The organism is Paenibacillus sp. FSL W8-0194 (genome assembly GCF_037969745.1).
Taxonomy (GTDB): domain Bacteria; phylum Bacillota; class Bacilli; order Paenibacillales; family Paenibacillaceae; genus Paenibacillus_AQ; species Paenibacillus_AQ cookii.
On the sequence record NZ_CP150205.1, the window covers coordinates 748,760 to 864,102 of the forward strand.

Annotated in this window: 98 protein-coding genes, 5 pseudogenes and 1 riboswitch (2 of these 104 running past the window's edge); of the genes and pseudogenes, 72 read left to right on the top strand and 31 right to left on the bottom strand. The window is 48.9% G+C overall.

The features are described 5' to 3' along the window. From MKY58_RS03225 to MKY58_RS03315, 19 genes are all read left to right on the top strand, one after another. Positions 1 to 9: the end of a DUF1294 domain-containing protein gene (locus MKY58_RS03225; protein ID WP_036714253.1), read on the top strand. The gene continues 255 nt to the left of window position 1, outside the view; only the last 9 of its 264 coding nucleotides appear in the window; its start codon lies off the left edge, out of view; the stop codon is at positions 7 to 9. Between the two features lie 203 nt (positions 10 to 212). Next, on the top strand, positions 213 to 647 hold the full coding sequence (locus MKY58_RS03230; protein WP_036714255.1) for a universal stress protein: 435 nt from the start codon (positions 213 to 215) through the stop codon (positions 645 to 647). A gap of 200 nt (positions 648 to 847) precedes the next feature. Then, positions 848 to 949, top strand: a riboswitch (purine riboswitch). A 211-nt stretch (positions 950 to 1,160) separates the two neighbouring features. Then, positions 1,161 to 1,646 carry a 5-(carboxyamino)imidazole ribonucleotide mutase gene (purE, locus tag MKY58_RS03235; protein ID WP_212952428.1) on the top strand — a complete coding sequence of 162 codons (486 nt, stop codon included), beginning with the start codon at positions 1,161 to 1,163 and terminating at the stop codon, positions 1,644 to 1,646. Beyond that, complete coding sequence (purK, locus tag MKY58_RS03240; RefSeq protein ID WP_339323439.1) at positions 1,643 to 2,824, top strand: 5-(carboxyamino)imidazole ribonucleotide synthase; 1,182 nt, start codon at positions 1,643 to 1,645, stop codon at positions 2,822 to 2,824. Before purE ends, purK begins: the two co-directional genes overlap by 4 nt. 3 nt (positions 2,825 to 2,827) lie before the next feature. Continuing rightward, positions 2,828 to 4,123, top strand: a complete 1,296-nt coding sequence (gene purB, locus MKY58_RS03245) for an adenylosuccinate lyase (RefSeq protein WP_212952432.1) — start codon at positions 2,828 to 2,830, stop codon at positions 4,121 to 4,123. A gap of 380 nt (positions 4,124 to 4,503) precedes the next feature. After that, the gene (locus tag MKY58_RS03250; RefSeq protein ID WP_339323440.1) at positions 4,504 to 5,391 is read left to right on the top strand and encodes a phosphoribosylaminoimidazolesuccinocarboxamide synthase; all 888 of its coding nucleotides are present in this window, start codon (positions 4,504 to 4,506) and stop codon (positions 5,389 to 5,391) included. A gap of 141 nt (positions 5,392 to 5,532) precedes the next feature. Next, positions 5,533 to 5,778, top strand: a complete 246-nt coding sequence (gene purS / locus MKY58_RS03255; RefSeq protein WP_339323441.1) for a phosphoribosylformylglycinamidine synthase subunit PurS — start codon at positions 5,533 to 5,535, stop codon at positions 5,776 to 5,778. 5 nt (positions 5,779 to 5,783) lie between these two features. Continuing rightward, positions 5,784 to 6,473, top strand: coding sequence for a phosphoribosylformylglycinamidine synthase subunit PurQ (gene purQ / locus MKY58_RS03260; RefSeq protein WP_036714264.1), 690 nt, complete (start codon positions 5,784 to 5,786; stop codon positions 6,471 to 6,473). Beyond that, on the top strand, positions 6,451 to 8,694 hold the full coding sequence (gene purL, locus MKY58_RS03265) for a phosphoribosylformylglycinamidine synthase subunit PurL (protein WP_339323442.1): 2,244 nt from the start codon (positions 6,451 to 6,453) through the stop codon (positions 8,692 to 8,694). The genes purQ and purL overlap by 23 nt, the downstream gene beginning before the upstream one ends. Further along, positions 8,679 to 10,160 carry an amidophosphoribosyltransferase gene (gene purF / locus MKY58_RS03270; protein WP_339323443.1) on the top strand — a complete coding sequence of 494 codons (1,482 nt, stop codon included), beginning with the start codon at positions 8,679 to 8,681 and terminating at the stop codon, positions 10,158 to 10,160. The genes purL and purF overlap by 16 nt, the downstream gene beginning before the upstream one ends. 116 nt (positions 10,161 to 10,276) lie before the next feature. Beyond that, entirely contained in the window at positions 10,277 to 11,317 is a 1,041-nt protein-coding gene (purM, locus tag MKY58_RS03275; RefSeq protein WP_339323444.1) for a phosphoribosylformylglycinamidine cyclo-ligase, read from the top strand. Then, a complete protein-coding gene (gene purN / locus MKY58_RS03280) occupies positions 11,317 to 11,931 on the top strand; it encodes a phosphoribosylglycinamide formyltransferase (RefSeq protein ID WP_339323445.1) in 615 nt (204 codons plus the stop codon). The genes purM and purN overlap by 1 nt, the downstream gene beginning before the upstream one ends. A 239-nt stretch (positions 11,932 to 12,170) precedes the next feature. Next, complete coding sequence (purH, locus tag MKY58_RS03285; protein ID WP_339323446.1) at positions 12,171 to 13,718, top strand: bifunctional phosphoribosylaminoimidazolecarboxamide formyltransferase/IMP cyclohydrolase; 1,548 nt, start codon at positions 12,171 to 12,173, stop codon at positions 13,716 to 13,718. Positions 13,719 to 13,884: 166 nt separating this feature from the next. Next, entirely contained in the window at positions 13,885 to 15,159 is a 1,275-nt protein-coding gene (gene purD / locus MKY58_RS03290) for a phosphoribosylamine--glycine ligase (protein ID WP_339323447.1), read from the top strand. A gap of 271 nt (positions 15,160 to 15,430) precedes the next feature. Beyond that, on the top strand, positions 15,431 to 16,144 hold the full coding sequence (locus tag MKY58_RS03295) for a response regulator transcription factor (protein WP_339325035.1): 714 nt from the start codon (positions 15,431 to 15,433) through the stop codon (positions 16,142 to 16,144). 4 nt (positions 16,145 to 16,148) lie between these two features. Further along, positions 16,149 to 17,204: a HAMP domain-containing sensor histidine kinase gene (locus tag MKY58_RS03300; RefSeq protein ID WP_339323448.1), complete on the top strand. Its 1,056-nt coding sequence runs from the start codon at positions 16,149 to 16,151 to the stop codon at positions 17,202 to 17,204. A gap of 101 nt (positions 17,205 to 17,305) precedes the next feature. After that, positions 17,306 to 18,226, top strand: coding sequence for an ABC transporter ATP-binding protein (locus MKY58_RS03305; protein WP_212952447.1), 921 nt, complete (start codon positions 17,306 to 17,308; stop codon positions 18,224 to 18,226). Continuing rightward, positions 18,223 to 18,930 carry an ABC transporter permease gene (locus MKY58_RS03310; RefSeq protein ID WP_339323449.1) on the top strand — a complete coding sequence of 236 codons (708 nt, stop codon included), beginning with the start codon at positions 18,223 to 18,225 and terminating at the stop codon, positions 18,928 to 18,930. The genes MKY58_RS03305 and MKY58_RS03310 overlap by 4 nt, the downstream gene beginning before the upstream one ends. A gap of 14 nt (positions 18,931 to 18,944) precedes the next feature. After that, positions 18,945 to 19,679, top strand: a complete 735-nt coding sequence (locus MKY58_RS03315; protein WP_339323450.1) for an ABC transporter permease — start codon at positions 18,945 to 18,947, stop codon at positions 19,677 to 19,679. A 188-nt stretch (positions 19,680 to 19,867) separates the two neighbouring features. On the opposite strand, the gene MKY58_RS03320 is transcribed toward MKY58_RS03315, so the two are convergent. Further along, positions 19,868 to 20,533, bottom strand: coding sequence for a GntR family transcriptional regulator (locus tag MKY58_RS03320; RefSeq protein ID WP_339323451.1), 666 nt, complete (start codon positions 20,531 to 20,533; stop codon positions 19,868 to 19,870). A 253-nt stretch (positions 20,534 to 20,786) separates the two neighbouring features. On the opposite strand from MKY58_RS03320, the gene MKY58_RS03325 reads away from it, so the two are divergent. From MKY58_RS03325 to ilvA, 5 genes are all read left to right on the top strand, one after another. Further along, positions 20,787 to 21,233, top strand: a complete 447-nt coding sequence (locus MKY58_RS03325) for a YbhB/YbcL family Raf kinase inhibitor-like protein (RefSeq protein ID WP_339323452.1) — start codon at positions 20,787 to 20,789, stop codon at positions 21,231 to 21,233. Positions 21,234 to 21,445: 212 nt separating this feature from the next. After that, complete coding sequence (locus MKY58_RS03330; RefSeq protein ID WP_339323453.1) at positions 21,446 to 22,279, top strand: SDR family NAD(P)-dependent oxidoreductase; 834 nt, start codon at positions 21,446 to 21,448, stop codon at positions 22,277 to 22,279. 255 nt (positions 22,280 to 22,534) lie between these two features. Beyond that, positions 22,535 to 23,488, top strand: coding sequence for a ring-cleaving dioxygenase (locus MKY58_RS03335; protein WP_339323454.1), 954 nt, complete (start codon positions 22,535 to 22,537; stop codon positions 23,486 to 23,488). Between the two features lie 11 nt (positions 23,489 to 23,499). Continuing rightward, positions 23,500 to 24,105 (top strand): alpha/beta hydrolase, encoded by a 606-nt coding sequence (locus MKY58_RS03340; protein WP_081992707.1) that lies wholly within the window; start codon positions 23,500 to 23,502, stop codon positions 24,103 to 24,105. Between the two features lie 200 nt (positions 24,106 to 24,305). Beyond that, a complete protein-coding gene (gene ilvA, locus MKY58_RS03345) occupies positions 24,306 to 25,619 on the top strand; it encodes a threonine ammonia-lyase IlvA (protein ID WP_339323455.1) in 1,314 nt (437 codons plus the stop codon). A gap of 232 nt (positions 25,620 to 25,851) precedes the next feature. Here the strand turns inward: ilvA and MKY58_RS03350 are convergent, their stop codons facing one another. The 5 genes from MKY58_RS03350 to MKY58_RS03370 form a co-directional block, all read right to left on the bottom strand. Continuing rightward, the gene (locus MKY58_RS03350; RefSeq protein WP_339323456.1) at positions 25,852 to 26,712 is read right to left on the bottom strand and encodes a MurR/RpiR family transcriptional regulator; all 861 of its coding nucleotides are present in this window, start codon (positions 26,710 to 26,712) and stop codon (positions 25,852 to 25,854) included. A 97-nt stretch (positions 26,713 to 26,809) separates the two neighbouring features. Beyond that, positions 26,810 to 27,490, bottom strand: coding sequence for a hypothetical protein (locus MKY58_RS03355; RefSeq protein ID WP_339323457.1), 681 nt, complete (start codon positions 27,488 to 27,490; stop codon positions 26,810 to 26,812). A 105-nt stretch (positions 27,491 to 27,595) separates the two neighbouring features. Further along, entirely contained in the window at positions 27,596 to 29,740 is a 2,145-nt protein-coding gene (locus MKY58_RS03360; RefSeq protein WP_339323458.1) for a hydantoinase/oxoprolinase family protein, read from the bottom strand. 100 nt (positions 29,741 to 29,840) lie between these two features. Then, a complete protein-coding gene (locus MKY58_RS03365; protein ID WP_339323459.1) occupies positions 29,841 to 31,133 on the bottom strand; it encodes a citrate transporter in 1,293 nt (430 codons plus the stop codon). 429 nt (positions 31,134 to 31,562) lie between these two features. After that, positions 31,563 to 32,912 carry an FAD-dependent oxidoreductase gene (locus MKY58_RS03370; protein ID WP_339323460.1) on the bottom strand — a complete coding sequence of 450 codons (1,350 nt, stop codon included), beginning with the start codon at positions 32,910 to 32,912 and terminating at the stop codon, positions 31,563 to 31,565. A gap of 989 nt (positions 32,913 to 33,901) precedes the next feature. On the opposite strand from MKY58_RS03370, the gene MKY58_RS03375 reads away from it, so the two are divergent. The 3 genes from MKY58_RS03375 (at position 33,902) to MKY58_RS03385 (ending at position 37,684) form a co-directional block, all read left to right on the top strand. Then, the gene (locus MKY58_RS03375; RefSeq protein ID WP_339323461.1) at positions 33,902 to 35,275 is read left to right on the top strand and encodes an SIR2 family protein; all 1,374 of its coding nucleotides are present in this window, start codon (positions 33,902 to 33,904) and stop codon (positions 35,273 to 35,275) included. After that, positions 35,259 to 37,334, top strand: a complete 2,076-nt coding sequence (locus tag MKY58_RS03380; protein ID WP_339325036.1) for an ATP-binding protein — start codon at positions 35,259 to 35,261, stop codon at positions 37,332 to 37,334. The genes MKY58_RS03375 and MKY58_RS03380 overlap by 17 nt, the downstream gene beginning before the upstream one ends. 80 nt (positions 37,335 to 37,414) lie before the next feature. After that, on the top strand, positions 37,415 to 37,684 hold the full coding sequence (locus MKY58_RS03385; RefSeq protein WP_339323462.1) for a hypothetical protein: 270 nt from the start codon (positions 37,415 to 37,417) through the stop codon (positions 37,682 to 37,684). A 702-nt stretch (positions 37,685 to 38,386) separates the two neighbouring features. Here the strand turns inward: MKY58_RS03385 and MKY58_RS03390 are convergent. From MKY58_RS03390 to MKY58_RS03400, 3 genes are all read right to left on the bottom strand, one after another. Continuing rightward, complete coding sequence (locus MKY58_RS03390) at positions 38,387 to 39,349, bottom strand: hypothetical protein (RefSeq protein WP_339323463.1); 963 nt, start codon at positions 39,347 to 39,349, stop codon at positions 38,387 to 38,389. Between the two features lie 164 nt (positions 39,350 to 39,513). Then, a complete protein-coding gene (locus MKY58_RS03395) occupies positions 39,514 to 40,179 on the bottom strand; it encodes a DUF1129 family protein (RefSeq protein WP_339323464.1) in 666 nt (221 codons plus the stop codon). A 72-nt stretch (positions 40,180 to 40,251) separates the two neighbouring features. Continuing rightward, the gene (locus MKY58_RS03400; RefSeq protein ID WP_339323465.1) at positions 40,252 to 40,374 is read right to left on the bottom strand and encodes a hypothetical protein; all 123 of its coding nucleotides are present in this window, start codon (positions 40,372 to 40,374) and stop codon (positions 40,252 to 40,254) included. Between the two features lie 238 nt (positions 40,375 to 40,612). Here MKY58_RS03400 and MKY58_RS03405 point away from each other — a divergent pair, with 238 nt between their 5' ends. Next, complete coding sequence (locus tag MKY58_RS03405) at positions 40,613 to 41,446, top strand: alpha/beta hydrolase (RefSeq protein ID WP_212952320.1); 834 nt, start codon at positions 40,613 to 40,615, stop codon at positions 41,444 to 41,446. 156 nt (positions 41,447 to 41,602) lie between these two features. Then, a complete protein-coding gene (locus MKY58_RS03410; protein WP_339323466.1) occupies positions 41,603 to 42,382 on the top strand; it encodes a class III extradiol ring-cleavage dioxygenase in 780 nt (259 codons plus the stop codon). A gap of 93 nt (positions 42,383 to 42,475) precedes the next feature. Here the strand turns inward: MKY58_RS03410 and MKY58_RS03415 are convergent, their stop codons facing one another. Beyond that, positions 42,476 to 43,012, bottom strand: a complete 537-nt coding sequence (locus MKY58_RS03415; protein ID WP_339323467.1) for a DoxX family protein — start codon at positions 43,010 to 43,012, stop codon at positions 42,476 to 42,478. A gap of 299 nt (positions 43,013 to 43,311) precedes the next feature. Then, on the bottom strand, positions 43,312 to 43,827 hold the full coding sequence (locus MKY58_RS03420) for a DoxX family membrane protein (RefSeq protein WP_036714979.1): 516 nt from the start codon (positions 43,825 to 43,827) through the stop codon (positions 43,312 to 43,314). A gap of 283 nt (positions 43,828 to 44,110) precedes the next feature. Between MKY58_RS03420 and MKY58_RS03425 the strand changes: the two genes are divergently transcribed. From MKY58_RS03425 to corA, 5 genes are all read left to right on the top strand, one after another. Further along, a complete protein-coding gene (locus MKY58_RS03425; protein ID WP_339323468.1) occupies positions 44,111 to 45,229 on the top strand; it encodes a DUF3048 domain-containing protein in 1,119 nt (372 codons plus the stop codon). 268 nt (positions 45,230 to 45,497) lie between these two features. Continuing rightward, positions 45,498 to 46,844: an ISLre2-like element ISTco1 family transposase gene (locus MKY58_RS03430; protein WP_339320778.1), complete on the top strand. Its 1,347-nt coding sequence runs from the start codon at positions 45,498 to 45,500 to the stop codon at positions 46,842 to 46,844. A 328-nt stretch (positions 46,845 to 47,172) separates the two neighbouring features. Beyond that, positions 47,173 to 47,787 (top strand): DUF47 family protein, encoded by a 615-nt coding sequence (locus MKY58_RS03435; protein ID WP_036714980.1) that lies wholly within the window; start codon positions 47,173 to 47,175, stop codon positions 47,785 to 47,787. A gap of 15 nt (positions 47,788 to 47,802) precedes the next feature. Beyond that, positions 47,803 to 48,792: an inorganic phosphate transporter gene (locus MKY58_RS03440; protein ID WP_339323469.1), complete on the top strand. Its 990-nt coding sequence runs from the start codon at positions 47,803 to 47,805 to the stop codon at positions 48,790 to 48,792. A gap of 268 nt (positions 48,793 to 49,060) precedes the next feature. Beyond that, positions 49,061 to 50,020, top strand: coding sequence for a magnesium/cobalt transporter CorA (gene corA, locus MKY58_RS03445; RefSeq protein WP_339323470.1), 960 nt, complete (start codon positions 49,061 to 49,063; stop codon positions 50,018 to 50,020). A 217-nt stretch (positions 50,021 to 50,237) separates the two neighbouring features. Here the strand turns inward: corA and MKY58_RS03450 are convergent, their stop codons facing one another. Beyond that, positions 50,238 to 50,786, bottom strand: coding sequence for a hypothetical protein (locus MKY58_RS03450; RefSeq protein ID WP_339323471.1), 549 nt, complete (start codon positions 50,784 to 50,786; stop codon positions 50,238 to 50,240). A gap of 261 nt (positions 50,787 to 51,047) precedes the next feature. On the opposite strand from MKY58_RS03450, the gene MKY58_RS03455 reads away from it, so the two are divergent. From MKY58_RS03455 to MKY58_RS03500, 10 genes and pseudogenes are all read left to right on the top strand, one after another. Then, entirely contained in the window at positions 51,048 to 51,284 is a 237-nt protein-coding gene (locus MKY58_RS03455; protein WP_339323472.1) for a hypothetical protein, read from the top strand. A 644-nt stretch (positions 51,285 to 51,928) separates the two neighbouring features. After that, the gene (locus MKY58_RS03460) at positions 51,929 to 52,219 is read left to right on the top strand and encodes a YerC/YecD family TrpR-related protein (protein WP_036714986.1); all 291 of its coding nucleotides are present in this window, start codon (positions 51,929 to 51,931) and stop codon (positions 52,217 to 52,219) included. A gap of 1 nt (position 52,220) precedes the next feature. Then, a complete protein-coding gene (locus tag MKY58_RS03465) occupies positions 52,221 to 52,985 on the top strand; it encodes a CbiX/SirB N-terminal domain-containing protein (RefSeq protein WP_339325037.1) in 765 nt (254 codons plus the stop codon). A 122-nt stretch (positions 52,986 to 53,107) separates the two neighbouring features. Continuing rightward, positions 53,108 to 53,989 (top strand): diacylglycerol kinase, encoded by an 882-nt coding sequence (locus tag MKY58_RS03470; RefSeq protein ID WP_339323473.1) that lies wholly within the window; start codon positions 53,108 to 53,110, stop codon positions 53,987 to 53,989. Positions 53,990 to 54,299: 310 nt separating this feature from the next. Next, the gene (rlmD, locus tag MKY58_RS03475) at positions 54,300 to 55,802 is read left to right on the top strand and encodes a 23S rRNA (uracil(1939)-C(5))-methyltransferase RlmD (protein WP_339323474.1); all 1,503 of its coding nucleotides are present in this window, start codon (positions 54,300 to 54,302) and stop codon (positions 55,800 to 55,802) included. A 153-nt stretch (positions 55,803 to 55,955) separates the two neighbouring features. Beyond that, on the top strand, positions 55,956 to 56,672 hold the full coding sequence (locus tag MKY58_RS03480; RefSeq protein ID WP_339323475.1) for a 3-ketoacyl-ACP reductase: 717 nt from the start codon (positions 55,956 to 55,958) through the stop codon (positions 56,670 to 56,672). 483 nt (positions 56,673 to 57,155) lie between these two features. After that, positions 57,156 to 58,139, top strand: coding sequence for a tRNA-dihydrouridine synthase (locus MKY58_RS03485; protein WP_212952334.1), 984 nt, complete (start codon positions 57,156 to 57,158; stop codon positions 58,137 to 58,139). A 309-nt stretch (positions 58,140 to 58,448) separates the two neighbouring features. Next, a complete protein-coding gene (locus tag MKY58_RS03490) occupies positions 58,449 to 58,826 on the top strand; it encodes a DUF4288 domain-containing protein (RefSeq protein WP_339323476.1) in 378 nt (125 codons plus the stop codon). Positions 58,827 to 58,953: 127 nt separating this feature from the next. Then, positions 58,954 to 59,528: pseudogene (locus tag MKY58_RS03495) on the top strand (dihydrofolate reductase family protein). A 713-nt stretch (positions 59,529 to 60,241) separates the two neighbouring features. Beyond that, entirely contained in the window at positions 60,242 to 60,703 is a 462-nt protein-coding gene (locus tag MKY58_RS03500) for a copper amine oxidase N-terminal domain-containing protein (RefSeq protein WP_339323477.1), read from the top strand. 90 nt (positions 60,704 to 60,793) lie between these two features. On the opposite strand, the pseudogene MKY58_RS03505 reads toward MKY58_RS03500, so the two are convergent. The 5 genes and pseudogenes from MKY58_RS03505 to MKY58_RS03525 form a co-directional block, all read right to left on the bottom strand. After that, a pseudogene (locus tag MKY58_RS03505) lies at positions 60,794 to 61,285 on the bottom strand (IS3 family transposase); the annotation flags it as partial. Between the two features lie 187 nt (positions 61,286 to 61,472). Beyond that, positions 61,473 to 62,798 carry a hypothetical protein gene (locus tag MKY58_RS03510; RefSeq protein ID WP_339323478.1) on the bottom strand — a complete coding sequence of 442 codons (1,326 nt, stop codon included), beginning with the start codon at positions 62,796 to 62,798 and terminating at the stop codon, positions 61,473 to 61,475. A gap of 209 nt (positions 62,799 to 63,007) precedes the next feature. Next, on the bottom strand, positions 63,008 to 63,934 hold the full coding sequence (locus tag MKY58_RS03515) for a hypothetical protein (RefSeq protein ID WP_339323479.1): 927 nt from the start codon (positions 63,932 to 63,934) through the stop codon (positions 63,008 to 63,010). Positions 63,935 to 64,248: 314 nt separating this feature from the next. Next, entirely contained in the window at positions 64,249 to 64,944 is a 696-nt protein-coding gene (locus MKY58_RS03520; protein WP_339323480.1) for a copper amine oxidase N-terminal domain-containing protein, read from the bottom strand. 974 nt (positions 64,945 to 65,918) lie between these two features. Then, the gene (locus MKY58_RS03525; RefSeq protein WP_339323481.1) at positions 65,919 to 66,992 is read right to left on the bottom strand and encodes a LacI family DNA-binding transcriptional regulator; all 1,074 of its coding nucleotides are present in this window, start codon (positions 66,990 to 66,992) and stop codon (positions 65,919 to 65,921) included. Between the two features lie 356 nt (positions 66,993 to 67,348). On the opposite strand from MKY58_RS03525, the gene MKY58_RS03530 reads away from it, so the two are divergent. The 18 genes and pseudogenes from MKY58_RS03530 (at position 67,349) to MKY58_RS03615 (ending at position 90,549) form a co-directional block, all read left to right on the top strand. Then, positions 67,349 to 68,680 carry an extracellular solute-binding protein gene (locus MKY58_RS03530; RefSeq protein WP_339325038.1) on the top strand — a complete coding sequence of 444 codons (1,332 nt, stop codon included), beginning with the start codon at positions 67,349 to 67,351 and terminating at the stop codon, positions 68,678 to 68,680. Positions 68,681 to 68,696: 16 nt separating this feature from the next. Continuing rightward, positions 68,697 to 69,572 (top strand): sugar ABC transporter permease, encoded by an 876-nt coding sequence (locus MKY58_RS03535; RefSeq protein ID WP_339325039.1) that lies wholly within the window; start codon positions 68,697 to 68,699, stop codon positions 69,570 to 69,572. Next, the gene (locus MKY58_RS03540; protein WP_339323482.1) at positions 69,559 to 70,398 is read left to right on the top strand and encodes a carbohydrate ABC transporter permease; all 840 of its coding nucleotides are present in this window, start codon (positions 69,559 to 69,561) and stop codon (positions 70,396 to 70,398) included. Before MKY58_RS03535 ends, MKY58_RS03540 begins: the two co-directional genes overlap by 14 nt. Before the next feature lie 45 nt (positions 70,399 to 70,443). After that, complete coding sequence (locus MKY58_RS03545) at positions 70,444 to 71,382, top strand: DUF1861 family protein (protein WP_339323483.1); 939 nt, start codon at positions 70,444 to 70,446, stop codon at positions 71,380 to 71,382. Positions 71,383 to 71,444: 62 nt separating this feature from the next. Next, positions 71,445 to 72,512: a glycoside hydrolase family 130 protein gene (locus MKY58_RS03550; RefSeq protein ID WP_339323484.1), complete on the top strand. Its 1,068-nt coding sequence runs from the start codon at positions 71,445 to 71,447 to the stop codon at positions 72,510 to 72,512. A gap of 301 nt (positions 72,513 to 72,813) precedes the next feature. Next, the gene (locus tag MKY58_RS03555; RefSeq protein WP_339323485.1) at positions 72,814 to 73,383 is read left to right on the top strand and encodes a hypothetical protein; all 570 of its coding nucleotides are present in this window, start codon (positions 72,814 to 72,816) and stop codon (positions 73,381 to 73,383) included. A gap of 234 nt (positions 73,384 to 73,617) precedes the next feature. After that, positions 73,618 to 74,808, top strand: coding sequence for a DUF4317 domain-containing protein (locus MKY58_RS03560; RefSeq protein WP_339323486.1), 1,191 nt, complete (start codon positions 73,618 to 73,620; stop codon positions 74,806 to 74,808). A gap of 869 nt (positions 74,809 to 75,677) precedes the next feature. Continuing rightward, positions 75,678 to 76,237, top strand: a pseudogene (locus MKY58_RS03565) (DUF4317 family protein); the annotation flags it as partial. A gap of 359 nt (positions 76,238 to 76,596) precedes the next feature. Further along, positions 76,597 to 77,334, top strand: coding sequence for a uracil-DNA glycosylase family protein (locus MKY58_RS03570; protein ID WP_339323487.1), 738 nt, complete (start codon positions 76,597 to 76,599; stop codon positions 77,332 to 77,334). 4 nt (positions 77,335 to 77,338) lie between these two features. Next, on the top strand, positions 77,339 to 77,947 hold the full coding sequence (locus MKY58_RS03575; protein ID WP_339323488.1) for a hypothetical protein: 609 nt from the start codon (positions 77,339 to 77,341) through the stop codon (positions 77,945 to 77,947). Between the two features lie 193 nt (positions 77,948 to 78,140). Next, a pseudogene (locus tag MKY58_RS03580) lies at positions 78,141 to 78,948 on the top strand (DUF4317 family protein); the annotation flags it as partial. 1,050 nt (positions 78,949 to 79,998) lie between these two features. After that, positions 79,999 to 80,967: a hypothetical protein gene (locus MKY58_RS03585; protein WP_339323489.1), complete on the top strand. Its 969-nt coding sequence runs from the start codon at positions 79,999 to 80,001 to the stop codon at positions 80,965 to 80,967. Beyond that, positions 80,964 to 82,493, top strand: coding sequence for a hypothetical protein (locus tag MKY58_RS03590; protein WP_339323490.1), 1,530 nt, complete (start codon positions 80,964 to 80,966; stop codon positions 82,491 to 82,493). Before MKY58_RS03585 ends, MKY58_RS03590 begins: the two co-directional genes overlap by 4 nt. Before the next feature lies 1 nt (position 82,494). Then, positions 82,495 to 86,010, top strand: a complete 3,516-nt coding sequence (locus MKY58_RS03595; protein ID WP_339323491.1) for a helicase-related protein — start codon at positions 82,495 to 82,497, stop codon at positions 86,008 to 86,010. Continuing rightward, a complete protein-coding gene (locus tag MKY58_RS03600) occupies positions 86,007 to 87,899 on the top strand; it encodes a DUF1998 domain-containing protein (protein ID WP_339323492.1) in 1,893 nt (630 codons plus the stop codon). Before MKY58_RS03595 ends, MKY58_RS03600 begins: the two co-directional genes overlap by 4 nt. Positions 87,900 to 88,042: 143 nt before the next feature. Continuing rightward, entirely contained in the window at positions 88,043 to 88,306 is a 264-nt protein-coding gene (locus MKY58_RS03605) for a hypothetical protein (protein ID WP_339323493.1), read from the top strand. A 442-nt stretch (positions 88,307 to 88,748) separates the two neighbouring features. Further along, entirely contained in the window at positions 88,749 to 89,372 is a 624-nt protein-coding gene (locus tag MKY58_RS03610) for a hypothetical protein (protein WP_339323494.1), read from the top strand. Further along, positions 89,362 to 90,549, top strand: coding sequence for a DUF262 domain-containing protein (locus MKY58_RS03615; RefSeq protein WP_339323495.1), 1,188 nt, complete (start codon positions 89,362 to 89,364; stop codon positions 90,547 to 90,549). Before MKY58_RS03610 ends, MKY58_RS03615 begins: the two co-directional genes overlap by 11 nt. Before the next feature lie 165 nt (positions 90,550 to 90,714). Here MKY58_RS03615 and MKY58_RS03620 read toward each other — a convergent pair whose 3' ends face one another. The 4 genes and pseudogenes from MKY58_RS03620 to MKY58_RS03635 all read right to left on the bottom strand — a co-directional run bounded on the left by MKY58_RS03620 (position 90,715) and on the right by MKY58_RS03635 (position 94,080). Continuing rightward, positions 90,715 to 91,866, bottom strand: coding sequence for a DNA cytosine methyltransferase (locus tag MKY58_RS03620; protein WP_339323496.1), 1,152 nt, complete (start codon positions 91,864 to 91,866; stop codon positions 90,715 to 90,717). A 563-nt stretch (positions 91,867 to 92,429) separates the two neighbouring features. Beyond that, a pseudogene (locus tag MKY58_RS03625) lies at positions 92,430 to 92,778 on the bottom strand (helix-turn-helix transcriptional regulator). 303 nt (positions 92,779 to 93,081) lie between these two features. Then, complete coding sequence (locus tag MKY58_RS03630; protein WP_339323497.1) at positions 93,082 to 93,564, bottom strand: GNAT family N-acetyltransferase; 483 nt, start codon at positions 93,562 to 93,564, stop codon at positions 93,082 to 93,084. Between the two features lie 216 nt (positions 93,565 to 93,780). Beyond that, on the bottom strand, positions 93,781 to 94,080 hold the full coding sequence (locus MKY58_RS03635; RefSeq protein ID WP_339323498.1) for a hypothetical protein: 300 nt from the start codon (positions 94,078 to 94,080) through the stop codon (positions 93,781 to 93,783). Between the two features lie 587 nt (positions 94,081 to 94,667). On the opposite strand from MKY58_RS03635, the gene MKY58_RS03640 reads away from it, so the two are divergent. Further along, the gene (locus MKY58_RS03640; RefSeq protein WP_339323499.1) at positions 94,668 to 95,258 is read left to right on the top strand and encodes a chemotaxis protein; all 591 of its coding nucleotides are present in this window, start codon (positions 94,668 to 94,670) and stop codon (positions 95,256 to 95,258) included. Between the two features lie 120 nt (positions 95,259 to 95,378). Here MKY58_RS03640 and MKY58_RS03645 read toward each other — a convergent pair whose 3' ends face one another. Beyond that, positions 95,379 to 96,821 (bottom strand): DHA2 family efflux MFS transporter permease subunit, encoded by a 1,443-nt coding sequence (locus tag MKY58_RS03645; protein ID WP_339323500.1) that lies wholly within the window; start codon positions 96,819 to 96,821, stop codon positions 95,379 to 95,381. 245 nt (positions 96,822 to 97,066) lie between these two features. Here MKY58_RS03645 and MKY58_RS03650 point away from each other — a divergent pair, with 245 nt between their 5' ends. Continuing rightward, positions 97,067 to 97,963: a TetR/AcrR family transcriptional regulator gene (locus MKY58_RS03650; protein ID WP_339323501.1), complete on the top strand. Its 897-nt coding sequence runs from the start codon at positions 97,067 to 97,069 to the stop codon at positions 97,961 to 97,963. An 81-nt stretch (positions 97,964 to 98,044) separates the two neighbouring features. On the opposite strand, the gene MKY58_RS03655 is transcribed toward MKY58_RS03650, so the two are convergent. Next, positions 98,045 to 98,656 (bottom strand): hypothetical protein, encoded by a 612-nt coding sequence (locus MKY58_RS03655; protein ID WP_339323502.1) that lies wholly within the window; start codon positions 98,654 to 98,656, stop codon positions 98,045 to 98,047. Between the two features lie 310 nt (positions 98,657 to 98,966). Here MKY58_RS03655 and MKY58_RS03660 point away from each other — a divergent pair, with 310 nt between their 5' ends. After that, complete coding sequence (locus MKY58_RS03660; protein ID WP_339323503.1) at positions 98,967 to 99,692, top strand: SMI1/KNR4 family protein; 726 nt, start codon at positions 98,967 to 98,969, stop codon at positions 99,690 to 99,692. Positions 99,693 to 99,991: 299 nt separating this feature from the next. Here MKY58_RS03660 and MKY58_RS03665 read toward each other — a convergent pair whose 3' ends face one another. The 4 genes from MKY58_RS03665 to guaD form a co-directional block, all read right to left on the bottom strand. After that, positions 99,992 to 100,498, bottom strand: coding sequence for a hypothetical protein (locus tag MKY58_RS03665; protein WP_339323504.1), 507 nt, complete (start codon positions 100,496 to 100,498; stop codon positions 99,992 to 99,994). 276 nt (positions 100,499 to 100,774) lie between these two features. After that, the gene (locus MKY58_RS03670; protein ID WP_339323505.1) at positions 100,775 to 100,891 is read right to left on the bottom strand and encodes a TetR family transcriptional regulator; all 117 of its coding nucleotides are present in this window, start codon (positions 100,889 to 100,891) and stop codon (positions 100,775 to 100,777) included. A gap of 225 nt (positions 100,892 to 101,116) precedes the next feature. Continuing rightward, the gene (locus tag MKY58_RS03675) at positions 101,117 to 102,463 is read right to left on the bottom strand and encodes a solute carrier family 23 protein (RefSeq protein WP_339323506.1); all 1,347 of its coding nucleotides are present in this window, start codon (positions 102,461 to 102,463) and stop codon (positions 101,117 to 101,119) included. Positions 102,464 to 102,564: 101 nt separating this feature from the next. Further along, complete coding sequence (gene guaD, locus MKY58_RS03680) at positions 102,565 to 103,929, bottom strand: guanine deaminase (protein WP_339323507.1); 1,365 nt, start codon at positions 103,927 to 103,929, stop codon at positions 102,565 to 102,567. Between the two features lie 786 nt (positions 103,930 to 104,715). Between guaD and MKY58_RS03685 the strand changes: the two genes are divergently transcribed. The 3 genes from MKY58_RS03685 (at position 104,716) to MKY58_RS03695 (ending at position 106,605) form a co-directional block, all read left to right on the top strand. After that, on the top strand, positions 104,716 to 105,327 hold the full coding sequence (locus tag MKY58_RS03685; protein WP_339323508.1) for a histidine phosphatase family protein: 612 nt from the start codon (positions 104,716 to 104,718) through the stop codon (positions 105,325 to 105,327). 42 nt (positions 105,328 to 105,369) lie between these two features. Next, positions 105,370 to 105,774: a zinc-binding dehydrogenase gene (locus MKY58_RS03690; protein ID WP_339323509.1), complete on the top strand. Its 405-nt coding sequence runs from the start codon at positions 105,370 to 105,372 to the stop codon at positions 105,772 to 105,774. Between the two features lie 402 nt (positions 105,775 to 106,176). Then, a complete protein-coding gene (locus MKY58_RS03695) occupies positions 106,177 to 106,605 on the top strand; it encodes a hypothetical protein (protein ID WP_036711345.1) in 429 nt (142 codons plus the stop codon). Positions 106,606 to 106,842: 237 nt separating this feature from the next. Here MKY58_RS03695 and MKY58_RS03700 read toward each other — a convergent pair whose 3' ends face one another. Continuing rightward, the gene (locus MKY58_RS03700; RefSeq protein ID WP_339323510.1) at positions 106,843 to 107,052 is read right to left on the bottom strand and encodes a nucleotidyltransferase domain-containing protein; all 210 of its coding nucleotides are present in this window, start codon (positions 107,050 to 107,052) and stop codon (positions 106,843 to 106,845) included. Between the two features lie 252 nt (positions 107,053 to 107,304). Between MKY58_RS03700 and nirB the strand changes: the two genes are divergently transcribed. The 4 genes from nirB to MKY58_RS03720 all read left to right on the top strand — a co-directional run bounded on the left by nirB (position 107,305) and on the right by MKY58_RS03720 (position 111,410). Further along, positions 107,305 to 109,710: a nitrite reductase large subunit NirB gene (gene nirB / locus MKY58_RS03705; RefSeq protein WP_339323511.1), complete on the top strand. Its 2,406-nt coding sequence runs from the start codon at positions 107,305 to 107,307 to the stop codon at positions 109,708 to 109,710. 15 nt (positions 109,711 to 109,725) lie between these two features. Further along, positions 109,726 to 110,076, top strand: coding sequence for a nitrite reductase small subunit NirD (nirD, locus tag MKY58_RS03710; protein ID WP_339323512.1), 351 nt, complete (start codon positions 109,726 to 109,728; stop codon positions 110,074 to 110,076). Beyond that, complete coding sequence (locus MKY58_RS03715) at positions 110,051 to 110,812, top strand: formate/nitrite transporter family protein (protein ID WP_339323513.1); 762 nt, start codon at positions 110,051 to 110,053, stop codon at positions 110,810 to 110,812. The genes nirD and MKY58_RS03715 overlap by 26 nt, the downstream gene beginning before the upstream one ends. A gap of 238 nt (positions 110,813 to 111,050) precedes the next feature. After that, positions 111,051 to 111,410 carry a hypothetical protein gene (locus MKY58_RS03720; protein WP_339323514.1) on the top strand — a complete coding sequence of 120 codons (360 nt, stop codon included), beginning with the start codon at positions 111,051 to 111,053 and terminating at the stop codon, positions 111,408 to 111,410. Positions 111,411 to 112,907: 1,497 nt separating this feature from the next. Here the strand turns inward: MKY58_RS03720 and MKY58_RS03725 are convergent. From MKY58_RS03725 to MKY58_RS03735, 3 genes are all read right to left on the bottom strand, one after another. Beyond that, positions 112,908 to 114,134 (bottom strand): copper amine oxidase N-terminal domain-containing protein, encoded by a 1,227-nt coding sequence (locus MKY58_RS03725; RefSeq protein WP_339323515.1) that lies wholly within the window; start codon positions 114,132 to 114,134, stop codon positions 112,908 to 112,910. A 267-nt stretch (positions 114,135 to 114,401) separates the two neighbouring features. Continuing rightward, complete coding sequence (locus MKY58_RS03730) at positions 114,402 to 114,965, bottom strand: HXXEE domain-containing protein (RefSeq protein ID WP_339323516.1); 564 nt, start codon at positions 114,963 to 114,965, stop codon at positions 114,402 to 114,404. Positions 114,966 to 115,084: 119 nt separating this feature from the next. Beyond that, on the bottom strand, positions 115,085 to 115,343 hold the 3' end of the coding sequence (locus MKY58_RS03735; RefSeq protein WP_339323517.1) for a TetR/AcrR family transcriptional regulator. It continues 347 nt past the right edge of the window; only the last 259 of its 606 coding nucleotides appear in the window; the start codon falls outside the window, past its right edge; the stop codon is at positions 115,085 to 115,087.

The following is a 115,343-nucleotide window of genomic DNA, read 5'->3' on the forward strand; positions in this document are numbered from 1 at the left end:
TTGAGGTAAGGCTTTCCGCATCGACCTGAGGCAAGACCCTATTGACGGGCATCATCGAATTTCTTTCTTTTACGACGGTTTGTTTCCTGTGGCTCCGAGGCTTTGACTAGAAGTTTCTTCCTTTATCTTTGCGTGTAATAAAAAGAGAAGGTTACCGGCTTCAGCAAAGTTGCGGCGGTCCAACAAAACAGAGAAAGAAGAGGTGGGTTCACATGTTATTTTCCAACATCCTTCTGGCTTACGACGGTTCCAAAGCTTCCAACCGGGCGCTCGACAAGGCGGTCCAGCTTGCGCAAGCGGCCCCCGGCTCGGTGATTAAAGTCGTGCATGCGTTCGATTTCCCTCGCGTGTTTATCGGTGAAGGATTGGCGCCGATTCCCGCCTCCGTAAACAAGGATTATTACGATCTTGCGGAACAGACGGTCGAAGAAGCGAAAAGACGCTTGGACGATGCGGGCGTGAACTACAGCGCGGAATTGATTCAAGGGGCGCCTGCGGAAACCATTTTGAAATTGGCCCAGGAGCATGGCTCGGACGTGATCGTGATCGGCAGCCGGGGACTTGGCGGAATCCGCGAATTCGTGCTTGGCAGCGTCAGCCATAACGTGGTGCAGCATGCGCGCATACCTGTTCTTGTGATTAAATAAAGCGAAAATATAAAAAACGTAAGCCAGTGTGCCGGAATCGAAAGGCATACTGGCTTGCTTTTTAGTTGGACAGACCGAAAAAACGAACATTGTAATCATATTCATTTTGATTGTTCGGGTTTGAGTTGACATGTGATGTAGGGGATTGTTAAACTGATAAGTGTAAGTCGCCTTACCGGAGACTTTCGCCAATCATCTACAACTTTCAATTAAAAACGACTCGTATAATGCCGGGAATAAGGCCCGGAAGTTTCTACCCGGAAACCGTAAATTTCCGGACTACGAGGGAATACCGCAGGGGAGGCCAGTACCTCCTTCCCCCTTGGCGCCGGCCTTTATCCGTAGGCAGCGTCCCGGGTTCGCCTGCGTATTCCTGACATGGTCCGGTAGCCTGAAAATCTCCATTTTCTTGGGACCGGGCCTTTTGGTCTTATTTTCGGCTTTCACTAGAAAAGGCATCATCCATAGCAGAACGCTTTTTTGCGAAAAACCACAGGAAAGTAGGTAGAAAGCATGTCAGCATTGGTCGCAGTGATTATGGGCAGCAAGTCGGATTGGGAAACGATGCAGCACGCGTGCAAGGTGCTCGATGAATTAAACATTCCTTATGAGAAAAAGGTCGTTTCGGCGCATCGGACGCCGGATTTGATGTTTTCTTTTGCGGAAGAAGCCGCGCAGCGGGGAATTAAAGTCATTATCGCCGGAGCGGGCGGAGCCGCGCATTTGCCGGGGATGGTCGCCTCCAAAACGGTGCTGCCGGTGATCGGCGTGCCGGTGCAGACGAAAGCGCTGAACGGACTGGATTCGCTGCTGTCCATCGTGCAGATGCCTGGGGGCATTCCGGTGGCGACGGTGGCCATCGGCCAGGCCGGCGCGACAAACGCGGGACTGTTGGCAGCTCAAATTTTGGGAGCCTCGGACCCTGTCATCCAGAACCGGGTGCAAGCGCGGCGGGATCACATCCGCAACGAAGTGATGGAAAGCAGTGATTCGCTATGAGTAACGTACAGCCAAACCAGCTCCAAGCAAAAACGCTCCTCCCGGGAGCGACGATCGGCGTTTTGGGCGGAGGCCAGCTCGGGCGGATGATGGCGCTTGCCGGGACGGCCATGGGATACCGGTTCGTCACGCTCGATCCGACGCCCGGGTCGCCGTGCGGACAAGTGACGCCGCAGATCGAAGCGGCCTACGGCGATGAAGAAGCGGCGCGGAAACTGGCAGAACGGTCGGACGTCATCACGTACGAATTCGAAAATGTCGACGCCGGCGTTGCCGCCTTGCTGGAGCGGGAATCCTACGTGCCGCAGGGCAGCGCCCTGCTGTACACGACCCAGCACCGATTGCGCGAAAAGCGGGCGATCGAAGCGGCGGGCGTTCCCGTTGCCCCGTACCGCGAAGTGACGGATTTGCAAAGCCTGGTCGTCGCGGCCGGCGAGCTTGGTCTTCCCTGCGTGCTGAAAACGGCAACCGGAGGATATGACGGCAAAGGGCAGGCGGTCATTCGCGAAGCGGACGAACTGGAAACGGCATACCGGGAGCTGGCGGCATCCGGCAGCGAACTGGTTCTGGAGAAATTCATTCCGTTCCGCGCCGAAGTTTCCGTCATCGCCGCCCGCAGCCCGAAAGGGGAAATCAAAAGCTTTCCGGTGTCGGAAAACATTCACGTGAACGGCATTTTGCATCTTTCGATCGTCCCTGCCCGGGTCGAGGAAAGCATCCAGCGGGAGGCGCGGAAGCTGGCGGAACGGCTGGCGGAAAGCCTGAACGTGGCCGGACTTCTGGCCGTCGAGATGTTCGTGACGGAGGACGGCGGACTGTACGTCAACGAGGTTGCGCCGCGTCCCCACAACTCCGGGCATTACACGATGGAGGCTTGCGCCACCTCGCAGTTCGAGCAGCATATCCGCGCGATTTGCAATCTTCCGCTGGGAGATACGACGCTGCTCAGCCCGGTCGTCATGGTGAACGTATTAGGGCAGCATTTGGATGAAGCCGTGAAGCGGGCAGGGGTGCCGGATCCTTCGCTGAATGACTTCGGCATCGTGCCTAAGCTTCATTTATATGGAAAAACTGAAAGCAAGACCGGCCGCAAAATGGGCCATATCAATTTGTTGTGCAAAGACGTCCAGCATGCGCTGGATTGGGTCGAACAAACTCATATTTGGAGGCAAGGATAATTCATGATCGAACGTTACAGCAGACCGGAAATGCGGGCCATTTGGACCGAAGAAAACAAGTTTAAGGCTTGGCTCGAAGTCGAGATTTGCGCTTGCGAGGCATGGGCGGAGCTCGGGGTCATTCCGAAGGAAGACGCCAAGCTGCTGCGGGAGAAGGCGTCCTTTGACATCGACCGCATTTACGAAATCGAGCAGGAGACGCGCCATGACGTCATCGCTTTTACGCGTACCGTGTCCGAAAGCCTCGGGCAGGAACGCAAATGGGTGCATTACGGCCTGACGTCGACCGACGTAGTGGATACGGCACTCGGTTACCTGCTGCGCCAGGCGAACGAAATCATCGAGCAGGATTTGATCCGCTTCATCGACATTTTGAAAGACAAAGCGATTGCTTACAAAGACACGCCGATGATGGGACGCACGCACGGCGTTCATGCCGAACCGACGACGTTCGGACTCAAAATGGCGTTGTGGCATGAAGAAATGAAACGGAACCTCGAGCGTTTCCGCCATGCGGCCAAAGGCGTGGAATTCGGCAAAATTTCCGGCGCCGTCGGCACGTACGCGAACATCGATCCGTTCGTCGAAGAATTCGTGTGCCGCAAGCTCGGCATCAGCCCGGCTCCGATTTCGACGCAAACGCTGCAGCGCGACCGCCATGCCGAATATATGGCGACGCTGGCGCTGATCGCGACATCGATGGACAAATTTGCGACGGAAATCCGCGCCCTGCAAAAGAGCGAGGTCCGCGAGGTGGAGGAAGCTTTTGCGAAGGGCCAAAAGGGTTCGTCGGCCATGCCGCATAAACGCAACCCGATCGGCTGCGAGAACATTTCCGGCCTGTCCCGCGTCATCCGCGGCCATATGGTCACGGCGTACGAAGACGTGGCGCTTTGGCATGAACGCGACATTTCGCATTCCTCGGTGGAGCGCGTCATTTTGCCGGATGCGACGATGCTGATCAACTATATGCTGAACCGTTTCGGCAATATCGTGAAAAACTTGACGGTATTCCCGGAAAACATGAAGCGCAACATGAGCCGCACCTTCGGCGTGCCGTTCTCCGGACGCGTCATGACCAAGCTGATCGACAAAGGCTTCAGCCGCGAGCAGGCGTACGATACCGTGCAGCCGCGGGCAATGCAGGCATGGGAGGAGCAGCGCCAGTTCCGCGAGATCATCGAGGCCACGCCGGAAATTACAAGCGTGCTGAGCCCGGAGGACATCGAAGACGCGTTTAACCCATCCTGGCATTTGAAGCATGTGGATACGATTTTCAAAAGACTTGGTTTGATATAAAGAAAAAAAGTGGATCAACATTGGACTTTTGATTTTAATGAAGCGAAAGTAGCGGAGGGGACGGAATCGATTCTTTCTATAAAAGCTTTCCGAAAGAAAGCTATATAAGTTGAACTAAAGAAATGGATAAGGAATAGGCAAGAGGGAGAAATGATTCTAGAGAAGCGAAGCGTTCGCCTTTGTGAGCGGATTTCTACCTTAATGAATGTTAAATCATAGAAATCCGGGAACAACAGCGATCGAAAGAACATTTCACCCGGCTGCCTTTATCCGTTCAAATTATTGGTTCAACTTATACCGCATCGAAAAGCATTACCGAAGCGGTCTACTTCGTCAAAAATCTAATTTCAATGTTGATCCACAACATGGGGAGGAGTCACATGACATCACCGGCCGTATCCACCGCTGTGGAACTTATTGATGCGCCGCTGCTTTACAAAGGCAAGGTTCGCGAGCTGTACGATCTGGGGGAACATACGCTGATCGTCGTCACGGACCGGATATCCGCTTTTGATTACGTGCTGGAGCCCGCCGTGCCGGAAAAAGGAAACATCCTGAACCGGCTCAGCGCCTTCTGGTTCGACCAAACGCGGGAGCTGATGGACAATCACGTGGTGCATACCGACGTGGAGCGCCTCGGACCTATCGCGAAGGACAAAACGCTTTTGAAGGACCGGATCATGGTCGTCCGCAAAGCGAAACGCATCGACATCGAATGCGTGGTCCGGGGTTACATTACCGGAGGCGGTTGGAAGCAGTATCAAGCTTCGGGCGAAGTCAACGGGATCAAGCTTCCCGAGGGCATGCGGAAAAACGAGGCGTTTCCGGAGCCGATCTTCACGCCGGCCGCGAAAAACGACGTCGGGCACGACGAAGACATTTCGATGGATGAAATGAAGGCGATGATCGGCCAGGAGCTTGCCCTTGAGCTACAGGAGAAAAGCTTGAAGCTGTATGGTTTTGCCAGGGACTACTGCGCGGAGCGCGGCATCATTCTGGCGGACTGCAAGTTCGAATTCGGCATCCTGGACGGCCGGGTCATCCTCATCGACGAAATTTTCACTCCGGATTGCTCCCGGTTCTGGGCGAAAGAAAAGTATGCGCTGGACATCGAAATCGACAGCATGGACAAACAGCCTGTCCGCACGTATTTGGCGTCGACGACATGGGACCAAAACAGCCAGCCGGATCCGCTTCCGGCTGAAGTGGTGGAAGAAACCACCCGCCGCTATCAGGATATTTATCATCGGTTGACGGAGCGGGCGTAAGGCCTGTTCAACATAAATAGAAGTTTTAAAAGGAACTTTACGTCATAAATAGTACAGGAACTAATGTAAGTATTGAGTCTTAAAATAGCATTTATCATCAGCTCATTCTATCGATCTAACCTGAGGAGGAACTAGAGGAATATGTTGAAAGCTACGGTCTATGTCACGATTAAGCAGGGCGTACTCGATCCGCAAGGCGTTGCGGTGCAGGGAGCGCTGCATTCGATGGGGTTTCAGGAAGTAGAGAGTGTGCGCATCGGCAAATATATGGAACTTAGCCTGGGCACGGATGACCGTGCCGAGGCCGAGCGCCGCGTCAAAGAGATGTGCGAAAAGCTTTTGGCAAACACGGTGGTTGAGGATTACCGTTACGAATTGGAGGGCTAACATCCATGAAATTTGCAGTTCTCGTTTTTCCTGGCTCCAACTGCGACATCGACTGCTACAAAGCGGTGCAGGAAACGGTTGGAGAGCCTGTCGATTACGTGTGGCATACGGCTACCGATCTTTCCGCATATGACTGCATTCTGGTTCCGGGCGGTTTTTCGTACGGCGACTACCTGCGCTGCGGGGCGATTTCCCGGTTTGCGCCGGTCATGAGCGAAGTGGCGAAAGCGGCGGAAGAAGGCAAATACATTCTTGGCATCTGCAACGGGTTTCAGATTTTGACGGAAGCGGGCTTGCTGCCCGGCGTGCTGCTCCGCAACACGTCCCTGAAATTCCGCTGCCATGACACGGTGCTTCAGGTCGTGAACAATAAAACGCCGTTTACGAACGATTTTGCGCCGAACGAAGAAATCGTCATCCCGATCGCCCATGGCGAAGGCAATTATTATTGCGACGAAGAGACGTTAAAAGAGCTTCAGCAAAATAATCAGATCGTGTTTACGTACAAAGACAATCCGAACGGCTCCCTGGCCGACATTGCCGGCATTTCCAACAAACGGGGCAACGTCGTCGGTATGATGCCGCATCCGGAGCGGGCGGTCAGCGAATTGCTCGGCTCTGCGGACGGAAAGCGCATGTTTACATCAATCCTGAAGGCTTGGAGGGATACCCATGGCACAGCAAGTGTCCGCTAAGGAACCGACCGCACAGCAGATTGCGGAACAGAAAATTTATCAGCAGTTTGGCGTATCGGACAGCGAATATGAACTGATTTGCTCGTTTATGGGCCGCCTCCCGAACTATACGGAAATCGGCGTTTTCAGCGTCATGTGGTCCGAGCATTGCGCGTACAAAAACTCGAAGCCGCTTTTGCGCCGCTTCCCGACCAGCGGGCCTCGCGTCCTGATGGGTCCTGGCGAAGGCGCGGGCATCGTCGACATCGGCGACAACCAGGCCGTCGTATTCAAAATCGAAAGCCATAACCATCCATCGGCCGTCGAGCCTTACCAAGGCGCGGCGACCGGGGTGGGCGGCATCATCCGCGACATTTTCTCCATGGGCGCAAGACCGGTGGCCCTCTTGAATTCCCTCCGTTTCGGCAAGCTGGAGAGCGAACGCGTCAAATACTTGTTTGAACATGTCGTTTCGGGCATCGCGGGATACGGCAACTGTATCGGCATTCCGACCGTGGCGGGCGAAGTGATGTTCGACAACAGCTACGACGGCAATCCGCTCGTCAACGCGATGTGCGTCGGACTCATCGATCATGACAAAATCCAGCGCGGCGTCGCCAAAGGCGTCGGCAACCCGGTATTTTACGTCGGACCTCCGACGGGCCGCGACGGCATCCATGGCGCGACGTTCGCCTCCGTGGAGCTGAGCGAAGAGTCGGAAGCCAAGAAAACGGCCGTTCAGGTCGGCGATCCGTTCATGGAAAAACTCGTGATGGAAGCCTGTCTTGAGCTGATCGACACCGGCATCGTGCTCGGCATTCAGGATATGGGCGCAGCGGGCCTCACCTGCTCCAGCGCGGAAATGGCGAGCAAGGCGGGCAACGGCCTCGAGCTGTACCTGGACCAGGTGCCGCAGCGCGAGGAAGGCATGACGCCGTATGAAATGATGCTTTCCGAATCGCAGGAACGGATGCTGTTCGTCGTTGAACCGAAGGACGAAGCCCAAGCCATGGAAATTTTCGAGCGTTGGGGCGTCATCTGCGCCAAAGTCGGCAAAGTGACGGACGACGGACGTTTGAAGCTGTTCCATCATGGCGAGCTGGTCGGCGACATGCCGGTACAGGCGCTGGTCGACGAGTGCCCGGTATACGAGAAGCCATCGAGCGTGCCTGCTTATTATGTAGAAAACGAAAATGTAGATACGCTGCGTTATGAAGAAGTCAAAGATCTGGGCGGCGCCCTGAAAAAGGTACTGGCTTCACCGACCGTCGCCAGCAAGGCGTGGGTGTACAACCAATACGACTATATGGTCCGCACCAGTACGGCGGTGCGCCCGGGTTCGGATGCGGCGGTGATCACGATCGACGGCACGCGCAAAGGGCTCGCCATGACGACGGACTGCAACGGCCGTTACGTGTACCTCGATCCGGAAGTCGGCGGCAAAATCGCCGTCAGCGAGGCGGCCCGCAACATAGTCTGCTCCGGCGCGGAGCCGCTGGCGATTACGGACAACCTGAACTTCGGCAGCCCGGAAAAGCCGGACATCTTCTGGCAAATGGAACGCGCGGTCGACGGCATGGCCGAAGCCTGCCGCGTGCTCGACACGCCGGTCATCGGCGGCAACGTCAGCTTGTACAACGAAAACGCGAGCGGCGCGATTTACCCGACGCCGGTGGTCGGCATGGTCGGCCTGCTGCATGATACGGACCATATTACAACCCAAGGCTTCAAACAGGAAGGTGACGTCATCTTCCTGCTCGGCGACACGAAAGCCGAACTTGGAGGCAGCGAATTCCAATATGCCGTTCACGGTGTTACGGAAGGACGTCCGCCGGCGCTTGATTTGGATACGGAGAAAACATTGCTTGCCGGCGTGCTCGGCGCGATCCAGAGCGGGCTTGTCCAATCCGCGCATGACCTGTCCGAAGGCGGGCTCGCGGTCGCTTTGGCGGAATCCTGCATCAGCGGTTCCATTGGCGCCCAAGTTTCGCTCAGCACGCCGCTGCGCAGCGACGTGGCGCTCTTCAGCGAATCGCAGTCGCGGATTCTGCTGTCCGCAAGCCGGGAGCAAGCCGACAAGCTGGAAGCCTATCTGTCCGAACGCGGAGTGCCCGTGACGCGGATCGGTTCCGTCGGCGGCGAAAGCCTGGCCGTGACGATCAACGACGCGCAGGCCGTGAACGAACCGGTGGAAGGTTTGCGCCAGGTCTGGGAGGATGCGATTCCATGTCTCATGAAATAGCATCCCAGCCGCTGTGGACCGGAGACTATTATAACGAAGGGGCCGGCAAGGAAGGCCTGTTCGACAAATTAAAGGAAGAATGCGGCGTATTCGGGGTGTACGGACACTCCGATGCCGCATCCCTTTCCTATTACGGGCTGCATGCCCTGCAGCACCGGGGGGAAGAAAGCGCCGGGATATGCGTCAGCGACGGTCAGGAGTTTCATTTCCACCGCGGCATGGGGCTGGTGAAGGAGGTCTTCGACAAAGACCTGCTGTCGTCTCTTGCCGGCTCCATCTCCATCGGCCATGTCCGGTATTCGACCAGCGGCGACAGCAAGCTGGCGAACGCGCAGCCGCTTGTGTTCAAATACCGCGCGGGGGATCTCGCCGTGGCAACCAACGGCAATATCGTCAATGCGCCGCAAATCCGCCGCGAGCTGGAGGAAAGCGGCTCGATTTTCCAAACGACAAGCGACACCGAGGTGATCGCGCATTTGATCGCCCGTTCCCCGAAGGATTTGGTGGAAGCGGCGAAAGATGCGTTTAACCGGATCGTCGGCGGTTATGCGTTCCTGATCATGACGAACGACAAGCTGTTGGTGGCTTCCGACCCTCACGGCCTGCGCCCGCTCAGCATGGGCAAACTCGGCGATGCCTATATCTTTGCTTCCGAGACGTGCGCGTTTGAGACGATCGGCGCGGAATTCGTGCGCGACATCGAGCCGGGCGAACTGCTGGTACTGGACCGCGAAGGGCTGCATGAAGGCCGTTTTGACGAGAAAAAACACCGCAAAGCGCTGTGCGCGATGGAATACATCTACTTTGCACGTCCCGACAGCGACATGAACGGCTCGAACCAGCATGCGGCGCGCAAACGGATGGGCAGCCAAATGGCGATCGAGTCGTTTGTCGATGCGGACATCGTGACCGGCGTGCCGGATTCCAGCATTTCGGCGGCCATCGGTTATGCCGAACAGACCGGGATCCCGTATGAGCTGGGTCTCATCAAAAACAAATACACCGGCCGGACGTTCATCCAGCCGAGCCAGGAGCTGCGCGAGCAGGGCGTCAAGATGAAGCTGAGCGCCGTGCGCCGCGTGGTGGAAGGGCAGCGCGTCGTCATGATCGACGATTCGATCGTCCGCGGCACGACTTCGAGACGGATCGTCAATCTGCTCCGCGATGCGGGCGCCGTCGAGGTGCATGTGCGGATTACGTCGCCGCCGTTCAAAAACCCTTGCTTTTACGGCATCGACACGCCGGACCGGCGCGAGTTGATCGCTTCGTCACGGACCGTGGAAGAAATTTGTCGGGAGATCAATGCGGATTCGCTGGCATTTTTAAGCCCCGAAGGGTTGATCGCGGCAATCGCGGGAAATAACGAGGCGGATTATAAAGGCGGTCTTTGCCTGGCCTGCTTCGACAACGATTACCCGACGCGCCTCGATTTCGACGGCGAAGAGAAGTTCGGCTGCGGCTGTTAAGCGTTTGACCGTGATGACAGCCGTGAAAGTTCATCAGATAAAAATTTTATCACGTATACGTTAACGCTCGTTTTCATCAATCATTGATATAAAATGGAAGGGAAGTGTCGTGGGAAGTGTCTGAGGCCTACAAAAACGCCGGCGTCGATATCGCGGCAGGGAATGAAGCGGTAGAACGCATGAAAAAGCACGTGAAACGGACGTTCCGTCCCGAAGTGATGACCGATCTCGGCGGCTTCGGTGCATTGTTCGGATTAAACAAGGAGAAATATGAGGAACCGGTGCTCGTGTCGGGCACGGACGGAGTCGGCACGAAGCTGAAAATCGCCTTTGCGATGGACCGCCACGATACGATCGGGATCGATGCCGTCGCCATGTGCGTCAACGATATCGTCGTGCAGGGCGCCGAACCGCTGTTTTTCCTGGATTATCTCGCGTGCGACAAAGTCGTGCCCGAAAAAATCGAAGCCATCGTGGCCGGCATCGCCGAAGGCTGCCATCAAGCCGGCTGCGCGCTGATCGGCGGCGAAACGGCTGAGATGCCCGGCATGTACGCCGAAGGCGAATACGACATTGCCGGCTTCACCGTCGGCGTCGTCGACAAAAGCAAAATCATTAACGGCGCGGACATTGCCCCCGGCGACGCGGTGATCGGACTTTCGTCCAGCGGCGTGCACAGCAACGGCTTTTCTCTGGTTCGCAAGCTACTCCTTGAGCAGGAGGGTTACAGCCTGCAGGATTCAATTCCGGAGCTGGGAGGCACCTTGGGAGACACGCTTCTTGCGCCTACGAAAATCTACGTCAAACCGCTGCTGGCCCTGCTGGAGCAGCTGCCGGTCAAAGGCATGGCGCACATCACCGGCGGCGGGTTCATCGAAAATATTCCGCGGATGCTGCCGGATCACGTCAACGTCGACATCGAATACGGCTCCTGGCCGATTCTGCCGATCTTTGAGCTGATGCAGCGCAAAGGCTCCATTTCAAACCGCGATATGTTTACGACGTTTAATATGGGCATCGGGCTGGTTCTTGTCGTCAAGGCTGAAGACGCGGAAAAAGCGGTCGGCTTTTTGAAGGAACAAGGGGAAGAGGCCTACATCATCGGCAAAGTGACGGCGGGCGAATCGATCGTGACGTTTACGGGGGCTGACGTTTAATGGGCGTTTACCGTATCGCCGTATTTGCTTCGGGCGAGGGCAGCAATTTTCAAGCGTTGGCCGAAGCGGCAGATGCAGGCAGGCTGGGCAAAGCCGAAATCGCGCTGCTCGTTTGCGACAAACCGTCGGCGCCTGTCGTGGGACGTGCCGAGCGGCTGGGCATCCCCGCTTTCCTGTTCAAACCGAAGGATTACGAGTCCCGGGAAGCTTACGAACGCCTAATCGTCGAACAGCTTGAGGCGCATGGCGTGGATCTTGTCGTGCTTGCGGGATACATGCGGCTGCTGACGCCCGTGATCGTCGAAAAATTCAGCGGACGCCTCATCAACATCCACCCGTCGTTGCTGCCGGCATTTCCCGGGAAAGACGCGATTGGACAGGCTTTGGCATACGGCGTAAAAGTAAGCGGCGTGACGGTTCATTTTGTCGACGAAGGGATGGACACGGGGCCGATTATCGCTCAGGCGGCGATTCCGATCGCATCTGGCGAAACGCCGGAGTCTTTTGCGCAAGCGGTCCATGCCGTGGAGAGAGAACTGTATCCCGAGGTCGTATCCTGGTTTGCCCAAGGACGGGTCAAGCTGGAAGGCAGACAGGTTACAATCGTGGAATGATTTAGATGCATTTTTCGTTGAAGGAGACGACAAGTTCGGCTAAGGAATGTGAATAATCCGATGTTTTGTCATGACCGGCATGTTGAGGAGAGAAACACGGAGACCATTCGATATTTCTCGGGAAATAAAAAACGATCACCCGAATGTTAGCGTATTAACGCGAGGATGATGGAAAAGCGGCCCGCAAAGCCGTGATCGAGGAATTTCCACCATCCTCTACGACAAAGGAGGAGCATATTGTGGGTATGAAAAGAGCGCTGGTAAGCGTTTCGGATAAAACAGGCATCGTAGATTTTTGCCGCGAGCTGTCTGCACTGGGCGTGGAAATCATTTCAACGGGCGGAACCAAAAGCCTTTTGGCAAAAGAAGGCGTGCCGGTGATCGGCATTTCCGACGTGACGGGGTTTCCCGAAATTTTGGACGGACGCGTCAAAACGCTTCATCCCGCGGTTCACAGCGGCCTGCTGGCTATTCGCGACAGCGCGGATCATCAGCAGCAGATGAAGGATTTGGGGCTGGGTTATATCGATCTCGTTGTCGTTAACCTGTATCCGTTCCAGGAAACGATCGCAAAACCGGATGTGACGTATGAAGACGCCATCGAAAACATCGACATCGGCGGACCGACCATGCTCCGTTCGGCTGCCAAAAACCATGCGTTCGTAACGGTCGTCGTGGATTCGTGCGATTACAGCACCGTGATCGAGCAAATCCGCGAGCAAGGGGACACCACCCTGGAGACGCGCAAACAGCTTGCAGCCAAAGTCTTCCGCCATACAGGCGCATACGACGCCCTGATCGCCGATTATTTGTCGAACGTGACCGGCGATCCGCTGCCGGAACGTTTTACCGTGACCTACGAGAAAATCCAGGACCTCCGCTATGGGGAAAATCCGCATCAAAAAGCGGCTTTTTACCGCAAACCTCTGGCTCCATCCGGCACGCTGACGACGGCGGAGCAGCTTCATGGGAAGGAATTATCGTATAACAACATCAATGATGCCAATGCAGCGCTGCAAATCGTGAAAGAATTCGACGAACCGGCGGTCGTCGCCGTGAAGCACATGAACCCTTGCGGCGTCGGCGTGGGCGAAAGCATCTTGGAAGCTTACGAAAAAGCGTACAGCGCGGATCCGACCTCGATTTTCGGCGGCATCGTCGCGGCGAACCGGATCATCGACAGCGATACCGCGAAGCTGCTGAGCGAAATTTTCCTCGAAATCATCCTGGCTCCGGGCTTCACCGAGGAAGCGCTCGACATTTTGACGAAAAAGAAAAACATCCGTCTCCTCAAAATGGGCGAATTCGGATCCTCCAAAGAACGCAAAAGCAGCTTTGTCGTTACGTCCATCGACGGCGGCATGGTCGTACAGGAAAGCGACGTGCACGCGCTGGATGAGGCCGACCTCAAAGTTGTGACCGAACGTCAACCGACGCCGGAAGAACTCAAGCAGCTGCTGTTCGGGTGGAAAGTCGTGAAGCACGTCAAATCCAATGCGATCGTGCTCGCTGCGGACAACATGACCGTCGGCGTCGGCGCCGGGCAAATGAACCGCGTCGGTGCGGCGAAAATCGCCATTGAGCAAGCCGGAGAAAAAGCAAAAGGCGCCGTCTTGGCTTCCGATGCCTTTTTCCCGATGGGCGACACGCTGGAGCTTGCAGCCAAAGCAGGCATCACGGCCGTGATTCAGCCGGGCGGCTCCGTCCGCGACGAAGAGTCGATCAAAGTCGCAAACGAGCATGGCATCGCCATGGTGTTTACGGGCGTTAGACATTTTAAACATTAAACTTCATTCGGCGAACGGCCAATGTTATATGCACTTTGCGACTAAAAGCCGGACTTGGCATATCAGAAACGACATATGAAACTTGAGATCGGGCTCCGCCTGCTGCCGTTTTAAAGCGAATGCGGGCGGGGCCTGAATAATACATGGGAACTACAGGAGGTGAAACATGGATATTTTGGTCATTGGCGGCGGGGGCCGGGAGCATGCGATCGTCTGGGCGCTGCGGAAAAGCCCCAAAGCGGGAACGATTTACTGCGCGCCGGGAAATGCCGGCATCGGGCAAATCGCGGAGTGCGTGCCGATTGCCGTACATGAATTCGACAAGCTGACGGCTTTTGCAGCCGACAAAAACGTAGGCCTGGTCGTTGTCGGACCGGATGATCCGCTGGCGGACGGCATCGTCGATGCGTTTGAAGCGAAAAACATTCCGGTGTTCGGACCGCGCAAAAACGCGGCGGAAATCGAAGGCAGCAAAACGTTCATGAAGGATCTGCTTCATAAATACGGCATCCCGACGGCCTCTTACGAAAAATTCGACAACCATGAAGCCGCGTTGGCTTATTTGAATACGCAGCAGGCGCCGATCGTCATCAAAGCGGACGGGCTTGCAGCCGGCAAAGGCGTGACGGTCGCCCGCACGATGGAGGAAGCGCGGCAGGCCCTTCACGACATCATGGTCGCCAAAGTGTTCGGCGAATCCGGCGCGCAGGTCGTCATCGAGCAGTTCCTCGAAGGCCAGGAAATGTCGATCCTGTCCTTTGTCGACGGGGAGACGGTACGACCGATGCCGGCGGCCCAGGACCATAAGCCGATCTTCGACGGCGACCGAGGGCCGAATACCGGCGGCATGGGCACCTATTCGCCGCTGCCGCATATCGATCCGGCCATCGTGGAGAAAGCGATCGAAACCATCGTCAAACCGACCGCGAAAGCGTTGGTGGCCGAAGGCCGTCCGTTCCGCGGCGTCCTGTTCGCGGGGCTGATGATCCAGCCGGACGGCACGCCGACGACGGTGGAGTTCAACGCCCGTTTCGGCGATCCCGAAACGCAGGTGGTGCTGCCGCGGCTGAAAAGCGATCTGCTCGACATTTTCCTCGCGGCCGTCAACGGCACGCTGGCGGATGTCGATATCGAATGGAGCGACCGCGCCGCCGTTTGCGTCATTCTTGCTTCCGAAGGGTACCCGGGTTCTTACCCGAAAGGGCGGCCGATCAACGGTCTCGAACCGTCGACGGACGAAGAAGACGCGGTCGTGTTCCATGCCGGCACGGCTTTGAATGAGCAGGGGCAATACGTCACAAGCGGCGGACGTGTGCTCGGCGTCGTCGGACTGGGTGCCGATATCGCCGAAGCCCGCCAAAAAGCTTACGAAAAAGCGGAGCGGATTACGTTCGAGGGCAAGCAGAACCGCACGGACATTGCCGCCAAAGCGTTGGTGTAAAGGATTAACCCCGTTAAATTAAGAGGAATATGGGAAATCTGTAAAAGGAGTCTTCGTCAACGAAGGCTCCTTTTTGCGCGTAGAAAGGAGGAGGGTTTGAATCATTTTCATCGTTTGATTGCTGCCGAAACAAACACTAACGACAAATTTCCTCTTTATTCCTTTTCCGTTATATAATACTTGTATTGGCCGATCCGCAAACGGATGATCCGGGCATCGGCTAAATACGATGTCGAACCAAAAGGAACTCAGAGTGATGGAGAAAAACTTTATCGATCAAATTTCCATATTGTTGGTGGACGATGAGCAGGGGTTGTGCGACATGCTGACAGCCGTATTGAAAAAGGAAGGTTTTCGGCAGATTCGCAGCGTGGGGACCGGAAGCGAAGCGCTCCAAATGTTGGCCGTGCTCACGGTCGATGTCATCGTGCTGGATGTGATGCTTCCGGATGAAGACGGCTTCGAGGTGTGCCGGAAAATGCGCAAAATGACCGAAGCGCCGATTCTTTTTTTGACCGCCAGGGACACCGATTTGGACAAGCTGATGGGGTTTGGGATCGGCGGGGACGATTATATCACCAAACCGTTTAACCCTTTGGAGGTTGTCGCCCGCATTAAAGCCCGTTTGAAATACAAGATGCGGGAAGAAAAAGCGGCGGCCCAGCCAGCGATATTGGATTACAACTATTTCCGGGTTGAGCCTGAGGCCGGGGAGCTCATCGTAGACGGGAAGCGGATGGAATGCCCGGCCCGCGAATGGGAACTGCTCGTATTTTTATGCCGTCATCCGAACCGTATTTTCAGCACGCGCCACTTATACGAAGCGGTCTGGAACGAGCCTTATCTCGGAGATGAGAAGACCGTTGTGATCCATATCTCCCGGCTGCGGAAAAAGATTGAACCCGACCCGGGCCATCCCCGCTTTCTTGTGAACGTCAGGGGGCTTGGCTACAAAATGGTTGCCCCGAGGAAGGGGCAGGAATGAAGCCATGATCAAAATGGCGATTCGTTTTATTCAGTTTACCCTCGTGTTGGTGGCGGCTTCCGTTGCTAGTTTTATTATACTTGCGATTGTCCTTATTTATCTTCGGGAAGTCATAACTCCGCTGCAGTTCATATCCACTAGAACATTACTGTTTTCAATTGGGCTCATTCAAATCGTCTTATTTATTTTGGCTTGCGGCTGGAGCGTTGGCAAACCCCTGATCTATTTCATTCGTTGGATCCACCGTTTATACGATGGGAACTACCAACAGCCCGAGGACCATGTTCGGAAGCAATCCAAGGGTGCCGTACACGAAAAAAGCTATCGTTATCCTTATGCGTTATACAAGGAATTGTTGGAGGAGATGAGCCAGTTATCGGAGCAGCTGCGTCAGAGCGAAGCGGATCGGCTGAATATGGAAGCCAAAAAGCAGGAGTGGATTTCGTCCATCAGTCACGACCTGAAAACGCCGCTGTCCTATATTGAGGGCTACGCCCACATGTTAACCGCAGCCGAGTATCATTGGACAGATGAAGAAAAGTCGAATTTCAGCAGGCAGATCAGCGATAAGACGGCCGACATCAAAAGGCTGATCCAGGATTTGAATCATACGAACCGCTGGCCGGTAGAGCCATTTCCCATGGACCGCAAAAGGGAAGATGTGGTGAATTTTCTGCGCGATGTGGTCATCGATATCGCAAACCATCCTTTGGCGGAGCATACCCTGTTTACTTTTACGGCTTCGGAAAGCATGTATAGGATGGATTTTGACAGCAAGCTGCTCGGGAGAGCCATTCAAAACGTACTGATGAACGCCGTGATACATAATCCTCCCGGAACTCAGGTTACATGCGAATTTGCAGTTCGAGATAACAGCGGGTTCATTGTGATCGAGGACAATGGAGTCGGGATCGGCGAGGGCGTGCTGAAGGAGGGGATGGTTCATTCCGGCAAAGGGATCGCGATCGCCAGAGCCTTTGTCGAAGCGCATTCCGGACGGATGAACATCATGAGGGCCGACGGCGGGGGCACCCGGGTTGAGATCACATTGCCGAGTTAGGCCGATGAATTAGGCTGCCGTTTATTCCTTGTTTACCTGTTATTTACCCTGCATTGCTACACTTGAGATGTTGGTTAAGATGCAAGCAGGAGGAATAAACAATGACGGATTATGCAATCGACACCCATCAGCTAACGCGAAGGTTTGGACAACGGGAGACGGTGAAGCGGATTGACCTGAAGGTTCCGAAGCGGGAGATCTATGGATTTTTGGGGCCGAACGGAGCCGGGAAAACAACCACGATCCGGATGCTCCTTGGTTTGATACGCGCTTCGTCCGGAGATATCCGCATTTTGGGCAAAGATCTGAACAAAAACCGAATGGAGATATTAAAAGATGTGGGATCGCTCGTCGAATCTCCGTCTTACTATGCCCATCTTTCAGGCTATAAAAATCTGAAAATCGTAACACTGATGCACGGGATTCCGGAATCCAGAATCAACGAGGTGTTGCAATGGGTCCGGCTGGAGCAAGCCGCCCATCGTCCGGTGAAGGGGTATTCCCTTGGCATGAAACAGCGGCTGGGCATTGCGATGGCGCTGATTACAAAGCCCAAGCTGCTGATTCTGGACGAGCCGACGAACGGCTTGGACCCATCCGGCATACAAGAAATCCGCGAGCTGATTACGCGGCTGCCCCGTGACTTTGACATCACGGTTTTGCTCTCCAGCCACCTCTTGAGTGAAATTGAGCAGGTGGCCACCTATGTAGGGATTATTAACCATGGAGAATTGATCTTCCAAGGGCCGCTTCAGGAATTGACCGAACGAAGCAGGCCTTATGTATGGATGGAAATCGACCGGCCTATGGAAGCCGCGGCTGCCTTAAACGACAACGGATGGGATGCGGAGCCGGATGCAGCGACAGGTCAGCTTAGAACCTCCGTAACCGGTCGGAAGGAATCGGCCGAAATGATCCGATATCTTGTTGGACGGCGGCATGATGTCTACAGGGTAACGGAGAAGAAAAAGACCCTTGAAGAAATTTTCCTTGAATTGACCGGGCAGGAGCAAAGCTTATGAATATGGAGCTGATCCGTGCCGAAGGCCTCAAACTGAAGAGGTTATGCCGCTTGATCCCTTTTTTTCAAGGCATCATTTTAATCAGCATGACGGCGCTCGAATGGTATCTCTATTTTCGGCAAGGACCCGGGGGAGTCTATGCGGGTTTTGCCGTCATGTATATGTTTATCTCGTTTGTTTTTTTATTGGGCATTACGATTCTTGCCAGCATAATGGCAGGTACGGAGCACGAAACGAAGGCTTGGAAGCAGCTGCTGGCCATGCCGATCCCCAAAGGATCGGTTTATCTGGCGAAATTGCTGTGGATTTTCATTTTGCAGCTGTGCACCGTGGCGATTACGGTCGTGGGCATGTGCATCATTTGGTTTTTATATACGAGCGAACCGCTGCCGTGGAAAATCCTGATCTTACAGCCGCTTTTCGTCTGCTTGTCTTCCCTGCCGATGATGGCGATCCAGCTGTGGTTTTCCACCGTGTTTTCCAATCAAGCGCTGCCGCTGGCTATAGGAATATTCGGCTCCATTTCCAGCCTGTTTTTGGCCCGAAGCAGTTCTTTCATCATTCATCTTCTTCCTTGGTCATATCCCGCTTTATCCAGTCCGCTTATTCCCGGTCATGTCCAGTGGATTTGGATATCGCTAGGCATGGGATTATGGTTGTCGATCCTGGGAGCTTTCATGTTCGCCAGAAGAGAGTTTGAATAGGAGGAACGGAAGACATGAAAATGCTTTTGCGTGCCGAAGCGATGAAAACCCAATGGAACATTGTTTTTTTGCTGGCTTTGCTGGATACGCTGATCAATGCAGCCATGGGCGTGGAGCAGCTCCAAAGCCTGAAGGAATTTTTCGCGCCGAGCTGGACGACCCTTTATATCCACAGCGTGAATCTTCATTCTATGTTTTTCTATCCCCTCTATTGCGGGATTCTGGCTTCCTTATTGTGTATGTACGAGCACCGGGACGGGGGCTGGAAGATCGTGCTTGGATCTCCCGGTCCGCGGCATAACGTATTCTATGCCAAATACTTGGTGTTAATCGGGATTCTGGCATTGGTGCAACTTGTATTCATGTTGGGCTACCTTGCCGCAGGCAAGCTGGCGGGTGCTCCGGGAAGCATTCCTTGGGGAACGTTGCTGTATACCGGACTTGGGGGATGGATCGGCATTCTGCCGCTCGCGGCCCTGCAGCTGATCGTTTCCATTAAAGTGCGCAGTTTCGGCGCTTCCCTGGCGTTGTCCGTAGGTTATGTCGTGCCGAACATCGTGCTGACCGGGTTTCATTCCGCGATCGGAGCCTGGCTTCCGTTTACGATTCCCTATTATGTGATGATGCCGCAGGCGGCCATCTATGCCCCAAGGGTCGAACCATACAGCTTATGGGCCATTACGTTGGTGACGGGAGCGGCTTATTTGCTTGTCGGGCAGCGCTTTTTTGAAAAAAGAGACTGGTTATAACATGATCGATTGTGGCATGATCAGCGGGCGTAACCTTTCGGGGTATGCTCATGGTGATGCCTTTTCGCATTTATCGTTATTTCCACCAGGCAGCTGACTCTTGTTACCTCGAAAAAAACACCTTCAAAGATGCCTCCATACCTTAAAGAGATGGTTGCATGTTTTTGAAGGTGTTTTATTTTGCCTCGTTATAGATTGTCAAGCAGGTTGTCCGCAGTGAGTTGGATGTGCGTTCTAAAGATGTCGACGGCACGCTCGCTGTCGCGGCTAAGAACGGCATCGGTTAATGCCTTGTGTTCGGCGCGGCCATCGCGAGTTGGCTGCTGTTGGAACGACCAATGTCGATAAAATTCGCTCAAATCCCAAAGGCGTCTGCAGATATCAAGGAGAAGTAAATTCGGACATGCGGCGATAAGCTGGTAATGAAATTGACGGTGGATGTCGGACCACTCTTCGAGAATGGCAAGCTTTTGATCCACTTCCTCGTATTCGGCCGTTTGCGATAATTTGTGGTGAAGGGCGATGACATTGGATTCCCAGGTGAGATCGCCATGGGCGATGGACAGGCGTAATGCTGCGGATTCATTGATCAACCGCGCTTCTATGATGCTTTTCAATTCTTCTTCCGACGCCGTTTTCACGGAAAAGCCGTGATTCGGGTTTTGCAAAACGAGGCCTTGGGCCGCTAACCGTGTTAGAGCTTCCCGAACGACGGCAACCGAGACATCGAAACTTTTGGTTAGTTCCGAAACGGTTAATGGAGAGCCCGGTTCATATTTCCCGGCCAAAATATCATGCCGGAGTTTCTTTGTAACATTTTCACTTAAAGTGGACGAACCGTTTCTTTTCGCCATGAAGCCGACACCATCCTTTATAACATCGGGAATATCCACGTTTAAATAATTTACACTGAAACCTATAAAAAAACAAGCAGAAATTCGAAAATCAAAACATAAAAATATTTATATTTACAGAATCGATTCTTGTATATATAATCGAGTCATACAAAAAAAGGAGGAATCTACAGTGAACAACAACCCATTTGCCAAATTGCCGGAAGTCGCAGCCTTTCAGGTAACGAGTAACGATATTGTGGAGGGCTTTCCCTTGCCTCCCCAGCAATACGCGTCTGGAGTGGAGGGGGGCAAAGATCTTTCGCCTCATTTGAAATGGTCGGGTGCGCCCGAAGGCACGAAGAGCTTCGCCGTTACCGCGTATGACCCCGATGCCCCGACCGGATCGGGCCTGTGGCACTGGGCGGTCATCAACATCCCTGCCGGCGTTACCGAGCTGCCGACCGGCGCAGGCGACGAGCATGGCAGCGGCTTGCCGCAAGGCGCCTTGCAACTGCCGAACGATTTGCGGCTTGAACGGTTTATCGGTGCGGCGCCTCCAGCCGGACACGGTCCTCATCGGTATTATTTTGTCGTCCATGCGCTGGATGTCGAGAAGATCGGCGTTGACCCAAGCGCCACGCCGGCTCTCCTGGGATTCACCATGCTGGGTCATACGCTGGGGAGAGCAGTCCTCATGGCAACAGGGGAAATGAAGTAACCCCATGATCCGCATGCTGCAAAGGGGGAGAAACGCCAGATGCTTCAACCGGAGCATCGTCATATAAGGAAGGAGAGGTGAAGCAAAACGGTTCGTCATCGAATTGTATGTCCCGTATGCCGCCAACCGATTAAAAATTTGAAGCATACGATCATTTGCGGCTGTGGGAGCAAAATCAAAAACAAAATTGCCATTAAGAAGGCGGGAGCATCATGAAGCCGATCCATGAACAAACGATTCTTGTGACGGGAGCGACGGACGGCATCGGCAAACAGACCGCGATCGATTTGGCGTCGCGGGGAGCGACCGTTATTGTGCACGGGAGAAATGGCGAGCGGGGAAGGGCTGCTGTGGATCAGATCGTCCGGTTCACGGGAAACGAAAACATTCGTTTTCATAAGGCGGACTTTTCGTCGCTTGCCGAAGTGCGGCGGTTCGCAGCGGAGGTACAGGCCGAGTATGCCGGTCTCGATGCGCTGATCAACAACGCGGGTACCGGTGGATCAGGAGCGCGCGCCTTAAGCCGGGACGGATATGAGCTTATGCTTGCCGTCAATTATTTGGCCCCGTTTCTGCTGACCGGTTTGCTGCTGCCCATGTTGGAGGCTAATTCGGCGCGGGTCGTGAATGTTGCGTCCGCAAGTCAGAAACGGATCGATCTATCCGACTTGATGCTGGAACGAGGTTATTCGCCGTTAGCGGCCTATCAGCAAAGCAAGCTGGCACTCGTAGCGTTCACGTTCGAGTTGGCCGAAACTTTCCGGAGTTCCGGGATCACCAGCAACTGCTTGCATCCCGGAACGTACCTCGATACGAAAATGGTGCGCGAAAGCGGAGTTACTCCGCTGGGCAGCGTTCATACCGGAGCAGATGCGGTCGTCCATTTGGCTGTTTCGGCCGAACTCGAAGGAGTGACGGGGAAATACTTCGATCGCAAAAGGGAAGCAGCTGCCGACAAGCAAGCCTATGACGGCCCATTTCGCCGCAGGCTGTGGGATCTCAGCGCGCGCTTGACCGGTTTGGATCAAACAAGGCAGCCGCAATGATAGCCCAGTGGAACAAGTGGCGCTGCGGACTTTGAACGATATACGAATGTTTTGGAGAATCAAAGACCGGGATTCCTTGATGAACAAGGAGTTCCGGTCTTTTACTTTATGATTCGTGAGCAACGATTCACTTCGCGTAGGGTTTTCACTTATTGTTGGCAGGCCCGCTAAATCAAACCCCTTGCTATTTATCTTCAAATCACATATTATATAATTAATAATCTTGAATTAAAGATTTTACAAAAAGGAGGTATTATGACCATGCTAAAAACGGCAGGTATTCACCATATTACGGCATTCGTCAATAACGCGCAGCAAAACGTCGATTTTCACGCCGGCGTACTCGGATTGAGACTGGTCAAAAAGACGATTAACTTTGACGCGCCGGAAGTATATCATTTATATTTTGGCAACGAAAACGGCAGCCCCGGCACGATCATCACGTTTTTTCCGCAGGACAACGCGAGAACGGGCGTCATCGGCGGCGGTCAAGTAAGTATTACGGTATACGCTATTCCGGCCGGCAGCAAGGACTTTTGGACGAAACGCCTCGATTCCTTTGGCATCCGTCATGAAACGACGACCCGGTTCGGAGAGAGCTACCTGCGTTTCTTCGATCCATCGGGATTGCAAATCGAGCTCGTGGAACGCGAGGAAGGAGCGCCAAGCCGCTGGTCCTTTAACGGCATTCCGGCGGAACATGCGATCAAAGGCTTTGGAGGCGCGATGCTCAGCAGCATCTCCTCGAAAAATACGATGCTCGTGCTGGAAAAAGTGCTCGGTCTCGAGCACGTGGCCGAAGAAAACGGCCTTGTTCGCTTTAAAGGATTCGGGGACATCGGCAACATCATCGACGTCAACGCCGAAAATGCCCCGTGGGGCGATCCCGGCGCAGGCACGGTGCACCATATCGCCTGGCGGGCCAAAGACTATGAAGAACATGAACAATGGCGCGCGCTGCTGGCGGAAATCGGCTTCCAGCCGACGCCGGTCATTGACCGCCAGTATTTTAATGCGATATACTTCCGTGAACCGGGAGGTATTTTGTTCGAAATCGCGACCGATCCTCCGGGCTTTGCCCGCGACGAAACTTTCGAGGAACTGGGCACGCATTTGATGCTGCCGGAATGGTACGAGCCGCAGCGCGAATTGATCGAACAAATATTGACCAAGATTGAAGTACGTGAAGTGAAGGGGGAATTTCAATGAGCAATCTAAGCATGAAACATGTTTTTAAACAAGGTTCCGATCCGGCTGCGCCGGTGCTGGTCCTTTTGCATGGCACCGGGGGCAACGAGCATGACCTGCTGCCGCTGGCCGAGATGCTGTCGCCGGAATCGTCCGTGCTGGGCGTGCGCGGCAACGTGCTCGAAAACGGCATGCCGCGCTTTTTCCGCCGGTTGGCGGAAGGCGTGTTCGACGAAGAGGATTTGGTGTTCCGCACGAAAGAGCTGAACGATTTTCTCGACGAAGCGGCGAAGGAATACGGCTTGCAGCGCGAGCGCATGATCGCCGTCGGCTTCTCGAACGGCGCCAACATCGCCGCCAGCCTGCTGTTCCATTACGAACATGCGCTGTGGGGAGCGGTGCTGCTCCATCCGATGGTGCCGCTGCGCGGCAAGCAGCTGCCGGATCTGACCGGGGTTCCGGTCTTTATCGGCGCAGGCAAAAACGACCCGCTCTGCTCCGTGTCCGAAACGGAAGAACTGCAGTCGCTTCTGGCCGGAGCGGGAGCCGAGGTTCAGGTGCATTGGGACAACCAAGGCCATCAGTTGAGTAAAAGGGAGCTGTACGCCGCCTCCGACTGGCTGGATAACCGTTTCTAATCTATAAGGGAGAACCTCCTGTCCGACATGGGGCGGGAGGTTTTTTGCGTTCGGGCGATCCCATCTCCGTATATCGGTTTTTCCTAAATTACTCTTGAAAAATGGCAGCAAAAAAGGTACGGTACTGAGTAATAAACTTTTAAGGCGAGAATCAAAGCCCGGAAGCGATAAAAGCGGGCTGATGGAGTGAGGGGAACAAAATGAAGGAACATGTGCAAGAAACGGCTGCGGGCGTTGCCAATACGGCGCCGGCGTCGGAAGTCAGCGACCAATCGGTTTCGATGGAGGATATCGTGCGTGCCCATCACGTACTGCGCGAGGTGATCGTGCGCACGCCGCTTCAGCACGATGCCGTGCTGTCGGCGAAATACAAATGCAACGTCTATTTGAAAAGGGAAGATTTGCAGGTGGTGCGGTCCTTTAAAATCCGCGGCGCTTACAACATGATCCGCAACTTAACGGATGAGGAGCGGGCAAGGGGCATCGTCTGCGCAAGCGCGGGCAACCATGCCCAAGGCGTGGCTTTCTCCTGCAATGCCCTTGGCATCCAAGGCAAAATATATATGCCGAGCACGACGCCGAACCAGAAGGTCAAGCAGGTGAAGCGTTTCGGCGGCAGCAACGTCGAAGTCATCCTGATCGGGGATACGTTCGATGACGCTTTCGAGCAGGCGATGAAGGCTTGCAAAGAGCAGGGCATGACGTTTATCCACCCGTTCGACGCCCCGAAAATTATCGCGGGCAACGGCACGGTCGGAATGGAAATCATGGAGAGCCTGGACGTGCCGGCGGATTTCGTATTCGTAACGATCGGCGGCGGCGGCCTGGCGGCGGGAGTGGGCTTGTACATCAAAGCCGTCAGCCCTTCGACGAAGGTGATCGGCGTGGAGCCGTCGGGAGCGGCTTCGATGAGCGAAGCTTTGCTGCGCCGTGAAGTGGTGACGCTGGAGGAGATCGACAAATTCGTCGACGGGGCCGCGGTCAAACGGGTAGGGGACATGCCGTACGCGATTTGCGCGAGCAAGCTCGACGACATCGTGAAGGTGCCGGAAGGCAAAGCGTGCACGACCATCCTTGACCTGTACAACGAAAACGCGATCGTCGTGGAGCCGGCGGGCGCCCTGCCGGTCGCCGCGCTGGACCTGTACAGCGAGCAGATTCAGGGCAAAAACGTCGTCTGCATCATCAGCGGCGGCAACAACGATATCGACCGGATGCAGGAAATCAAGGAGCGTTCCCTGATGTACGAAGGCATCAAACATTACTTCATGATCAATTTCCCGCAGCGTTCCGGCGCGCTTCGCGAATTTCTCGAAGACGTGCTCGGCCCCGGCGACGACATCACCAACTTCGAATATACGAAAAAGCATAACAAGGAAAACGGCCCGGCCCTCGTCGGCATCGAGCTGAACAGCAAAGAGGACTACCTGCCGCTGATCGAGCGCATGAACCGCAAAGGGCTGCAGTATACCGAGCTGAACAAGGACTCGAATCTGTATAACATCTTGATCTGATCGCAAACAGCACAATAAAAAAGGCGTCCTTCCGCATACCGGAAGAACGCTTTTTTTACATGAGGATTTTGCAAAAATCCAAGGAGCGACTTTCAATCAGCAATATATAGAGCGAAACGGTTTAGTTTGTCTATATATTCTACCCTGGAGCGGCAGGAATCGAATCTCGCAAAATCCTGACATATAATGATATACTCCTTGAAAAAATGCATCTACCGCAAGGGAAACAGGGCTATAAATAATAATTCGTCATCGACTGATCGCTGGCCAGCACGGCTTCGCTGTCGAGTTTCTTTTTCAAATAAGACTTGTCCGAGGAGATAAAAATGCTCATGATCAAATCGACGACAAACAGGAACGTGATGTGATTGGACAGAAGCGCGCTGTTATTCACGGATATTTTATCCGGCACGATGATGTTCTCGTCCGCATGTTCCGTAATCGGCGACGAATCATAACAGGTGATGGCAATCGTCTTGACCTGATGGACCTGTGCGATCGCCACCGTCTCCACGATTTCCTTCGTCGAACCGGAGCGGGAGAAGGCCACAACGGCGTCTTCTTGGCCGCACTGGGCGGCGGCGATCTTCATGGCACGGCTGTCATTGACCGCCTCGGCCATAATGCCGATGATGGACAAGCGGTTCTTCAGGGCGATGGCGGCGAGGTACGAATCGAACATCCCGATAATATAAATGCGCCGTGCTCCCTTCAACATATCCACCACGCGGCGAAGCTGCTCTTCGGTAACGAGCGCGGACGTATTGACGATCAGTTCGTTATAATCGAGCGCCAGCGCATCGATCGGGTTGATTTCCCGTCTTTCTTTTTTCTTGGCCTGCATATCCCGATAAAAAGCGTCCTGGGCAAAAGCGATCTTGAAATCGTTAAAGCCCTTGTAGCCGATTTTTTTGCAAAAGCGGTTGATGCTCGTTTCCGATACGCCGATTTCATTGGCAATGGCCGTAATCGTGTTGCGCGTAATAAAATCCGGATTGTGTATAACGAAATTGGCGATCTGGTTTTCGCCGAAGGTGAGTTTTTGGGTTTGGGATACGATTTTGGCGATGACGGCCGGAATCTGTGAAGACATGATACCTCCTCCTGATCTAACGCGGGAAAAACTAATCCGGCGGGGCTGACGATAACTTTTCCCATTATATCATACTGCGTGAGGTATGGAGAGAGCGTCATATCCAATATTTACAAGCTTCGATCTGCCGCATGAACTCATCCGCCGAAAGCTTCCGCTCCCGGATCAAATAGGCATAGTCCAGCAAATTGGGCAGGCAGGGGAGCGCAAGCAAATCTTTGCAAAAAGCATGAGCGGCGATCTCGCAGCACTGCACCACGCTTGATTTTTTCGTAAACGGTCCCAGCTTAAAAACCTCGATCCTGTCGAGCTTTTCATTCGTAAACACCTGATCCCGGTACTCCAGCCAGTGGTAAAACTCATGAGCCAAATGAACATCGACCAGAAGATCCAGCTCGTTTTTGCCGGTATCGCACCGTTCGCCAAGAAGTTCCTGGCATACCGCTTGCATGCCTTTCAGGGAAGAGGCGTACAACATAATCTCCGGCGGCGTTTTGGCAAAATCGATCTGCGCGCGAAAAGAGACGTTATGAAATGTCCCGGAAGCTTCCGTGATTTCATAGCGAAGGCCGGCGTCCCTGCACATCGCCCGAATGCCGAGGCCTTTATATTTTGCCGCCGCCAGACGTCCGGCCTGAAGCGACTCATGGACATAGTAGGGAATTTTCGCAGGAGGTATTTTGTGAAAAAGAGGATCCTGCCTCAGCGCCATGCAGCCTAAAACTTCATCGGACAGACCGGACAAGCCGTCGGGCAAAAGGGTGGTTTGAACCGGCATTCGCGGCGACCTCCTTGCTAAGTTAGAAGATTTTCCCCACGTTAGATGTACTTCGAGATCCCTGAATCGATCATGTACCCGAATCCACACGCAAAGCTGTCTGTTTTACTGATAAGCCACAACCAGCATTTCGTCTTGCGGCGCAAGCATTTCGGTTTCGATTTCCAGGATGGACAACAGCTGCTCTTTGGTCTGCATGCCGGTTAGATCCAGCATTTTTTCCTTGTAAAAGACAAACACCTTCGGAATCGTGGCATTGGCGTCGGAATAAATGGTGTTATCGTCCAAAAACGAGCTTAGCGCTTCCTGCGCGGCTTTATTCAGCTTCGTAAAATGCACATTGTTTTTCTTGAAGCGGACAACGCCTTCGCGGTCCAAAACGCTGACGGCATTGGATTTTTTCTTCAGCAGCCCGAACAATGACTTCTTTACGCTTTCGCTGGCAAACAGATGCCAACGACCGGTTTGTGCGGCAAGTACGGTCGTTTCCACCGGACTGTCGATGGAACCGGCGGCAATGGTCCGCATGTCTTCCTCGGACATCGCTTCCCGGGCCAAATCCTTGGAACGCAGCTCGGTGGAGCCGGTGGCGACGGCCCGCAGAATATTTTTCTGGCTGTCGATTTCGATCGTCACCTCCACGGTGTCCTCGGAGGCTCCGGACTTGACGATCCGCTCGACGATATCGGCCCGGATGCGTTTGATATCCTCATCGGTCGGATTGACGACGGTCCGCTCCAACTGTTCCTTAACCATGGCGAGCGCCACGCCGATCGTGGAGACGTAAGGGGCGTTGTTCGCGATCCGGCATTTGAAGCCTTCGCGTTCGGCCATCGCCGGGACAAGCACCGCGCCGCTGCCGCCGCCGCCTACCAGCGTAACGAAGCTGCGGTCCAGCTCGTAGTCTTCGATCATCGCGTTGACGGTTTTCATCGTTTTATCGATGGCGATGTCCATCGCCTGTCTGGCCGCCTCCTCCACGCTAACACCGACGGATTCCGCAAGCGCCTCCCAGGCTTTCAGCGCCGCTTCTTTATTGCCTTTCGCATAGTCGCCTTCCGGAACGTATCCGAGAATGTTGGCGGCCCCGGCAAGGGTGTAGGCATATTCCTTTCCGTTCGCGCATCCGCAGACCGCGTATTCGGCCGGGTCGCCCGCCCGCGGGCTGATGAAGCGGACCTCGGGGCTGGCGATATCGTCGGCGGATGCAAAAGCTTCGTATTCCTTGCCGGCAATATGCGCGCTGCGCGGACCGACGTCGGCGATGCGCCCGCCCGAGACCTTGATCATGCTGCCGCCGGCGATGCCAAGCGTGCGGACGTCCAGGGACTGCAGGTACGTGCGGTGTCCGCCGACCTCGGCGTTTTTGATCATGACCTTGCCGTTTTTAATGACGGAAATGTCGACGCTGGTGCCGCCGACTTCAAAGAAAATGCCGTCCGAAATTTTCTCGTACATCAGCGCCCCGGCAACCCCGGCAGCCAATCCGGACAACATCGTCAGAATCGGCCGCTTCCGCACCTCGTCGATGCTCATGACGCCGCCGTCGCAGCGCATGATCATGAGCTGGGACGAAATGTTCGCGTCTTTGACGGACTTTTCGGTCATATTGGCGGTCTCCATCATTTTGGGGATAAGCGAGGCGTTGATCACGGCGGTGCGCGTCCGGGTTTTTAGGCCGTAGAGCTGGCTGATTTCGTGGCCGCCCGTTGCATACACGCCTTTGCGGGCCGCAAGCTCGATGACGCGGAGCTCGTTGGCAGGATCGTCGACGCTGTAGGCTTCGGAAGCGACGATGACTTCGGCGCCCTGCCGGATGAGCTCGTCGATGGCGGCTTCGATCTGATCGTCCGTCAAGTTTTTCGAATCGAGATAGGTGTGGTAGGTTTGCAGATATTTCCCCGGCGCAAGCTCGATATCCCCGGGATTGGATTCGGAGCGGGCGCTGAGGCCGTCCAGGCCGGAGCCCATGCCGATGATACCGACGCGGGCCACGTCGCCCTCCAGCAAAGCGTTTGTCGCCTGCGTGGTGCCGTGGGCGATAAAGACGACGTCTTCGGGATCGATGCTTTTGCTGCTCAGAATGCGATTCAGAATTTGCACGATCCCTTTCGCCACGCCGTCCGGGTCATGATGGGTCGTCGGTATTTTCATCTTTTCGATGACTTCGTACGTTTCGTTGTCGATCAAGGCCGCGTCGGTGAACGTGCCGCCGACGTCGATGCCTACTCGGACCTTTCGTCTATGCATAATGTCCTCCTGAGATGACGGGCAAAGAACCTTTTGCGGAGCCCTTCGCCCGGTTTTGTCGATGTCGGGAAGCACCGGTACAGGTGCCAGTTAACCCCGGTTAAAACACCATAAACGATCCGATGATCACCGAGATCAGCACGGACGCCATCGTCCAAGGCAGCGTCTTTTTCAAAATTTCGTTGATGTCGCTTTTCGTAAAATCGGCGACCCACACGTTATGGGAGTTGGTCGGGTCGGAAACGGACTGCACGTTGCTGACCGCGCGCAGGGCAAGCATGGCCGCGACCGGCGACATGCCCGCCGTCACGAAGAGGGCGGCGATGCCGCTGCCGAGTCCCCACACGTTCAGCGGCCCGCGGTAAATCGCCAGCGGCGACAAAATCGTAAAGAACAGGATGTACGTCAGCGGGCTGCCCGGCAGCACGGTTTCGATCAGCGGCGAAATGACGGCCGATACCTGCGGAGACATGACGGAGCTGAGCAGGATGCCGATCCCGATCATCAGCGCCATCGCGCCGGCGACGTCCTGGATGCCTTCGACCAATGCGCTGGAGAGGATGTGGATCGGACGTTTGGGCCACGTGAGCAGCAGGGTGACGATCGCGCCGACGATGACGGCCGGGACGATGTCGATCTTGAAGATGAAGACGAGAATGACCGGCACGAGCGGGCTGATCAGCGCAAACGCGGGCACCTTATTGTTGTCTCCGGGGGTGGCGGCAGGCATCGACCAGGCTTTGCGGCCTTTGCCGTCCTTTTGCACGTAGAAGACGATCATGATGAGCGAAATGACGATCAGCGGGAGGGCGACCACCAACGTATAATTGGCGATTTTATCGACCGAAAGCCCAAGCACATCCACGTAGACGGCCCAGTTGGAAACGTTGAAGAGGGAGCCCACCCCGACGGCCAGCAGGACGACGATGGAGGCGACGAATTGCGAGATGCCTGCCGTGAGCATGATCGGAATGACGATGGTACCGACGAGGATGACCATGCCGAGCCCGCCGGCGGCGGAAAAAATGATGGATGCGGTAATAAAAAACAGAATAGCTATAAGTACGGGTTTGTCTCCGGCCAGCTCGGCCGCCTTGCGGATAATCGCTTTGGTAATGCCGACCTTGTTCAGGATTTGGCCGAACCAGGCGCCGAACACGAGGCCGGCGATGGCGCCGGACAGCTTCATGGAGCCGCCGGCCAGAACGGTTTTGGCGATGGTGACGGTGTCCGGATTGCCCGAAACCCAAGGCACGCCGACGATGACGGCGAACAGGATCGCCATGCAGGGCAGCGCCAGAATGGTCGGCAGCTTGCGCGCCATCATGAGTCCGACGAACACCAAAAAGACGAGCAGAATACCGATTGCTTGAAACCACATTGCCGTTGTCATCCAAATTTCCCCTCTCAAAATGGGTGATTTATACAAGTTGAACCAATGCTTATGAACGGAAGGAGGCAGCCGGGTGAAATGTTCTTAAAGGTCGCTGTTGCTCCCGGATTTCTATGATTTGAACCTAATCTATGGTAGAAATCCGCTCGCAAGCATATGCTTCCGATGCTAGCTTTCCGTAGGAAAGCTTTTAGGCGACCACTCCGTTTCTGCAGAATCATTTCCTCCTCGTTGCCCAGCCCTTTCATTTTCTTTACTTCAACTTGTATAGCTTCCTTCGGAAAGCTTTTAGGCGAACGCGGCATATGCTTCCGAAGTAGCTTTTTTGCAAAAAGCTTTTAGCTTCGTAAGAATCGATTTCGTCCCCTCACGCTACCTTTGCTTTTTAAGAACTAAATATGACTGTGAGCCCTCTCTTTAGTACAACTTTTAAACTTCCAGGTAAGCCCCTTGCTCTTTTAAAATGGTTTGCACCTTCTTGATGTCGATGTCCTGTACATTTTTACCCTCCAGCGCCGCAAGCGCTGCGGCAACGCCGCCGCCGTGGCCGATGGCGCCCGTCGTCGGCGTCGTTCTCATGGCGGCCTGCGCCTCGAAGGTGGCCGAGATGCAGCGGCCGATGACGATCAGATTTTTCACCGAACTCGTGATCATGCAGGAGTAAGGGATGCTGTACATGCCGCCCCATTCCAGCTTCTGATGTTTCGTACCCTCGCCGTCAGGGCTGTGGATATCGATCGGGTACCCCGAATGGGCGATTGTGTCGTCGAACTTGCGCTGCTGCAAAATATCGTCGGCCGTCAGCATGTACACGCCCTTGATTTGGCGCGAGCCGCGGACGCCGATGTTTGGACCCGTCGATTCGACGACGGCATGCTCGAAGCCCGGGATATATTTGCGCACGAACAGCTCCAGCTCCCGGCACTGCTTGCGGCCTTCCATCTCGGCGCGGCTCAGGCTGAGCGCATCGGTGGCGTCATGGCCGATGATGCGGGTCGTGTTGAGAATGACTTCGCCGGGGTTGTTCGTCTCGAAGAAGAGGATGTTTTCGCGCGGGATGGAGATTTCGCCGCGTTCCTTCGCTTTTTTGAAGAGGCTGTCGAAACCGCCGACCGACAGGCGCGGCGCTTTTTCGATGATGGAGGTGTCCCCGTTGTACAGCGGAAAGTCCTCCGGATGGCTGTGAATGTATTCCTTCACCTTGGGAATGTCGACATTGTACATTTTCATTTTTAAGGTCATCGGCTGCGTTGCGCCGTCGGATTCGCGGCCTTTCGTGTATTCCGCGCCGGCCCCGGCGGAGAGGTCGCCGTCTCCCGTCGCGTCGATGAAAACGGAAGCGTGTATGTCGCTGAGCCCGGATTTATTGCAAACCTTGATGCCGGTAATGCGCCCGTTTTCCGTCTCGACGCCGGCCAGCATCGTGTGATACAAGATTTCGCCGCCAGCTTCCGTCACCATCAGCTCTAGTTCATGTTTCATCGCTTCGGCGTCAAACGGGGTAACGGAGTAGGTGAAACCCACCGTATCGAAAATATGCCCCGGGGATTTGCCCAACCGCTTCAGCCGCTCGATCAGCTCGTTCGTAAAACCCTGGATGGCCAGCTTGTCGCCGGCATGGAACGTCATCATCGGGCCGACGCCGTTCGCCGTCAGCGTACCGCCCAAAAACCCGTGCGATTCGACAATCAGCGTCTTGGCTCCCGTTTTGGACGCGGCGATGGCCGCCATGGATCCCGAGATGCCGCCGCCCATCACGACTACGTCATATTGCTGCATGTCTAACCCCTCTTTCATCAAGATGGTATTCTTTGGATTGCCTTTAGGCTAACAAAATTAATCCGTTTTGTAAACGCTTTTAGAAAATTATTTTCTAAATATGCGGAAATGTTGTAAATAGTTTGCGGGAGTTTTAGATGTTTACATTTCCCTCAAAATCGAGGGAGCGTACGCATGTAAAAGAGGAGAAATTCCCGAGGGGGCTACTTTTTTGTACTTAAAAAAGCAATATGCGGATATCGCATAGAATTCTATTTGGCGGTGGAGTCTAGGGTAAACTGAGCGGGGTGAGTGGAGTTATACAGTTTCCAATTCCCTATTTTTATAAATACCCGTGAGGGAGCAAATGAAGAATGTAGTAGAAGAATTATATTACGGTAACCTGAATCTTGAAGAGCAGATTGTTCCCGCAGATCCTGAATATCGTTCTATGAATAGAAAAATTACGTAATTGATAGAGAAGCCAAAGAGAGACTTTCGGAGAGTGATTTCGCAGCCATTGAGGAAATTCTGGATTTAAATGGGGAGTCTAACGGCATACTAGCAAGGGCTTCTTTTGTTCAAGGGTTTAGGGTGGGGGCTTTGGTGATGGTAGAGGTGTTTGATGGTGGGAAGGGTTTTAGAGGGTAAGTAATAAAAAGAATTGATTTAGGAGGATGTTACTACTCGCCGCGATGTGAGTCAAATATCCGTGAAAACTCACTCCTGCTGTTAATATCAGCAGGAGTTTATTTATTTTAGGAGGGGAGATATACATTGTTCGTCAAATTATTCCGTATTATGGGAATGTATACCTAGGTAAAATTTGACTATTTTGATAAAATAGTGTCGTGTAATCAATTACTTTTAATAAAATTACGATATCCGCAATATTAAATATCGGAAAGATTCGCCATAGAGACATGCCTAGAATTTACTGAAATTGTATATGTCAACAGTGAGCTGGTAGAAAAGTAGAACTGATTTCAGCTGATGGAGGAATTAGGATTATGGAGAATTTAAAAAATACAATAAATTGGGATCACGAACACATAATGAAGATTAATAGATCTATTTCTACATATGATGTTAAGGATGAGATTGTGGAGGAGGAGGTAAGGAAACAAATAGAACCATGGTTGTCAGCGATTTTTCAAAGTGAACATCTGTCTGTTTTGCTGGGCGCAGGGTTAACGACCGCAGTTACTTCTATAGCATCCCTACCCTCCCAAGGGATGTGGAGGATTGATTTTGATGGAGCATATAAAGAACGTATAAAGACTTACGCAGATATTAAGGCTACTAAAAGCGATAGAGGCAAAGCTAACTTGGAAGATGATTTGAGAACTGCCTTTGAATTATTAGCTGGTTTGCAAATCGCCGGCCATGAAGTGGATGCCCTGCAACTAAAGACAAGTATAGAGACAGCATTATCTGAATTTATTTCAGCAATCTTAAAAACTGAGGAACAATTTAAAAAAGCACTGGAAGCCGACTTTCAAAAATTTGATATAGAGATGATGTTTGATGTGGAGTACGGGAGTAAGGCAGAACAAAAAAAACTAGATTATCAAAAGAAGGCGGAAGAAGCGTTAAGCTATCTAAAGTCATTCCTTACAAGTTTCGCCAGTCGGACTGCCAGCAGAGATCGCCTTAACATCTTCACTACGAATTACGATCGATTTATTGAGTACGCATGTGATATGGCAGGTATATTATTGTTGGATCGCTTTATAGGGAAAATTTCTCCGATTATGCGTTCGACTAAACTTGAATTAGATTATCACTACAATCCACCAGGTATTAGAGGAGAACCTCGCTATGTTGAAGGCGTAGCACGATTAACAAAAATGCACGGTTCAATCGACTGGAAGTTTCAGGGAAAAAAGATTGTAAGAGAACCATTACAATTTGGAGCTTCAAGCTTTATGAATGAATCAACAGAAGCTGTAGTTATTTACCCTAACTCTTCTAAGGATATTGAAACTGATTTTTTTCCATATGCGGACATGTTTCGAGATTTTTCTGCAGCGCTTTGTCGCCCTAACTCTGCACTTGTTGTTTATGGCTACAGTTTTGGTGATTCCCATATAAATCGGATCATTGAGGACATGTTAACACTCCCTTCAACTCACTTAGTTATCATTGCATATGAAGATAGCGCGAAGCGGATAAAACGTTTCTATGAAAAGCATAACCCTGCGCAGATTACTTTATTAATTGGAAGCCATTTTAGTGATTTAAAGAACCTGGTTGATTGTTATCTGCCAAAAGCTGCAATAGACAAGATTTCTGTAAAAGCGCATGAATTGAAGGAACGTCGAGGAGATAAAGAACCTCAAAACAAAAGTGGAGAAGGTAGATTTGATGAATGGGATTCCTGATTTTGATTATCTTCGAGATCTCACAATTGGTACTGTCGAATTTGTCAGTCCATCAACAATTAGAGTGAAATTAGAATTCAATACACCAGTAAACACAGCTTTTAATGCTGGTTTTCCAGTATCTTTTCCTAAAATAAACGGATTTGTACTTGTTCCTAATGAAGTCGGGGCTATAGTCGGAATGATATCTTGGATTGGCGTTGAAAATTCGCTTTATCCCAAAAGAACAGGATTAAAAGATTTTGATTTAATCGACCTTCCATTTCCCCAAAGGAAAATGCAAGTTAATTTACTTGGAACTTTAAAAACAAAACGAGATGGAACTTTTGAATTCGAACGAGGTGTCTATCAATTTCCTTCTGTTGGGGATGCTGTTTCTATTCCTACAAATGAGGAAATGGAGGCTATTGTTGAAAATAGAGAAAGGAACGCGAATGTTATTATTGGCACAGCCCCAATAGCAGGCAATGTTCCCGTTAAGATAAACCCAGATACACTATTTGGTAGACATGTTGCTGTTTTAGGGAACACAGGGAGCGGAAAATCCTGCTCAGTGGCTGGATTGGTTCGTTGGTCAATTGAGACTGCTAAAATCAACAATAAAAAATCAGGGGCACTAAATGCGCGTTTTATTGTTTTTGATCCAAATGGAGAATACTCTAAAACTTTTGATACTTTAGGGGAACCAAAGAAATTTAGGGTAAATATAGGTGAGGATTTGATTCATGAAAGTACTCAACTTCAAGTACCAGCCTGGATGTGGAATAGCTATGAATGGAGTTCGATTGCACAAGCCAGTGGAAAAATGCAACGACCAATACTAAGGCGTGCATTGAGAGAATTACGAAATGGCGGTACTATTTCAAATGATATCTTCAAAGCAAGAATAGATTTGACGAGCTACCATTTAGCGCTTAAAACTCATGTTGCCAGAGGCTATGATATTTTGTCCGATAAGAATGAGCGTACAGCATTCGGGAAAAGGCTTGTTATGTTTAAGGGTGATTTTGAGCATATGATAACTCTATATGATCACCTTTCTGAGGTTGTTGCTGGACTAGGGAAAATTCTTCGAATGATTGAGGACATAATTAATAAGTATTCTAAGTCATTTGTTAGAGATGAGGAAACGATACAATATTTTGAGAGTATCTCGAGGGCTGACTTTGACAATTTAGTTGCAAATATGCAGGAAGTCCTAGATTCATGGGGAGGTGAGGTGGAATATGAAGGACCTAATGAGGATACGCCAGTTGAGTTTGATCTCAATCAATTAACCGCCCAAATTGCTCAAATATCTAAAGAACAAAACGCCATACAGTATGTAGACTATTTAATTATGCGTATTCAAACGATGATAGCTGACATTAAAATGTCTTCTATTATTAATAACAAGAGCGAAATGACTTTATCTGAATGGTTAGAGACATATATTGGGGATGGTCAAGGAAGCGGAGCCGTGGTCATTGACTTATCACTTGTCCCATCAGAAATAATACATCTAATCGTTGCTGTAATGTCACGGATTATTTTTGAGTCTTTACAAAGATATCGAAGGAAAAATGGAAAACCGTTGCCAACAGTCATGGTATTAGAAGAAGCTCATCATTTTCTCAGTCGGTATGTACAAAATTCGGAAGAATTATCGCCAGCATCTATGTGCACGCAGACTTTCGAGAGAATTGCCCGCGAAGGGAGAAAGTTTGGCCTTGGACTAATGATATCTTCTCAGAGACCATCTGAGTTATCTCCAACAGTATTGTCACAATGCAATACCTTCCTGCTGCACCGTATAGTAAACGATCGGGATCAAGAATTAGTCAAACGTTTGGTTCCTGATAATTTGGGAGAAATGCTAAGTGAACTGCCTGTACTTCCAACAGGAAAGGCTTTATTGATCGGGGCAGCATCTTCAATTCCGATTCTAGTTGAAATGAAACAATTAAAAGAGGAAGAACGGCCGCATTCCTCTGATCCTGATTTTTGGGATGTGTGGACAAGGAAAGTGGAACGAGAAGTCGACTGGAAAGCCATAGCCAGAGAATGGCAGGTTGAATAATAAAAAGTAAATTGCAAAATCTGTAAAGCGACGTTAGAACTTTGCTTTTAACTCAAAATTGACTTGAGGAGGGCAGAAGGATGGAGAGTAAAAGAAAACTTACTGATGAAGAATTAGGGGAAATTGAAGGACTTGTCAATAAGGCAATTATGGCGATTAATAAAGAAGCTGCTGCTCCATTTATTAGACGCTTAGAATTTATGAAAGAAACATTAAGCATAGAAGCTCCACAGAAAAATATTTTTGCTGAACTTATTGCGTATACAAAAGCAGCTTCGGGACAAGTGAAGGAAAAGGAGCACTGGATTAGCGTAGTCAACCAAAGTCTTTATAAGTTAAATTGCAAGTGATTTTTTAGGCGGAGCCAAGCTCAACGTAGGATGGAATTTCTTGTTCTGCAAGAAGGAGGTCTTATGCTAGAAAAATAACAATAAGTAATTTTTGGCCATTCAGAACAATTGAAATGAACTTCAAAAAGTTATGACAATGATTGCTGGTAAGTGAATCTTTGAAGACAGCAATTACAAGGTTCTATCGCAGGAGTTGTTTGTGGAAGCGATATAATAATGGAATAAATATATGACTCATAGATATAATCGAATTAAAAGGGACGTGAGTGAATTCATGTCCTATTTTAATATAGTTTAGAAGCCAGATGGATTTCTATCTGATGCGGATCAATGATCATCTCAAGTTGAATGATATCGGCTCCTACAGGATGGATGCCTTCTCAGCTCAATTGCAATTTGTTCTTGCCCTGTATGGTAAACAATGCTATTGTCTTCGCATTTTAGTAGCTCTTTTGTCCCCTCAGGCGGGCCCCCTCCCGTTCTTAAGGGACATTCCTCTCTAAAAATTAACCATGCTATGTGAAATGCGAGAGGCAGAAAAGGTAGTCAAACTTAGAACCCACCGCAAGGTTAGCACTGAAGGTCGTTCTTTAGTCCCATCCAAGTTTGTTCAGCCGGGTGTTTCGACACCCGGCTTCTTTGTATAATTTGAAAAATAAGTGAAGTGGAAAATTTGCACTATCGGCTGATCTTTTTCAGGATTTACCAATTCCCCGTCGCCGCTTTCCGATATTCCTCAACCTCCGGCGTCAACATATCGTGATTTTTCTCGAGTACTTCCAGGAATCCTTTGATCTTTTTCAGGTAAGCGCTCTTGGACGGGTCCCCTTTTTGAACGGCTGCCTGCAAGGCCGCTTTTCCCTCGGGATCGACCTTTTTGGTGTCATAGTCGAACATCGGCGTGTTGTTGAGGCCGTACATGGAAACGCCCAGGTACAGGTTATACAGCGATTTGACTTGCGTCGCCCGGTTGGATGTCGGGTAGGACTTCAGAAACGCCTCATCCGATAAAGCACGTTTCGTTGCTTCCGTCCAGCCGACCGACAAAGCGGCATCGCGCGCGAACGGGGCTTTCGTTTCGGCCGTCATGATGTCGATATAGCTTTTGATGTCGTTGGTGACGTAGGGGCGTACTTTTTGCAGGCGCGGGTAATCGAGCACGAGATAGAACATGCCCTCGGCCGTATCGATGCGGTAGCCGCTGTCGCGCGCCCCTGCGAACAAGGTCTTCAAGCTTTTATCGTTTGTTTTGCTGATCAGGGAAGTCAGGTCGTCGCCCTGCTTCATCAGCTTGATGAGCTTTTGCTGCACGTTGTCCCTGTAAAATTTGTCATTCCAAGCGTCGAGGTTCGCCTTTTCGGCATTTTCGAGCTTCAGCACCATGATGGTGGCCTGCCAAGGCGTCACTTGATAGATGTTTTTTTCCATGTAAGCGACGGCCTCGGCTTGTTTGGAAGGAGATTTGAGCAATCTCATCATTTGGTTGAACACCGCATTGGCATGCGCCGTTTTGGCGGAAGCGGCAGCAGGTGCCGTTGTCGGCCCGCCTGCAGGGGCGGTTTTTGACGCGGCTTCGGCTGCATGAACGGCGGGGGCGCCGGTTTGCAAACTGATGGCGGCGATTAAAGCCGCGGCCGCGGCTGCGGATTTGGTCCATTTTTTCATGTAAAAGCACCTCCAAGGTTTCGTTACTCCCATATTACCCGCGTCTTGTTTCATGATCGCGTCCGCTTGTTTCGGACTTGTAAACTTTTTAGCATAAACATAAAAAACATCTTTGACCGAACTTGCGACGCTGGTTCAATCCAAAGATGTTTTTGGGGAGTTGTTTATTTTGTTTTGCGCAAAAAGATAAACCGGAGCCCGAGAAAGCCGATAACGCACAGGATCAGGCTGACCCAAGGCGGTACCGTCCATACCGGCAGCACGCCGCGCAGCGAAAATCCGGCGACCATCACGACGACCATGATGACCAAATAAATGCCGATCGCCTTCAGGTTGATTCCCGGCTTTTGCGGACCGGCATCCGCCGTTTTGCCCAGCGAACTCATGATGATTTCCGTCAGCGCGATTGAACCTGCGGCGACCAGGATGACGGCCAGCAGGCTGATGCGGTTAAGCTGATCCCCGCCATGCCCGGCAAGCTGCGCGCCGAAACCGATGACGGCCTCCGCCAGAAACAAAATCGTTAAGCCGGTCCACGCGATCATGAGATAGTAGGCGGGACCTTCGAGCTTTCGGACCTGCGGCAGCGTTTCGACCACAGATTGTGCAAAGGCCTCCGCATCGCCGCCAAACAGCGTGGATGCCGGAATTCCTTTTTGCTGGGCTTCCAGCACCTCCTGGGCCAGATCCAGCAGCCGCTGCTCGCCCCGTTGACGGTCCGCCCGGCTGTCTCTTACATAAACGACGATATCTTCGTAAAAATCCCTGTTCGCCGGCGTCATTTGCTCCCGCAGACGGTTGTTTTCTTGTACCATTTCTCTAGTTGTCATGTCCGTTCCTCCGTATACATCAAGTATAGGAACTGGAATTGCCGGATTCAAGTCCGATCGGAGCAGGGGTCTTCATTCGAGATGAAAAAGCTGCTCGCGATGGACAAACACGTATATGACGGCCGCGATGACGCATACGACCAGCACCCAGGACAGCGGATGCTCGCGAATATGAGCTAGACATTGCTGCCACATAACGACACGTCCCTTTCTGCATTCGGTTTTGAACCTAGTTTCTGTCAAGCTGCCCGGTTCCATACCACGACGCCCGCTTCCATAAAAACGATCTATTTGACACAGCCGAACAAGCGGTGCTAATATGGACGTATCTAAAACATATTAAACTTATCGGAATTATAAGTTAAAGAATAGAAAGACCTCATATCTTCGTTTTTCAGTCATAGGTCGATCGGAATTAAAGGGGAGTGAAGCGATGGAAAGACAAATCGGCATTCGTTACGGGCAGGAAGAGCTGACCGCAAGCTTGCATTATCCGGCGGCGCAGCCGGAAGGGAAAAACGGACCTAAAGGGGAGCGGGTTCCGCTCGTCGTCATATGCCACGGATTCGTCGGCAGCCGGATCGGGGTGGACCGTTTGTTCGTGAAAACCGCGCGCGAGTTGGCAGGTGCCGGGTATATGGTGCTGCGCTTCGATTTTGCGGGATGCGGGGAAAGCACCGGTTCGTACGGCAAAGAGGGGCTCGAATCGATGATCGCCCAAACGCGGACGGTGCTCGATTACGCGCTGGAATGCGGGAACGTCGATCCGTCGCAGGTCACTTTGATCGGGCACAGCCTCGGCGGGGCGGTGGCGATCCTGACGGCGGTGCGCGACCGCAGGGTCAAAAATTTGGTGCTGTGGTCGGCGGTCGGTTACCCGCTGAGCGACATCGTGAAAATCACCGGCCGGGACGTATACGACCAAGCGGTAAAGGAAGGCAGCGCGGATTATCTCGGCTTCGGGCTGACGCCGGCCTTTTTCGACTCGCTGGGCATGTTCCAGCCTTTCCAGGAAGCGGTCAAATTCAGCGGCAACGTGCTGGTCGTGCACGGAACGTCGGATGATACGATCCCGGTGGATTATGCGTTTTTGTACCAAAAAGTGTTTTGGATGCGGTCCGAGGGGCGCTGCGACAAGGAAATCATTTTTCAGGGCAACCATACGTATTCATCAGGTCCGCACTGCAACCAGCTGATTCACCGGACCAAAGAATGGCTGAACGAGCAAATCTCCCAGCAGCAGGACTGGCAGCATTGGTCGATCTAAGCTTCGGAAAAAAGCGATTGGGCGTACCCACGGGATGTTCGGATCGGCGCGGCGGCAGAAGGTGGAAAAGACACGGTGTACAGAAGTTGGAATTATCCTGATCTACGCGGTAAAATATAAGTAGCAACTTATACTGGCGTGTGGAGGTTGACATCGATGACAATACCATCTCTATTTGTAGCGCACGGTTCACCCATGCTCGCCCTGGAGGATAACGGCTACACGCGTTTTTTGGAAAATCTGGGACGGGAGCTGCCCGTGCCGGAAGCCATCGCCGTCTTTTCCGCGCATTGGGATGAAGCCGACCAGTCGGTAAGCGTGGACGAGACCAACGGGACGATGCATGACTTTTACGGTTTCCCGGACGCGATGTACGAGCTGCGTTATCCGGCTCCGGGTTCCCCGGCGCTTGCCGGACGGATCCGGGAGCTGTTCGAGGCAGGCAACCTGCCGCATCAGTCCGTTTCCGGCCGGGGGCTCGACCATGGCGCATGGGTCATTTTGCAGAAAATGTATCCGGATGCCGGCATTCCCGTTGTCGAGCTGTCAGTCGACTCCAAACGTTCTCCATCGGAACAATACGCGATCGGCGCCATGCTGAAGGAGCTTCGCCAGGAAAACGTACTGATCATCGGCAGCGGCGGCCTCGTGCACAATTTGCGGATGCTGGGGCAGACGGAGACGCCGGACGAGTGGGCGGTGGAGTTCGATGATTGGGTTGCGGAAAAGCTTGAAGGCTGGAAGCTTGGCGAGCTTTTCGAATACGACAAAAAAGCCCCCCATGTCCGCCAGGCGGTGCCGTCTTACGGCGTGGAGCACTTTATACCGCTGTTTTACGCGATGGGCGCGGCGGACGACGACCGCCAGGCCAAGCGGCTGTTCCAGGACTACCAGTACGGCAATTTAAGCCTGAACTGCTGGATGTTCGGTTCCTAATGACACGTGACCAATAAAATCAAGAGCCGGGCTGAAGATTCAGTCCGGCTCTTTTGGGTTCTCCCGCGGGGGAGGGATCGCTTGTTTACCGTTTTAGGCTGCGCCTTTCGTTTTCGTCATCCCGCCTTGGGGGAATGGCGTGTTGCCTTCGCCGTTCCGGCGGAAGAGGTTCCGCAGGTAAGGGATCACCCAGCGGTCCAGCCCGATGCGTCCGGCATTGGCGGCGGCCACGACGACGAACATTTCAAGCAGCAGCATTTGGGCGTTGGTGCTTACGGTGCCCGAGAAGAGGAAGGCGAAGTTCATCACCATGCCCATCAGGGCGGCGAAGGTGGTGAAGGTGCCCAGGATCAGGCCCAGTCCGACCAGCGTTTCCCCGACGGGGATCAGGAAGTTGAACAGCTTCACGCCGGGCAGTGCGCCATGTTCCAGGAAGGCGGCCCACCAGCCCTGCACGGCGGGATGATCGCCGCCCGCTTTGGCGATGGCGCCTTTGAGGAATCCTTCGGCATCGAATCCGCCGGTTAATTTTCCGATCCCGCCCATAAACCACGTATATCCCAGGTAAATCCGGACGACCGTCAGCAGCCACATCGCTGCTTTGTTGTTTCTCAGCCAGTTGTTGAACATATTGAACCACTCCTTATTGGGGTTTCGTATTTTTTGGAAGAAGCGTTTGGTCTGCTTGAGCCTTGGTGTTTCGCTTCTTTGTTTTGTTGGAGGATGATCATCTCTTTCATGTCTTTATTATATGTGATGATTTTCACAATATATGTGATAAAAATCACAATATAAATAAAATTTAAATTTATTTTTTCGGGAATCCCTCTCTCCGGCAGGCAGTCATGCGAAAACGGAGCCGAACGGAAATCCGGCCCGGCTCCGTACGAGAATCCATGCAGGTTTGATAGGCTTGGCTGTTGCAAACATTACATGCTTTTGTGCGGCGTTGAGGCGGAGGGCGTTGGCTTCTTGGAGAATAAAGTGCGCAGATAAGGCATGATCCAATAATCCAGCCCGATGCGTCCGGCATTGGCGGCAGCGGCCACGAGGAGCATCTCGAGCAGAATCATTTGAGGGTTGACGCTAATGCTGCCCGAGAAGAGGAAGGCAAAGTTCATGACCATGCCCATCAAGGCGGCCAGGGTCGCGAAGGTGCCCAGCAGAAGTCCCAAACCGACGAGCGTTTCGCCGAGCGGGATCAGGACGTTGAACAGCTTGACGCCAGGGAGCGCCCCGTGTTTCAGAAAAGCCGCCCACCAGTGCTGCACCGCAGGATGTTCGCCCGACGCTTTGGCGATGGCGCCTTTCAGGAACCCCCCGGCATCGAAACCTCCGGTCAACTTTTTGATCCCGCCCTTCAACCAGGTGTAGCCCAAATAAATCCGGACGACCGTCAGCAAACACATGGCGATTTGATTTTTTCTCAGCCAATTGTTGAACAATTTTCCCACTCCTTCATTTTTATATGGCAGGGTGCTTTCTTTGTCATTCCTTTACCGCTTTAATTTTTAGTATTTAATGGAATAACATCCTTAAATTATAAGTTACAGTCATTCAGCGGCAAGTAGCGTAATCAACGATTTATAATACAATCGCCATATTTCCCCCAAGCAGCCGAAAAGCGAAGGCCAAAAATTTCGGTTTTTCAAAGACAAAGCCTGCCGTTTGTGTTTAAATGGTGAAAAAAGGAAGCACGGAGAGAGGAAAAGGAGGATCCATTCATCGATGAAGAAGCAGGGCCATGGGGAAACGCGCAGGTGGTACAAGCTGGGGAGCGGACTGCTCTGCCTGATGATGCTGGGGACGGCGCTTGGCGCATGCGGGCAGCCGAAGGCGGAAGCGCCCCAGGCGCCGGTTGTGGAAGAAGCGACGCCGCCGGAGGAGCCGGCACCAGCCGAGAACGAACCAGTCGTTCCGGAGGAACCGGAGAAGATCGCCTACACCGCGCCGCTGACGGGGCTGCCCGTGGACAAGCCCGCTTCGGCGCGCCCGCTTGCGGTCATGATCAACAACGCGCCGGCCGCGCGTCCGCAGTCGGGGCTGTCCCAGGCCGATATCGTATACGAGGTGCTGGCCGAAGGCGGCATCACGCGGCTCATCGGCATTTTCCAAAGCCGGGGCACGAACGAAAAAATCGGCCCGGTCCGCAGCATCCGCCCGTATTTGATCGACATCGGGGAAAGCTACGGCGGCGTCCTGGTGCATGCCGGGGGCAGCAACGACGCGTATGCCATTTTGCAGAAGCAGCATAAGGAAGACCTCGATGAAATCGGCAACGCAGGGGCATACTTTTGGAGAGACAAGTCGCGCAAAGCTCCGCATAATCTGTATTCGGACGCAGACACGCTCCGGAAGGGCGCAGACAAGCGCGGTTACAAAAAGGAAGCGGATATCCCGGCGTATGCGTTCCGGACCGAGGAGGACCTTCCAGAGGGCGAGGACGCATCAGGGGCGGAGGTAACCTTCCTGCTGAAAAGCTACAAGGTCGAATACCGGTACGACGAATCGAGCAAGCTGTACAAGCGATCCATCAACGGCAAACCGCATATCGACCTGAACACGGGAGAGCAGCTGGCCGCGGCCAACGTCATCATTCTCGGCGCCAGCCACAAGACCCTCGACGACGTGGGCCGTTTGGCCGTGGATACCGTCTCCGGCGGGGAAGCCGTGCTGCTGCAGCGGGGCAAAGTCCTCCAAGGGCGCTGGGCCCGCGCCAAGGGGGATGCGATCCGGTTCGTCAAGGACGGCAAGGAAGTGCCGCTGTACCCGGGAACGACGTATTTCAACATCGTGCCGAACGCGCCAACCTTCGGGAGCCATGTCGAAATTTTTCGTTCAAAGTGAGCTCCGGTTTAAAGCATAAAGGGACGAATTTCGACGTCATTATGTAAATACTGGCAGGGGTAATATCCAGCGCTTGGATAATTTTACGGGAGATTGGGTATTTTGAAGGTAAGACAACCGGCAAACCCTTGCGATTACGCGAAAATTGAAAGCGATAGTGTAAAATCTCTGTGGGTGTAGGAATTGGAAAAAGCGGATATAGAAAAAGAGCTTCTCCCTTGGTAAAGTGATGTTTGACGCACAACACACCAAGAAGGAGGAAGCTCCTGTGAGCCACTTTACCACAATAATGCCGACGATGAAAGAGATTGAGCAATGGATTTTCCGGAAAATGCAGGAGGAATTCGCTCGTGCGATGAAGCAGGTGCTGGAGGCGCTGGATCAGCAGATCCTGGAGCAACGGGACCGAGAGCGTTATCGAGTAAAGGACGAGCGTGAAACAAGCGTCAACACAGTGTTCGGGAATGTGCGCTTTAAGCGGAGATTGTACTGTGACCGTAGAAGCGGCAAACACGTGTATCTGCTGGATCAGCTGTTGCAATTCGAAGGGCGCGGGAAAGTCAGTCCGCATTTGGAAGAGACAGCAATCGCATTCGCAAGCCAAGGACCGTCGTACCGGGACAGCGCAAAGCGGCTGGAGCAGCTTTTGGGCTACAATGTGCTGAGCCACCAAGCGATCAGGGAAAAACTGATGGAGCGTGCGCAACAGCCGATGCCAGCGGTGAAACGGCGCGCTGCCCGCGTGCTGTTCGTGGAAGTGGATGGGCTGTACACGAAGCTGCAGCGGAGCAAAAAGCGCGGGATGGAGAACGCAATTGCAGTCGTACACGAAGGCTGGGAGAAGAACGGCAAGCGGGTACAGCTGAAGAACAAACAGCATTACCTGCATACGAGCGGCGGCGACTTCTGGGAAGGGTTCGGGGACTTTCTGGTGGAGCGTTACGAAATCGACGAGAACACGTGGCTTGTGGTGAACGGAGACGGCGCGGCGTGGATCGGGGAATGTACATCCTACTTTCACCAATGTCTGTACATGCTGGACCGCTTTCATGTGGCGCGTGATTTGAAACGCTTTGTTGGTCATTTGCCGCAGGTGTGGGAGACCGTGAGACGGTCTTTGGCCAAACAGGATGCAGCCGCGCTTATGGCGGTCCTGGAAGGCGTGTCGGAGCAAGAGATAGCGGAAGAGAACCGGAAGGATTGGAAGCCGTATAAAAGATTTCTAAAGCGGCATGAGAAGCATTTGGACGACTACCGAAAAACACTCCAGGCGAAGGGGATCGACACAAGCGGCATGCGCCCGATGGGAAGCGCGGAATCGCAGATGCGTATATTCGCCAAGCGGACGAAGCGTGGCGGGTACAGTTGGAGTGAGCGAGGCGTCAGGGCGATGCTGAGGACGATGATGAGGATTCAAGAAGCGGGCACGGTGGTAAGAACGGTTGAAGGACAAGCGAGTAAGCAGGCAACGCCGCAGCAGTCGATAAACATGCGGCAATTGCTCAAGAACGTGACGCAACCGGTCAAGGGTTGTATCGCTGGAATGATTCGCATGCTGCAAGGACCGAAGCAAAGCAGCACAACGGGTATGGCACTCAAAGCACTTCGCGGATAACGGCAAAAAATTCTGACAAATCACTTGTGTTTGATGAAAGAACGAAGCAAAGCGCTTACAAGGAAGAGGTTCCTTCGGGGTTCGCGTTCCAGGCATCTTAAATGACTGCCCACGCTAGCTTGACACTGACATTGAAAGCCGTTATCTTTACAAAATACGCCGTGGATTGATAAGATAACTAGGGTTGTCTTTTTTCCGTTTTCGCGCGTTCTTTATAAATTGGACGAAAGCCAAGGAGCATCGTTTCATTAAATCGGCAGGACCGGGATATGGAAGATTAAACTTTTGTTCAATTTATACAAGCAATTTTAAGTAAAGGGGTTATCGTATGAAATTGAAGAAAAAGGACATATTCTTCCAGACGTTGGAAAATATGGCCGATACGATTGTGCAGGCTGCCGATTATTTCGCACAGCATGTGGCCAATCTTCAAGATGTGGTTCTTTTTGCCAACGAAATGAAAAAGTTTGAGTCGCAGTGTGACGAATTTACACACACCATTATTACCGAGCTCAACAAAACGTTTATAACGCCAATCGAACGCGACGACATCATGGATCTGACAACCAGCATGGATGATGTAATGGACGGACTGGAGGCCTGCGCTTCCCGCTTCGATATGTATCATCTGCCAGACCCTGACGAGTATATCATTCAGTTTGCGGAAATTTTGCGGCAGTCGGCCTATGAGATTCAAAAGGCGGTTCATTTGCTGTCCCAGAAAAAGCTCCTTGCCATCCGCGAATATACGATTCGTCTGAACGATCTGGAAAACCAAGCGGACGAGCTGCTTCGCATTTCCATCAAAGCCCTGTTCGCCAAAGTATCCGATCCGATCGAGCTGATCAAACGCAAGGAAATTTACGAACGTCTCGAAACGACCACGGATACGTGCGAAGATGTGGCCAATATGTTGGAATCGATTATTATGAGCAACTCGTAAGGGGTTTACAAACACATGGAGACACCAATCATTGTATTAGGCATTGTCATCTTCCTGGCGCTGGCGTTTGATTTCATCAACGGTTTCCATGATACGGCGAATGCCATCGCAACCTCGGTATCGACCCGGGCGCTCAAACCGCGTACGGCGATCATCCTGGCAGCCATCATGAATTTCGTTGGGGCCATCATGTTTACGGGCGTCGCGAAAAAAATCGGCGGAAGCGTCGCGGATCCATCCACGCTCGATAACGGGATCGAGGTCGTCATTGCCACGCTGCTGGCCGCGATCATCTGGAACCTCGCTACCTGGTGGCTGGGGATTCCGTCTTCTTCCTCCCACGCGCTGATCGGCGCATTGGCCGGAGCGGTATTCGTCGGAGCCGGCGCGAACCATGTCAAATGGAGCGGATTCGTCGAAATCGTGGAAGGATTGCTGCTTTCCCCGTTAATCGCGTTTGTGGTCGGGTATATCATCATGACGATCCTCAAATGGATTTTTGCGAAAAAAAGCCCGCATACCGTGAACAAAGGCTTCCGGATGATGCAGATCGTCACGGCAGCCGCCCAATCGTTTACGCACGGCACGAACGACGCGCAAAAGGCGATGGGGATCATTACGTTCGCGCTCGTGGCGTCCGGCCGTCTGGATCATCTCGAAGTTCCGCTGTGGGTCAAAATCGCTGCGGCCACATCGATGGCGCTCGGCACCTCCATTGGCGGCTGGAAGATCATCAAGACGATGGGGACGAAAATCTTCAAAATCGAGCCGATCAACGGCTTTGCCGCAGACTTTACTTCGGCTTCGGTTATCTTCGGCGCAACGCTGCTGCATTTGCCGGTCAGTACGACCCATGCGGTAACCTCCGCGATTCTCGGGGTAGGCAGCGCCAAACGTTTTTCCGAAGTGAAATGGTCGCTGGCCGGACGGATCGTGATCACGTGGTTTATTACCATTCCGATCTCCGCGATTCTGGCAGGCATTATTTATAAGATTTTATTCTAGACAAATCACATATGGATATGAAGTGGGGGCCAATCGATGAGGTTGGCTTTTTTGTATGCCCGGATCGGCCGGCGCCCGGCGTTTGGGTGAGGAGTTTTACGGCGCGTCGTTCCAAAGGCTGACGTTGGAGCTTGTCCCCGTGCCCCGGGAAACGGTCCTCCCTCCCGAATTTCGCGAACGGCTGTCTTTGCTGTACAATAAAAGAATAACGCAAGGGACGGATTTGGGCTTGTGCATCCCGCTCTCGAAAGGAGTCTGTCGATAACCGATGATACGCACGCTGGCTGTGACGCATACGCATGAGGTGGTGACGAATTTTAAGCTGGAGGATACCCGTCCGGGGGATTACGCCTGGATGTGGGTGGACTTTAACGCGCCGACCGAAGAGGAATCGGCCCTGCTGACGACTTATTTCCATTTCCACCCGCTTGCGGTGGAGGACTGCCTCCATGTGCTGCAGCGCCCGAAGCTGGACAATTACGACGAGCTGCAATTTTACGTGCTTCATGCCATCGATCCCGATACGCTCCATGTGGAAGAGGTGGATCTGTTTCTTGGGCAGGATTTGCTTGTATCGTTCCACGAAAAAGAGCTGGAGGAAGTGGACGAAGCGTGGAAGGAAATCATCCAGCATGCCCATGATCGGAAAATCTGGTCCCGCGGGCCGGTGTCCTGCGCCTACAACGTGATGGACAAGCTGGTGGACAAATATTTTCCGTGCGTGTTCACGATTGAAGACGAGCTGGCGGAGCTTGAAACGCGGGGCAGCAGGGAATCGGTCGAGGAGCTGATGAAGCAGGTGTTCGAGCTGCGGGGGCGGCTGCTGAAGCTGCGGCGCACGATCGTGCCGATGCGCGATTTGCTGTACCGGGTCGTCAACTCCCAGCATGTCCAAAGCAGCAGCGAGCATAAGGTGTATTTCGGCGACATTTACGACCATCTGCTGAAGCTGACCGACATGATCGAAGCGGACCGGGAAATGACGGCCGATCTGCGGGACAGCTACATCTCGCTCAACTCCAACCGGATGAACTCGATCATGAAGACGCTGACGGTCATCACGACCGTGTTCATGCCTTTGACGCTGATTGCCGGGATTTATGGGATGAACTTTACGAACATGCCGGAGCTCGGCTGGAAATACGGTTACCCTGCGGTGATGGTGCTTATGTTCGCTCTTGCGGCGGGCATGGTGCTGTGGTTTCAGCGGCGGGGCTGGTTTAAGTAAAAATGCTGTGGGAAGCCGCGTGATGGCGGCTTTTTTGCAATGGGAAACACGGGGGAGGAGGGGACCTTCCGGTCCCCTGGATGTAAATTTAAGCATCTTTCGTCCTACGGGGCTGGCGGGTACGATGGCGGCATGAAACGGCCCGGGATCGGATGGTTTCGGGGGACCGATGTCCGGGCTGGGAAGGATGGGAGATTCTATGCTCCTATGTGTCTGGTCAGCGCCGCTTTTTGCGGGAGGATTTTGAGGATTTGCCGGGGCGATAGGCGTTGTTCGAACGTTTGCGGGAAGAGGATTTTTTGCGCGTGTTTCTTCTGCGGCGGGGCCGGTATTCGGCCGACTCCTCGGCGGCGTTCGTTTTGCCTTTTCCGAACAGCAGTTTGAACATCGGCGCCACTTGCTGCACGCCGGTCATCACCTTTTGCACCTTCCCAATGGAATTGACGATGCCGTCAATCCCGCCCATCCGGTCGATCAATCCTTTCAGCTCCCCGATATTGGCCAGGGAAAATCCCGATTTGGCGGCAGCAGCCGCAGGCGCGGCTGCAGCGGCCACGGAGGTCGCTTCGGCGGCTCCCGTCAGCACTTCGGCGCTTGGCAGCACTTCGCCCCCCGGCATCGGAACAAGGCCCGTGCCCGGACCGGCGCCAAAATCGTTATAAGGGATACCCGGATAGGGTGAATAGGATGGGTAAGGAGAGAAAGGACCGCCGTTCAGTGAGCGATGATCGTTGCGGGGCTTGCGGTGATAGTAATGCTCAGGCATGGATATCACTTTCCTTTTTGGAATGTTTTATTATACTGTATGTCATGGGCAAACATAAGGTATGGACGAATGCCCGGTAGACAGGGATAGGTGCGGAATCGGGCGAATACCCAGAAGCGGCGTCCGGCAAGCGGGCTTGGGGTATCCTTCCAGGGTGTGGGGCGGCGGCATCGTGGATTTGCAGGTTATCTACCTTGACCCTGACACTAATGTCAGGGTTTATAATGGGTTCATCCCGAACAGAAAAGGAAGATGCCGCTTATGAATATTTCGCCGCAAGAGGAAAACATGATTCAGGCGCTGCGCGAGGTGGCATTGCCTCCTCTATTTGTGCTCATCCGGATTCGAAACGATATTCTTCATGACACGGTCCATATCGAAGAAGGCCGGAGAAATGAAATGGTGAATACGTTGGAAAAATACATCGCCCCGCTTTGGGAGGATTATCATCATGAGAAAAATTCACAGGCCAAGGAAGGACTTTCGAGTCCGGAGTGAACGGTCACGATACCAACAGCGACGGGCCATGCCGCCATATAGGGCGGTTTTTCTTTTGCGCAAAATCCGTATTCAAGGATCGCTCGCAGAGCCCTTATCCTAAAAGATTCAGCGGCGTCCCGGTTGGTGCAGGTACGGAAGATCCCGAAGTAGGGAATCGCCTGTCATGGGTCACGAAGGATTGTCCAAGAGAGCGATTATCAATCGACCGAAACCTATCCGCCAAAAATGAATGGCGAAATCCGTCAATACCGATGCTCATGCCTGCCTGCAAAATCAGAGGGCTAAAGGGCCGAATAACCGGAATTGGAAATGATCCGCCAAAACATCATGTACAAGCCCGCATGGATGATGTATAATTTAAGCGCTTTCAAATGGAAGGTGGTGTTTGATGCATTTTAACCATGGAAAGGCATCGATGGACCGGGCGGCTGATCCATGTCGCTTTATTTAGCCTGCTGCCATGCAACTCTTCAGTGCGTGAATTCGTTAACGCTTGAAAATTTTATACCGGCTCGGTACAATGAGAGTACATAGAGGACTATCATTTGAATATGGATTGACCGATATTATAATGTGGAAAGACCCTGTGACGGGAGCACAATCCTGAATAGGCAATAGTAATAGTAGGGGATGATGATTCAGTGCAACTGAAGAAACTTAATGATAAAAGTATTGACCAATTATTTGAAGCTATTTTAACGCTGGAAAATATTGAAGAATGTTACGTGTTCTTCGATGACCTGTGCACTGTGAACGAAATCCAGTCCCTGTCCCAGCGTCTGGAAGTGGCGCGCATGCTCGGCAAAGGCTGCACGTACAACCAGATCGAGGCTGAAACGGGAGCGAGCACCGCGACCATTTCTCGCGTAAAACGGTGTTTGAATTACGGCAACGAAGGGTATAAAATGACGTTAGACCGTCTTGGACGATAAGATGCGCAAACGGGGCGTACTAATCATCAGCCACGGCTCAAGGGAACAGGCTTGGGTCGATCTGGTCGATGAAGCCATTCATCAGCTGCCGCTGCGGGGAGACCTCCCTGTGGCGGCTTCGTTCTTGGAACTCGTGGAAGGACGGCTCATTCAGGATGGCATCGACCGGCTTGAAGGCCAGGGAGTCACGGACATTCTGGTCATTCCGCTGTTCGTTTCTTCCGGGAGCACGCATGTGAACGAAATTGCATACGCGCTCGGCGTGCTGGATGCTCCTTCTTTTGACAGCGACCTGGAGCGGTTTCGGGTCAGTGCGACCATTCACTACGGCTCGCCGATCGAGCATGGGCCTTACGTGGCGGAAATGCTGTGGGATAAAATACGGCCGGTATCCCGGGAACCGGAGCGGGAAGTCCTTGTCCTGATCGGACATGGAAGCAGTTATGAAAGTTTTCGCAAACGCTGGGAGGAAGGGCTCCGGCGGCTGGCGGACCAGGTGCGGGAGATCGGCGGCTTCGCATGCAGCGATGTTGCGCTGCTGCGGCCGGACAACGTTCGCGAGAAAGTGGCATATTGGCAAAAGGACCGGGGAATGCAGGTCATTGCGGCTCCGCTTTTTTTGAGTGAGGGTTATTTTATCCGCGAAGTGATTCCGAAACGTCTGGAAGGCTTGAGCTACCTGTATCCGGGAAAGGCGCTGCTGCCGCATCCGCTGCTGACCGCGTGGATTGACCAGCAGGTTCAAGACTGGTTAAAAGTGGAATAATGGGCTATATTCTTCTAAGGGGCGTATGGCCTTAAGGTTGCGTGCTTTTGGCGACATGCGACATGCGAATCCCTTAGAGCAATCATAACGGTGTGAATTCCTAAAATGGGTGGCGTTTGGTAATGAAAAGAGCAAGATTGATTTATAATCCCACTTCCGGCCGGGAGGAAATGCGACGGCGTTTGCCGGACGTGCTGCAGCGGCTTGATCTGGGCGGCATCGAAACCTCCTGCCATGCGACGACCGGCGAAGGCGACGCGACGGCCGCGGCTGCGGATGCCGTGGAACGCGGATATGACATGATCATCGCCGCGGGCGGCGACGGCACGCTGAACGAGGTCATCAACGGCATGGCCGGCAAGGACAATGTGCCTCCGCTCGGCATTTTTCCGGTGGGAACGACGAATGATTTTGCGCGCGGGCTGGGCATCCCGAGAAGCTGGGAGGACTACTGCGATCTCGTGATCCGGCAGCAGACCCGTCCGATCGACGTCGGGAAAGCCAATGACCGGTATTTTATCAACATCGCGGGCGGAGGGACGTTGACGGAACTGACTTATGACGTGCCCAGCCGCCTCAAGACGATGATCGGGCAGCTCGCGTATTACATTAAAGGGGTCGAAAAAATGGTCAGCCTGTCGCCGCAGGAGCTGATCATCGAAGCCGAAGGGCAGGAGACGATCCACGACGAATTCATGATTTTCCTCATCACCAACACGAACTCGGTCGGCGGCTTCGAGAAGCTCGCGCCCGGCGCGCGGATCGACGACGGCCTGCTCGACGTGATTGCCCTCAAAAAATGCAACCTGGCCGAATTCGTCCGGGTCGTCACGCTGGCGCTGCGCGGCGAGCATTTTAACGACAAAAAGGTCGTGTATTTCCGCACGCGCGAGATGGAGGTCACTTCCCCGGGCAAGGTGCTGCTCAACCTCGACGGCGAGCTGGGCGGAACGCTTCCGGGCCAGTTTTCGGTGCTGCATCAGCATTTGAGGATTTTTGCGTAAGGCATGTTTTTTAGCAAGACACGAGTTGCGGTTTGCAACACGGCCCAAGCGGCCGTAAACCGATACATACCGGCAGTTCACGCAGGTTAAGATGTCCAGTCGCTGCTCATCGCACCGGGAAGGGGAGCGGGACATCTTGATCTTTTTTGCGTTGGGGAGATGTTTGGTATAATAGGATGGATGTCATGCAGGGAAGGTTCATTGCCTTTTTAAAAATAAAGACGTTAGGCGAATGCATACGGAAAATGGTGTCTGCAATAGGCCTCCATTTTACGATTGAATATATAAGGAAAGAAGTGACGTAAGCAGCATGAACAAGCGACAAAGCCGCCGGAACGCCGGCCGCCGCAGCACGCCTGCACCCACCACCGGACTGCCGGTGGCCAAAAACGACGAGGTCGTCATCGACATCATCGGAATGAACCATGACGGTGAAGGCGTGGGCCGGGCCGAAGGATATACGTTATTCGTCGCGGGCGCTTTGCCCGGCGAAAAAGTGCGCGTGAAAGTGCTGAAGACCAAAAAGCAGTACGGCTACGCCAAACTGCTCGAGCTGGTCGAAGCCAGCCCGGACCGCATCGCCGCGCCCTGCCCGATCTTCGACAAATGCGGCGGCTGCCAGCTGCAGCATATGGATTATGCCGCGCAGCTGGCCTGGAAACGTCAGCTTGTCGTGGACAACCTGACGCGGATCGGGAAGCTGCAGGTGCTCGGGGAGCCGGAGCTGCGGCGCGGGGGCCCGGGAGAGCCTGTTGAGGCGGCACCTTCGGAAGCAGGGAACTCCCGGGGGATCCAGGTTCATGCCACGCTTGGCATGGACGAACCATGGCGCTACCGCAACAAGGCCCAGGTGCCGATCGGCGTCACCGAAGGCGGCCTGGTGGGCGGCTTTTACGCCCGCGGCAGCCACCGCATCATCGACATGGAAGCCTGCCTCATCCAGCACGAAAGCAACGACGAGGTCGTTGCCCGCGTGAAGGCGATCGGCCGCAAGCTCGGCATCTCCGCGTACGATGAAGAAACCGGTAAAGGTCTGCTCCGTCACGTCGTGGTGAAGGTCGCTTTCCGTACCGGCGAGATGATGATCGTTCTTGTTACCAACGGGGACAAGATCCCGCACGCGGACGAATGGATCGGCGCGATTCGCGAACAGCTGCCATCGGTGGTCAGCATCTGCCAAAACGTCAATACGAAGCAGACGAACGTGATTTTCGGGGACGTTACCCGCGTCCTGTGGGGCCGCGAAGTGATTTATGACTATATCGGCGACGTGAAGTTCGCCATCTCGGCGCGGTCGTTCTATCAGGTGAACCCGGCGCAGACCGAAGTGCTGTACGGCAAAACGGTGGAATACGCCCGGTTGACCGGAAAAGAGACGGTCATTGACGCGTACTGCGGCATTGGGACTATTTCCCTGTTCCTGGCGCAGCATGCGGGCAAGGTGTACGGCGTCGAGATCGTGCCGGAAGCTATTGAGGATGCGCGCCGGAATGCGGAGCTGAACGGAATGAGCAACGTTACTTTCGAGGTTGGCGCGTCCGAGGATGTCATTCCTGCCTGGAAAGAGCAGGGCATCGAAGCGGACGTCATCGTCGTCGACCCGCCTCGCAAAGGCTGCGATCCGAAGCTGCTGGAGACGATTTTGGAGATGAAACCGGAGCGGGTGGTTTACGTGAGCTGCAATCCTTCTACGCTGGCGCGGGATTTGCGGGTGCTGGAGGATGGCGGGTATCGCACGGTGGAAGTGACGCCGGTGGATATGTTCCCGCATACGGTGCATGTGGAGAGCGTGGCTTGGTTGGAATTAGAATAATCGCATGACATTTCAGATTCAAATCAAGTCGTGATACAATAAGTGTGGTCGAACATTGAGAAAATGACTGTTTTGCAAGTTTATATATTGAGGCAACGGTGGAATGCAGGGTTCAGCGTTGTTTCAAAACGATTTTATTAAGGAGTGAACACCATGCAATCAATCCAAGGCAAAGTGGCATTAATTACAGGAGCAGGGCGTGGAATTGGACGTGCAACAGCAATAGCTTTTGCGAAAGAAGGTATTCACGTAGGTCTTGTTGGACGCACGCTTGAAAATTTGCAACGCGTAGCAGAGGAACTTAAACAGTATGATGTGAAGGTGGCCATCGCCGCGGCAAACGTAGCGGATTTAGACTCGATCACTGCAGCGGTTGAATCCATTCGCGGTGAGCTTGGCGCGATCGACATTTTGGTCAACAATGCCGGCATCTCCAAATTCGGCAACTTCATGGACTTAACGCCAGAGGAATGGACCAATATCATCGATGTCAATGTAAAAGGCGTGTACTACACAACACGTGCGGTATTACCGGAAATGATTGAGCGCAAAACAGGCGACATCATTAATATCTCCTCGACAGCCGGTCAAAAAGGCGCACCGGTTACAAGTGCATACTCGGCATCAAAAGCTGCGGTGATCGGATTAAGCGAGTCATTAATGCTGGAAGTGCGTAAGCACAATATTCGTGTGACCACGTTAACGCCAAGTACGGTGGCAACAGATATGGCTGTTGAACTCAACTTAACAGACGGCAATCCGGATAAAGTGATGCAGGCAGAAGATTTAGCAGACTTGATGGTTGCACAGCTAAAACTTCATCCGCGTGTTTTGCTAAAACATGCCGGACTTTGGTCAACCAACCCTTAATGATAGTTGAAATATCAAGACGCTGCCCTATGTATGTGGGGTGGCGTTTTCCTTTTTATATCGTAAAAAGCCCCAATATCTGCTCAACATCATTAGCATCTGCGTTCTCCCAAAGTCTAAGAAGTCTGACTACAGGACAATGAGTTTGCATGAGAGCCGACCGAGAAGCGGGGATCTACTCCTGTTTCTGCTCGGTTTTTTTGTGTCTTCTAAAAAAGATTGTATGATTCTGGTCGCACTCGAAAATTTCCGGTTGGGGAATTGGTTCTTTTTTCTTAAAGGCTGGTAAGATAAAAAATTCTTTTAATTTGATATATAATATTGTCAGTAAGCACTAAGCAGTTGCTTGGTTGGATCTCCAAGGGTACTATTGTTTAATCATTAAGTGATTAAGCATGATATAAGTGGATAAGAAGAACGTTAGGCGTAATATTATGGGACAACGTTTGAAACTGCATCATAACGAAAGGATTTGAGTTTGAAGTGAACAACAATTTTTGGCTTGATTTACCCCGGCCTTTTTTTGTGCTTGCACCGATGGAAGATGTGACGCACGTTGTTTTTCGTCATGTCGTGAGTAAAGCGGGAAGACCGGATGTGTTTTTTACGGAGTTTACGAATACGGAGAGCTATTGTCACCCGGAAGGCAATCATAGCGTGCGCGGCCGGCTGCTCTTTACCGAGGATGAACAACCTATGGTCGCGCATATTTGGGGCGATAAGCCGGAGTATTTTGAAAAAATGAGTATCGATATGGCGAAGATGGGATTTAAAGGGATCGATATCAATATGGGTTGTCCTGTCCATAATGTGGCATGCAACGGAAAGGGAAGCGGCCTAATTCTCCGGCCGGAGGTTGCTGCTGACATCATCCAAGCGGCCAAGGCAGGAGGATTGCCTGTAAGCGTGAAGACCAGACTTGGTTTCACAAGAGTGGATGAATGGCAGGACTGGTTGACCCATATTTTGAAGCAGGATATCGCTAATCTTTCGATCCACTTGCGGACGAGAGAGGAAATGAGCCAAGTCGATGCGCATTGGGAACTGATTCCTGAGATCAAGGAGCTTCGGGATCGTGTGGCGCCGCATACGCTGCTGACGATCAACGGAGATATTCCTGACCGTCAAACGGGCCTAAAGCTGGCTGAACAATATGGCGTGGATGGGATCATGATCGGGCGCGGGATTTTTAAAAACCCGTTTGCTTTTGAAAAAGAGCCGAGGGAACATAGCAGCAGCGAATACCTTGATCTTTTAAGATTGCAGCTGGATCTCCATGATCAGTACTCCCAAAAATTAGAGGCCCGTCCATTCAAAGCTCTTCACCGCTTTTTCAAGATTTATGTCAAAGGGTTCCGAGGGGCAAGCGAACTCAGAAATCAATTGATGAGCACGACGTCAACCGATGAAGTGCGCGCGCTTTTGGACGAATTTACGCAACATATGGATGAGGGCGCAGAAAGTTAAGCGGAGTAACTCCGTCCCTTAGGGGATGGAGTTTTTTTCGTTTGTGTTGTACGAAAGGGCAGATAATGATCATTGTACGATATTCATGATGGATCCATATGGAGTGATGACCTCGAGATACACTGATTACATCCCCCCGAAAACAGGCGGATACCAATCTTTAGGAAAGTTTGGCGACGATATCTATGCGTATGAGGTTAACTATGGACAGGAAATGGCCCGTTCGATGATCTATGAACGTTGATCGGTTTTCTGCAGCTATTAAGCTAACGGGCAGGATTATTGATATTTTAAGGAGGTAACAAAGTAGTGAAAGTAAAATGGTATTCTGTAAAACTTTTGTTTGAAGCTAAAATCACTGGTGAGCCAAATCCATTAACCATCGATGACGCTTATGATGAATCGAAAATTTACGAAGAAAGGTTATATCTTATACATGCCGATTCATTTGAGGAAGCGTATGAAAAGGCAGAAGGTGAAGCCAAAGATTCAGAAACCAAGCATTTCAATCCTTATGGTGAACTAGTGGAGTGGGTGTATGTCCAACCATTAGATTGTTTTCATCTTTTTGACGATGAGATTAGAGATAAAACGGAGATTTACTCCAGACAGTTTGATGTGTCAAAAGACAAAAGCATGAGTGAGGTTTTACAGCGGTTTTATCCAGAAGTTAATGATGAGGAGTAGTTCAACACGGAGATTTATTAAGCTAACGGGCAGGTTAAATTAGCAATCTATAATAAACAGCCTGAACTGAAATGTTGTAAAGTGTAGTTAATGGTAAGCATACCACATGAACAAAGGAGAACTGAAAATGAGGAAACTTGTTTTATTTTTGCATTCATCGCTTGACGGTTTTGTAGAAGGGCCAAACGGCGAAATGGACATTGGCTGGGTTTCCTACGATGCTGATTTGGAGAAACACGCGAAAGAAATTTTGAGTACTGCCGACACGGTCATTTGGGGACGCGGGACTTATCAGATGATGCACAGCTACTGGCCATCTGTGCCTTCGAACCCATCAGCTTCGCAGCATGAACGGGATCATGCCGAGTGGATCGAAAAGACAGACAAAATTGTTTTTTCCACAACGCTGGAGAAAGTCGAGTGGAACAATTCCAGACTGTGAAAGAAGATGTCGAGGAAGAGATCAAGAACCTCAAAAAGCAGCCAGGGAGAGATATGGTCATCCTCGGCAGTCCTAGGTTCGCGCACTACCTTATGGGGCTTGATTTAATTGATGAGTATAAGATCACGGTTTCTCCTGTCCTGATCGGCAGCGGGTTGCCGTTATTCCAAGGCATCAAAGAGAAGACCAATCTTAAACTTATCGAAAACAAAACTTTTGATTCCGGGGCCATTGGTCTCTATTATCAGGCGGTTAGATGACCTTGTTTCGTAAATTAGAATGCGTAGATGGGTTACGATAGCTAATTACTTAATTATTTGTAACACTTAAACTGAAGGTATTGCATTGAGCTGACGGGTACGTTAGTTCAATATAACTTAATGTTGAGCAGGCCACAGCAGCCTGCTCATATTATTAAGCTGACGTGCAGCATAGTTCAAGAATCAATCGCGGGGAACCGTATCTTATAGTAATGTAAGAGAAGCCTGCGGCCACTTCGCCGATCCCGCTGATTGCCCCTGTAATGGCGACCACTTTACCCGAAATTCCCGACATCATCTCCCCCGTCCTATTCCTCGAAATCGGTACTCATCGTTGTTTCTTTCCAATTCTCGGGCACCGCTGTGCTTATCGGATAACGGAACACCATGGGCTGTGAAGATAACGCACCGCTGCGGGGGGGGCTCAGGCCGATAACGAGAGCGCCTAAACCGGAAAAAGCACCGGCTAAGGCGCTCTACGTTCCTGTCCCTCGCTTCACCCCCCGCACCGAGCGAAAAGCTTCTAAAATATGAGATTTCTTAGTGCTGGCACCGAATATTCATCTGAGGTATCTGGATTGAGGGATGATGTATGGACTCATGGTTCAAAAATTGATTATACTAGCAGTAACCATGTTGAAAGCTATACATTCACCGACTTAATTTGATGAATCTTCTCATCTGACAACTGGAAAAGGAGAGGGTTACAAAAAATGTTTAAGAAAATATTTGTCCCTTTGTTACTAGTCGGAACTCTTTTATTTATTAATAATCATCCCGTGAATGCTTCACCACTTCCAAGATTCATAGGTGTGAATGTTCAATTAAATGGTGTTCCAATTGATTCAGATGTCAGTCCATATATTGACAGAACTACAAATACAACGTATGTTCCTCTTAGGGTCATTTCTGAAGGATTGGGAGCGTCTGTAAGCTGGAACAAGGAAAAACAACAAGTAACCATCCGATCTAATAATGGAACAACCATTCTTATGACTGTTGGAAGCAGGACCGTTTATGTAAATAATGAAGAAAGAATTCTTCCCAATGCTCCAGAGATGCCTTTTGTAAGAGTAATGGTCCCACTTAGATTTGTTTCTGAGGTTCTAGGGGCAACCATAAAAGTGTCCATTGTCGATGACATAACGAATGTGGATATTTCCACTAAGAATTAATTACTATTAAAGAATGTGCTGACAGTTTCTAAAAAAAGAGTCAGGACGAATAACTAAACTGTACCCTATGTAAAGGACATTTAAAAAAGTCTAGGCAGTTTGAAGAAGATGATCTCTGTATTGAACAGGGGTCATCTTTTTTTAAATTCCATTGATACCTGTAGTGGTTGTAAAAGGTTACGTAGTTCTTAATCTCCTGCTCGTTCAGGGTCAAACAAGGCTTAGTGGAAGCCTTCGGTTTTTCTTAAGTTTCAAGAGAGTATCTGTCGCAAGATCCATGGTGATCCGATCTGACACATGATATGCCAAGATTTCATTGTTTGAGCTGATATCAGTTAGCAATACCTTACCTGGGATGCTGTTTAAACTCCTGGTTCAGCAGGTTGGCTCCTGGGCAGCCTTCATCATCCGTTTATAGGGATTGGCCTTCCTAAAGGGACATATAATGTCGTATTTCTTCATAATCCTCCTAATCCGTTTCAAATTGTAGATTACCTTAAACTGCCCCTCCAATGTCATCTTGATGGAACGAGCCCCTTTCTTTCGTCTTTTGAAATGAAAGGCTTTTAAGATTACTTTTCTTGAAGCAGTCATATGTAGAGAAAAATCATTAAGCTAACGGAGAACGATACTGTAAAACGACCTGAACATCCTGCGGACATACGAAGGTATGCGTAAGTGAAGGAAGTGGTGACCCAACATTCGGCACGCAAAAATCTAGGCAGCCCGCAGTTAGGGTGTTCGCGGGGCTGCCTAGATATGTTGTGGTTCATAGGTTGTAGTCGATGCCTTCGTCAGCACCTGTGAGGGCGTTTACGTACACGTGAGAAACGCCTTCGATTCCAGTGACGGAAAATGCGTATACGAGCTTGCTGTTGTGGATCTCCAGCTTTGGCTTGCCGGAGGCGTTTACGTTCGGGCCGAGCTGCTCAGAGGCTTGCTCAGCTGTCAGCTTCGGGTGAAGTGGAAATGTTTTATTGTAATTGTAAAAATAATTATACGCATCAAAGCTCTTCAACGCACCGGTACGGCGATCAAACACCCATACGACTTGCATCTGCGGAATTGAAACTTGCTTCCGAACCGGAATATATGTGATATGAATTGAGGTATCTTTTATCTCTTTCGCTACTAATGTCAGGCGTTCGTCAGACCAGCGCGCCATCCAGGTGTCCGCAACCGCGATAGCCTGCTTTAGGTCAATAGATTGCTGCAAAGCTGCTTTTTCGGAGGTCGAGCCGTGGCGTGTTACCCGGAGCACGTGTCCGCTTTTACTCAATTTTGCAATATAGGGGCTGGTTTGTTTTCCATCGGTGTTCGATAACTTGAAATCCATGACTTCTCCGAATTGGGGACTGATCCCGCCGGAAACCATGTTGACGATTTGCTTGCCGGCCCCTTTATTCCAAGCCTCACCCATGAAGGTTTTCGCTTTTGCCGCAAGCTCCGTAGCCGTATAAGAGGTTTCACCGGCGAACACGGTTCCTGGCTTCGTAGGTATGTAAGGATTCTGATTGTACAGGAACTCGTTAAAGGCTTTATTTCCGTACGTGGAGACCGAGTCGAGTTGAGACAAGGCACCTTCCATAGCGGTCGAGATCCGTTGTATATCCGATAAAGAGGTATCATAACCCTTCTCTCTCATCTGATCGAGATACGGCATGGCGGTCCTCACGAACTTTCGCATACGCTGAATTTGTTCTAATTGATCCGGGTTGAGCGACAATTTCTTTTCGCTGGCGGGATAGGCCAAGTAGTGGCTCCCGTTCGTGATAAACGACTCGTACAAGGGCCAAGATGGAAAGTTCATTGTAGCGGATGCGCTCGTTTCAAATTGCAAGATAAAATTGGCATTCTCAATCGCGGATTGGAGCGCTGCTTGCCGATTGGCAAATGTAGGTGCCGCAAGTGACTCAGCAAGCGCATAGTCGAAATTGCGCAAGTAGATCGATTGGATTTGCGACCAATATTGCGCATTCCGCTGTTGTTGCTGCTCCCATTGCCGATTGTGCTGATGTTCCTTATAACTGTAATACGCGCCCGCGAATGTCGTCACGCAAAGCAGGCCGATTATGGATTTGGAGAGAAAGTTCATGTCTATTAAAGCTCCCGTCTTCGTCTTCACAAGTCTTATCCACTTTATCAAAGATGGGAACGCAGTATAATGAGTAAATATTGCCAATGCCCCTTTTTTAATATCGATGCGATACTCCAACCCGTCCTTTTCGAAAATGAGGGTATTCGCTAAACGGTTCGGATTGTCATGTTCATAAATAGCTTTCGTGCCGTTTTCTGTTTTTATGGTTATTTCAACTTATCCAAGGATGCGTCATAAGCCCAAGTTAAGCCACCGTCTTTGCTGAATAAATAAATGGTTCCAATGATTCCATTATCCCCGGACAGGCTAATAGGAAAACGTCCTTCTTTCCCGTTAAAGAAAGGCGAGAGAGGGTTCTTTGAGTATTTCTCAAACTTTTCTGGAAGGCTGACAGGGAGCCGATCCCAAGTCTTCCCCCGATCCTTGGTCCAATAAATGATCGGATCGGGCGCTGTGAAATATCTGTATCCTAAAAAGCCGATATCGGGGCTAGCGAAACCGACCCCCGTTAAATGTTCCGAATACTTGTCATTCGGATTTCCTGTTTCGATCCATGTTTTTCCGCCATCCGAAGTCTGAAAGACAAAGTTCTCCGCGCATGCGACTCCGCAGCCGTGGCCGACAACCATCCAACCTTCTTTTTCCGACGTGAAACCGATGAATAGCTCATCACCCTTGGCGTCTTCGTTTTGAACGACCGTCTCGTTCCATGTCTTGCCCATGTTGTCGCTGATCAGAACATGAACCGGAGCGAATTTGTCAGGATCGGGATTATACACAATGGCGGTTTTATCTTCGGAGATGAAAAAGCTGCCTTCGCTTAGTCCTCGGTCGTAGGATTCCCTTGCCATATCTAATTGTAAAGGCGTTTTTGCAGTCACTTTCCCATTTCGATATGAGATGGAAACATGGCCTTCATTATCAATCGAATAGGAATTGCCCGCGTCATAGGAGACAACTTGGTCCCCGACGAGGTTAGAATAGATCGTAGCGGGTTTGAAGGCCGCGCTGTTTCCGCTTGTAACATTGGAGCAGGCGGCTAATACGCCCAGCGAAAGGACAACGGCACAGAACATCATAAGTCCACTTCGTTTCTTCTTCATACTCAAGATGGACTTGAATCTTTGTTTCATGGTATGTTTCCCTCCTAAAAAATTCGTGGATAACAATCTCTGCGCACGTGGAGGAAGTTATCTCGGTGCTGTACGTGCGAATAATATTACTAATATTGTTCCACAGATTTTACCACCTGCATCAGGTGCAACCACTCAAGTTAAAGTTGTTTCTGTAAATGTTCCTAAAGGAGCAACGCAGATTATACTATTAAAATCTCTAATGGCGGAGGCGCAAATACAGCAGAAGCTGTGTTAATGTCTACGATTTAATACCGAACACCTATTAGGGGCTAAACCATAAGTGAATCTACTTATGATTTAGCCCCTGCTTTTTACCGTTTTACATCTTTAAATGTTAGGCCTGTAAATACTGTATACGAATTTATAAGTTCTTCCTTACTTGCTTTATAGATACCATCAATTAAATATTTCCCTTTGTCTTGGTCATATTTCATATTAAAATCCAATTGAATTTTTGCGACTTTTGTTGATGAGTTGTCTCTTTCGATAAAACGGATGACTTCAACACGAAATTTATATTGTATAGGTTCTTCTAATGTCCCAATAAATTTACCGCCAATAATCTTATAATCTAATATTGAATCTAAGATTAGATCATCACTGATAATTTTTTTTGGGTCTACAAAATCACTCTTAAATTGATCTGTTACCAACGCTTGATAGCCATCCTTTTTTGAATCATAGTAAGAGAAGTATGCAGCGATTACATCTCTTACGGAAGCATAGGAAGTGTACAGAGCACTTAAATCATCATTTAAAACGTTCGGCTTAGAGTCCACCTTCACGGACTTAGACTTAGGATCCCAAGTTACCCCAACGCCTAGCGCCTTGGATATCGTACTAATGGGAACGAGCACTCTTCCATCTTCAATTTTGGGTGATGTGTCCGTTTTTAGCTCTGTTCCATTGACAATTATTTTGATTTTCCCTGTGGCTGCAAGAATTGATCCGCTAATGAGTACAGATGCTAAACCAATTGCAAGTCCTGACCATATGTATTTTTTCAAAAAAACCCCTCCTATGATGGCTTTACTATAACATATTTTAATAATAAATATTAATATATGGAATTACATCAAAAAAATATCAAGATGACATTTAGCTAAACCGTTTCCTGAAGAAAGTCTGAAGATGAACGAACTTCTGGATATTATAAAGTTAAATTTCCGCAGGATTTTATTGTAGATGAACATGCTTTGGATTGTTCGCTTCGGATGGCAGCAGGTTATGTGATTGAAACGGCGCTTGGGCGGAAGGATATTATGCGCTCTGTTTTGGGAAAAGGCATTGTTCGTGAGCGGATTCCCTAACGAGCTTATTAAATCAGAGGAAGATATCTAAATTTATCAATCAATGGGTTTAGATATGGGCTCATGATGCTGGCTCTAAGGCGGCAAAAACACCACCTAAGAGCCGGTACGCATCGCTGCGGGGGTACTCAGCGCGATAACGAGAGGGCCTAAGCCGTGGGGGAATTGCCCCCGGCCAAGGCCCTCTAGCATTCCTGCCCTTCGCTTACCCCCCCGCACGGAGCGCTAAAAGCGAGTGATATATATTATATGATGAAACGTACCGGCTGTTTTTACGTTTGCCGACCATGCCCTCCATCCCCCAGCTTTCAATAAGGGACAAACGAACATGATGTACGATCCCGAGGCGAAGAACAAACGGATACCGCTCGGCGACTGGCTGAAATAGATGGGCCAATCAAGACTCCTGCTCCAGGAAGAACATAAAGGAATGCTTGGCGAATTTGAAAAAAAGAAGCGGAGCAAGGCTGTCTGATTTTGAAACGAGGGACCTCGATGTTTTGTTTCCGTTCGTACTGAAAAAAATTGTGCCACAGCAACAAAAGGAGAGCGACAGTTCAGGAGGGGCTGCTTTTCTTTTTGTTAGTACGTGCATCTTGTCAGATGTGCAGAACGTGGAGCCGCCCCCGTTTACTCGATAGCCCCCCTGTTTTTTACATGCTGCTTCATAGTTAAGCTTCCTCTTCTCTTCCTGGAGGCGGTGCTGTGGACTCCCGGACCAGCAGCTGCGTCGGCAGCAAAATTTCCGTATAAGGCTGATCCGGATTCTGCAGGCGGGAGAAAAGCTGCTTAATGGCATACGTGGCGAATAACCTGCGATTCACATCCAGCGTTGTGGTCGGGGGAGTACAAACCTGCGACAGATACCCGTTGTCGAAGCTGACCACCGAAGCCTCTTGGGGGACCTTCACGCCCAGATGCTGCAAAGCGGACGTAATCATAAAGCCGAAGCCGTCGTTGACGCAGAACCAGGCGGTCGGGCGTTCCTGCATTTGTGCAATTGCACCGTGTACATAGCTGCTGTCTTCGATGGCGTCTTGAATAAGCCAGTCTTCGCGAAGCCGGATGCCGGCTTCGAAAGCGGCGAGACGCATACCTTCAAGCCGCTCGTAATGGCTGGGAGAATAGTCGATATCGCCCATGAAACCGATGTCCTTATGGCCTAATTCGATCAGATGGCGCACCCCCTCATACGCGCTGAAACGGTTGTTCGTAAGAATGCTGTCGGCTTGCAGCGAGGGATGGTGGTGGTCAATCAGGACGGCAGGAATGCCGGTATCCAACACGGCTTGTACATAGGGCGTCGTAATGTGGCTCAGGATCAAAATGCCGTCTACCGACCGGTTTTCAAGAAAAGCAGGCAGGCGAAGCGCCTCTGCGTCCTCCGGGCTGATGGATTGAATGACAAGTTCATAGCCGTACTTTTTCAATTCTTTATCTACACTTAAATAAATGTCCCCAAAAAACGATTTTCTGGAGAAAGCATAATCCGAAGCAATGAGGGCGATGGTGCCGCCGTCTTGAAGGACCGCAGAAGGATCGGTGGAAGCAGGGGAAGCGGCAGCTTCGTTTTGCCGGCCGCGGCGGCTTTTCCTATAGACGTAGCCCAGCCGTTCAGCGGTTTCCTTCACCAGGGCGCGCGTCGCTTCGCTGACCCCGTCCTTCCCTGTTAGAGCCTGGGAGACGGAATTTTTGGATATATGTAGATGGTCTGCGATGTCCTGCATGGTAACTTTATTTTTCAAAATAAATTCAACCTCCGTCGAGCAACAACCGGAAGGGCATTAAACCGGTTTTGCATTCGATTTCATTTTTTCAGTTCCGGAGACGACTGTCAAGCATTCGAGGCTCTGAAACCGGACCTCATCCAAGCGTTAGTTATATGATAAGATTGTAACGTTACAAAATAGAAATGTAAACTTACTTTTCGTTGTATTATAATAGAGTGTAATTATTAATATGAGTTGACAAGTATCATAATCAAGGTAATAATAAGGTTCATAAGCGCTTACATGGACTGAAAATAAAGTTTTGTAATGTTAATTTTGCGGATTTTTGTTTGAATTTGAAATTACATTCTATTGGAGGTCATGTTCAAATGATGAGAAAATCACTTGGTGCACTACTGCTGGCCGCCGTAGCCGCCACGATGTTGTCCGCATGCTCCACCGGTCAAGGCTCGACGGAAAGCAGTGGAAATGGAGGGGCTTCGGGTGGAGTGACAACCATCGAATTCTGGGCCGCTCCTAACCCAACGCAGCAGGCCTACTGGCAGGAAATGGCCAAAGCTTATGAATCGGAACACTCCAACGTCAAAATTAATGTCAGTGCCATCAAAGAGTCGCCGACATCCGAAGCGAGCATTCAATCCGCGATTGCAGCGAAGAGCGCTCCGACCATGTCCGAGAACATTAACCGGGGCTTCGGCGCGCAGCTGGCGGACAGCAAAGCGCTGGTTCCGCTCGATACGCTGGACGGATTCCAAGATATTATCAAGGCACGCAACATGAGCAGCACCATCGAACCTTGGAAATTCGCGGATGGACACCAATACGTGCTGCCGATCTATTCCAACGCTATGCTGTTCGGCTGGAGACTGGATGTTCTGAAAGAGCTTGGCTATAACGAACCGCCGCAAACTTACAGCGAAATCGTGGAGCTGACCAAGAAGCTGAAAGACAAATACGGCGATAAAAAATATCTGTGGGCGAAAGCCGATTTGGCCGATCCTACGGCCTGGAAACGCTGGTTTGACTTCTACATGCTGTATGATGCGGCTTCCGGCGGCAACAAGTTTATTGAAGGCAGCCGGTTTACCGGCGATCGGAAAGCCGGCGAAGAAGTCCTTACTTTCGTGGACGATTTGCGGAAAGCGAACGGACTCCTGGCCCGGCAGGTGACGGATCCGTTTGAAAATGGCGTCGGCGTCTTTACGGACGTGGGTCCTTGGACGTTCACAACCTGGAAAGAGAAATATCCGGATCTGAAATACGGCGACAACTTTGCATTGACCATGCCTCCGGTGCCGGACGGGATGGATCCTAAAGACAGCAAAACCTTTGCGGATACCAAAGGGCTGGTCATTTATGCTTCCGCTACGAAAGAACAGCAGGCAGCCGCGATCGACTTCATGAAATGGGTATATTCCGATGCGGCTAACGACGCGAAGTGGTTTGAGCAGACCAATCTGCCGCCAGCGCGAGACGATTTGACAACCAACGATTCCTTCAAAGCTATTTTGGATAAGCAGCCGGAGCTGAAACCTTATGCGGAGAATGTTCCCCATGCCATTCCGCCGATGGATAACGCAAAATACAACGATTTGCAAACCATCATCGGAACCGAAGCTTTTAACAAAGTCGTCAAAGGGCAAATTTCTCCGGCCGAAGGTTGGGCTAACATGCAGAGAGCGATTGAAGGCGCCCTTCAATAAGGGAGGATGACCGATGATGGACCATAGAAACAATAAAATGGGCTGGTTATTTACCAGCCCCTACCTTATCTATTCGCTTATTTTCTTTTTCGGACCGCTGATCTGGTCGTTTTTCCTGTCCGTCACGGATTGGAATCTGATCGCTCCGACTTTTAATTTGATCGGGATCGAGAACTTTGCGAATGCCCTAAAATCGCCAAGCGTACATTCGGCCTTCTGGGTGACTTATAAGTTTATGATTATTTTCGTACCGATTGTAACGGTGCTGGCGACGGCCGTCGCCGTGCTGGTGCACGGTCTGCCGCGCTTTAAAAGCCTGTTCTTGATCGGTTTTTTTCTGCCCTACCTGTCCTCGGGCGTTGTTTCATCGCTTATTGCCAAGGGACTTCTTTCTTACACCAGCCCGATGAACGTATTTTTGCGAAAAATGGGGCTCGATATCGACTGGCTGGGCACGCCATTATCTGCGCTATGTATTGTCGGCCTGATTCTGGCCTGGAAATTCACCGGGTATTATGCGCTGATCCTGACCTCGGGCCTGGAAAGCATCGATAAGGAAGTGTACGAGGCAGCTGCCATCGACGGCGTTACCGACCGTCAGCGTTTCTGGCGCATTACGCTGCCGCTGCTGTATCCGTCGCTCTATACAACGCTGATTCTGGCATTTGGCGTCACGTTCGGTATTTTCACCGAGGTGTATCAGTTGACGGGCGGCGGCCCCGACAATGCGACCAACACCTGGCAGATGGAAATCTTCAAACAGGCATTTACGAACCTGCAGGCCGGTTATGCGTCGGCAGTAGCCTTGCTCGCTTCGGTCGCCACTTTTATTTCGATCTTTATCATTCGCAAATTACTGGAGATATGGGGGAAAAGAAATGGTTGGGTCTAATCGAAATCGCGGCATCAGACGCACGGTCCGGTATGCGCTCGCCATGATCCTGCTCCTCGTGATGGTTTACCCGTACCTGTATATGGTGCTGAACTCTTTTGCCGACTGGGCGCACATCGATAAGCAGCTGCTCCCGACGAAATACAGCCTGAAATCGTATGAGTGGCTGTTTACCGGCGGGGAAACGGGGATTCCCCGTCCTTGGCTGCATGCTTTTCTGAACAGCGTCATGGTTTCGCTTGCTTCCACGGTACTGATGATGATTTTCGGCGTGATGGTCGCTTACGCGCTGTCCAAGCTGAATTTCTTCGGACGGAACGCGATCAACAACTTCGTTTTGTTCCATATGTTTTTCCCGGCGATTATTCTTTTGATTCCGACGTTCCTGATCATTCAGAGAGTAGGACTGTACGACAGTTATTTGGGGTTGATTCTGCCTAAAGCCGTCAGTTTATGGGCGATTTTTATGTATACTAATTTCTTTAAAGCCGTACCGACGGTCTTTATCGAAGCCGCCCGCCTGGACGGGGCCTCGGACCTTAAGATCATGTATAAGATCATGCTGCCGATGTCCAAGTCGATCACCACCGTCATTTTCCTGTTCCTGCTGATGGAACGGTGGACGGAGCTGCTGTGGGATATGATCGTCGTGAAAAGCGACCGGATGCTCACGCTGAACGTGCTCATTTCGCAAATGTTCGGCCCTTACGGCTCGTATCCGGGTCCGCTTTATGCGGCATCCACGCTGCTGACGCTGCCGATTATCATGATGTTTATCATTTTCGGCAAGAAGTTTCAGGAGGGCATGCAGTTCAGTTTGAAGTAAGCAGATAGGAGAAGTTATTGGACACTGGATTTGGAGGAAGAAACCATGAGTATACAAAGAGAAGCATTGACCTGCTCGGCCCTGCTGGCCTCCTATAACAGCAAGCAGGCGAGAGCTGAGCAGGCAGAAAGGTTAGTGTTTGACGGGATAGGAAACAAGGATGTCTACAATATTGCAGCTCCTTTTGAGGATGAAGGGGAATTGGTGCTTCTCGGACGCGTTGAGCCGCGGGACAGCGAGCATTCCCAGGTGATGTTTTTTGTGGAGCGGGACGGAAAATGGCTGCCGCGAGCCGGCGCGCCGGTATTCGATCTGCAGGATCCGTTTCATACCCGGATCGGCGGAAAGCTGATCGTCGGCGGCGTGCAGATTTATCCGCATCCCGGGAAAGAAAATGCGCTGATGTGGCGCACCGTATTTTACCAAGGGAGCTCCGTTAACGGGCTGAAGGAATTTTTCAAAGGACCGGACGGCATGAAGGATCTCCGCCTGGTAGAGCTGAAGGACGGCAGCATCGGCATTTTTACAAGACCGCAGGGCAAGAAAGGTGGCCGCGGTAAAATCGGGTTTGCCAAGGTTCCATCCCTGGAAAAGCTGACCCTTCAGGTCATTAACGATGCTCCGCTGCTGGAAGGACAATTTACCGACGACGAATGGGGAGGAGCGAATGAAGCCCATCTTCTCAAGGACGGACGGGTAGGCGTGCTGGGGCATGCGGCTTGCTACGATCCAAGCGGTGACCGTCATTATTATCCGATGGCATTTGTGCTCAGCCCGAGCGACTTGACCTTTACGGATATGGAGCTCATCGCGGTACGCGACCGTTTTCTGCCTGGACCGTCCAAGCGCCCGGATCTGCAGGACGTTGTGTTTAGCGGCGGGCTTATCCGCAAGGAGGACGGATCTGCCGTGCTTTACGCAGGGATCGGCGACGCCGACGCGCAGCGTATCGTGATTGACGATCCTTTTGCCAAATTCGAATAACGCCGGAATGAAACCCCTGACTTTATTTCATGAACTAAAGTGACTACAAGGAGCTAAATGCCATGAATATATACCGTTATGAACAGAATCCGCTGATTACGCCGGCTGACGTCCATCCCCATCGTGAAGGCTTTGAAGTGATCGGTACGTTTAACGCCGGGGTGGCCGAATATAACGGCGAAACGATCCTGCTGCTCCGCGTTGCGGAGCGCCCGGTCAGCCCTGACCCGGGCATTGTGCTGGCTCCGGTCTACAATCCGGCGAAACAGGATCTGGATCTCATGGAAATCCGTTTGGATGATGAAAGCTATGATTTTTCCGACCCCCGGGTCATCGTGAAAAAAACCAACGCTCCGGCGTTTGAATACCTCACGTCCTTGTCTTATTTGCGGATCGCCCGCAGCAAGGACGGACATCATTTCACCATTGAGGATAAGCCTTTCATTTACCCTTCCAACCCGCTGGAGGCGTTCGGGATCGAAGACCCGCGGATTACGCAAATCGGGGACACCTATTACATTTATTTCTCGGCCGTATCGCCGGTAGGCATCGGGGAAGCGATGGTATCAACGAAGGATTTTCGGACCTGGACCCATCATGGCCTTATCTTTGGACCGGACAATAAGGACGTGATCATTTTCCCTGAGCAAATTAACGGCAAGTATTACGCACTGCACCGTCCGACAACCAAAAGCGTAGGCCGCCCCGAAATTTGGATCGCCGAATCAGACAATTTATTGTATTGGGGCAACCACAAACATCTGATCGGCTTACGTCAAGGCATGTGGGACAGCGGACGTATCGGCGGCGGAGCCGTTCCGATCAAAACCGAACAGGGCTGGCTTGAACTGTACCACGGAGCGACCCAGGATCACCGGTACTGCATGGGAGCCGTCCTGCTGGACCTGAATGATCCGTCCAAAGTCATCGCCCGTTCCGGCAAGCCGGTGATGGAGCCCGAAACGGATTATGAAACCAATGGATTCTTTGGCGAGGTGGTGTTCTCCTGCGGCGCGACGGTTCACGGGGACGTCGTTCGGATGTATTACGGAGTGGCCGACACGTCCATGGCGTGCGCCGAGCTGAGCCTTAGCGAAATATTAGAGAGTCTTGACCCCGTAGGGGAATGACTGGCATAAGTACAATGGAGGAAGCCTTCAGATATATGATCTGTAGGCTTCTTTTTAACGTCTACCGTTTGACCCTTGGCCTTACAAGACCCGTTGTAAAGGAATAACAGTAACGGCGATGGGGACAGTCCCGCAGAACGAAACGACAAGAGGATGCCCGTGCAAACTTTGTGGGTTGTTTTTTGGCAGGGGGTTATTCATACTGAACAAGAGGCGCAATGAAACGAGATATTATTTTTCAATAAAGAAAGCCTGACAGCCGCAAATCGGATCTGTAGGTTTTGAAAATATAGGAGGAACCATGTCCTGGAGTAAATTGAAGCAGCAGCTGGAGAGTTTTCTCTGTCCTGCGTTAGATGGAAGGGTTGAATACCGAGCAACCGGTTATCGTTATTTGCCTGATAAAGCAGGGCTTTGTTATATTTCGGTAGATAAAAAGGACGTACTCCGAATGAATGATAAAGCGAGTTCAATAAGGTGGTACCAGACGGAGCTCGAAATTAAAAATGACCCCGATATCCAAATTCCGATCAGCGATGAAGAAATGGAAGCGGTCAGAAAGGATACCAAAGGAAACGTTCCGGAGGATCGTCTGAAAGTCATTGCAAGAAACCGGAAAATATCGGAATATGCCAAGGAGCTTTTGGCGGCGCAGGCGTCATTAAGCAAATCCAATTTTGTCGCTGTCGCTACTCAATTTTTATCGACTTCTATTGAAGAAAGCATCGAGAGCAAAGATATTTTATTGAATATTCTGGCTTTGGTCGACAGACGAATCGGAAAAAAACGGATTTTGAACATGTCCGAGAAGATGAAGTTAAAGCATCCCGTTGTGCAGTATTTTTATGAACTACGGCGTAGTACATGTTGAGGAAAAATAGCTCTCGTTGCGGCAAGGCAGATGGCTATAAAATAGAGAAAAGAAGCAAGACGCGTAACCCTTCTAGCGGAGGGTTTTTATATCGTTTATACTATATAGATTGAATTAAAGTAAGTCACATCTTTGAAACGGATATTCCCTGTGGATCATGGAATGACAAGTAAAAAATTTAATTCATTCGATATGGTAGAGCCAATTTACTTTCTAGGAGTTGTCTGACGAACCATGAACAAGAAAGAAGTCGCACACATACGCAAGCAGTTTAAGCTGGATAATCATTTGATGCAAATTTACGATATTCTGAACGTGTACATTATGAAGGAAACGAACGAGATTTATCACTGGGAGCGGAGTCCCTTTGGGTTAGTGGACCGGGAGAAGCAGGAGCTGTACATGGGCAATTTCAAAAAGCTGCTGACCGGCGAATTGGATCATAAGCTGTTCGAGCTTAAGTTTACGGAGGAGACGGAAGACCAGAAAGACCCTTCGCGGGTGCTGCTTCACCAAGCGATCCAGACGGGCGATCCGGAGGAGTGGCAGGATCTGATGCTGCTGCTCGTAGAGAAAATGATGGCGGACACGACCTATGAACGGGATACCGTCATAACGTTCGTGCGCGGACAATACTACCGGCCGACCAAGGCGCGGAATGATGAAGCTGAGGAGACAGGGAATGACGAAGTGTTCGGGCATCCGTTCATTCTATGCAGCGTGAATTCTACGGAGAAGCAGCGGAAGGCGCTTTTGTTCGACTATGTGGAGAAAGAGTTTAAATACAATGTCATCGTAGATCCGATCATCAAGCTCAGCACGCCGGAGGAAGGGTTCTTTTATCCCAGCGTGACGGACAATTATTCCGACGTGAACCGGGTCCTCTATTGTACGGGGAAATCGAATGATCCGAATGAGCGTTTCATCTCTGAGGTCCTGAATGCGGAACGCTCTGTGACGGCGCTGGAAGAGCGAGCGATCTTTGAAGACATCGTGAAGGAAGTGGCGGGTGAACAGCTGGACTCGGCCACGATCGCACACGTGTACGAGGAGATTCATCATGTGATCGAATCCCACCAGGATGAGGAAGAACCTCCGAAGCTGGATTATACCGATGTCGAACGCGTGCTGACCGCAAGCGGCGTGGAAAATGTGACCATGGAAGCCGTGGAACGGGCTTTTGAAACCATCGTTGACGATAAGAACTATGAACTGAAGGCGAAAAGCGTGATCCCGAAATTTACGTCCAAATCGATTAAGATCGATACCAAGGTAGCCACGATTACGATCAGCCCACAGGATTTAAGATATATTAAACAGGTGAGCTTCCAAGGTAAACGCTGCATTATGATTGAGGTTGACGAGGATGCTGTTATTGAGGGCTTTACGCTTACGACAGAGACGTTATTGGAGAAGGCGGAGTGAAGGGATAAGTGATTTTGAGATACTCCCCTTACGAAGGCAGGCTTTATGATTTCTCCTGTCTAACGTGAGGGGTTTTAAAGCCTTAGTATTAACCCAGATTAAAATATAGAGCTATCACTCTCTATATGCTGATACTGATATTGCTAAAGTATTTCGGTCAAATCAATACAGTCGAGGTTGTTAAAAAGCGTAAGACTTATTGAGGACGAAAAAAACGCCCATTGAGAGGCGGTTATTGACCTTTTGTTATTTAAGGCCGGGCCGGTGAGGTGATCACCCTTCCGCAGGTCGCCGAAGCGCGGCGTAATCAATTTATGTTCTTTTCCTAAAGATAAGTACAGGCTGCTTTGCGGTAGAGAGATCCATTACTGTAAAGCAGCCTTTTTGCGATTAATCTCCGGTAATCACTACCGATTCCCCGTTCCTTTTTTATGATTGTTTAACAATTTTATAAGTAAGGAAGTGTAACTCTCAATATGACTAGGCTGATAAAGACGGAAAAAAACACTATACTAGATGCAATTATTTTGTTTGCTAGATTGAATTTAGTTATTATTCCTGAAAACAGTGACATCATTAGTAAAAATAAGATAAAGCAAGGAATGAACAATTTGCTTTTTTTGATATATAAAATATAAAGTAGATAATCTGTACCCCAAAAAGCGATGATCATTATTGAAAATATTCCAATAAGAGCGCTTATTTTTTTTACCATATTCCACCACCTTTATTACAACCATAACGAAAACTTTAGTAACTGTAAATAATTATATAAATATCTAAATTTATTCCTTCTCCAATCGCCATACATTCCAGGGAATGGATTGGGAGTATTACTGGTTTTAGGGATAAGAGAGTAGAACTTACTTACAGTATGGTTCGAATACTTGAACTCTACTTTCATGTATTGATTTTTGCTTTTATTCATAGTTATAAAATTATCGTACATTCTCGAAGGGGCAATGGCGCTGGAAGAGCGAGCGATCTTTGAAGACATCGTGAAGGAAGTGGCGGGTGAACAGCTGGACTCAGCGACGATCGCACACGTGTAGGAGGAGATTCATCATGTGATTGAATCCCACCAGGATGAGGAAGAACCTCCGAAACTGGATTATACCGATGTGGAACGCGTGCTGACCGCAAGCGGCGTAGACAATGTGACCCAGGAAGCCGTGGAACGGGCGTTTGAAACCATCGTGGACGATAAGAACTATGAACTGAAGGCGAAAAGCGTAATCCCGAAATTCACGCCAAATCGATCAAGATCGAGACCAAGGTAGCCACGATTACGATCAGCCCACAAGATTTAAGGTATATTAAACAGGTGAGCTTTCAGGGCAAACGCTGCATCATGATTGAGGTTGACGAGGATGCTGTTATTGAGGGCTTTACGCTTACGACAGAGACGTTGTTGGAAAAGGCGGAGTGAAGGGATAAGTGCTTTTGAAATTTGCATAGGTTACACCAGTAGATTAGGGAGATGCTCCCCTTACGAAGGCAGGCTTTATGATTCGCCTGTCTAGCGTGAGGGAAGCATTTTTTTACGATGGAAGGAGCGGTTCCACGACGCTAACTGATAAGCTGCTGAATCACCTGAGAGCTGAAGTTTTGTAAAGGATGACGAACACCAGGCTGCCGGTGGCGAAAACAACTCCAATTCTACGAATATCGAAGAATAGGATTGTACCATACAATTTGAATCTATCCTGATGATTTAAGACGCTGTATGATTAGGTGGATTGGGTATGGCAATTGATGGAATATATATCAAAAGTGAGGAGCGATCGTATGAGTATCACGGACAAACAAATGGCGTACCATGCATTGGTCAATCAACGGAAGAATTGCACGATGTGCGATTCTGCGCAGTGTGAACTGATAAATCCGAGCCAAGCGCAGAACGGGCGATTCGATACGAATGAAATCGGGCACTGGACAGAGTGGCAGGGCAGCTTGGATGCAAAAATGATGGTTGTCGGCCAGGATTGGGGGGATTTCAATACGCTAGAGAAACAAGAAGGGGTATGTAATGTAGACAATAGCTCAACCAATCGAGCATTGATTCAATTATTAAATATTGCCGGCGTGGACATTGACGAAAGTACCGCTAAAAACAAACATGCCGATTTATTTTTTACAAATGCTATCTTGTGCATGAAAACAGAAGGCGGACTAGCTGGTAAAGTGAGAGGATCGTGGTTTCGAAACTGCGTGTCCACATTTCTTAAGCCTCTTATTGAGGAGATTGTTCAACCCAAAGTTGTTGTCACATTGGGAGAAAAGGCGACTAAGTCCTTATTGCGTGAGTATGGTTATAAAGGGGTAAACTTCAGGGAATTGGTTGAAAGGGAATCACCGATTATCGTTGGTAGGAATACAGCAGTATTTCCGGTCTTCCATTGCGGTAGTTTAGGACGGAGAAACAGGCCTTTTGAACAGCAAAAGTCCGACTGGTTGCGAATCAAGGCATATTTAGAACGAGCAGATGATGGAAGTATGTCTAATTTAATCTCTGTCATAAATTAATAATATGGTAAGGAGGAAGAACGAAGTAAAAATTGCCCCTTATGAGCAAGCAGTCCAATCATTAAAGCGGCTATTTTCTCAAAAGAAGATCAGATATTCACTTCAAGGATTGCAGCAGTCGTCTCATTCAACGAGTCAAAATGATCGAGGCTTTTGGTATAGCAAGTCTTATCCGGTTATCCTACATCGCTACAATGAAACGAGACCATTTAATGAAAGTGAGGAGGCCTGGATTGAGCAGACGGCATTTGTTTTTGCCTGGATTGCTCGGATTCCGGTCGTTCGGTTGGATCGTGAATCGATACTCCAGCTAGCTGATTTGGAGAACTTGTTCCATACCAGCAAATTATGGGAGGTCGGTACCGAGTCCTATTTAGGTGGGCTAAATGATCTGATAATCGGCATGCACCATGGCGAGCGGATTTTGGGCGCAGCCTTTGGGAGATCTCCTGTATTGATTAAGCAATTTGTTCAACATGCTAATGCAATCATATGGCGATTAACGGCTGAACTTTCCGACCACGACAAAGCTCCTTCATTTCATGCTTCCAGAGCTATTTCCCATCTTCGATCAAAATATTTGCAAAGCCGTATTTGGAAGCGGCCGAATTGAAGACTATTACAAGTACCATGCTTACATATTTGCTCTACAAGATTATTTGAATGATGAACCAGCTGCGGAACCAATATTTCAATTGGCCTAACAGTACAATTTGTCACCGCTACGAGTTATTGATTTGATTTTGTTTCAGGATGGATTGAACATTAACGGACCGGGAGCACTAAAAATACATATGGGCTGAGGCATGTCATTGATTTCCTGCCAGTACCGGCCGACCAAGGCGCGGAATGATGAAGCCGAGGAGACAGGGAATGACGAGGTGTTCGGGCATCAGTTCATTCTATGCAGCGTGAACTTCACGGAGAAGCAGCGTAAGGCGCTCTTGTTCGACTATGTGGAGAAAGAGTTTAAGTACAATGTCATTGTAGATCCGATCATCAAGCTCAGCACCCCGGAGGAAGGGTTCTTTTATCCCAGCGTGACGGACAATTATTCCGACGTGAACCGGGTCCTCTATTGTACGGGCAAATCGAATGATTCGAATGAGCGTTTCATCTCCGAGGTGCTGAATGCGGAACGCTCTGTGTCGGCGCTGGAAGAGCGAGCGATCTTTGAAGACATCGTGAAGGAAGTGGCGGGTGAACAGCTGGACTCGGCCACGATCGCACACGTGTACGAGGAGATTCATCATGTGATCGAATCCCACCAGGACGAGGAAGAACCTCCGAAGCTGGATTATACATGTGGAACGCGTGCTGACCGCAAGCGGCGTAGAAAATGTAACCAAGGAAGCCGAGGAACGGGCGTTTGAAACCATCGTGGACGATAAGAACTATGAACTGAAGGCGAAAAGCGTGATCCCGAAATTCACGTCCAAATCGATCAAGATCGATACCAAGGTAGCCACGATTACCATCAGCCCACAGGATTTAAGTTATATTAAGCAGGTGAGCTTCCAAGGTAAACGCTGCATTATGATTGAGGTTGACGAGGATGCCCTCATCGAGGGCTTTACGCTGAGTATGGAGACGTTGTTGGAAAAGTCGGATTGAAGCAATAATGAGATGCTCCCCTTACGAAGGACAGGTTTTATGATTTTTCCTGTCTACCGTAAGGGGAGTTTTTTATGTTTGGTTTATTGTTAAGATGGAAGGAGAACTTAACGACGCTAACGGATAAGCTGCCGGATCACCTGAAAGCTGAAGTACCATATACCGTGACTTTATAGGGAAGTGCTGCAGAGCCTTCCTTTTTTTTGTGAAGGAGGGCGACCATATGGAAGCCGCCTAATTGAACCAAAAGCACAATGATGAGGTTTTGCCCGCGTGAAGTCCCGGCGCAGGCCTTGGCATCACGGAGTACGAAGAAGAAATCGACCAAGGACTTGCTTCGTTACGTTGTCGTGAAGGTTACGTTCCGTATCGGCGAAATGATGATCGTATTAGGAAATGGAGACAAGATACTGCATGGGTGAAATTTATGGAGACTCCAGCCTTTTTTCAATTGGTTTATGCTCATTCTGTGCAATGTACTATGTCGATAACCATTTTTCCGAGTAGAGTTGCAAAGATTCTGAAACTTACTGTTATGCTTGTTCAGGCATTTTGTTAGGTTAAATAGTTCTTTCAAGTAAATTGGTATGCTTTCATTAGCTTTATTGTTTGCCACCTTGTAGAGCCGCTCAAGCTTGATGTTGCCAGTGATCAGTACTTTAAGGCCTAACTGCCGAATCTAATGATGCGAGAAGAAAGTTAGACCTTGATGTTTTACATAGCATAGCCAACGTTACAATTCTTTTTTCTTAACATCCTCTCCTAAATGCGACCAATATATTGTTTGGTTCTAAGCAATTGTTCGTTACTCTGTTTAATGAGATTTACATTTACCCGAAAATTAAACAGAATATTTGAATTAATATTTAGCACTTAACTTTTTTTGATATTATTTTCAGGTAAATACTAGGAGGTTATAACTAAAATCTGTCGAATATAGTCTTTAAGACATAGGGTGTGGGCACATTATTTAAGTACTTAATTTTGCCATTTATCATGAGTGGCCATACTAAGAAACAAGTGAGAGGTAAGGAAAAAATGGGGCTAGACATGTATTATAAAGATGCTGGACGCTGGTCGCCTATTCCAGCCTGGTCCGTTTTTTTTATTTCTCTTGGAAAAGAAGTAGCCAGGAGAAGTGAAGAAAATAAAAGGTGGACAGTGGCCTTAGCATTGCCTACGAAGGCATATATTGCTCCTTTTATTGGTGTTGGATTCTTGTCTTCAATATTCATGAAGAGTTCTCCAGATGATTTATTGGAAGACCATTTTCGAACCATAGCTTCTCTTGAGAAAAACACTCCTGTCTGGTATAGAAAAAATAGCCGAGTATTAACAGCCAAGTTTGTAGGAGTTGCAGATTATGAAGGAGAGCTAAGGCTACTCATACAAACTCAATCAACAAAAGCCGGTGGTTTAACGGAGTATATATCAAAGAAAGATGCACTAGACATACAAATAAACTCTAACCAGAACCAGCGGTTGCCGAATAACCAGAAAGGGCGGACAATGGCTGAAGATTTCCGCTTAACAAATGCTGTTTTTGGAGTGCATTCTCAAGCTATACTCAAGCAAAGTTGTACCAGAATTTGTTTTGTAGGGGTGAAGGAACAGTTTGAGAATGAGATTACAAAAAGCATGTTTGCAGTATACGAAGAAAATCAAATGATAAAAGGTTCATTAAATGACTTGCTGCGAATTAGACAGTTTCAGCATAACGTAGATCCATATCAATCACAATTTGTTTCCTCGCTTGCAAGGAAGAACGAAACCGATATAAATTTGATCCCCAGTTCTGTGGTCTTATACTCAGGCTCAAATGGTTATTTAAATTGGAATGAAGATTTTTTGTATTCAAATTCCATAATTATTCTTGACCGTTCAGAGCCGCAATTCGAGCTTGCAGTTCAGGAAGTAAACAACAGATACATTCAAAGTAAACGGGTACCTTCTTCTGGATTGGACCTTGGGACAATACCCGGCGGGATTGAATTGTTGTATTGGGAGGAGGAGCGATGAATACTCTGACCAGTGTGAGCAAGATATTTGATCTGTCAAATAATTACAACTTGCGATTTCATGAAGTATCTTCGAAACTGCTTGCTGAATACTCGTTATCGTTAAAAAGGCTAGAGCACAAAACCCTAAATATGGATGAAAGTGACATTATCCTAAGTGACTTATTAACACATTTTCGTAAATTCAGATTTATACTATCGTCCAGTCCGCTTCCTTTTTCCGCGCACAGCGAATTGATAAATGACAGGGATGTGAACAGGCTGTCACGCCAATGCCAGCTGATGTACCAGGATTTGAGTGAAGATATTGATAACGTACTGAAAAAGTATGCTTCCTTACGAACCTCCCCGGAGAAACCTGTATTGGATTTTTTATGGGGGAACTTTAAAGATAAAATTTCCACTGGTTTGGTCATAAAAACTGCTAGTGACTTGAGCGCAATAGAAACAACATTAAAACGTACTTTTTTAAGAGAGAATTTCTTTTCCGTGGTTACGCCTTCAAAGCTAAAAAAGGATTTCTTTTTTGACAGGCTTATCATTTTGGGGCCAACCTACTGGTATCCAGATTATTTGTTTAACTGCCCGCGCTCCCCAATCATTGAGGTCATATCGTATGACTGGCAATTGTACCGGGAACCGAGAATGGAGTATTTTACTAGTTCTCAGTCAAAAATTTCAACTTTGTTACAGGGTTGCAGCATAAACATTAAAAATCCAAGTCGTCCTGATTCCCTGGAATTGATAGAAGTCAGTGACCAGATTATTGATTTTAAAAAAATTGAAAAAGGCTTAGCAGAAAGGTCGGCTCTTACCACACCGGAATGTGTCAGTGCAAAATTGGTTGGTTTGACAGATGCTAAGGGCATTTTTTTTGAGGATCATTCAATAAGAAATATATGGACAATATCATTACAATCACAGGAATCGGTATCAAAATGCTCTGTTAATGAATTGGAAACGGATAGTTATTTGCTTATACGAACCGGTACCGGACGAGACTATATACAAACCAAGGCTGATGAATTTCTAGGAAACCGTGCCGAAAAGATACGACACCGTCATTCTGTGTGGAAAAAAAGGCTGCGCATTTATACGGCCAAGTACCCGTTGGAAAGAATCTGCCGTAAACTTCGGAATTATGGGGGGACCCGTGCTAATGAGATTAACCTCAGGAACTGGGCTTCAAACGATAATATTAAGCCGCGGGAATACAACGATTTTTTAGCTATCATGAAACTTGTAAAACTAGAAGAGCATGCAGAGAAACTGTGGAAGGAAGCAGAGGATTTATTCCGTGCGCACCATAGGGCCGGTGTGGTTATCCGGAACTTGCTCATTCAAGAAATTATAAAATCAAATCTCGGGAAATTGGAACTAGAACAAAAAATGACGTTTCGGTTGCCGGATTCCAATGATGCAACATTTACGGCTTATAAAATTGAATACATAAGCCAAAATGTTTTCCAGGTTGAGCCCCACCAAGTAAGAGCCTTAATTGATTTCAACCATTTAGGAGGACAGTAAGATGAACTCGACTTTATGCACAAGTTTAAAAAACCGGGATGCTCTCTATGACAGTTTAAAGGATGAATTCATCGGTCCTTCGGTATCAGCTAAAAGCTTAACACTGAATACCGGAAAACTCGTCTTATTCGATAGGGTCGATGAATTGTATAAGCCCTATAAAGACCAAAAAACTGGAGAAGAGATTTTGCAACAATCCCCGTCACGCCGTTATGGTGTAGCCGTCTTATACCCGCTTAAAACCGGGATAGAACCATTTGTAGAGGAAAAAGAAGAAGAAATTGATCCCAACCAAGCTGAACCTCTTGTCCTCGAAGAGGCTTCGAAGGATTTGGAGACCATTGATAATCGGAATACGGTTGACGAAGACGATACAGATCTGGATATGGCTTCAGCAAATGCATACCAGCAGAGCAGTATGGCTGTCAGTTTTAAAGCGGATTTTCCATACGGCAGCGAACTAGTTATCCATGTAAACGGGGGAAGATACCAACCTTTTTCCGTTAAGTTAAAAGGGGAAGGTGAAAGGAAGGTACGGAAATGGTGGGTTCGAGTTCCGGTCAACTTTATTGTGAAAGTGAAAGCGGAAAAGCTATTGGGTCCAAAAGAAATATTGGAACACGGGGAAATTATAGATGCAACTAATACGGATGGGTTAGATATTCAAACGGACATACTATCACGCCCACTCAATGGTACTGAAAGGCTTGTTACGGTTAGCTTAATCAACCGGACTGAAGCTACTAGGCATATTCTCTTGGACAACATTTGTCTTTTTCAGGCTTCGTTTAAAGTTGAAATCATTACCCCCAATCACCGCCCGTCGATATTGCCATATCCTGAGATGGCGGATCTGGATGCGTTGGATGAAGAAGAGCTCTCCCTTGCTTTATTGTACCGCAGAACGAAAGTGTTTGCAGTCGGCCACGGGTGTGCGGCTGACTGGAGTGAGGTTACAAATGACAAAGTCGCTTTTGTACAAACTAGCTTTTTGCCGTTCTATGAAACGAAAAGTATGACACCAGATATTAAGAGAGATGACGGTACTGATATCGTAGTATCTATGAAAGATTTAGCTGGCTTAAATTCAGCCGATAACGGTATGGATCAATTGGAGGAAATTGTAGGTCTTTATGAGAAATGGGTGAAAAACCGTTGGGAGGACGCAAAGGAACTGGATCCTGCATTGTTTCCAGCTGCCGAAAAGAATCTGCAGGAATGTGATAAATGTGTAAAGCGGATGAAGCAGGGGTTGGAGTACTTAAAAAATCCAGTTGTATCCAAAGCATTCCGGTTAGCCAATGAAGCAATGCTCTTACAACAGGTGACGGGTGGATCTGTCCGTGAAGCCGTGATAGTAGATGAAACTATCCATTTTTCTTCCCTATACCGGACACCGGATTTGGCATTACTACCGGAAACCAAAGGGAAATGGCGTGCATTCCAGATCGCCTTTATCCTGATGGCTATGGAATCGGCGGCAGAGTCCGGTTGCCCAGAACGTGAAACAGTGGAACTCATTTTCTTCCCTACGGGCGGCGGTAAAACAGAAGCCTATTTGGGATTGTCCGCGTTTTCCATCTTCATGCGTAGATTAAAGAATAAAGCGGATACAGGTGTGCATGTGCTAATGCGTTACACACTTCGTTTGCTTACGGCTGACCAATTCCAAAGGGCTTCCAGATTAATTTGTGCAATGGAATCGATACGGCGTCGGCATCAAGAACAATTAGGCAGTGATGAATTTTCCATCGGCATTTGGCTCGGTGGGGATACAACACCTAACAGCCATACCGTTGCAAAAAGCCAATTAACGGAGTTGAGAAGCGGCAAGAGCAATATCAACCCGTTTTTGATTACTTCGTGTCCTTGGTGCGGTGCGAAAATGGGGAAACTTCCATTGAAACAGGCCAAGTCTGTCGCTGCAAAAGGAATCAAAAGAGGCAATAAATCCAGAGCACAATCCAATTTCAGTGTACACGGATACAAGGTCGGGGACGGTAAGGTGATGATTCATTGTACGGATAATGAATGCCCGTTTAGTGAAAAACTGCCTATTTACGTTGTAGATGATGACATTTATGATAAACGGCCGACTTTTATTATCGGAACTATAGATAAGTTTGTCCAGCTTGCTTGGAGTTCCCGACCGCGTTCCATATTTGGTATAGGGAACGACGGAACCCGGATCAGTTCCCCGCCGGGCTTGATCATACAGGACGAATTACATCTAATATCCGGTCCATTGGGTTCAATGTCCGGGATATTTGAAATCCTAATAGAAGAATTGTGTACCGATTATCGGACAGGTAAAGGTGTAAAACCGAAGATTGTTTGTTCAACCGCTACGATCCGAAGGTATCAAAAGCAGATTCTGGATATTTACGCCCGTACGGATGTGAGTTTATTTCCGGCACCAGGATTAGATATAGATGATTCTTTCTTTTCGACCTATGCCCGAGATAAAGATGGGAACTTAATGCCGGGAAGAAAGTATGTGGGCCTGAATGCTCCTGGTCTTGGGTCTATGCAGACGTTGCAGGTACGTTCATTAACATCTCTTTTGCAGGCTCCCATGGGAATGGATGAGAAGGAAAGGGATCCATGGTGGACGCTGCTGATATTTTTTAATAGTTTGAGGGAATTGGGAACGACAGTAACCTTGCTACAATCTGACATTCCTAACCACCTGAAAGTAATTAAAGCCCGGCAAAACTTGGACTATAAAGAATTGAGACATTTAAATAAAATAAAGGAACTAACCTCACGGTTATCAAGTGACGAAATCGCCTCGGCAATCAGTGAGCTAAAAATACAAAAAGGTGCAGGGAACGTGACGGACCTTTGCTTGGCTTCAAACATCATTGAAGTCGGGGTGGACATTGACCGTCTTTCACTGATGGCTGTAATAGGCCAGCCTAAAACTACAGCACAATATATTCAGGTTACAGGTCGTGTAGGACGGCGTTGGTATGAAAGACCAGGACTCGTTGTCACTTTGTACAGTGCATCAAAACCTAGGGACCGCTCTCACTTCGAGAAATTCCGGAGTTACCATGAAAAACTGTATGCTCAAGTGGAACCAACGAGTGTCACGCCTTTCTCCCCTACAGTAGTAGACCGTATGCTGCATGCGGTCATGGTAGGTTATGTGCGCCAGTTTGGCCATATGGATGAGGTTGATTCGCCGTCGCCCCTGCCTGAGGAACTTTTAACTCAGCTACGAGAAATTATTTGTAAACGGGTTGAATCAATTGATCATGAAGAACTGGAGAATATCCGGAAAGTTTTTGATCGCCGTATTTCACAGTGGAAAACTTTACGCCCGTCCGAATGGTCAAAAAAGAGAAATTCTGATGAGTATCCGTTGCTTTATCCCGCCGGTTCTTATGTGGACCCGACAACAAAAAGAATATCCTGGGCCACACCAAATTCTATGCGGAACGTGGATTCTCAATGTTTAGGGGAAATCAGCGCGTTATACGTACTTCAAGATATAGAGGAGCTGGAATCATGAAGTATCCGATACGCAGGGCGCAATTAATCTCACCATTTGGCCCTGGGGCAATGTCAATTTCTAAGAACGGAATCTCGGCTGTTTGCAGCGGACTTGACCATTGGTTTAAAGACCGTTACGGAAAAATGGATTCTACCGATTTGTCGCAATATAAAATTAAAGAGTGGCGGTTGGAAAGGATACTGGGAGTGGATCATTTCCGGCTTCCACCGGATTTTCGGACAAGAAACAACGGCGATGAGAACATGAACATGTTTTTGACCGTACCATTTCTGCGTTTTCCAAAATGGCATTATTGCACATTCTGCGGCCAAATGCATGAGTTGCAATTTTATGAGAAAAAAAATGAGCTCTGCAAAGACTGCGAAAAGAAGGGATATAAAAACTACTTGGTTCAGGTTCCATTCATCTCCATTTGTGAAAAAGGTCATCTGCAGGATTTTCCTTGGCGGGAATGGGTCCATAAACAAAGGCAGCCCTCGTGCCAAAAAACAATGTACTTGTTAAGCACAGGGGGAGGGGCACTTACCTCTATGCAAGTAAGGTGTGAATGCGGGGTAGAACCACGGATGCTGCACGGTATAACATCTGTAGACGAGGAAGGTAATACGGGGCTCAGTGAATCATTATGCGAAGACGGAACAGTTTTCTTATGCCAGGGTAAACGTCCATGGCTCGGTACTGATGAAGGGGAAGAGTGTAACTGCCATCTTATGGCCTCTCTGAGAAGTGCATCCAATGTTTACTTTGCCCAAGTGCGTAGTGCCATTTATATTCCCGGAAACAGCAATAAACAAATCTCCGAGCTGCTGTCCTTTTTTGAACAACCCCAGGTTTTAGGAATCATAAAATTAGCCAATCGTGCAAGTTTGAGTTTAGGTGAAACAGTCCAGCAATTAAAAGAACAATTCCTGGCTGAGTTATATGGATATTCCGATTCTGATATCCGTCGGGCATTGCTTGCGAAAGAATCAAGAGATGCAGGTGTAGATGGTGAAGGGGATCTGCTTGATGATATAGAAGCAGATCTTCGGCAAGAAGAGTATGAAGTATTAAATAGTGAAATAAATCAGGAAGAATTGAAAATTAAGCCTGTTCCCGTCAGGTTATACAAAGGTAATGTTTTTGATGTAACTAAGTATTTTTCTAATATTCATTTAGTGGAGAAATTAAAGGAAACACGGGTTCTAACCGGATTTAACCGAGTCTTCAATGACCAGCAAAATGATATTGAAGATATGAAATCAATGCTCTGGCGCAATCGGCCGGAAGACATGAATGACGATTGGCTGCCGGCCTATGTAGTATTTGGTGAAGGAATTTTCTTTAATTTCAACGAAGAAATTGTAAGGGAATGGGAAGAGAGAGTTCAGGTGTCGGAGAGAATCAAGTCTCTAAGTTTACGATATCGCCATCTAGTAGCTAACCGTCGTACTAAAGAGAAAAAGATAACACCTCGGTTCATTATGGCCCATACCTTTGCGCACTTACTTATCAACCAGCTCGTCTTTGAATGCGGGTACAGCTCGTCTTCATTAAGGGAAAGACTATATATTTCCGATAACGAATCCAACCCAATGTGCGGTGTTCTTATTTACACAGCCGCGGGAGATTCTGACGGGACCATGGGAGGATTGGTGCGTATGGGTAAACCAGGTTATCTGGAAGCAGTTATCCGAAAAGCGTTTAATAATGCGGGATGGTGTTCTACCGATCCGGTTTGTACAGAAATTGGCTTACAAGGACCGGATTCTTGTAATTTAGCTGCTTGTCACAGTTGTTCACTGGTCCCCGAAACAGCGTGTGAAGAGTTCAATCGTTTTTTGGATAGAGGTTTAGTTGTTCCGTTGCACGGATTAGATCCATTATCAGCTTTCTTTAATAAATAATTCTGAGATCAAAGAGGGGCAATAGGGGTCCCTCTTTGATCTATTAATAGCTTGCAATGTTTGAATCGAGTAATTGAATATTTTTCCTAAAGGTTATATTTATAGGAGGTGAGCTGTATGAATTTGATTAAGGAGTTCGAAGAATGGTTGGTTTTCAAGAACAAAAAAATGGAAGTAAATTAAGTGCAAGTTCAGCTTATAAATATGCCCGTGTTATAAAAAATATATCAGATGATATAATCGAAATAGGGCTCTTTGAGAAAAGTTTTTATGTTAACATTTCGATTCAAGAATTAGTGAGAGATATCCAACATATTAAGAAAAGAATAATGATTTCTTTATTAAAAAAAACAATGTTGGCCATAAGATGTATAGTGTCGCTCTTGATCACTATGTATTTTTTTTAAAGAGAGATGATTCTTTATAAAGTAAGGGGATATATATGCGATTTTTTAAATTATCATCCAATCGCTTTGACCCGCTGTAACGCCGTACCGTTATTGGTGTTCTTACAGTGAAGAAAACTGTAAACTTTGAGCTACTAAAGGAATTGAATACTATTATATACTAAGTAATTCAGAATTTTTAAAATCAGAAAGAGTAGTTAATAAATTCGGAAATAAATTAGAAACGCTTTAAAATATTGTGTAATAAATATATTTTTCGCTATAGAAAAATTTATAATTTACATGTTGAATTTTGTCGAGGTAATACTTGAGTACCAAAAAGTGATATCAAAAAGTGTGAATTGATAAAAATAATTGTGAAAATTTAGATATGATTCAACTATTTTTTTATGATTCATGGTACTATTTACTTACAAAACTTTCTACTAAAGGATAGATACTTATGAATTATTCATTAGAAGAAATAAAATTTGATTTAGAAAATATGAGTGTGAGAAATTTTTATATGAAATACATTGTTAAATCATATAATTGGTACTTTAGTAAAATTCTTAATATTCCTGAAAGAGAATTACTAAATACTATTGATGAGTTTAAAGATATTGTAAGCTCGAATATAGGAGTTAGTTTTAATAATGTAATGATGGTGGGAAGCGGTAAAGTTGGATTCAGTCTTTCTCCACATAAAAATTTTAAAGCTTTTGAGCTTGATACTGAAAGTGAAAAGAAATCAGATATTGATATTGCTATCATCTCTCAAGATTTGTTTAAGAATTTTTGGGACTTGTATCGTAAATCTTACAATGTTAAGTTTCAAAAAGTTTATTCTTATATTTCAAGAGAAATTTATAGAGGCTACATAAACGAACGTAATTTAAGAGAAATTGATGCTTGCAGGAAAGAGTGGCAAGCTTTATCAAATAATTCGAATAAATTATTAAGAAATAAATTGTATTTAAAACATGATATAACTTATAGAATATATCGTAGTTGGGAAGACTTTGAAGAGTATAATTTGAATTCATTAGAGCGAATGAAGGAAAAGGTGATTTTGGATGCAATTTAAATTTCAAAGAAACACATTAACTATTAAAGAGATATATGATGATTTTAAAGCCGAAAAATTGATAATTGATAATTCATATCAACGTAGAAAAGTATGGGCTACACGTGACAATGTTCGTTTAATAGAAACAATTCTTCTTAATTGGATTATACCAGAAATTTTCTTATGGCCAGCTGACATCAATCCGGATAACGGGGAAACTGTAACACATATAGTAGATGGTCAGCAGCGGATAAATGCAATAATTGATTTCATTTCTGGGGAATATCGATTAAATGAAAGATATTTACTGTCATCTAAAGACGATAGGGGAATTTTTGAAAATAAAAGTTTCTCGGAACTGCCATCTGAGTTAAAGAAAAACATTTGGATGTATAGTTTATCAATAGTCAACATTGATAGAAACTGTACTTTAGAAGATGTAAAACATATGTTTTATCGATTAAATTTAACAGATTACAGTTTGAATGAGCAAGAAAAAAGAAATAGTTTTGAAACAGAGTTTGGAAAGGCATCTAAAGAACTTTCTTATGATGAATTCTGGGAAAAGTATAAAGTATTTAGTACATCAGATCTTAGAAGAATGAAAGATATCGAATATTGTAGTAATATTATTATTTTGGCCAGAGAAGGAATTATTGATCAAACAACTAATAGAAAATTAAATGAAACGTATCAAGATTTAAAATCCGAGTACTTGGATAAAGAAAAAAATTTAAAGCTTATTGCTTCCGCCATGGAAATTATAGAAAATTTCATCAATGAACATACTATATCTTTTATTAGAAAGAAATCTCAAATGTATACTATGTTCACTATAAGTCTTCGAATGATTGACGAAAAAATTACTGTAACAGAAAGCATGATCAGTTCTTTTACTAATTTTGTAAAAGTATATAATTTATTCAAAAATGATATGGATCTAAATTTTGATGATGATCTCTGTAGTATTTTGTTTGAGGCAATTAAGAAATACAAGTTGGCTTCGTCTGAGGGTGTGAATAAAGTTGGAAATAGAGTAATTAGATTTGAAGTTTTATACAAATACTGTATTCTAGGAAATGAAAAAAATATTGAAGCTTTATCATTAATAGAAAAAGAAATTACTGAAAAATATTCTAACGCATCAATTGAAGATGATATTGACGAAGATTTTGAGGAGACATTTCTTTTTTGAAACCTTGAGATATAATTTTGTGCGGTTTAGAGATTATCAATTCTAGGAGAATTTAATTGGAAACTTTTATAAATTAATTATGAATTTACACAATGACATTTAAAACAATTTTTTTAACTTTACAAATAAAACAGAGAACCATAATAAACAAAAGCAGTTTGCAAATTAGGCAAACTGCTTTTGTTTAAAATCTTTGTTGATATTATCGTTTATTATTTTTATAGTTTCTCTGCGTTCTTCAATAGCTAATTGGTAATTATCGAGAACAGTCTTAATTTCTTCCGCTAATAAATTTGCTAATTTAAAAGCCACTCCGTTACTAATCATTTTAAACATTTTAACTAATGGGATATCATCTTCAAAATGATACCAGTCAGGTACGGATTGTAAACGAAGAGATTCACGTACTGTTAATCTACGAGGAAGAGTAGGATGCAAATGTACCTCATTATTTCCATAGGCTACAGTAGGGCTAAATCTAAAGCGATGCAACCGTTTAAAAGATTTTCTTTTAACGTCACCTTCGGGAACAGAAAAAAACCTTTGAGAATAAGGGTTAAAAGAAATATGATTTGGAAGTGCATTTAATTCAAACTCATTTCCAATAACTGAGTGGGTTGTTAATTCATATGGAACTTCTAAATTATCGATGTAGTCTCTTTCATCTATTAAAGTTCCGATTTCCCATTTATCCGGCCATGGGAATGTTCTTTTGGGATCCTCATAGATTGGAGTTGGCCACTTAAAAGTTTCGTACCCACGTTGTCTTAATGTTGTAGGAATGTACTGCCTAAACCCAACAATGAAAACTCTAGACCGATCCTGTGGGATTCCGTAATCAAGAGTATTAAGTACGTTAAATTGGACTTCATATCCAAGCTCATTAAATTTATCAATGAGTGGATTTAATGCCTGTGTTCTGTGTTTCTTAGTTTTATATAAAGCTTCAACGTTTTCAAACAAGAAAAAATCAGGCTGCAGTTTCTCTATTTTATCTAAGAAGTCCCAAACCAGCTTTCCCCTATCTCCCTCTACACCGGTTCCCCTAGCGTTTCCAATAGAATAGTCCTGGCAAGGGGGACCACCGATAATTCCGACAGCTCCTTTAGGAATATCATTAGCAGGGTCAATTTGTGTAACATCAGCTGTGATAATCCTATCAAGATGACCATAACGTTGTCGCATATTGTAATTATTTGATCTTGCAAAATCTTCTATTAACTCTGTTCCCCAAAGAATTGAAAAAGCACGCGTCTCGGTAAAACCTAGATCGAGAAAGCCTGCACCAGAAAATAGTGAAATAACGGGATAAGTCATCAGTTTAATAGGTCTCCTCTGTCGTTAGTGCTTTCTCTATTATCTCTGATTATAGAAGGATATTCAATAAACTTCTTAAGAAAAACGAATATATGTTCTTTGTTTGATTTTGGATCTTAAAATTAGGAAATCTCCTCTTACAACGGGTGAGTCGTAAGGTTGGGAGTCTTGATATAATAAAATTACATACTTGATCGCGATAAATTGTATCTTAAGCTGTAGTTGGTTGTGGATACACGGAACACGTTGCAGGGGCAGAACCTAATCAAGATGGTGGAAAAGAGCATTGACCCCGACTTGGGAAAACATATTGATGTTTCGGTGTGACCTTTCTAAGAAAAATGGTTTAAAAGAGCACGCAGCTACCACGTGCTCTTTTTGACTTCTCTCATTATTTTGTACTATGTAGCGTTATGAATACAACTTCTTCTATAACCACGTCCACGAACGATTCAAATTAAATTAAATTAAACAGCCTTAGCACGGTAGAGTACACAAACTAAGGCGGTTCTTTTTTTACATGTGACTACTAACAGAGATAACCTCAAAACCGATAAGCTTTTTTAACTTTTTCCATCAATCAGCCGAAAAATCTCAATTAATATATTCCTGACCATCTCTATATCCTTTGGATCACGTTCTCTCAGCATTGAGACAACTTCTTTCAAAGTCAATTCCTCGGGCAGTTCTTCCTGTTCCTTCAAATATGTAAAAAGCTCATAAACTCCAACGTCTAAAGCACTAGCAATTTTCTCTCAGATTCTTCATAGAAATATTGCGCTCTGCTCGTTCAATAAATCCGATGTAGCTTATATTGAAGCCAGCTTTCTCTGCCAGCGCTTCTTGAGACAATCCCCTTAATTTACGAAGATCTTTTATCCGTGCTCCGACTAATTTTAGAATATCAGACATCGTTACACCTCTCTTTAATAGAAGAGTAGGGAAAGTTTTGACTTGCAATAATATATAGATAATAAGTTTTTTAGTTAATTACTACTATATAGTAATATATTGTATGTATTTTATCCTAAATTAGGATATATATTCATGATTGACGATTATTGTTTTCCAGATGTGTGTGATTAATTGATACGAATACTTCTAGTGCATCGCAAATTTTGCAAGGTTAAAAAAGTGAAATAATCCCAGTTGAGGAATCGCCAATAACCACAATAGGAGCCGCTTTAGGGATGCTTTTACACTATAGTTTCCCATTCATTGTAGTTCCAACTCCATAAACACATCCGCTCTTACATACGGCATTGGCCTGATCTGATCGACCGAAACGTGCTTGAACCCAACCGATTCGTAAAGATGAACGGCGTTCGGCAGCTTCGTGCTGCTGCCCAAAAAGAGCGATGTTGCGCCAAGCTCACGTGCACGGTCAATCGCGGCATAGATAATTTTCCGTCCATATCCTTGCCCCCGCGACTCGGGTGTAACGCTCATCTTCGAAAGCTCAAACACGCCAGCTTTTCCCGGTACGAGTGCAACGCATCCTACGATCGAACCTCCAGCACGCGCGATGAGTACATCTCCTCCTCTGTTAACGATGTTCTCTACCGGGTTATCTAGAATAACCAGGTCTGCCTCTTCGATGGTGAAGACACGGGTGATCCATTCTTCGTTAAGGGCTTTGAAGGCACGAGCTTCGTCGGGCGTCTTCAGCGAAGTGATTGTGAGTGTTGCATCAAGCATGATATGTTGCCTCCTCTTGTATGGTTATTTTCCACTATAGAAAAAACCAAATGATTGATCAATTTCAATTTTAAAATAATTACCATAGATAATAGCTATGATCGGACGGTGGCAAGCAATTTCAGCCGTCTGGTCAATGATAGGAAAAGAGAATTTGCAGACACAATGGATTGGCTATTTCACAGATTATCCGCCTTATAACTGTGCACTGAAGAGTTATTTGTCTTCGATAAGTTCAAAGTCAGGGTGCATTAAATAGCTCAATGGATAAAGCTCTGGATTCGCTGAGATAAGACCCTTGATCAAGACGATTTTCTTTTCTTCCGTTGGGTAAAAGGTTACGCCGAGTGCCGCGGGTTCAACGAATTGAATCATGAGATAAGCGTCGTCCTTTTGGTTCATGGGACAAATGATATTTTTTTCAGAAAATACCGAATCATATTCATCAAATAAGAAGATATGGCAGGTTTTGATTTTGCTAAGCCGATTCGTATAGCCTGTATCATCGGCTTTCAATGAGTTTTATAAATTTCGTTGGAGACAACCCGATTTCATAGCCGGTAATATATCCGGAATTGTCAAAATCTACTCCGTATTCAGTTTCAAACTTCTCTTGTACATATCCGCTTCTAAACGAATAAGGGAGCATAGTCATATTGTCGAGGCAGGTTCCCAGTTCCGGTTTTCTTTCAAAAGGGATTTGGATCTGGGAATTATCAATGGACTGATTTTTAATTTGGAGTTGGTTGGATGGGGGATATTCCCTGATGGTGGTTGTAGATACACATAACCAATATGAGCATAGTCCGACTCAAGTAATCTTCATAAGAGCATCCTTTATGAACTTAAACTCCAATGAGGTATATTTAGTTTCTTTCAGTATGAAATATTATACGGTCCAAAGCTCACTAGAAGCAGAAACTGAAGTTTAATAACAGTTGAAGGCAAGGCATTAATATATTCGGCATCAACGCCTTTTAAGCTAAGGGCAGGATTGTTGAAGCGGTTCTCGAATATTTTATCAGTTGGATAATTTAATGAACGCCTGTGAATATAACGTTGTCTGAATGATACTCAAATCTTATATGTGAGGGTGAATTCGTTTGAAGCAAGGACTTATTGTGTTTTTGAACGGAACTTCAAGTTCAGGAAAGACTAGTATTTCTATGGAACTAAAAAATCAGAAGGAGATTCCTTTTCATCATTTATCCATAGATGATTTTTTTCATAATTACTTTGATTTTATTAATAATAAATTTCCAGATACTGAACCTACAAAAGAAGTGGATAATATCGGACAAATCATTTTTGATCCCATAGTCTCAGTGTACTATGCAACAATTAAATTGTTTTCAGAAATGGGTCTGAATGTCATCGTCGATACCGTAATCGACAATGATAAGCGGTTTAATGATTATCTTGATGTTCTTTTTGACCATCCTACATTATTTGTAGGTGTACTATGCTCGAAAGAAGAACTCACAAGAAGAGAGCAAATCAGAGGAGATCGAGAGATTGGACTAGCAAATTCCCAGTTTAACACAGTATATTGCTTTAATGAATATGACATTGAAGTAAATACTGAAGAGTTGAATCCAGCAGAATGCGCCGAAAAAATATTAAGTTTTATTAAGTCCGATCAGGATTACTTGGCATTTAAGAAATTAAGTAAAAGAGAGATTAGTGTTTCATAGAAGGCGAATCCACCAGATAACAACAAAGACAAATCAGCAAGCTAAAGACGAGTAACATAAATGCCAAAAAGTCCGCGAAGTTCGCGGACTTTTGTACGCTTGGCAGCGCGCAGACTTGTTTTAGCTTTCAGCAGCAGAACGGCCTTCGTCTTTTGTATTTTCTTTCTGTGATATTTTCATCGGTTTAATAAAGAATGACAATACTAAAGCAAAGAATGCCAAAACGGTGGAGAACGTAAAGGCAACGGACACCCCATGAATCATTGGATTGGGAAGTTGTTGCTGAACGGCAGCCGTTGTATTGTTCGTCATAACCGTAACCAGCAAGGCTGCTCCAACGGAAGCGGCCAATTGCGTCAACGTGTTACTCATTGCGGTTCCATGTGGAATCAAATGGTCAGGCAGTTGGTTTAATCCGGCCGTCATGACTGGCATCATCATAAGAGATATTCCGAACATTCGTATGGCGTAAATCACCATCATATAGATGTATGGCGTTGAAGCGGTCATGTTGCTGAACATGAACGTCGTACCTACTAAGATAACCGAACCAATAAGAGCCAACGGTCTTGCTCCAATCTTATCAAAGATCCTCCCGGTAATCGGCGACATAACCCCCATCACAATAGCACCAGGTAACAACAGCAAACCCGATTCCAGCGGTGTAAAGCCTCTTGCCGTCTGTACATAAAGCGGAAGAAAAAGCTCTACGCCGATCATCGTCACCATAACAGCCATACCGATGAATAAGGTCAATGAGAAGGTCCGGTTTTTTAACACCCTGAACTCAAGCATCGGTTTTTCAACGGCCAGCTGCCGGCAAATAAACAAACCAATAGCGATCGTACCGACAATCAAAGCAATGACCACTTCTGAACTGTTCCAGGCATGATTACCTGCGCTGCTGAAGCCATACAACAATCCTCCAAATCCAAGGGATGACAAAATAATGGACATGATATCAATTTTCGGACGAGTCACTTTCGTAACATTTTCAAGCATAAACGAAGCAAAAATGATGATAAGTACAGCAATTGGGAAAATCATATAAAAGAGCGCCCGCCATGAAAAGTTGCCAACAACCCAACCGGAAAGCGTCGGTCCAATCGCAGGAGCAAAAGCCATCACCAGTCCCACCATACCCATTGCCGACCCGCGTTGCTTAACAGGAAAAATCATTAAAAAGATCGTTTGCATTAACGGGAGCATGAGCCCGTCACTTACCGCCTGTAGAATCCTACCGGATATTAAAACAGGAAAGTTTGGTGCTATAGCAGCCATCAATGTCCCGGACGCAAACAGGCACATGGCCGTAATAAATAGTCTTCTCGTCGAAAATTTTTCGATTAGAAAAGCTGAAACCGGAATCAACACCCCGGTGACAAGCATGAATCCGGTCGTTAACCACTGGGCTGTATTAGCGGAAATGGACAGATCCTTCATGATTTGCGGTAAAGCCGTATTGAGCAGCGTCTGATTTAACATGGTAACAAATGCACCTGCAAGCATAACGACCACAAGTACAGTCCGCTTAAACGTTGAAAGAGACTGTTCTTTCTCCATGTTGTTTCCTCCTGTTCAAAATGGAATAAATGACACCCATTGCAATGCCTAGCATTATCGGTACGACGAAATAAGCTGCTGTTTTCGCTGTTTATACTATGAGTATAAAATTGAACTTACGATTTACTTGATCCATATTATACTTGGATGATCAAAAAATCAATCACTAAATATACTCAAAGTATATATTTGGACAGGCAGTATGTTGGTGTATAATGTTAACAGAAAGGATGATCATGGTGCAGATGAAAAAATCCGATATTTTAATGACGGCTCTCCGTCTTTTTATTGAACAAGGTTATCATGCTACATCAATCCAGGACATTCTCGACCAAACCAATATTTCAAGAGGAACCTTTTATAAACACTTTCAAACCAAAGGAGAACTATTTAGGGATGTACTTGTATATTCCGAAGAAAAAATGTATGTGGAGCGGGACCAACTTTTAATCGGAGAGGATGAAACGAACAAAGATATCTTTATTCGTCAGTTAGAAGTGATGATGAGTTATCGCATAGAAAAAAAAGTCGATGCATTGCTCATGGATGCATTAGTTTCCAACGATAATGAAATTATTGCTTTCTTAAAACAGATTAGGCAACAATGGGCCAATTGGTTCTTCACAAGGATGAAGCAGATTTACCCGGAATATCGGGATTATATTGCGGATGCTACCATTTTTTTAACGGGGATTCTGCATAATGCCAACGAAATAAATAATGTTCAAATCCAACCCAAACCCATGATTGAAATTTGCAATTATTGTTTTAGTCTGGTGGATGAGGTACTTCCATTACTCAAACATAAGCGTATACGGCTTTTTAATATTGAGGATTTTGAACAGTCTTTACTTAGCATAGGACAAGCAGATTTCCCTTATAATGACCTCATGTTAAGCACTGGGAATTTAAAAAAATTAATCGAGAAACTTCCTGCGAATAACGATAATAAGCAGCACGCCCTTGATTTGTTGCAATTTGTGCAGAATGAAGCAATGTCGGAGAATCCGCGGAAAGCCGTAATCTCAAGTTGTTTGAAATCTTTAATGAATATAAAAAGTATTATGAATACGGATGAATTGGTCATTTATTTGAATACATTAAAAAAGCTAGGGTTTTATCCTGTAGACCTGAATCCGTGATGAGATAGAGTCCGTCTTTAAACTATCGGATTAGTTGAAGGCCATGCCGCATGAACTGTCCGGAGGACAGGCCCAGCAGGTTTATATATCTTCTATAAGCTCAAAATCAGGGTGCATTAAATAGCTCAGAGGGTAAAGCTCTGGTTTCGCTGAGACAAGCCCCTTGATCAAGACGATTTTCTTATCTTCCGGTGGGAAGAAGGTTACGCCGAGCGCCGCAGGTTCAACGAATTGAATCATGAGATAAGCGTCGTCCTTTTGGTTCATGGGACAAATCATATTATTTTCAGAAAATACCGAATCATATTCATCCATTAAGAAGATATGGTAGCTTTGATTCCTCCAGGTCGATTCGTAGAGTCTGTACGACTGACTTTCAATGAGCTTTATAAATTGCGTTGGAGACAACCCGATTTCATAGCCGGTAATATATCCGGAATGGTCAAAATCGACCCCATATTCAGTTTCGAACTTTTCATGTTTATAACCGCTTCGAAACGAATAAGGGAGCATCGTCATGTTGTCGAGGATGGTTCCCAGTTCCGGTTTTTTTTCAAAAGGGATTTGGATCTGGGAAATATCAATGAGCTGATTTAATTTGCAGTTGGTTTGGTGGGGGATATTCCCGGATGGTGGTTGTAGATACACATAACCAATATGAGCATAGTCAGACTCCATGCATGTAATCTTCATAAGCGCCTCCTTTATGAACTTAAACTCGATTAGGTGTATTTAGTTTCGTTCAGTATAAAAAATTTTACTGTCCAAAGTTGTCATCAAACATTAGTTTGCTTCTGCTTCTTCCAAGCATTGGATGTATTTTCCGACCTTTGCAACTGCCGCAGGTCAACCTATATTTGACTCTTTTGATGACAAGTTTATACTTTGGATATACATTTATTGGGGAGCAATGGTTCAGGTTCAAAAATGGAGCTGCTGATTCGCTAAGATGGGAAGTCTTAAACCATAGCATCATATAAGATATTAGGAGAAGATTTTATAAATGAAAGCTAACACCGACGCACTTCTTCGCATATTAGGAGAACACCATCAGGAGGCACACGGCATTCCGGAGGCAGACATTCAGGCCAAGGTACAAAGCTTGGGCTTTCCGTTGCCGGCTGCGCTGCGGGATTATTATAAGATTTTGGGGCGATCGCCGTATATCACCCAAGGGTGCAATAACCAATATGAACCCCTTCCGCTGGAGGAGGTATTCATTCCCGATAATGATTTTTTTACGACGGATAAGGATTTCCTGGTTTTCTATCAGGTGGAGGAGTCCGTGATCTATTGCGGGATTCGAATGCAGGATTTGCAGATGGAAGACCCGCCGGTTTACCTGTGCGCATGGAGCTTGCCCGATTGGCAGCTGGAAAATCGATCGCTTCGGCGTTTTCTCGCCGGCAAGGCACTCATTCAGTTGGGCGTTGAGGATCGGCTTCCGTATTGGGCCAATTTCGATGAGAGCATGTGGGGGATGTCGGACTATCGCAGATGCATGCGTCTGGATCGGGAGTGCGAGATTGATGAAGGTTCCGAACTGAACGCATGGAAAATCTATGTGAAGGACGATGTGCTGATCGTGTTTGAACTCGACGTATCCGAAGAGGGAACGGAGGAACCGTTGGCCGTATTCCTGGCTTCTTTTCAGCGGGCAAGCATCGAAAATCTCCTGAGCGAAATGGGGAAGGACGCCAGCCTGCCCTCGTTTCGAACGAATCTGTGAGAGCATTGATGGATGATTCGCTGCACACGTTTGTGATTGAGGGAGAGGTGAGTTACATTCCTGAATCCTTAGTTCTTCCATGACCTACTTAACCGGAATATTGGCTAATCTCATTTTAATTGCCTGTATTTTCACTTCTACAGGATAGCTAAATTGTGCTGCCAATGCAAAAACACCTTCAAGTTGTCCCCCATATCTCACTACATGGCTCCTTCCACTTGAAGGTGTTTTTTAATTTGTCTCACATTACGGAGTCAGTCTTCAATCCTCTATTGAGGCCGTTTTTTCGGAAGCAGATATTAAAAATCTGTTTTGGATGAAGCGAGTTTTCCCCAATATTCTCCATTTACTGGGTTTGCTCCACCAATGTATTGAATAAGATAGCTTCCTGTACGCAGTCCCTGAGGCGCTCCTTCAAGCCAGCTGAAATAATCTTTGGAGCTGGAAGGATCGACAGTTTTATCGTAGTACACATATCCAGTGTCTATGTGCGTCAAGGTAACTCTAACTGGAGAGTTTGAGTAGTTGGCCAAATGGAGCTCAAGATAACCATTTCTAGGGTTAACTGTAAAGTAATCTCTTGCGGATGATCCAGACCCACTAGTCATTGGTGTACTCCATTCCTTATCGACAATAAACGGATTTACAATGCGATCATCGCTAACAGGATTGTTATTTGGTTGAATTACAACATTAGATTCGGAAGCACCCAAACCTTCTTTACCACCTTGTGAAGCCCAAGCAGTTACCGCCGTTGTTGCTAAAGCCAAGGATAAAACTCCAACTATCGCTGTTTTCTTCTTCATGATTCCCCTTTCCCCTTATTTCCCACTGTCATAATTACTCATATATCTTAAAAAAATCCCTCGTCAATTTATTTCCCGCTTACTCAATAAACGCTTAATTCACATCGAAAGTTATGTTCGTTAACTGCTAAAAGAATTTTTGGATGCGAAAAGGTCATTAATACTTAACATGACCTCGACCCGTGAAAAAGCATCGGTGATCCGGCCGACAGTTCGGTCGATGACCGCGATAAACAGCTCTTCCTTGTCGCTGAAAAAATGAAACACGTACGGCTGCTAAACGCCCGCTTCCTTGGCTACCCGTGTCGTCGTTGCTTTGTAATACCCGATTTTGGCGAATACGTCGGCTGCTTTGGCTAAAATTTGTTCTTTGCGATCTTGCCGGACGACCATCTTTGTCGCTCCATTATCTATAAATAAATATTGACCTCGGCATTTTCGCGTGTAAACAATTTCCATTTTCTTGATGACTTCTATGTTCAACCTCCAGATGAAGTTATACATAAAAAGGGCCGGCCTGGAAGGTTGTGAATACCTCCAAGTCAGCCCAATTTCGAATGTCGTTTATTGAAAATTATTTTGTTGGAATCGACTCCCCAAATGCAGCAGCCTCGTTTCTTAAGATGACTTCCCGCCCGGCAGCACCTTATTGAGCACAATCGCCGCAAGCGACGCGGCCAAAATCGGCGAACCCAACAGATATTGCACGAACGTAGGCAGCGAATGCAGGAAGTCTTGCGGAATCATGACCAGTGCCAAGGTCAGGATCATCGGAATGGCGATGATGTACATTTCTTTTTCGGCGATTTTGATGTTTTTCATGACCTGAATGCCGTTGATGGCGATAATGCCGCACACGATGGTGAACACGCCGCCGATGACGGCCGTCGGGATCGAAGAGATCAAGGCAGCCAGTTTGCCCGAGCAGCCGAAGATGACGAACCAGACGCCTACGGCCAGGAAAACGCGACGGCTTGCGATGCCCGTGATGGAGATGATGCCGGCATTGGTGGAATACCCCGTCACCGGCGTCGAACCGACCAAGGAAGCGATCAGGCAGCTGATGCCTTCCCCGATCACGCCCCGGTTGAGGTTTTTGTCCGTTAACGGTTTATCGATGACGTTGCTGACGGCAAACCATGTGCCTGTCGTTTCGGCCAGCAGAACGAAATAGATAATGACCATGGTAACGATCGCCGAGAAGTTAAAGGAAAAGCCGAAGTCGGCAAAAGGGAGCTGCGGCATGCTGAACCATTTGGCGCTGCTCACCGCGGAAAAGTCCAACACGCCCATCACATTCGCCGAAATACATCCGACGATTAACGCGACCATGACCGAAATGATGCGGAAGATGGAGCCTTTGTTCCGGAACAGGGAACCCAGGATGACGAAAATAATGAGCACCGCGCCCGAAATGAGGGCCAGCAGCACGTTTTGGTTGATCGTCGCGTCCTTGGCACCGTAGATATTGTCCCGGATAGCCACTGGCAGCAAAGAAAGGCCCACAATAAAAATAATCGTGCCGCCAACGATCGGCGGAATGAACGTTTTGACGATTTTATTGAAAATGCCGGTAAAGCCCAACACAATCACCAAAACCGCGCCAACCAAACCGGCGCCCAACACGGAATTCCAGCCCAATTGCCCGCCGCCGCTGGCGGCATAAATGCTGACGATCGCGCCAAGCGGAACATACGAAGGACCTTGGGCGACAGGCAGCTTCATGCAAAAATACGTTTGTACGATCGTGGCCAGCCCGGCCGCAATAAAGGTCGCCTGAATCAGAGCGCTGGACTGGCCGGACGAGAGGCCGATCAACATCGCGATCAGGAAAGGCACGACGTAGACGTCCATGGCGACGACGTGCTGCAAACCGAGGAGGATGGATTTGCCGACCGAAATTTTTTCGTCCGGTGAAACGGTTAATTGTGGAGCGTGGTTTTGCGTGTCTGCTTGTGTTTTCACTCAGGAGTACACCTCGAATTTTTTGGATGGTTTCCCGCGAAATGCGGTTTTGTCATTAGTCGAAAGAACGTCGAACATGGCAACGGGCCGCTGCGCTATGTTTATCGCGTATGCACTTTTTCGCCCTGTACCCAGACTTCGCGGATGTTCTCCGGCCGGGTCAGGTACATGATTTTTTGGAAAATGTCATGCAAATCTTCGTTCTCGTTAAAAATCGGCAGTTTGGCAGACGGCAGCTTGGTGTCGATGATCTGCACGTCCCAGGCATATTTTTCTTGAATGCGGCCGATCGGTAAGCTTAGGCTTTCGCCGCCGCCGGCTGTCGCCAGATAAAACGCCTCGTCGACCGTAATGCGCGATCCCGGTACGCCGCGGCCTTCGGCAGGAAGGGCAGGGTTCACGCCATCTTCCAGCATTCTCGAGGACATGACGGCTTGTCTGACGTTGTCGAACAGGCTCGGCGAAAAACCTCCCGAAATGTCGGTCCCGAGGCCGATGTCCACGCCTTTGGCATGGAAATGGGCAACGGGGATGACGCTGTTGGCAAAATAGGCATTGGATATCGGGCAGTGGGCAATCGCCGTTCCCGTTTCGGCAAACAAATCGGCGTCATCGTCGCTCAGAAAATTACAGTGGGCCATGACGGACTTGTCGCGCAGCAGCCCAAAATCATGCAGGGCAAAAGCATCGTTTTTCCCGAACCGGTCTTGCACGTAACCGTGCGCCCAGTCGCTTTCGCTGCAATGCGATTGCACGTACGCGTCGTATTTTTTCGCCAGCTCCCCCAAACCTTGTAACGCCTCATCCGTGCAGCTTGGAATGAACCTTGGCGTCACGACGGGGAATACGCCTTGTTTGGTCGTTTTGGACAACTCTTTGACGGCGAGAATAAATTCCTCCGTATCGGCCAGGGCCGTTTGGGTATCCGCGTCGCGGTAGTTTTCCGGGTTTTGCTCCGGATCATCCATGACGACCTTCCCGACGAGTCCGCGTTGGCCTTTGTCGGCGCAAATCTGGGCTAACAATAAGCTGGCTTCTTTATGCACGGTGGCAAAATAGAGTGCCGTCGTCGTGCCGTTGGCGAGCAAGTTGCGGACCAAATCGTCGTAGACCTCCTGCGCAAAATCGAGATCCGAAAACTTGGCTTCCAGCGGGAAGGTATAGGTATTGAGCCAATCATAAAGCGGAATGTCCAGTGCCGTCCCGGACTGAGCCCATTGCGGCGCGTGCACATGCAGATCGATGAAGCCGGGAAGCAGGTACTGGCCTTCGGCTAGCTGATGGAAGTTGTCTTTCCCTTGATAAGCGTCCAGCAAAGGCTGGTAATCTGTATCGCCCGGAGCGACGATTTTTTCGATCATGCCGTCCGGATTGATGCAGAACAGATGGTCTTGCAAGATTTCAATTTCTTTGGAGGATTTGCTAGAAAATGCCGTTCCACGAAACAGTTGCTTATATTTATTCATTTTAACCGCCTTAATGTTCGTTTTTGGATGGTTTATCTGTTATTATATGCGCTGAAAAATGATAAGTCTATATCAAAAGGCGAATGTTTTGGGATCTGTCACGGCATTGGGTTTTTAGCAGGGGGATGCGATGAGGCTCCTTAGGGTCAAGGATGATTGGCCTGACAAAAATGCCGAAGGATGACCGTAGGGGGCAGCAAAATATGTACGTTACGATTCCGCGTGAATTGCACCTTTTCGTAGATACAAAATGGAAGGACGGGAACATGAGCCAAGCTTATGTGACCGGGCTGTCTAATGGCACGGCTGCCATTTATTCGGACGTGACCGAAGAAAAAAGGGGGAGCGGAGCCTATTTTAGGCCCCATGACCTGCCGTAAGCCGCCTATTCTTCGTGTTTGAACATAACGGCGAGAATGGTTTTGGATGCCATGAACGTATCTTACGACGGGGTCGCCGTCAAAGTTGAGCTGGATCGAAGCGACGACGCCAAAACGGTTTTTAAGTACCAAATCGACATTAAGGGATCCATCGATGAGGAAACCAAGGGGATTGTCTTCAGAAAAGTGATGAACTGTCCGGTTAAAAAACGTTGTCGAAGCAGCTGGAATTTATTCAGGAAAGCAGCTTCATTTGATCAATAAAGTTTAGAGGTCGCAAGGGTTGGTGGATGCGTACGGATTAAGCAGGCAGATCATTCCAGTCTATGTTAATGTAATCAGTGTTCGAATGGTTTGAATATCGGGTGTCTGAACAGGCAGTCGCCTAACTTTAAGGGGGAGAAAAATGGCTATTTATTTTGTGAGGCATGGCGCGGACGATGAAGGGTATCGCGGGGGATGGAGTCAAAGAGGACTGAATGTGGAAGGTTATAGGCAATCCGAAAAGCTGGGTTGTTATCTCAAGGATAACCAAAGCACTTATCAAATACATCGCATCGTGAGCAGTGACTTGCAACGGGCTTTGGATACCGCGAATGAGATTGCCAGGTTTCTGAATTTGACCGTTGAAAGCAACAACCAATGGAGAGAAACGAATAACGGCGTCATTGCCGGAATGCCTAATGAGATCGTTAATGAACGCTTCCCTGGGTTGTATTTCTCGAGTTTACGGATGGACGAAAAGTATCTCGGCGGTGAAAGTCCACTGGAGTTTTATTCGCGAATTCAAGAAACTTTCAAAGGGTTATGTGAAGAGCAATCATCCAAAAATCATCTTGAGAATGTCATTATTGTGACTCATGGCGGGGTGATCAATATCGTTTACCACATGCTAAAGGGATTGGAATGGACCAATAAAAATAAATCGTTCCCAGATTCAAATACAGGCATTCATAAAGTGGAGCATATCAATGGGCAATGGACGCTCACCTTAGAAAACTTTCTGGAGCATGTATAGTCTCTAGGGGGGAGCGCTTACGTTAATGCTCGCGCGCACGGAATGGATGGGGCCGTCCTTGGCCTGCATGGCGTGAAGTACATTTTTGTATTAAATAGTCCGGATCAGCATTTGAACGAGATGAAGAAAGTCATTTTGCCGCAAGGTAAAATCTGCTCGATCCTGCCGTTCGAACAGCCGGTTGATCTTGAAGCTTTTTTTGCAAAAAGCGTGACGCTGGTTTGGGAGCTGATGTTCACCCGTTCGATGTTCCAGACGGAGGATATGATCGAGCAGCACCGGCTGCTGAATGAGGTGTCCCATGGGGTGGATGCGGGGAAAATCCGAACAACCCTAAAAGAGCGGTTAACGCCCCTGAATCCGGATAACATGAAAGAAGCCTTCCGCAAAAGTCTGTCCGGCAGCATGCTCGGCAAGATCGTTTTGGAAGGATTTGAAGGCATGTAAACTTTGGCCGAAATACAGCTGAACTGTCGGGAGCCCTAACATTCCCCGCTAGCCCCGTCAAAGTGAGACTTTCCCCAGGGAACTTCAACGGTTTTCTGCAGCCTTTGGAAGGATGTTCTCTCCAAGCATTGGGGAGTTATTTCGAGGAATTTTGCAAAAAAGCAAAATCGTTCCCTATCATGGATGGCCGGAAAATGGGTTCTTATAGGCATAATTGCAATTATTTGGGAGAAAAATGTTATGGATGAAAATGGCTATATTTAGCTGAATATCACCATTTTTGGGGTTTGTAACCTTTTGCATATTGCTGGTACACTTCAAACAAGGTCTATGAAAAGAGGGATAAGAGAGTGCGGAAATAGAGTTGCGCGAGAAAAAATCCAAGCGAAAAGAGGTAGCACGATGAAAAAAACGGTGAAAAGTACGGCGGCTATTCTTTCTTTGACTCTCGGACTCAGCGGTTTTTTGCCAGTGGCGAATATCGCCAACCCTAGTGCGCACGCCAGCGATTATATCGGTTCGGGCTCCAGCAGCAGCGACGAGTACATTGTCCTTGGTTCTTATTACCTTTCCAAAGATCAAGTCAAACATATGGCCAGCGTGATGAGAGGAATGACAAGCGGCGGGGCAACCATCGCCGAAACCTTGATCGGTTTCCTGGGGGGCGGCGCGACAGTGGTCATGGCGGCTACGGCGCTTTCGGCCAATGCGCAGCTTCAGACCGAAGTTTTGTATGCGGCGGATCATAACATGCGGGTTCATGTCGTGATTAAGGATAAGAAAATGCATACTTCCTATTCGACTGTGGTTACGTATACCGCAGTAAAATAATAGATCGAACGTCAGCATGAACGATAACCATTCTTTTGCAAAAGCTTTTCAAGCTGTATTTCCGCAACTCTTGCATCTGCGTTTTCAGCGACCTGGAACAAAGATCTGATGCAGACATGATCCGATGTTAGTATCGCCAAGCGGCAGGATATGATTATCCTGTCGTTTTTCGTGTTTGGGATTTAGGAATTTATGAACCCGGGCTTTATACGGGTAACATAAACTATGATAGGGGATTTAGGCGGGAACGTAACGTACATCGCGGATCAGTTCGGATTCTTTTCCGATTTGAACAAAGGGGGCGGGATTATAATAAATGCCGATATCGATATCGGAGCCGGGATGATGCGTTCCCTTCGCTCTTGAACCGCCCAATACCAGGGCTTGCATGCCGTCGACTTGCTTTAGAACTTCTACGATGTTTGAAATGATCGCTTGCGCATCCATGTTTTTTCACTCCGCTTCCAAGTTTGACTTTATCTCATCATAAACGATTTGGCTCTTTAGCGAATAGGTAGTAGATCGTTTAAAAAATCTGGTCCGCCTCAGCCTCCCAATATTAAAAATTCCTCAAAATTTTTCTTTTCCCAAATTTGAACCTTACTTCCACGTCTATGATCTTTGTTACATCCAAATCCTTGAAAATCAGCTACGCTTAACATGTAATAGATTTCACAATGTTGCACAGGAGGCGTGGCAATGCGAAAAAGATTGGTGATGATTGGCAACGGAATGGCGGGAGCACGGTGCATCGAGGAGATCCTTCGCCGCGACCGCGAGCGCTATGATGTGACGATGATCGGAGACGAACCTTATCCGAACTACAACCGCATCATGTTGTCCCCTGTGCTGCAGGGCAAAACGACGTTCGAGGAAATTACGATCAACGATTGGGATTGGTATCAATCCAATGATATACATTTGCTGGCGAATGAGCGCGCGGTGGCGATCGACCGGGAAGCAAAACAAGTCACGACGGATCGGGGAAGCGTGGTGCCTTATGACGAGCTGATTATCGCGACGGGGTCCAGCGCGTTTATTCTGCCGGTACCGGGGCATACGCTCGACGGCGTGATCGGCTTCCGGACGATTAACGACACCAAAATGATGCTGGAAGCGGCCAAACGCTACAAAAAGGCGGTCGTTATCGGGGGCGGACTGTTGGGCCTAGAAGCGGCGCGCGGGCTGATGAACCAAGGGATGGACGTGCATGTCGTGCATTTGCTGCCGTACTTGATGGAGATGCAGCTGGACCCGGCAGCCGCGAAGCTGCTGCAGCGGGACTTGGAAGCCCAGGGCATGAAGTTCCTGATGGAGAAAAAAACGACGGAAATCTACGGCGACGGCCGGGTGCAAGGGCTGCGATTCGAAGACGGCACCAGCGTCGAATGCGACCTTGTCGTGATGGCCGTCGGCATCCGGCCGAACGTCGCGCTGGCGCGTGACGCGGGGCTGGCGGTGGGCCGGGGCATCCAGGTCAACGACGTCATGCAAACGTCGGACCCTTGCGTATATGCGGTCGGCGAATGCGCCGAGCACCGCGGCATCGCTTATGGATTGGTGGCGCCGCTGTATGAGCAGGGCGTTGTGCTTGCAGACCATCTGACAGGCCGGCCGACGGAAGGGTACCATGGCAGCGTGTTGTCGACGCAGTTGAAGGTGGCGGGCTGTGATCTGTTCAGCGGCGGTGAAATTCATGCCGACGAGCACACGAAGGCAATCGTGGTGCAGGACGAATTTGCCGGAGCCTATAAAAAGGTGTTGGTCCGTGACGGAAAGGTCGTCGGGGTCGTTCTCTATGGGGATGTTTCGGACGGCAACCGGCTGTTCAACATGCTGAAAAAAGGAAGCGATATTCAGGAATATACGAGCGCATCGGTGCTGCACAAAGCCGGGGATGACGGCGGACTGGACGTGGCGGCGATCAGCGCGGACGAGACGATCTGCGGATGCAACGGCGTGACGAAAGGAAGAATCGTCGGCGCGATCCTCGAACATGGATTAACGACCTTCGACGAAGTCAAATCTTTGACGAAAGCCGGCGGCTCGTGCGGCAAATGCCGCGGCATGGTCGAAGCGATCCTCGCGCATACGCTCGGCGACAAATTCGATGCATCGGCGCAAAAAGCGGCCGGCATGTGCGGCTGCACCACGCTTTCCCGCGACGAGGTCGTCGCCGCGATCAAGGAGAAAGGGCTGCAGTCGCCAAGGGAAGTGCGCATCGTGCTTGGGTTTGCGCATGAGGAAGGCTGCTCCAAATGCCGTCCGGCGTTGAACTACTACTTGCGGATGCTGCGTCCCGAGACGTATGCCGACGACAAGGCTTCCCGGTACGTCAACGAGCGGATGGAAGGCAACATCCAGAAGGACGGCACCTTCTCCGTCATTCCGCGGATGTATGGCGGCACGACGACGCCGGAGGATCTGATCCGCATCGGCGAAGTGGCGAAAAAATACGAGGTGCCGCTGGTGAAAATCACGGGGGCCAGCCGCATTGGCCTGTACGGCGTGAAAAAAGAGGATGTCCCTAAAGTGTGGGAAGAGCTGGAGATGCGCTCGGGGTATGCCTACTCGAAATCGCTGCGGAACGTGAAGTCGTGCGTCGGCTCGAGATTTTGCCGCTTCGGCACGCAGGATTCGCTCGGGCTCGGCATTCGGCTAGAGCAGGAGATCGAGATGGTCGACACGCCGCACAAAATGAAAATGGGCGTCACCGGCTGCCCGCGGAATTGCGCCGAGGTGCTGACGAAGGATTTTGGCGTGGTGTGCGTAGAGAACGGATATCAGCTTTATTTCGGCGGCAACGGCGGCACCGAGGTCCGGGAATGCGACAGCCTGACGACGGTGGCAACGGAAGAGGATGTGATTCGTCTGGCCAAAGCCTACGTGCAGCTGTATCGGGAAACGGGCATCTACGGCGAACGCACGGCCCCTTGGGTGAACCGGATGGGCGCGGATTGGGTGCGCCAAATGCTGGCGGATGAAGCGGAAATCGAGATTTTGGTTGACCGGTTCGAGGCGGCAAAAAGAACCTACCGCGAAGCCTGGAAAGCCGCGCTCGACAACGAGGAACGCCGCAGCATGTACATGGTGGAAAAACCATAACGGGGAGGGAACCGCATGAGCGCTACAAAGGAACTGGTGAAAGTGATGAAGCTGGAGGACCTGAAGCCGCTGATCGGCAAGGAGGTTCAGGTGCGGGACGAAACGATCGCGTTATTCCGGCTGTCGAGCGGCGAGGTGCGCGCCGTAGGCAACCGGTGCCCGCACAAAAACGGGCCGCTGGCCGAGGGAATCGTGTCGGGCGAGTACGTGTTTTGCCCGCTGCATGATTGGAAAATCTCGCTGGCGACGGGTGACGTGCAAAAACCGGACGACGGCTGCATCGCCACGTACGAAACCGCGGTGATCGACGGTTACGTCTATGTTGGGGGGCGGAAGCATCATGCAAAACACGATCCAAATCGTTGAAAACGCCGGGATCGGCAAGGTAAACCTGCTGAACCGGAGTTTGGGGAAATATCTTGTGTCTTCGATGCTGGCCGGCCTGTTCGTTGGTTTTGGCATCATCCTGATCTTTACGATTGGCGGGTTGTTGTCCCCGGCCCATGCTCCCGCCACGAAAATCGTGATGGGGGTCAGCTTCGGCATCGCCTTGAGTCTTGTTTTGATGGCCGGATCGGATCTGTTTACCGGAAACAACTTCGTTATGGTCGTCAGCACGCTGAATAAAAAGACGACCTGGCTGGATACGGTCAAAATATGGCTGTACAGCTATGCCGGCAATTTTGCCGGGTCCATGCTGGTAGCGGCGATTTTCGTATTTACAGGTCTTGCGAAGGGCGGCACGGCCGATTTTATCAACAGCGCGGCAAGCGCCAAGATGAATGCGCCGTTTATGGAGCTGTTCATGCGCGGCATTTTGTGTAATACGCTCGTTTGTCTCGCGGTGTGGTGCTCCATGAAGCTGAAGGAAGAAATCGCGAAGCTGGTCATGATTTTCTGGTGCCTGTTCGCCTTTATTACTTCCGGGTTCGAGCACAGCGTGGCGAACATGACGCTGCTGTCGATTTCGCTGTTCATCCCGCATCCGGAGACGGTCTCGTGGGCGGGAATGGCCGCGAATTTGATCCCGGTCACGCTCGGCAACATGGTCGGCGGCATTTTGTTCGTCGGCATCGCTTATTGGTATATTGCGAGGGATTAAGGGGCAGGGCAAAACAGGACTGCTCTATAGAAATGCAGGCATGCCGCCTGTCGCTGCTTTACGAAAGCGGGGACGGCGGCTTTTTTGCCTGGCCGGATGCCGGTAGGGGCGCATAGAAACGCTCAGTCCAATAACACAGCTATTAGCAGATCGGGCTGCTTCTTCTCGCTGCATCCGCTTGTACAAATAACGGCGAAGTGCCTAATAGGGTGGATAGTTCACCACTTCTGCAGATGAAATGGCATCCGGTGAGGCCATGCCGCGTTCCGGCGTTCCGATCCATATCTCTACAACCGCAGCAGCTCGACCGACGAAGGTGAAGTCACTGCATGAGGGCGGATCCCAAATTGTAACGGTTGTGCGCGAAGGCGGATCTCAAAATGTAACGATTGTGCGCGAAGGCGGATCCCAAAATGTAACGATGGTGCCCGAAGGCGGATCCCAAATTGTAACGGTTGTGCGCGAAGGCGGGTCCCCAAAATGTAACGGTTGTGACGGCGCTTATTTCGCTCAAATTGTGGATTTGCAAATTCTAACGGATATCAGTGAGCTTATTTTGCAGGAATACGTCGCTGTGTCCCCAGAATTGCCTAAATAACGTTACCCAGAACCGTTAAAAATACAAAACCTGCCGTTTCCCGGTATTAGCCGCTGTGGCAACCGTTAGAATTTGAGACCAGCGATTTCGGGCAAAAAAGCGCGGGTTAGCATAACGAAGTCTTTATGCTCCGCGGCTTCCGCAAGTCCTTATGTTTCGCGGCTTCCGCGAGTAACTCATAACACCATAGGCTCCATGTTCCATGTCAAATCGCTCTATTAGCCTAGTAAATCTGCAGATGAAGTGGCATCCGGTTAGGCGATGCCGCGTTCCGGCGTTCCGATCCATATCTCTGCAACAGCAGCGGCTCGACCGACAAAGGTGGAGGGACTGCCTGAGGGCGGATCCCAAATTGTGATGGTTGTGCTCGAAGGCGGATCCCAAATTGTAACGGTTGTACCCGAAGGTGGATCTCAAAATGTAACGATGGTGCCCGAAGGCGGATCCCAAAATGTAACGGTTGTACCAGCGCTTATTTCGCTCAAATTGTGGATTTGCAAATTCTAACGGATACCAGTGAGCTTATTTTGGAGGAATACATCGCTGTGTCCCCAGAATTGCCTAAATAACGTTACCCAGAACCGTTAAAAATTCAAAACCTGCCGTTTCCCGGTATTAACCGCTGTGGCAACCGTTAGAATTTGAGACCAGCGATTTCGGGCATAAAAAGCGCGGGTTAGCATAACGAAGTCCTAATGTTTTGCGGTTTCCGCAAGTCCTAATGTTTTGCGGTTTCCGCAAGTCCTAATGTTTCGCGGCTTCCACAAGTCCTAATGTTTCGCGGCTTCCACAAGTCCTTATGCTTCGCGGCTTCCGCGAGTAACTCATAACACCATAGGCTCCATGTTCCATGTCAAATCGCTCTATTAGCCTAGTAAATCTGCAGATGAAGTGGCATCCGGTTAGGCGATGCCGTATTCCGGCGTTCCGATCCATATCTCTACAACCGCAGCAGCTCGACCGACAAAGGTGGAGGGGCTGCATGAGGGCGGATCCCAAATTGTAACGGTTGTACCCGAAGGCGGGTCCCCAAAATGTAACGGTTGTGCCAGCGCTTATTTCGCTCAAATTGTGGATTTGCAAATTCTAACGGATATCAGTGAGCTTATTTTGCAGGAATACGTCGCTATGTCCCCAGAATTGCCTAAATAACGTTAACCAGAACCGTTAAAAATTCAAAACCTGCCATTAGCCGGTATTAACGGCTGTGGCAACCGTTAGAATTTTGAGACCAGCGATTTCGGGCATAAAAAGCACGGGTTAGCGTAACGAAGTCCTTATGCTTCACGGCTTCCACAAGTCCTTATGTTTCACGGCTTCCGCAAGTTCATATGCTCCGCGGCTTCCGCAAGTCCTTATCACGGCTTTCACAAGTCCTTATGCTCCACGGCTTCCGCAAGTACTCATGACCGCATAGGCTCCATGTTCCATGCCAAATCGCTCTATTAGCCTAGCAAATATAGCTTTATTCACACAATGCAGCGAGGAGAAAGCTTCTTATTTCATATCCTGCCAGCTTTTGAAATCGTGAACGGCGAAGCCGCCATAACTTGCGTAGCGCGCCAATTGATTATGGGCGGACTGGAGTTCTTTTTCCATCGTCTCGTTGTTCATGGAAAAGAATGAGACCCGCGGGCCCTCGGCGCTTTTGACTGTTTCTACAGCAATCACAACTTTTTTCTTGAGCGTAGAGGCTTCCCTCAACATGGCCTGCGCATTTTCAACAATCCCATTGCTGCCTAATGCATGATTCCGATAATTCATGATGACGAGGCAGTCGAACTTTTCCAGCAGCCAGGCGCTCATGCTGTACTCCTTTCCGGGGACATGAATCGTATTCAGCCAATACGGAACGTCCATCGCAACGCTCAAGCCGCTGCCTTTGGTTTCTTTTTCGATCAGTCTCAAATTGTCCATCCAGCTCTCCAGAATCGCCTTATTGTCCTTGGTCCATTCGCTAAGCGCATAAGGCTCGATATCGAAATGCAGTCCCGTAAAGCGGGCGTCCGGGTGGGCAGAGGCATTATAGGTTTTAACCCAGGCGATGAATTTTTGAATATCCTCCTGCTTAGACTTATAGACCCATTCGGGGCGACCTTCAAGGGCTTCCACTTGCATTCCTGCGCTTGTGGCTTTTCGAATAAAACTCTCGTATATCGTCGGGGCGAGATCTCGATCCACCTGAAGGTAAATCGATGTTACGCCCTTCATTTTTGCGAAGTTTATGATATGATCCTGATCCTGTTGGATGATATGACTGTCCCATATCCAGGTTCCTTTCGGAACGTTGGCCACGGAAGTCGTGATGTTCGCCAGATGCTGGGCAGGCTGCCAATCCACGTTTGCATGCAGGGCTTCGCTGATGAAGCGCAGCGGAACCATCGTGCGGCCGTTTTTGAGCACCGCGGCCCCTTCAAAGTCGACTCTTTTCCCGTTTACCAGGGCATGATGATCGCCAATCACCAATGTAACGGTGTCACGGTTAAGAGTGATCGTCACTTGCTTTAATGTTCCGTTCCATTTCGTAGCGGCTCCGAGCTTGTCGGATACAAAAGCAAGCGGAACCATCGTCAGATTCGATTTCTGATCAATATAGGGTTGCTCATCCGGGAACTGTACATCACGCCCATCCACGGATACTCGAACTTCAGCAGCGTAAATAGTGGGGGTGAACGCCGCGAAACTTAACATGATCGCTAACGTGCATACTAGCCATTTTCTCATGGGTGAATTCCTTATCTTTTTGGATTTGTTCGTTTTCTTCCTGTTCGCGGTAGGGCCACACAATGAGATTATAAAGTGATCAATCCTTGGCAACAAGGTCAGTAGGTAGGAGGTTTGAAAGTGGAATACGACCGGATTTTTGTAAGGAATCATGAAGTGAATTTTCACTGTTAAGCTCGAAGTAGGCAATAACTCACATGCTGTAGTCTTGGGGGATCATCCAAGTTCATCTTAAGTTCATCCAAGATTATCTAAGTTCATCCAAGATCATCTTCTTACCTTTGGATATGGAATGATCCATTTTCCCAGCATTAAACCGCAAAAAACAAGCAGAATCGTAAGCGGCAGCGCGAGAGCCAGACCTCCGGCCAAGGTAATCAAGCTGATTTTGCCCGCATCGTAAAAACGGTAAAGCGCGTAGGACGCAAAGGGGATTTCAACCAAAATGGCGGTGATGACCCCCGCGGAATAGGCCCGCAGCAGCAAACTAAATACGACATGTTTAATTCCGTCGAGCAGTATCACGGCCAAAACCCCGGCGCAGAGCATGCTCAATTGGCCGTTCTTTTCGAACCGCATCACCGATAGGAAGGTAATCAAGCTGAGAACCGAACCAAGCAGCAGCACGGCGACCGTGAACTGCAGCGTAATGCTTTTGCCCGGATCGAGCAGGCGGTTCTCGAAGGCTATCCGGGAATGATTGCCGTGACTCCGCAGCCATTTCTCCATCAGGAGGATCTCTTCCCCGTCATGAATGAAAAAGGCGACCGGTATCAGCCAAATGAGTGTTTGCAGTGGAATTGGATCAAACGACATTAAAAAATCCAGCATCGTTACATCGAACCTCCCAAATCGAATTTTTAACTGAGTACTCACTCAAAATAATTCGGTAAAAAAGCTCCGTAGTCCATGTAAAAAAATATAAACTACGAAGCATCCGGACAGTCCTTTTAATGCGATTGCCCATGCAGGCCGTGAAGGAGGAGTTGGACAAGCTTGCGAACATACGACTCCTCATCGTACGTAAAGGAGTTTTTGCCGAAGCGGGAGTGGATCATATAATAAAGAAAGATGGAAGACGTCAGCATCGACATGGCGACTTCATACGTTCCTTCGGCTAACGGCTCTTTTTCCATCCCCTGCTTCAGCATGCTGCCGCCCGCAGATTCAATGCTTCCGATCAGTCGGAATACCTCCTCGGATACCGCT

Coding starts and splice junctions, on each gene's coding strand:
- MKY58_RS03335 (WP_339323454.1), top strand. CDS start 22,535: ATGACCATGCTAAAAACGGCAGGTATTCACCATATTACGGCATTCGTC.
- purB (WP_212952432.1), top strand. CDS start 2,828: ATGATCGAACGTTACAGCAGACCGGAAATGCGGGCCATTTGGACCGAA.
- MKY58_RS03380 (WP_339325036.1), top strand. CDS start 35,259: ATGAATGGGATTCCTGATTTTGATTATCTTCGAGATCTCACAATTGGT.
- MKY58_RS03700 (WP_339323510.1), bottom strand. CDS start 107,052: ATGGATGCGCAAGCGATCATTTCAAACATCGTAGAAGTTCTAAAGCAA.
- purK (WP_339323439.1), top strand. CDS start 1,643: ATGAGTAACGTACAGCCAAACCAGCTCCAAGCAAAAACGCTCCTCCCG.
- MKY58_RS03370 (WP_339323460.1), bottom strand. CDS start 32,912: ATGCAGCAATATGACGTAGTCGTGATGGGCGGCGGCATCTCGGGATCC.
- guaD (WP_339323507.1), bottom strand. CDS start 103,929: ATGAATAAATATAAGCAACTGTTTCGTGGAACGGCATTTTCTAGCAAA.
- MKY58_RS03455 (WP_339323472.1), top strand. CDS start 51,048: ATGAATATTTCGCCGCAAGAGGAAAACATGATTCAGGCGCTGCGCGAG.
- MKY58_RS03540 (WP_339323482.1), top strand. CDS start 69,559: ATGGTTGGGTCTAATCGAAATCGCGGCATCAGACGCACGGTCCGGTAT.
- MKY58_RS03570 (WP_339323487.1), top strand. CDS start 76,597: ATGAGTATCACGGACAAACAAATGGCGTACCATGCATTGGTCAATCAA.
- MKY58_RS03685 (WP_339323508.1), top strand. CDS start 104,716: ATGGCTATTTATTTTGTGAGGCATGGCGCGGACGATGAAGGGTATCGC.
- MKY58_RS03695 (WP_036711345.1), top strand. CDS start 106,177: ATGAAAAAAACGGTGAAAAGTACGGCGGCTATTCTTTCTTTGACTCTC.
- MKY58_RS03610 (WP_339323494.1), top strand. CDS start 88,749: ATGAATTATTCATTAGAAGAAATAAAATTTGATTTAGAAAATATGAGT.
- MKY58_RS03230 (WP_036714255.1), top strand. CDS start 213: ATGTTATTTTCCAACATCCTTCTGGCTTACGACGGTTCCAAAGCTTCC.
- MKY58_RS03545 (WP_339323483.1), top strand. CDS start 70,444: ATGAGTATACAAAGAGAAGCATTGACCTGCTCGGCCCTGCTGGCCTCC.
- MKY58_RS03535 (WP_339325039.1), top strand. CDS start 68,697: ATGGACCATAGAAACAATAAAATGGGCTGGTTATTTACCAGCCCCTAC.
- MKY58_RS03500 (WP_339323477.1), top strand. CDS start 60,242: ATGTTTAAGAAAATATTTGTCCCTTTGTTACTAGTCGGAACTCTTTTA.
- purF (WP_339323443.1), top strand. CDS start 8,679: ATGTCTCATGAAATAGCATCCCAGCCGCTGTGGACCGGAGACTATTAT.
- MKY58_RS03470 (WP_339323473.1), top strand. CDS start 53,108: ATGAAAAGAGCAAGATTGATTTATAATCCCACTTCCGGCCGGGAGGAA.
- MKY58_RS03320 (WP_339323451.1), bottom strand. CDS start 20,533: ATGGCGAAAAGAAACGGTTCGTCCACTTTAAGTGAAAATGTTACAAAG.
- MKY58_RS03650 (WP_339323501.1), top strand. CDS start 97,067: ATGAAAAAATCCGATATTTTAATGACGGCTCTCCGTCTTTTTATTGAA.
- MKY58_RS03315 (WP_339323450.1), top strand. CDS start 18,945: ATGAAAATGCTTTTGCGTGCCGAAGCGATGAAAACCCAATGGAACATT.
- purS (WP_339323441.1), top strand. CDS start 5,533: ATGTTGAAAGCTACGGTCTATGTCACGATTAAGCAGGGCGTACTCGAT.
- MKY58_RS03250 (WP_339323440.1), top strand. CDS start 4,504: ATGACATCACCGGCCGTATCCACCGCTGTGGAACTTATTGATGCGCCG.
- MKY58_RS03615 (WP_339323495.1), top strand. CDS start 89,362: ATGCAATTTAAATTTCAAAGAAACACATTAACTATTAAAGAGATATAT.
- purD (WP_339323447.1), top strand. CDS start 13,885: ATGGATATTTTGGTCATTGGCGGCGGGGGCCGGGAGCATGCGATCGTC.
- nirD (WP_339323512.1), top strand. CDS start 109,726: ATGAGCGCTACAAAGGAACTGGTGAAAGTGATGAAGCTGGAGGACCTG.
- MKY58_RS03725 (WP_339323515.1), bottom strand. CDS start 114,134: ATGAGAAAATGGCTAGTATGCACGTTAGCGATCATGTTAAGTTTCGCG.
- purN (WP_339323445.1), top strand. CDS start 11,317: ATGGGCGTTTACCGTATCGCCGTATTTGCTTCGGGCGAGGGCAGCAAT.
- MKY58_RS03310 (WP_339323449.1), top strand. CDS start 18,223: ATGAATATGGAGCTGATCCGTGCCGAAGGCCTCAAACTGAAGAGGTTA.
- MKY58_RS03340 (WP_081992707.1), top strand. CDS start 23,500: ATGAAACATGTTTTTAAACAAGGTTCCGATCCGGCTGCGCCGGTGCTG.
- MKY58_RS03515 (WP_339323479.1), bottom strand. CDS start 63,934: ATGAAACAAAGATTCAAGTCCATCTTGAGTATGAAGAAGAAACGAAGT.
- corA (WP_339323470.1), top strand. CDS start 49,061: ATGATACGCACGCTGGCTGTGACGCATACGCATGAGGTGGTGACGAAT.
- MKY58_RS03355 (WP_339323457.1), bottom strand. CDS start 27,490: ATGCCGGTTCAAACCACCCTTTTGCCCGACGGCTTGTCCGGTCTGTCC.
- MKY58_RS03300 (WP_339323448.1), top strand. CDS start 16,149: ATGATCAAAATGGCGATTCGTTTTATTCAGTTTACCCTCGTGTTGGTG.
- MKY58_RS03715 (WP_339323513.1), top strand. CDS start 110,051: ATGCAAAACACGATCCAAATCGTTGAAAACGCCGGGATCGGCAAGGTA.
- MKY58_RS03375 (WP_339323461.1), top strand. CDS start 33,902: ATGGAGAATTTAAAAAATACAATAAATTGGGATCACGAACACATAATG.
- MKY58_RS03425 (WP_339323468.1), top strand. CDS start 44,111: ATGAAGAAGCAGGGCCATGGGGAAACGCGCAGGTGGTACAAGCTGGGG.
- MKY58_RS03450 (WP_339323471.1), bottom strand. CDS start 50,786: ATGCCTGAGCATTACTATCACCGCAAGCCCCGCAACGATCATCGCTCA.
- rlmD (WP_339323474.1), top strand. CDS start 54,300: ATGAACAAGCGACAAAGCCGCCGGAACGCCGGCCGCCGCAGCACGCCT.
- MKY58_RS03385 (WP_339323462.1), top strand. CDS start 37,415: ATGGAGAGTAAAAGAAAACTTACTGATGAAGAATTAGGGGAAATTGAA.
- ilvA (WP_339323455.1), top strand. CDS start 24,306: ATGAAGGAACATGTGCAAGAAACGGCTGCGGGCGTTGCCAATACGGCG.
- MKY58_RS03690 (WP_339323509.1), top strand. CDS start 105,370: ATGGATGGGGCCGTCCTTGGCCTGCATGGCGTGAAGTACATTTTTGTA.
- MKY58_RS03410 (WP_339323466.1), top strand. CDS start 41,603: ATGACAATACCATCTCTATTTGTAGCGCACGGTTCACCCATGCTCGCC.
- MKY58_RS03465 (WP_339325037.1), top strand. CDS start 52,221: ATGCGCAAACGGGGCGTACTAATCATCAGCCACGGCTCAAGGGAACAG.
- MKY58_RS03440 (WP_339323469.1), top strand. CDS start 47,803: ATGGAGACACCAATCATTGTATTAGGCATTGTCATCTTCCTGGCGCTG.
- MKY58_RS03510 (WP_339323478.1), bottom strand. CDS start 62,798: ATGAACTTTCTCTCCAAATCCATAATCGGCCTGCTTTGCGTGACGACA.
- MKY58_RS03330 (WP_339323453.1), top strand. CDS start 21,446: ATGAAGCCGATCCATGAACAAACGATTCTTGTGACGGGAGCGACGGAC.
- MKY58_RS03645 (WP_339323500.1), bottom strand. CDS start 96,821: ATGGAGAAAGAACAGTCTCTTTCAACGTTTAAGCGGACTGTACTTGTG.
- MKY58_RS03600 (WP_339323492.1), top strand. CDS start 86,007: ATGAAGTATCCGATACGCAGGGCGCAATTAATCTCACCATTTGGCCCT.
- MKY58_RS03605 (WP_339323493.1), top strand. CDS start 88,043: ATGGTTGGTTTTCAAGAACAAAAAAATGGAAGTAAATTAAGTGCAAGT.
- MKY58_RS03360 (WP_339323458.1), bottom strand. CDS start 29,740: ATGCATAGACGAAAGGTCCGAGTAGGCATCGACGTCGGCGGCACGTTC.
- MKY58_RS03655 (WP_339323502.1), bottom strand. CDS start 98,656: ATGAAGATTACATGCATGGAGTCTGACTATGCTCATATTGGTTATGTG.
- MKY58_RS03730 (WP_339323516.1), bottom strand. CDS start 114,965: ATGCTGGATTTTTTAATGTCGTTTGATCCAATTCCACTGCAAACACTC.
- purL (WP_339323442.1), top strand. CDS start 6,451: ATGGCACAGCAAGTGTCCGCTAAGGAACCGACCGCACAGCAGATTGCG.
- MKY58_RS03415 (WP_339323467.1), bottom strand. CDS start 43,012: ATGTTCAACAACTGGCTGAGAAACAACAAAGCAGCGATGTGGCTGCTG.
- purQ (WP_036714264.1), top strand. CDS start 5,784: ATGAAATTTGCAGTTCTCGTTTTTCCTGGCTCCAACTGCGACATCGAC.
- MKY58_RS03530 (WP_339325038.1), top strand. CDS start 67,349: ATGAGAAAATCACTTGGTGCACTACTGCTGGCCGCCGTAGCCGCCACG.
- MKY58_RS03585 (WP_339323489.1), top strand. CDS start 79,999: ATGTATTATAAAGATGCTGGACGCTGGTCGCCTATTCCAGCCTGGTCC.
- MKY58_RS03595 (WP_339323491.1), top strand. CDS start 82,495: ATGAACTCGACTTTATGCACAAGTTTAAAAAACCGGGATGCTCTCTAT.
- MKY58_RS03555 (WP_339323485.1), top strand. CDS start 72,814: ATGTCCTGGAGTAAATTGAAGCAGCAGCTGGAGAGTTTTCTCTGTCCT.
- MKY58_RS03390 (WP_339323463.1), bottom strand. CDS start 39,349: ATGAAAAAATGGACCAAATCCGCAGCCGCGGCCGCGGCTTTAATCGCC.
- MKY58_RS03365 (WP_339323459.1), bottom strand. CDS start 31,133: ATGACAACGGCAATGTGGTTTCAAGCAATCGGTATTCTGCTCGTCTTT.
- MKY58_RS03405 (WP_212952320.1), top strand. CDS start 40,613: ATGGAAAGACAAATCGGCATTCGTTACGGGCAGGAAGAGCTGACCGCA.
- MKY58_RS03305 (WP_212952447.1), top strand. CDS start 17,306: ATGACGGATTATGCAATCGACACCCATCAGCTAACGCGAAGGTTTGGA.
- MKY58_RS03560 (WP_339323486.1), top strand. CDS start 73,618: ATGAACAAGAAAGAAGTCGCACACATACGCAAGCAGTTTAAGCTGGAT.
- MKY58_RS03620 (WP_339323496.1), bottom strand. CDS start 91,866: ATGACTTATCCCGTTATTTCACTATTTTCTGGTGCAGGCTTTCTCGAT.
- nirB (WP_339323511.1), top strand. CDS start 107,305: ATGCGAAAAAGATTGGTGATGATTGGCAACGGAATGGCGGGAGCACGG.
- MKY58_RS03630 (WP_339323497.1), bottom strand. CDS start 93,564: ATGCTTGATGCAACACTCACAATCACTTCGCTGAAGACGCCCGACGAA.
- MKY58_RS03400 (WP_339323465.1), bottom strand. CDS start 40,374: ATGTGGCAGCAATGTCTAGCTCATATTCGCGAGCATCCGCTGTCCTGG.
- MKY58_RS03395 (WP_339323464.1), bottom strand. CDS start 40,179: ATGACAACTAGAGAAATGGTACAAGAAAACAACCGTCTGCGGGAGCAA.
- MKY58_RS03350 (WP_339323456.1), bottom strand. CDS start 26,712: ATGTCTTCACAGATTCCGGCCGTCATCGCCAAAATCGTATCCCAAACC.
- MKY58_RS03590 (WP_339323490.1), top strand. CDS start 80,964: ATGAATACTCTGACCAGTGTGAGCAAGATATTTGATCTGTCAAATAAT.
- MKY58_RS03670 (WP_339323505.1), bottom strand. CDS start 100,891: ATGGTCGTCCGGCAAGATCGCAAAGAACAAATTTTAGCCAAAGCAGCC.
- MKY58_RS03575 (WP_339323488.1), top strand. CDS start 77,339: ATGGTAAGGAGGAAGAACGAAGTAAAAATTGCCCCTTATGAGCAAGCA.
- MKY58_RS03550 (WP_339323484.1), top strand. CDS start 71,445: ATGAATATATACCGTTATGAACAGAATCCGCTGATTACGCCGGCTGAC.
- purE (WP_212952428.1), top strand. CDS start 1,161: ATGTCAGCATTGGTCGCAGTGATTATGGGCAGCAAGTCGGATTGGGAA.
- MKY58_RS03480 (WP_339323475.1), top strand. CDS start 55,956: ATGCAATCAATCCAAGGCAAAGTGGCATTAATTACAGGAGCAGGGCGT.
- MKY58_RS03435 (WP_036714980.1), top strand. CDS start 47,173: ATGAAATTGAAGAAAAAGGACATATTCTTCCAGACGTTGGAAAATATG.
- MKY58_RS03665 (WP_339323504.1), bottom strand. CDS start 100,498: ATGAAGAAGAAAACAGCGATAGTTGGAGTTTTATCCTTGGCTTTAGCA.
- MKY58_RS03720 (WP_339323514.1), top strand. CDS start 111,051: ATGGCATCCGGTGAGGCCATGCCGCGTTCCGGCGTTCCGATCCATATC.
- MKY58_RS03660 (WP_339323503.1), top strand. CDS start 98,967: ATGAAAGCTAACACCGACGCACTTCTTCGCATATTAGGAGAACACCAT.